This window comes from Gilliamella sp. W8126, from assembly GCF_016102185.1.
Taxonomy (GTDB): Bacteria; Pseudomonadota; Gammaproteobacteria; order Enterobacterales; family Orbaceae; genus Gilliamella; species Gilliamella apis_A.
This window is the reverse complement of the sequence record NZ_JACFPE010000001.1, coordinates 519045-634387: the sequence shown is the minus strand read 5'-3', so window position 1 is coordinate 634387 and position 115343 is coordinate 519045. Positions and strand designations below refer to the sequence as shown.

At 36.0% G+C, this 115343-nt stretch carries 116 protein-coding genes, 2 tRNA genes and 3 pseudogenes (1 of these 121 only partly in view); 47 read left to right on the top strand and 74 right to left on the bottom strand.

Going from position 1 to position 115343, the window contains the following annotated elements:
• Positions 1-512, top strand: the end of a protein-coding gene (locus tag H3S74_RS03000; protein ID WP_198247183.1) for a Y-family DNA polymerase. Its footprint begins 754 nt before the window's first position; only the last 512 of its 1266 coding nucleotides appear in the window; the start codon falls outside the window, past its left edge; it ends in the stop codon at positions 510-512.
• 28 nt (positions 513-540) lie between these two features.
• Here H3S74_RS03000 and H3S74_RS02995 read toward each other — a convergent pair whose 3' ends face one another.
• From H3S74_RS02995 to H3S74_RS02975, 5 genes are all read right to left on the bottom strand, one after another.
• Positions 541-966 (bottom strand): hypothetical protein, encoded by a 426-nt coding sequence (locus tag H3S74_RS02995; RefSeq protein WP_110447902.1) that lies wholly within the window; start codon positions 964-966, stop codon positions 541-543.
• Positions 967-1037: 71 nt separating this feature from the next.
• Positions 1038-2168: an ABC transporter permease gene (locus tag H3S74_RS02990; protein WP_110447903.1), complete on the bottom strand. Its 1131-nt coding sequence runs from the start codon at positions 2166-2168 to the stop codon at positions 1038-1040.
• A gap of 5 nt (positions 2169-2173) precedes the next feature.
• Positions 2174-4975, bottom strand: coding sequence for a ribosome-associated ATPase/putative transporter RbbA (gene rbbA / locus H3S74_RS02985; RefSeq protein WP_198247182.1), 2802 nt, complete (start codon positions 4973-4975; stop codon positions 2174-2176).
• 13 nt (positions 4976-4988) lie between these two features.
• Positions 4989-6062: an HlyD family secretion protein gene (locus H3S74_RS02980; protein ID WP_198247181.1), complete on the bottom strand. Its 1074-nt coding sequence runs from the start codon at positions 6060-6062 to the stop codon at positions 4989-4991.
• Between the two features lie 370 nt (positions 6063-6432).
• Positions 6433-7056, bottom strand: coding sequence for a hypothetical protein (locus H3S74_RS02975; RefSeq protein WP_198247180.1), 624 nt, complete (start codon positions 7054-7056; stop codon positions 6433-6435).
• 258 nt (positions 7057-7314) lie between these two features.
• Here H3S74_RS02975 and argE point away from each other — a divergent pair, with 258 nt between their 5' ends.
• Positions 7315-8472: an acetylornithine deacetylase gene (gene argE, locus H3S74_RS02970; protein ID WP_198247179.1), complete on the top strand. Its 1158-nt coding sequence runs from the start codon at positions 7315-7317 to the stop codon at positions 8470-8472.
• 287 nt (positions 8473-8759) lie between these two features.
• On the opposite strand, the gene H3S74_RS02965 is transcribed toward argE, so the two are convergent.
• Positions 8760-9107, bottom strand: coding sequence for a helix-turn-helix domain-containing protein (locus tag H3S74_RS02965; protein WP_086364449.1), 348 nt, complete (start codon positions 9105-9107; stop codon positions 8760-8762).
• Positions 9108-9219: 112 nt separating this feature from the next.
• Here H3S74_RS02965 and H3S74_RS02960 point away from each other — a divergent pair, with 112 nt between their 5' ends.
• The gene (locus H3S74_RS02960) at positions 9220-9780 is read left to right on the top strand and encodes an NAD(P)H-dependent oxidoreductase (RefSeq protein ID WP_198199816.1); all 561 of its coding nucleotides are present in this window, start codon (positions 9220-9222) and stop codon (positions 9778-9780) included.
• Between the two features lie 247 nt (positions 9781-10027).
• On the opposite strand, the gene rnz is transcribed toward H3S74_RS02960, so the two are convergent.
• The 3 genes from rnz to H3S74_RS02945 form a co-directional block, all read right to left on the bottom strand.
• Entirely contained in the window at positions 10028-10945 is a 918-nt protein-coding gene (rnz, locus tag H3S74_RS02955) for a ribonuclease Z (protein WP_198247178.1), read from the bottom strand.
• Between the two features lie 198 nt (positions 10946-11143).
• A complete protein-coding gene (locus H3S74_RS02950; protein WP_198247177.1) occupies positions 11144-11572 on the bottom strand; it encodes a lysozyme inhibitor LprI family protein in 429 nt (142 codons plus the stop codon).
• 61 nt (positions 11573-11633) lie between these two features.
• Complete coding sequence (locus H3S74_RS02945) at positions 11634-11861, bottom strand: YccJ family protein (RefSeq protein ID WP_086364319.1); 228 nt, start codon at positions 11859-11861, stop codon at positions 11634-11636.
• 76 nt (positions 11862-11937) lie between these two features.
• On the opposite strand from H3S74_RS02945, the gene yaaA reads away from it, so the two are divergent.
• Together yaaA and H3S74_RS02935 are read left to right on the top strand one after the other, a co-directional pair.
• Entirely contained in the window at positions 11938-12711 is a 774-nt protein-coding gene (gene yaaA, locus H3S74_RS02940; protein ID WP_198221392.1) for a peroxide stress protein YaaA, read from the top strand.
• A 14-nt stretch (positions 12712-12725) separates the two neighbouring features.
• Positions 12726-13685, top strand: coding sequence for an AEC family transporter (locus H3S74_RS02935; RefSeq protein ID WP_198221394.1), 960 nt, complete (start codon positions 12726-12728; stop codon positions 13683-13685).
• A gap of 7 nt (positions 13686-13692) precedes the next feature.
• Here the strand turns inward: H3S74_RS02935 and H3S74_RS02930 are convergent, their stop codons facing one another.
• Complete coding sequence (locus tag H3S74_RS02930) at positions 13693-14550, bottom strand: carboxylate/amino acid/amine transporter (protein WP_198221396.1); 858 nt, start codon at positions 14548-14550, stop codon at positions 13693-13695.
• Between the two features lie 115 nt (positions 14551-14665).
• Complete coding sequence (locus tag H3S74_RS02925; RefSeq protein WP_198221398.1) at positions 14666-15352, bottom strand: hypothetical protein; 687 nt, start codon at positions 15350-15352, stop codon at positions 14666-14668.
• A 799-nt stretch (positions 15353-16151) separates the two neighbouring features.
• On the opposite strand from H3S74_RS02925, the gene H3S74_RS02920 reads away from it, so the two are divergent.
• Positions 16152-17744: an ABC-F family ATPase gene (locus tag H3S74_RS02920; protein ID WP_065651174.1), complete on the top strand. Its 1593-nt coding sequence runs from the start codon at positions 16152-16154 to the stop codon at positions 17742-17744.
• A 69-nt stretch (positions 17745-17813) separates the two neighbouring features.
• On the opposite strand, the gene H3S74_RS02915 is transcribed toward H3S74_RS02920, so the two are convergent.
• Positions 17814-18155 carry a YggL family protein gene (locus H3S74_RS02915; protein WP_065651175.1) on the bottom strand — a complete coding sequence of 114 codons (342 nt, stop codon included), beginning with the start codon at positions 18153-18155 and terminating at the stop codon, positions 17814-17816.
• A gap of 26 nt (positions 18156-18181) precedes the next feature.
• On the bottom strand, positions 18182-19486 hold the full coding sequence (gene rhlE, locus H3S74_RS02910; protein WP_198247176.1) for an ATP-dependent RNA helicase RhlE: 1305 nt from the start codon (positions 19484-19486) through the stop codon (positions 18182-18184).
• 278 nt (positions 19487-19764) lie between these two features.
• On the opposite strand from rhlE, the gene nikA reads away from it, so the two are divergent.
• The 7 genes from nikA to clcA all read left to right on the top strand — a co-directional run bounded on the left by nikA (position 19765) and on the right by clcA (position 27621).
• Positions 19765-21330 (top strand): nickel ABC transporter substrate-binding protein, encoded by a 1566-nt coding sequence (nikA, locus tag H3S74_RS02905; RefSeq protein ID WP_198221403.1) that lies wholly within the window; start codon positions 19765-19767, stop codon positions 21328-21330.
• Positions 21331-21353: 23 nt separating this feature from the next.
• Positions 21354-22298, top strand: coding sequence for a nickel/cobalt ABC transporter permease (opp1B, locus tag H3S74_RS02900; RefSeq protein ID WP_198221405.1), 945 nt, complete (start codon positions 21354-21356; stop codon positions 22296-22298).
• 2 nt (positions 22299-22300) lie between these two features.
• Positions 22301-23128 (top strand): nickel/cobalt ABC transporter permease, encoded by an 828-nt coding sequence (gene opp1C, locus H3S74_RS02895; RefSeq protein WP_370547464.1) that lies wholly within the window; start codon positions 22301-22303, stop codon positions 23126-23128.
• Positions 23121-23987 carry an ABC transporter ATP-binding protein gene (locus tag H3S74_RS02890; RefSeq protein ID WP_198221409.1) on the top strand — a complete coding sequence of 289 codons (867 nt, stop codon included), beginning with the start codon at positions 23121-23123 and terminating at the stop codon, positions 23985-23987. Before opp1C ends, H3S74_RS02890 begins: the two co-directional genes overlap by 8 nt.
• On the top strand, positions 23987-24766 hold the full coding sequence (locus H3S74_RS02885) for an ABC transporter ATP-binding protein (RefSeq protein ID WP_198221411.1): 780 nt from the start codon (positions 23987-23989) through the stop codon (positions 24764-24766). Before H3S74_RS02890 ends, H3S74_RS02885 begins: the two co-directional genes overlap by 1 nt.
• Positions 24767-24769: 3 nt before the next feature.
• Complete coding sequence (locus H3S74_RS02880) at positions 24770-26095, top strand: MATE family efflux transporter (protein WP_198247174.1); 1326 nt, start codon at positions 24770-24772, stop codon at positions 26093-26095.
• Between the two features lie 149 nt (positions 26096-26244).
• A complete protein-coding gene (clcA, locus tag H3S74_RS02875) occupies positions 26245-27621 on the top strand; it encodes a H(+)/Cl(-) exchange transporter ClcA (protein ID WP_370547462.1) in 1377 nt (458 codons plus the stop codon).
• 156 nt (positions 27622-27777) lie between these two features.
• Here the strand turns inward: clcA and H3S74_RS02870 are convergent, their stop codons facing one another.
• The 6 genes from H3S74_RS02870 to H3S74_RS02845 all read right to left on the bottom strand — a co-directional run bounded on the left by H3S74_RS02870 (position 27778) and on the right by H3S74_RS02845 (position 34012).
• A complete protein-coding gene (locus H3S74_RS02870; protein WP_110447924.1) occupies positions 27778-28212 on the bottom strand; it encodes a hypothetical protein in 435 nt (144 codons plus the stop codon).
• Positions 28213-28711: 499 nt separating this feature from the next.
• Positions 28712-30625 carry a hypothetical protein gene (locus tag H3S74_RS02865; RefSeq protein ID WP_198221417.1) on the bottom strand — a complete coding sequence of 638 codons (1914 nt, stop codon included), beginning with the start codon at positions 30623-30625 and terminating at the stop codon, positions 28712-28714.
• 418 nt (positions 30626-31043) lie between these two features.
• Positions 31044-31250, bottom strand: a complete 207-nt coding sequence (locus tag H3S74_RS02860; RefSeq protein ID WP_065578823.1) for a hypothetical protein — start codon at positions 31248-31250, stop codon at positions 31044-31046.
• Between the two features lie 336 nt (positions 31251-31586).
• Positions 31587-32057, bottom strand: a complete 471-nt coding sequence (locus tag H3S74_RS02855; RefSeq protein WP_086365412.1) for a hypothetical protein — start codon at positions 32055-32057, stop codon at positions 31587-31589.
• Between the two features lie 184 nt (positions 32058-32241).
• Entirely contained in the window at positions 32242-32691 is a 450-nt protein-coding gene (locus H3S74_RS02850; protein ID WP_086365413.1) for a hypothetical protein, read from the bottom strand.
• A gap of 277 nt (positions 32692-32968) precedes the next feature.
• Entirely contained in the window at positions 32969-34012 is a 1044-nt protein-coding gene (locus H3S74_RS02845) for a type II asparaginase (RefSeq protein WP_198199783.1), read from the bottom strand.
• A gap of 1091 nt (positions 34013-35103) precedes the next feature.
• Here H3S74_RS02845 and H3S74_RS02840 point away from each other — a divergent pair.
• The 4 genes from H3S74_RS02840 to H3S74_RS02825 all read left to right on the top strand — a co-directional run bounded on the left by H3S74_RS02840 (position 35104) and on the right by H3S74_RS02825 (position 43488).
• Positions 35104-38253, top strand: a complete 3150-nt coding sequence (locus H3S74_RS02840; protein ID WP_198247172.1) for an alpha-mannosidase — start codon at positions 35104-35106, stop codon at positions 38251-38253.
• A gap of 29 nt (positions 38254-38282) precedes the next feature.
• A complete protein-coding gene (locus H3S74_RS02835; protein ID WP_198247171.1) occupies positions 38283-39776 on the top strand; it encodes an MFS transporter in 1494 nt (497 codons plus the stop codon).
• A gap of 912 nt (positions 39777-40688) precedes the next feature.
• Complete coding sequence (locus tag H3S74_RS02830; protein ID WP_198247170.1) at positions 40689-41843, top strand: MFS transporter; 1155 nt, start codon at positions 40689-40691, stop codon at positions 41841-41843.
• A gap of 763 nt (positions 41844-42606) precedes the next feature.
• Positions 42607-43488: a tyrosine-type recombinase/integrase gene (locus tag H3S74_RS02825; RefSeq protein ID WP_198247169.1), complete on the top strand. Its 882-nt coding sequence runs from the start codon at positions 42607-42609 to the stop codon at positions 43486-43488.
• A 23-nt stretch (positions 43489-43511) separates the two neighbouring features.
• Here the strand turns inward: H3S74_RS02825 and H3S74_RS02820 are convergent, their stop codons facing one another.
• The 23 genes and pseudogenes from H3S74_RS02820 to H3S74_RS02710 form a co-directional block, all read right to left on the bottom strand.
• The gene (locus tag H3S74_RS02820) at positions 43512-44042 is read right to left on the bottom strand and encodes a tail fiber assembly protein (RefSeq protein WP_198247168.1); all 531 of its coding nucleotides are present in this window, start codon (positions 44040-44042) and stop codon (positions 43512-43514) included.
• Between the two features lie 288 nt (positions 44043-44330).
• Positions 44331-45563 (bottom strand): prophage tail fiber N-terminal domain-containing protein, encoded by a 1233-nt coding sequence (locus H3S74_RS02815; protein ID WP_198247167.1) that lies wholly within the window; start codon positions 45561-45563, stop codon positions 44331-44333.
• A gap of 56 nt (positions 45564-45619) precedes the next feature.
• Complete coding sequence (locus tag H3S74_RS02810; RefSeq protein WP_198247166.1) at positions 45620-45952, bottom strand: hypothetical protein; 333 nt, start codon at positions 45950-45952, stop codon at positions 45620-45622.
• Positions 45927-46976 (bottom strand): hypothetical protein, encoded by a 1050-nt coding sequence (locus tag H3S74_RS02805; RefSeq protein WP_198247165.1) that lies wholly within the window; start codon positions 46974-46976, stop codon positions 45927-45929. The genes H3S74_RS02810 and H3S74_RS02805 overlap by 26 nt, the downstream gene beginning before the upstream one ends.
• The gene (locus H3S74_RS02800; RefSeq protein ID WP_198247164.1) at positions 46976-49816 is read right to left on the bottom strand and encodes a host specificity protein J; all 2841 of its coding nucleotides are present in this window, start codon (positions 49814-49816) and stop codon (positions 46976-46978) included. The genes H3S74_RS02805 and H3S74_RS02800 overlap by 1 nt, the downstream gene beginning before the upstream one ends.
• A gap of 45 nt (positions 49817-49861) precedes the next feature.
• Positions 49862-50434 (bottom strand): tail assembly protein, encoded by a 573-nt coding sequence (locus H3S74_RS02795; protein ID WP_198247163.1) that lies wholly within the window; start codon positions 50432-50434, stop codon positions 49862-49864.
• A complete protein-coding gene (locus tag H3S74_RS02790) occupies positions 50377-51099 on the bottom strand; it encodes a C40 family peptidase (RefSeq protein ID WP_198247298.1) in 723 nt (240 codons plus the stop codon). The genes H3S74_RS02795 and H3S74_RS02790 overlap by 58 nt, the downstream gene beginning before the upstream one ends.
• 3 nt (positions 51100-51102) lie before the next feature.
• Entirely contained in the window at positions 51103-51807 is a 705-nt protein-coding gene (locus H3S74_RS02785) for a phage minor tail protein L (RefSeq protein WP_198247162.1), read from the bottom strand.
• Complete coding sequence (locus H3S74_RS02780) at positions 51804-52148, bottom strand: phage tail protein (RefSeq protein WP_198199768.1); 345 nt, start codon at positions 52146-52148, stop codon at positions 51804-51806. Before H3S74_RS02780 ends, H3S74_RS02785 begins: the two co-directional genes overlap by 4 nt.
• Positions 52149-52341: 193 nt before the next feature.
• A complete protein-coding gene (locus tag H3S74_RS02775; protein ID WP_198221439.1) occupies positions 52342-52671 on the bottom strand; it encodes a hypothetical protein in 330 nt (109 codons plus the stop codon).
• A 54-nt stretch (positions 52672-52725) separates the two neighbouring features.
• Positions 52726-56037, bottom strand: coding sequence for a tape measure protein (locus H3S74_RS02770; RefSeq protein WP_198247161.1), 3312 nt, complete (start codon positions 56035-56037; stop codon positions 52726-52728).
• A 1-nt stretch (position 56038) separates the two neighbouring features.
• Positions 56039-56212: pseudogene (locus H3S74_RS12640) on the bottom strand (DUF4035 domain-containing protein); the annotation flags it as partial.
• 119 nt (positions 56213-56331) lie between these two features.
• The gene (locus H3S74_RS02760; protein WP_110433881.1) at positions 56332-56715 is read right to left on the bottom strand and encodes a phage tail assembly chaperone; all 384 of its coding nucleotides are present in this window, start codon (positions 56713-56715) and stop codon (positions 56332-56334) included.
• A gap of 20 nt (positions 56716-56735) precedes the next feature.
• The gene (locus tag H3S74_RS02755; protein ID WP_198247160.1) at positions 56736-57206 is read right to left on the bottom strand and encodes a phage tail tube protein; all 471 of its coding nucleotides are present in this window, start codon (positions 57204-57206) and stop codon (positions 56736-56738) included.
• 423 nt (positions 57207-57629) lie between these two features.
• Entirely contained in the window at positions 57630-57998 is a 369-nt protein-coding gene (locus H3S74_RS02750) for a hypothetical protein (RefSeq protein ID WP_198247159.1), read from the bottom strand.
• Positions 57998-58438: a D-Ala-D-Ala carboxypeptidase family metallohydrolase gene (locus tag H3S74_RS02745; protein ID WP_198247158.1), complete on the bottom strand. Its 441-nt coding sequence runs from the start codon at positions 58436-58438 to the stop codon at positions 57998-58000. The genes H3S74_RS02750 and H3S74_RS02745 overlap by 1 nt, the downstream gene beginning before the upstream one ends.
• Entirely contained in the window at positions 58435-58749 is a 315-nt protein-coding gene (locus H3S74_RS02740) for a phage holin family protein (protein ID WP_086364658.1), read from the bottom strand. The genes H3S74_RS02745 and H3S74_RS02740 overlap by 4 nt, the downstream gene beginning before the upstream one ends.
• Before the next feature lie 701 nt (positions 58750-59450).
• A complete protein-coding gene (locus H3S74_RS02735) occupies positions 59451-59804 on the bottom strand; it encodes an antiterminator Q family protein (protein WP_086364630.1) in 354 nt (117 codons plus the stop codon).
• Between the two features lie 294 nt (positions 59805-60098).
• A complete protein-coding gene (locus tag H3S74_RS02730) occupies positions 60099-60251 on the bottom strand; it encodes a hypothetical protein (protein ID WP_181414666.1) in 153 nt (50 codons plus the stop codon).
• 279 nt (positions 60252-60530) lie between these two features.
• A complete protein-coding gene (locus H3S74_RS02725; protein ID WP_198247157.1) occupies positions 60531-61178 on the bottom strand; it encodes a hypothetical protein in 648 nt (215 codons plus the stop codon).
• Between the two features lie 2 nt (positions 61179-61180).
• The gene (locus H3S74_RS02720) at positions 61181-61939 is read right to left on the bottom strand and encodes a hypothetical protein (RefSeq protein ID WP_198199754.1); all 759 of its coding nucleotides are present in this window, start codon (positions 61937-61939) and stop codon (positions 61181-61183) included.
• Complete coding sequence (locus H3S74_RS02715; protein ID WP_198247156.1) at positions 61936-62157, bottom strand: helix-turn-helix domain-containing protein; 222 nt, start codon at positions 62155-62157, stop codon at positions 61936-61938. The genes H3S74_RS02720 and H3S74_RS02715 overlap by 4 nt, the downstream gene beginning before the upstream one ends.
• 13 nt (positions 62158-62170) lie before the next feature.
• Positions 62171-62374: a helix-turn-helix domain-containing protein gene (locus H3S74_RS02710; RefSeq protein WP_086364626.1), complete on the bottom strand. Its 204-nt coding sequence runs from the start codon at positions 62372-62374 to the stop codon at positions 62171-62173.
• A 112-nt stretch (positions 62375-62486) separates the two neighbouring features.
• On the opposite strand from H3S74_RS02710, the gene H3S74_RS02705 reads away from it, so the two are divergent.
• The 4 genes from H3S74_RS02705 to H3S74_RS02695 all read left to right on the top strand — a co-directional run bounded on the left by H3S74_RS02705 (position 62487) and on the right by H3S74_RS02695 (position 64580).
• Positions 62487-63131, top strand: coding sequence for a LexA family transcriptional regulator (locus tag H3S74_RS02705; RefSeq protein ID WP_198221468.1), 645 nt, complete (start codon positions 62487-62489; stop codon positions 63129-63131).
• Between the two features lie 274 nt (positions 63132-63405).
• Positions 63406-63540, top strand: a complete 135-nt coding sequence (locus H3S74_RS12530; protein WP_255518841.1) for a hypothetical protein — start codon at positions 63406-63408, stop codon at positions 63538-63540.
• 368 nt (positions 63541-63908) lie between these two features.
• Entirely contained in the window at positions 63909-64112 is a 204-nt protein-coding gene (locus H3S74_RS02700; RefSeq protein WP_110447944.1) for a hypothetical protein, read from the top strand.
• A gap of 195 nt (positions 64113-64307) precedes the next feature.
• Positions 64308-64580: a hypothetical protein gene (locus tag H3S74_RS02695; protein WP_110447945.1), complete on the top strand. Its 273-nt coding sequence runs from the start codon at positions 64308-64310 to the stop codon at positions 64578-64580.
• Between the two features lie 200 nt (positions 64581-64780).
• On the opposite strand, the gene H3S74_RS02690 is transcribed toward H3S74_RS02695, so the two are convergent.
• Positions 64781-64857: transfer RNA gene (locus H3S74_RS02690), tRNA-Ile, on the bottom strand.
• Positions 64858-65077: 220 nt separating this feature from the next.
• Here H3S74_RS02690 and H3S74_RS02685 point away from each other — a divergent pair.
• Positions 65078-65437: a DUF4156 domain-containing protein gene (locus H3S74_RS02685; RefSeq protein ID WP_110447946.1), complete on the top strand. Its 360-nt coding sequence runs from the start codon at positions 65078-65080 to the stop codon at positions 65435-65437.
• Positions 65438-65500: 63 nt separating this feature from the next.
• Here H3S74_RS02685 and serC read toward each other — a convergent pair whose 3' ends face one another.
• The 6 genes and pseudogenes from serC to H3S74_RS02655 form a co-directional block, all read right to left on the bottom strand.
• Positions 65501-66586, bottom strand: a complete 1086-nt coding sequence (gene serC / locus H3S74_RS02680; protein ID WP_198247155.1) for a 3-phosphoserine/phosphohydroxythreonine transaminase — start codon at positions 66584-66586, stop codon at positions 65501-65503.
• 157 nt (positions 66587-66743) lie between these two features.
• Entirely contained in the window at positions 66744-68120 is a 1377-nt protein-coding gene (gene argH, locus H3S74_RS02675; RefSeq protein ID WP_110447948.1) for an argininosuccinate lyase, read from the bottom strand.
• Between the two features lie 247 nt (positions 68121-68367).
• Positions 68368-69579: pseudogene (locus H3S74_RS02670) on the bottom strand (argininosuccinate synthase); the annotation flags it as partial.
• A gap of 107 nt (positions 69580-69686) precedes the next feature.
• Positions 69687-70466: an acetylglutamate kinase gene (gene argB / locus H3S74_RS02665; protein WP_110447950.1), complete on the bottom strand. Its 780-nt coding sequence runs from the start codon at positions 70464-70466 to the stop codon at positions 69687-69689.
• A gap of 73 nt (positions 70467-70539) precedes the next feature.
• Entirely contained in the window at positions 70540-71550 is a 1011-nt protein-coding gene (gene argC / locus H3S74_RS02660) for an N-acetyl-gamma-glutamyl-phosphate reductase (RefSeq protein WP_065612898.1), read from the bottom strand.
• 201 nt (positions 71551-71751) lie between these two features.
• Positions 71752-73215, bottom strand: a complete 1464-nt coding sequence (locus H3S74_RS02655) for an aminoacyl-histidine dipeptidase (protein ID WP_198247154.1) — start codon at positions 73213-73215, stop codon at positions 71752-71754.
• Positions 73216-73365: 150 nt separating this feature from the next.
• On the opposite strand from H3S74_RS02655, the gene gpt reads away from it, so the two are divergent.
• From gpt to proA, 5 genes are all read left to right on the top strand, one after another.
• The gene (gene gpt, locus H3S74_RS02650; RefSeq protein WP_086364273.1) at positions 73366-73899 is read left to right on the top strand and encodes a xanthine phosphoribosyltransferase; all 534 of its coding nucleotides are present in this window, start codon (positions 73366-73368) and stop codon (positions 73897-73899) included.
• Positions 73900-73928: 29 nt separating this feature from the next.
• Positions 73929-75185 carry an esterase FrsA gene (gene frsA, locus H3S74_RS02645; protein ID WP_198247153.1) on the top strand — a complete coding sequence of 419 codons (1257 nt, stop codon included), beginning with the start codon at positions 73929-73931 and terminating at the stop codon, positions 75183-75185.
• Positions 75186-75211: 26 nt separating this feature from the next.
• Entirely contained in the window at positions 75212-76321 is a 1110-nt protein-coding gene (proB, locus tag H3S74_RS02640) for a glutamate 5-kinase (RefSeq protein WP_198221483.1), read from the top strand.
• Between the two features lie 436 nt (positions 76322-76757).
• Positions 76758-77288, top strand: a complete 531-nt coding sequence (locus H3S74_RS02635; protein WP_110447954.1) for a hypothetical protein — start codon at positions 76758-76760, stop codon at positions 77286-77288.
• Positions 77289-77298: 10 nt separating this feature from the next.
• Positions 77299-78552: a glutamate-5-semialdehyde dehydrogenase gene (gene proA, locus H3S74_RS02630; RefSeq protein ID WP_198247152.1), complete on the top strand. Its 1254-nt coding sequence runs from the start codon at positions 77299-77301 to the stop codon at positions 78550-78552.
• Positions 78553-78630: 78 nt separating this feature from the next.
• On the opposite strand, the gene yegQ is transcribed toward proA, so the two are convergent.
• The gene (yegQ, locus tag H3S74_RS02625; protein WP_198247297.1) at positions 78631-79968 is read right to left on the bottom strand and encodes a tRNA 5-hydroxyuridine modification protein YegQ; all 1338 of its coding nucleotides are present in this window, start codon (positions 79966-79968) and stop codon (positions 78631-78633) included.
• A 429-nt stretch (positions 79969-80397) separates the two neighbouring features.
• On the opposite strand from yegQ, the gene H3S74_RS02620 reads away from it, so the two are divergent.
• From H3S74_RS02620 to H3S74_RS02610, 3 genes are all read left to right on the top strand, one after another.
• Positions 80398-81702 (top strand): GntP family permease, encoded by a 1305-nt coding sequence (locus tag H3S74_RS02620; protein ID WP_110447956.1) that lies wholly within the window; start codon positions 80398-80400, stop codon positions 81700-81702.
• Between the two features lie 17 nt (positions 81703-81719).
• Positions 81720-82865 (top strand): glycerate kinase, encoded by a 1146-nt coding sequence (locus H3S74_RS02615; protein WP_198247151.1) that lies wholly within the window; start codon positions 81720-81722, stop codon positions 82863-82865.
• 199 nt (positions 82866-83064) lie between these two features.
• Positions 83065-84213: a sugar diacid recognition domain-containing protein gene (locus H3S74_RS02610; RefSeq protein WP_110447958.1), complete on the top strand. Its 1149-nt coding sequence runs from the start codon at positions 83065-83067 to the stop codon at positions 84211-84213.
• A gap of 23 nt (positions 84214-84236) precedes the next feature.
• On the opposite strand, the gene H3S74_RS02605 is transcribed toward H3S74_RS02610, so the two are convergent.
• The 3 genes from H3S74_RS02605 to H3S74_RS02595 all read right to left on the bottom strand — a co-directional run bounded on the left by H3S74_RS02605 (position 84237) and on the right by H3S74_RS02595 (position 85275).
• Positions 84237-84437, bottom strand: coding sequence for a thermostable hemolysin delta-VPH (locus H3S74_RS02605; protein ID WP_110447959.1), 201 nt, complete (start codon positions 84435-84437; stop codon positions 84237-84239).
• A 210-nt stretch (positions 84438-84647) separates the two neighbouring features.
• The gene (locus tag H3S74_RS02600; protein WP_198247150.1) at positions 84648-85088 is read right to left on the bottom strand and encodes a hypothetical protein; all 441 of its coding nucleotides are present in this window, start codon (positions 85086-85088) and stop codon (positions 84648-84650) included.
• 113 nt (positions 85089-85201) lie between these two features.
• Positions 85202-85275: transfer RNA gene (locus tag H3S74_RS02595), tRNA-Cys, on the bottom strand.
• Between the two features lie 396 nt (positions 85276-85671).
• Here H3S74_RS02595 and H3S74_RS02590 point away from each other — a divergent pair.
• The 7 genes from H3S74_RS02590 to H3S74_RS02560 all read left to right on the top strand — a co-directional run bounded on the left by H3S74_RS02590 (position 85672) and on the right by H3S74_RS02560 (position 90907).
• Positions 85672-85968: a DUF6694 family lipoprotein gene (locus tag H3S74_RS02590; protein WP_110447961.1), complete on the top strand. Its 297-nt coding sequence runs from the start codon at positions 85672-85674 to the stop codon at positions 85966-85968.
• 246 nt (positions 85969-86214) lie between these two features.
• A complete protein-coding gene (locus H3S74_RS02585) occupies positions 86215-87066 on the top strand; it encodes a MurR/RpiR family transcriptional regulator (RefSeq protein ID WP_198247149.1) in 852 nt (283 codons plus the stop codon).
• Between the two features lie 198 nt (positions 87067-87264).
• Positions 87265-87696, top strand: coding sequence for a PTS sugar transporter subunit IIA (locus H3S74_RS02580; RefSeq protein ID WP_110447963.1), 432 nt, complete (start codon positions 87265-87267; stop codon positions 87694-87696).
• A gap of 11 nt (positions 87697-87707) precedes the next feature.
• Positions 87708-88181 (top strand): PTS sugar transporter subunit IIB, encoded by a 474-nt coding sequence (locus H3S74_RS02575; RefSeq protein WP_110447964.1) that lies wholly within the window; start codon positions 87708-87710, stop codon positions 88179-88181.
• Between the two features lie 42 nt (positions 88182-88223).
• Complete coding sequence (locus H3S74_RS02570) at positions 88224-89021, top strand: PTS sugar transporter subunit IIC (RefSeq protein WP_198199725.1); 798 nt, start codon at positions 88224-88226, stop codon at positions 89019-89021.
• Positions 89018-89833: a PTS system mannose/fructose/sorbose family transporter subunit IID gene (locus H3S74_RS02565; RefSeq protein WP_110447966.1), complete on the top strand. Its 816-nt coding sequence runs from the start codon at positions 89018-89020 to the stop codon at positions 89831-89833. Before H3S74_RS02570 ends, H3S74_RS02565 begins: the two co-directional genes overlap by 4 nt.
• A 9-nt stretch (positions 89834-89842) precedes the next feature.
• The gene (locus H3S74_RS02560) at positions 89843-90907 is read left to right on the top strand and encodes a tyrosine-protein phosphatase (protein ID WP_198199723.1); all 1065 of its coding nucleotides are present in this window, start codon (positions 89843-89845) and stop codon (positions 90905-90907) included.
• A gap of 156 nt (positions 90908-91063) precedes the next feature.
• On the opposite strand, the gene H3S74_RS02555 is transcribed toward H3S74_RS02560, so the two are convergent.
• From H3S74_RS02555 to uvrA, 8 genes are all read right to left on the bottom strand, one after another.
• Positions 91064-91672, bottom strand: coding sequence for a YiiX/YebB-like N1pC/P60 family cysteine hydrolase (locus H3S74_RS02555; protein WP_198247148.1), 609 nt, complete (start codon positions 91670-91672; stop codon positions 91064-91066).
• A gap of 81 nt (positions 91673-91753) precedes the next feature.
• Positions 91754-92200 (bottom strand): DUF4878 domain-containing protein, encoded by a 447-nt coding sequence (locus tag H3S74_RS02550; protein ID WP_198199719.1) that lies wholly within the window; start codon positions 92198-92200, stop codon positions 91754-91756.
• Between the two features lie 119 nt (positions 92201-92319).
• Positions 92320-92733 carry a DUF4878 domain-containing protein gene (locus H3S74_RS02545; RefSeq protein ID WP_198247147.1) on the bottom strand — a complete coding sequence of 138 codons (414 nt, stop codon included), beginning with the start codon at positions 92731-92733 and terminating at the stop codon, positions 92320-92322.
• A gap of 226 nt (positions 92734-92959) precedes the next feature.
• Positions 92960-93670 carry a tRNA pseudouridine(65) synthase TruC gene (gene truC / locus H3S74_RS02540; protein WP_198247146.1) on the bottom strand — a complete coding sequence of 237 codons (711 nt, stop codon included), beginning with the start codon at positions 93668-93670 and terminating at the stop codon, positions 92960-92962.
• Positions 93671-93689: 19 nt separating this feature from the next.
• On the bottom strand, positions 93690-94508 hold the full coding sequence (locus H3S74_RS02535) for a pyridoxal phosphatase (protein WP_110447972.1): 819 nt from the start codon (positions 94506-94508) through the stop codon (positions 93690-93692).
• An 86-nt stretch (positions 94509-94594) separates the two neighbouring features.
• Positions 94595-95200, bottom strand: coding sequence for a recombination mediator RecR (recR, locus tag H3S74_RS02530; RefSeq protein WP_110447973.1), 606 nt, complete (start codon positions 95198-95200; stop codon positions 94595-94597).
• 200 nt (positions 95201-95400) lie between these two features.
• The gene (plsY, locus tag H3S74_RS02525; protein WP_146208327.1) at positions 95401-96000 is read right to left on the bottom strand and encodes a glycerol-3-phosphate 1-O-acyltransferase PlsY; all 600 of its coding nucleotides are present in this window, start codon (positions 95998-96000) and stop codon (positions 95401-95403) included.
• Between the two features lie 37 nt (positions 96001-96037).
• Positions 96038-98878, bottom strand: a complete 2841-nt coding sequence (uvrA, locus tag H3S74_RS02520; protein ID WP_198222010.1) for an excinuclease ABC subunit UvrA — start codon at positions 98876-98878, stop codon at positions 96038-96040.
• A gap of 322 nt (positions 98879-99200) precedes the next feature.
• Here uvrA and H3S74_RS02515 point away from each other — a divergent pair, with 322 nt between their 5' ends.
• Positions 99201-99938, top strand: coding sequence for a cyclase family protein (locus tag H3S74_RS02515; protein ID WP_232354822.1), 738 nt, complete (start codon positions 99201-99203; stop codon positions 99936-99938).
• A 105-nt stretch (positions 99939-100043) separates the two neighbouring features.
• Here H3S74_RS02515 and H3S74_RS02510 read toward each other — a convergent pair whose 3' ends face one another.
• The 4 genes from H3S74_RS02510 to H3S74_RS02495 all read right to left on the bottom strand — a co-directional run bounded on the left by H3S74_RS02510 (position 100044) and on the right by H3S74_RS02495 (position 102946).
• On the bottom strand, positions 100044-100982 hold the full coding sequence (locus tag H3S74_RS02510) for a sugar kinase (protein WP_086356949.1): 939 nt from the start codon (positions 100980-100982) through the stop codon (positions 100044-100046).
• Positions 100983-101008: 26 nt separating this feature from the next.
• Positions 101009-101479, bottom strand: a complete 471-nt coding sequence (locus H3S74_RS02505) for a YhcH/YjgK/YiaL family protein (protein ID WP_198192102.1) — start codon at positions 101477-101479, stop codon at positions 101009-101011.
• 237 nt (positions 101480-101716) lie between these two features.
• Entirely contained in the window at positions 101717-102241 is a 525-nt protein-coding gene (locus H3S74_RS02500) for a low molecular weight protein arginine phosphatase (RefSeq protein ID WP_198247145.1), read from the bottom strand.
• A gap of 348 nt (positions 102242-102589) precedes the next feature.
• The gene (locus H3S74_RS02495) at positions 102590-102946 is read right to left on the bottom strand and encodes a MerR family transcriptional regulator (RefSeq protein ID WP_198247144.1); all 357 of its coding nucleotides are present in this window, start codon (positions 102944-102946) and stop codon (positions 102590-102592) included.
• Positions 102947-103018: 72 nt separating this feature from the next.
• Between H3S74_RS02495 and H3S74_RS02490 the strand changes: the two genes are divergently transcribed.
• From H3S74_RS02490 to H3S74_RS02475, 4 genes are all read left to right on the top strand, one after another.
• Entirely contained in the window at positions 103019-103390 is a 372-nt protein-coding gene (locus tag H3S74_RS02490) for an EthD domain-containing protein (RefSeq protein ID WP_198247143.1), read from the top strand.
• A gap of 434 nt (positions 103391-103824) precedes the next feature.
• Complete coding sequence (sul2, locus tag H3S74_RS02485) at positions 103825-104640, top strand: sulfonamide-resistant dihydropteroate synthase Sul2 (RefSeq protein WP_001043260.1); 816 nt, start codon at positions 103825-103827, stop codon at positions 104638-104640.
• 60 nt (positions 104641-104700) lie between these two features.
• Positions 104701-105504, top strand: coding sequence for an aminoglycoside O-phosphotransferase APH(3'')-Ib (gene aph(3'')-Ib / locus H3S74_RS02480; protein WP_001082319.1), 804 nt, complete (start codon positions 104701-104703; stop codon positions 105502-105504).
• Entirely contained in the window at positions 105504-106340 is an 837-nt protein-coding gene (locus H3S74_RS02475) for an aminoglycoside O-phosphotransferase APH(6)-Id (protein ID WP_000480968.1), read from the top strand. Before aph(3'')-Ib ends, H3S74_RS02475 begins: the two co-directional genes overlap by 1 nt.
• A 106-nt stretch (positions 106341-106446) precedes the next feature.
• On the opposite strand, the pseudogene H3S74_RS02470 reads toward H3S74_RS02475, so the two are convergent.
• From H3S74_RS02470 to H3S74_RS02460, 3 genes and pseudogenes are all read right to left on the bottom strand, one after another.
• A pseudogene (locus tag H3S74_RS02470) lies at positions 106447-106851 on the bottom strand (IS91 family transposase); the annotation flags it as partial.
• Positions 106852-107061: 210 nt separating this feature from the next.
• On the bottom strand, positions 107062-107286 hold the full coding sequence (locus tag H3S74_RS02465; protein WP_000743213.1) for a hypothetical protein: 225 nt from the start codon (positions 107284-107286) through the stop codon (positions 107062-107064).
• Entirely contained in the window at positions 107283-108020 is a 738-nt protein-coding gene (locus H3S74_RS02460) for a recombinase family protein (RefSeq protein ID WP_001366550.1), read from the bottom strand. Before H3S74_RS02460 ends, H3S74_RS02465 begins: the two co-directional genes overlap by 4 nt.
• A 147-nt stretch (positions 108021-108167) precedes the next feature.
• Between H3S74_RS02460 and H3S74_RS02455 the strand changes: the two genes are divergently transcribed.
• The 5 genes from H3S74_RS02455 to H3S74_RS02435 all read left to right on the top strand — a co-directional run bounded on the left by H3S74_RS02455 (position 108168) and on the right by H3S74_RS02435 (position 111149).
• Positions 108168-108500, top strand: coding sequence for a helix-turn-helix transcriptional regulator (locus H3S74_RS02455; RefSeq protein ID WP_000447876.1), 333 nt, complete (start codon positions 108168-108170; stop codon positions 108498-108500).
• Entirely contained in the window at positions 108497-109264 is a 768-nt protein-coding gene (gene arsH / locus H3S74_RS02450; protein ID WP_001239389.1) for an arsenical resistance protein ArsH, read from the top strand. The genes H3S74_RS02455 and arsH overlap by 4 nt, the downstream gene beginning before the upstream one ends.
• Positions 109261-109767, top strand: coding sequence for an arsenate reductase ArsC (locus tag H3S74_RS02445; RefSeq protein WP_000140066.1), 507 nt, complete (start codon positions 109261-109263; stop codon positions 109765-109767). The genes arsH and H3S74_RS02445 overlap by 4 nt, the downstream gene beginning before the upstream one ends.
• Positions 109764-110831: an ACR3 family arsenite efflux transporter gene (gene arsB / locus H3S74_RS02440; protein ID WP_001272375.1), complete on the top strand. Its 1068-nt coding sequence runs from the start codon at positions 109764-109766 to the stop codon at positions 110829-110831. Before H3S74_RS02445 ends, arsB begins: the two co-directional genes overlap by 4 nt.
• Before the next feature lie 114 nt (positions 110832-110945).
• Complete coding sequence (locus H3S74_RS02435; RefSeq protein ID WP_000131871.1) at positions 110946-111149, top strand: hypothetical protein; 204 nt, start codon at positions 110946-110948, stop codon at positions 111147-111149.
• A 36-nt stretch (positions 111150-111185) separates the two neighbouring features.
• On the opposite strand, the gene H3S74_RS02430 is transcribed toward H3S74_RS02435, so the two are convergent.
• The 6 genes from H3S74_RS02430 to H3S74_RS02405 all read right to left on the bottom strand — a co-directional run bounded on the left by H3S74_RS02430 (position 111186) and on the right by H3S74_RS02405 (position 114522).
• On the bottom strand, positions 111186-111410 hold the full coding sequence (locus H3S74_RS02430) for a type I toxin-antitoxin system ptaRNA1 family toxin (RefSeq protein WP_000211355.1): 225 nt from the start codon (positions 111408-111410) through the stop codon (positions 111186-111188).
• A 63-nt stretch (positions 111411-111473) separates the two neighbouring features.
• Positions 111474-111722 (bottom strand): hypothetical protein, encoded by a 249-nt coding sequence (locus H3S74_RS02425; protein WP_000213809.1) that lies wholly within the window; start codon positions 111720-111722, stop codon positions 111474-111476.
• 4 nt (positions 111723-111726) lie between these two features.
• Entirely contained in the window at positions 111727-113154 is a 1428-nt protein-coding gene (trbL, locus tag H3S74_RS02420) for a P-type conjugative transfer protein TrbL (protein ID WP_001405816.1), read from the bottom strand.
• A 10-nt stretch (positions 113155-113164) separates the two neighbouring features.
• Positions 113165-113401, bottom strand: a complete 237-nt coding sequence (gene trbK, locus H3S74_RS02415) for an entry exclusion lipoprotein TrbK (RefSeq protein WP_000718002.1) — start codon at positions 113399-113401, stop codon at positions 113165-113167.
• A 12-nt stretch (positions 113402-113413) separates the two neighbouring features.
• A complete protein-coding gene (trbJ, locus tag H3S74_RS02410; RefSeq protein ID WP_000836966.1) occupies positions 113414-114193 on the bottom strand; it encodes a P-type conjugative transfer protein TrbJ in 780 nt (259 codons plus the stop codon).
• 140 nt (positions 114194-114333) lie between these two features.
• On the bottom strand, positions 114334-114522 hold the full coding sequence (locus H3S74_RS02405; RefSeq protein WP_000024442.1) for a stabilization protein: 189 nt from the start codon (positions 114520-114522) through the stop codon (positions 114334-114336).
• Between the last annotated feature and the right edge of the window lie 821 nt (positions 114523-115343).

Here is a 115343-nt window from a genome sequence, read left to right as displayed (position 1 = left end):
CCAATGACCTATTTGATATACAAGAAGCAATTCGTGTGCATGCAAGCCGTGGCGCAGAAAAATTGAGAAAGCAAAAATCAGTTGCTAATGCCGTACTGGTATTTTTAAAAACTAATCGATTTCGACCTGAATTAGTACAATATAATCCGTCAATTGTGGTGCCATTGCTATCGGCGAGCGATGATTCAAGATTAATTATTCATGCGGCTCAAAAAGGGTTACGATCCATTTATAAACCAGGTTTTTTATTTATGAAATCAGGTGTGATGTTACTTGATCTAAAAACTAAAGATAATTATTGCCAATCGGATTTATTTACCGCTGAAACATCAGCAACTGAAAAACACAAAAGTGAACAATTAATGAAAACCATGGATGACATTAATCAGAAAATGGGAAAAAACACTATTCACTTAGGTGGTATCAGACAAACTGCAGCATGGCAAATCAAGCGAGAGCGACTTAGCCAACGGTATACGACTCGTTGGGACGAGTTACCTTTTGTAAAATAGATAACGGATTAACCGCTAAGATAATAATTTAATCAATTGATTGAATTGAATTACCTTGTTCATTGCGAACATGCACATCAATATCCCATTTTTTTCTATATCTATCATCCTTCGATTTTTCACAAGAAATAGAAATAACATATCGAAAAGGAATTTTACCGCCATGAACTTCTGCTTTCTTCCAACCAGCTTTTAATGGTACAAGACAACGAGGTAAATAATCTTTTCCATTTACTTCGACAATATGTAAATTAGTATGATGCGCTTTATTATAAGCGGTAATAAATTCAGTTGCCTTGTTATTGATATCTAAAAATTCAGTTCTTGAATCATAGACGGGAATAGCTTCAGTTGTATTACTATCAACATTATCTGAAGACTCGGCCATTGCAAAAGGAATAGTAATAACAGTTAAAATTGCAATAATATATTTTTGTAAATGAATCTTTTTCATAAAAAAAACTTCAATAATTTAAATTGTTAAGTACAAATAAAGTTAATTTTTGCACATTATTATTAATAAAGTTAAGAGCCCATATTAACAATTGAACTACGAAAACGTTTAAGCGCAATAAGGAAAAACACACTACCGATTCCTAATAGCCACGCATACGAGGTCCAAACCACACTTAAACCAGCCCCTCGATATAAAATTGCCTGCCCTAATTCAACAAAATGGGTTGTAGGTGCAAATAACATAATATTTTGCACCACTTCAGGCATACTTTCTCTTGGCGTACTACCACCTGAAAGCATCTGTAACGGTAGAAGAATCAAAATAAATAGCATCGCAAATTGTGCGGTTGATTTAGCCACCGTCGCCATAAAGATACCGAGTGACGTTGTCACGAATAAGTGCAGAGCAGCACCAATCAAAAATAAAGTAATCGAGCCCTCAATTGGCACATTTAACCAACCATGAACAACGACTAACAGTGCCCCCCACGTTGAAACAAGCACCACCAGCCCCATAGACCAAACTTTAGAAATCATGATTTGAAATGGTGTCACAGGCATTGACAGCAAGTGATCGATAGTACCATGCTCACGCTCTTTCATTAATGCCGCACCGGTTAAAATAATCGACAATGTGGTAACAATATTGATAATCTCCATGACGGAGCCAAACCAGGAACGAGTTAAATTAGGATTAAATGCCGCATGAACCTCAATATTAACCGGCAAACTGGTTGGTTTATCAATTTGATTAAAGTATTTAGTTATTTCGCTGGTAACAATTTGCGTAATATAACCATTACCTACAAAAGCCTGTCCCATTCGGGTTGCATCAATATTAAGTTGAATTTCTGGATTTTGGTTATTTAACACATCGCGTTGAAAATTAGGTGGTATATTTAATGCAAAAGTATAACTATCGGTATCCATTCCACGATCAACTTCATCCATTGAATTTAATTTAACTGGCTTATTAAACATTGGTGGATAAAGCGCTGCGATAATTTGCCTTGATAAAGGCGAATCGTCTTCATCAACCACCGCAATTGAGGCATGATGAAGTGAATCTGAAGTTGCGGTGGCTGCGGTATAAATATCCAGCGTAAAGCAGTAGGCGATTAACAATAACATGATTGGATCACGAATCAATCCCCATAACTCTTTAATACCTAAGCGATAAATATTAATAAAACTTTGCATAATATCTATCCTTCTTGTTTCTTGAGGAGGAATATACTTGCACCAAGTATAATCGGAATAGTAATCAGTAAGGTAAATATCGAGTTATGTAAATCAAAAAATCCTAATGCCTTATTGAAAACACCCCGAGCAATAATAAGCATATGGGTAGTTGGATAGACTTCACCAATATATCGCCCACTCCCTTCTAATGATGCTACTGGATTGAGTAACCCCGAAAATTGTATCGCCGGTAACATAGTACCAACACATGTCAAAAATATAACCGCAATTTGACTACGTGTTACGGTTGAGGCAAGTAAGCCAAAGCCTGTCGCAATAATACAATAAGCCAATCCAGCTAAACATAAAGTTAGCAAACTTCCTTTTATCGGTACACCAAATATCGTAACCGCCATAAGTAGCAGTAATAAGAAGCTAAGCATCGAAATAACAATATAAGGAACTTGTTTACCTAATAAAAACTCAGTTCGAGTAACAGGCGTTACATATAAGTTAATTATTGATCCCATCTCTTTTTCACGCACTACGGATAATGCCGCTAACATTGACGGAATCATTAAGAGTAAAATAGGAATGACCGCAGGCACCATCGCTTGCAAACTTTTAATATCTGGATTATAACGATAACGGGTCTCAATATTTGCCAATGAGCTAGATGCGGTACCGGTGGTGGTTTTTATTTTGTCACTTAACCACGCAAGGTGCATACCTTGTACATATCCTTTAATTGTGTCGGCACGTAATGGCATGGCCCCATCAATCCAGATACCGATATTAACTGGATCACCGCGTTGAATATCATGGCCAAAATTAGGTGGCATTTCAATAGCCAACGCTATCTCATTACTTCTCATCCTATGGTCCATATCATCATAATCAGTAATTGGCGGTTTCTCGATAAAATAACGCTTAGAGCCAGATAAATTAGTAATATAGTTTTGGCTGGTAATCGTTTGATCACGATCTAATACTGCAAAATTTAAGTCCTCAACATCCATCGTGATACCATAACCCATTACCAACATTAATATCGCTGAACCTAACAGTGCCAATAAAGCGCGCAATGGATCACGAGATAACTCAAGTGTTTCACGCCATAGACAACCAATCAAACGAGTTAGACTAAATCCTTGTAGATGATGCGCATTGATTTTAACTTGCTCATTATCATTAGCTACAGCTTTAGGCATTTCACTAACTTTTTCATCATTACTCGTATCATCAGCGCCTGCATCAACTAAATATCGAATAAAAGCCTCTTCAAGGGTTTTCGCATCTTTAGAATGAATGATATTATCTGGCGTATCACTGGCTAAAACTTTACCAGCATGCATTAACGAAATCCTATCACAACGTGCCGCTTCATTCATAAAATGAGTAGTGATAAATACGGTAACTTTATCTTTTCGGGAAAGCTCAATAATTAAACGCCAAAAGTCATCACGAGCAATCGGATCGACACCAGAAGTAGGTTCATCCAGAATAAGTATTTCAGGATTGTGAACCACAGCGACCGATAAAGAAAGTCTTTGCTTAACGCCTAACGGTAGACTATCTGGCAAACTTTTTAATTCATTTTCCAGACCAAAACGCTTAACTAACTCCTCGACTCGTGCTGGTATTTTACTTTCTTCAATACCAAATAGACGAGCATGTAACACGAGGTTTTGTTCAACCGTCAATTCACTATAAAGTGAGAACGCCTGCGACATATAACCTAAATGGCGTCTTACATTAATATCACTGGCATCAACCGGTTTACCAAATAACCACGCTTCACCTGACGAAATTGGTAATAGACCAGTTAACATCTTCATGGTGGTTGATTTACCGCAACCATTTGATCCTAAAAAACCAAAAATCTCACCTTGTTTTATGGAGAAATTAACATGATCAACCGCAATAAAATCGCCAAATTGCTTAGTTAATCCTTTTGCTTCGATTGCTACTTTTAAATCTTGATTTAAATCTAATGGAGGGATTTCAACGGCCTGATAACCTTCTCTAGCATCTTCAGGCATTAATTGAATAAAAGCATCATCTAAATTATCTTTTGCTGTTTTGGCTAACAACGCTTGTGGTGTACCTGTTTCGAGGATCTTACCGCCATACATTGCCACTAACCAATCAAAGTTTTGTGCCTCATCCATATACGCGGTAGCAACAATGACACTCATTTGTGGACGTTGCTCACGGATTTTATTAATGAGTTGCCAAAATTGTGCACGAGAAAGCGGATCAACACCGGTTGTTGGTTCATCAAGAATAAGTAAATCGGGGTCATGAATTAAAGCCGAACATAAACTTACCTTTTGTTTCATCCCACCAGAAAGACGACCTGCAGGCCGAGATAAGAAAGGATATAAGCCGGTACTTTTGGTTAACTCATCAATACGTCGCCGTCTTTCAGCTGCATCATTACCAAATAAACGGGCAAAAAATTGTAAATTTTCTTCGACTGACAGTGTTGGATAAAGATTTTTACCTAATCCTTGTGGCATATAAGCAATACGGGTACATACGTTTTGACGATGGGTTTTATCTTTCATATCCCCATCTAATACGTAAACTAATCCCTCTTGGATGACATGCGCGCCAGCTATCAAAGACAATAGACTCGATTTACCCACCCCATCGGGACCAATCAATCCCACCATGCATCTTGGTGGGATGGCAATACTGACATCATTGAGTGCACAAGTTTTTTTATAATGTAATGTTACATTACTGACATTAACAACTGCATCTTCAATGGTTTTACCTTCTGCAAGTAACGTCAAATCCTTTTTATCCGATTCTGACATATGCTATCTCCAATTATTTTGTTTGGCATTTTGCAACATCAGATAAACCCGCAGGCCATTCCGTATTAGGATCAAGTCTAACCCATGCAACGCCTGGAAGACCGGTTTTAACATGAGTGATATAACACCTTAACAATTCTGGGCTTAATTGTGCTTTAACTCTAAACATCAATTTTTGACGTTCATCTTTGGTTTCAACAGTTTTAGGCGTGAATTGTGCAACACTAGATACAAATGAAATTTTGGCTGAAATAGCTTTACCAGGTAAAGCATCCAACACTAATCTTACTTCATCACCAATTCCTACTTTTCCAGCAATCATTTCAGGTAAAAAGAAAGTCAAATAAACATCTGACAGATTGACTAGATTTAATACTTTTCCGCCTGAAGGTAAAACTTCACCAGGTTGGGCTATACGATATTGAATACGTCCATCAACAGGAGCAGTTAAGGTACTATCATTAATATCAGCTTGAATTTTATTGATATTCGCTAACGCTACATTTATCGCTGATTTAGCACTTTCTACACCTGCTTGAGCAGCTTCAATTGCGGCATCGGCAGCGGTAACTTGTGATTTAGCTGAATCTAATGCCGCTTTGGCACTATTTACCTTAGCTGTATCATCATCAAATTGTTGTACTGAAATCGCTCCTTTTTGATAAAGCGCTGTCGTACGTTGTAAATGTTTTTTAGCTATATCTAAGTCACTTTCTCTTTGCGTAACACCCGCTAAAGCTGCAACTTTATCACTCATTTTTAAAGCTACTTGTGCTTTTGATGTCGCTTCATTACTCATAGCTTGTCGATGTTGAGCTTGAGCTTCATTTAATTGCGCTTGTAACGTATCAGTTTGCATAATAACTAGCGGTTGACCTGCAGCGACAAAATCACCTTCTTCAACATTAATCTTTTCAATTCTACCGGCTAGCTTAGTAGAGATGTTGATTTCAGTAGCTTCAATACGTCCGTTGCCACTAGTAAAATCGGCACCATAGCCATCAGGTTTAAATTGCTGCCACAAAATAAAACCAATAACAACAACCACAACTGCAATAACAATCCATTTTTTGTTTATTTGTTTCATGAATAACACCTTATTCTAAAGTGACAAATCTATAATAAACCTTAACGAAAAATTTAATCGTTAGAAGCGATTTATTTTCAATATGATCATCATAGCAAATGTATTTTATAAATAATATCAACTCTCAAAACAAACGCAGTAAAAGCTAAAAAAGGTCATTTATAATTTTAAATATAGATCACAATAAACGTAGATGATGATTTATAAAGACAAGCAAAAAAATGAATATCTAATTAATTTAATTGAAAATATTTTAATATCTTATTGATTCAGTCAATGGAATAAGGTTAATAAAAAAACTAAACTCCAAATCAATATAAAATTAATTTGGAGTTATCTTATAAATGTTAAACGATTATCTTGAAAAAGATCATAAATCCGGTCTAAACCGTTTTAATTCTTTCAATGGAATATCACCTTGAACTGTACATTGAATCATGACCTTGCCACTAAACCTATCATATTCAAGAAACAATAAATTTTCAGCGGTGCCTCTTACTGGAGAGTCATTGGTTAATACATGTTTATTGTCAGACCAAACACCATCTTTATAAAATAACGCATTGGCAACATCAAGCGTACCATCGGCCGATATCTGCCAATCAACCCATGGTAACGCACTTTTAATCTCTTCAAAGGTATTATCGGTGTTAAATCCCCAATAATAGTACTTTAGATGATCATCGTTAATATATTGAGACTGATCAAAACTTTCGATTTTTAAACCATTAAAGATAATCGGTGGATCAAATGTAAGTCTATTTTTTTGGGGATGATTAATAGATTTAGTGGCAAATTTGCTATAACCATTTGGTAAATTTACGATTGGAAAATAATTACGATATTTTTTTTGATTTAAATCCGAAAAAAAAGTCTTATCACATTGGGTAAAGCTTTTTAATAAATGACTAAAATCTTCATCAAATGATGGATTTTGCGCATTTGCGAAAAATGGCATGAGTAAACCAATAAAACATAATGATTTAATCTTCACTGTCTATTTCCTTATTAGTGATTGATAATAAATTTTTACTTTGAGTAGCTTTAAAATAAGTTATTATATCAATAATAACAAATAATATTTAGCCTATCTTTAACTATAATAGTAGCGAAATATTCAATGATTAAACAATTAGTTGCTAATCAATAACCGTCAAACAAAATAGCAACAAACTATTGCTAGCAGTGCTGTAAGAAAATATAGTAATTAAATATATTTTTCTCAGCGGACTTATTTAATAAAGGTGATTTTATGGCTCTTCCTTCTTTTTTGACAATTTATAATGAATTAATATCCACGCCAACTATCAGTAATGTAACCAATGAAAAATTAGATTATTCCAATAAGCCACTAATTGACAAATTAGCGCAATGGTTTGCTGATTTAGGTTTTACAATTGACATTCAACTTGTACCAAATACTCGTAATAAATTTAATATGTTAGCCACCTATTCTAATAGTGAAAATAAAACTCAAGGCGGCCTATTGTTAAGTGGTCATAGTGATACAGTGCCTTTTGATGATGGACAATGGAGCAAAGATCCATTTAAGTTAACTGAAGAAAATAATAAGCTTTATGGGCTAGGCACGGCAGATATGAAAGGATTTTTTGCATTTATATTAGATGCATTACGTGATATCGATCTTAAAACATTAACTAAACCAATTTATGTATTAGCCACCGCAGACGAAGAGACATCAATGGCTGGCGCTTCATTTTTTGCCCAACAAACGCAACTACAACCAGACTGCACGATTATCGGCGAACCTACCTCATTGATTCCTATTCGTGCTCATAAAGGATTTATATCTAATTCAATTAAAGTTATTGGTAAGTCAGGCCATTCAAGTGATCCAGACAAAGGTATTAATGCTATCGAAATCATGCATTTAGTGATTGAAAGATTACTTATTTTGAAACAAAAATTCAAAGAACAATATCACAATGATGGTTTTAGCGTACCTTATCCAACCATGAATCTTGGCGTTATTCATGGTGGTGATGCAGCTAATCGTATCTGTGGCTGTTGTGAATTGATTATTGATATTCGGGTATTACCAGATAACGATATTGACTCACTTTATAATGCCCTTTGTGAAGCATTACAACCCGTCATGGACCAATATCCTAATCGAGTTTCCATCGAATATGAGGTATCACCAATACCGGGCTATGAATGTAAAAAAGATCATCCAGCATTAAATCATATCGAAAAACTGGTTGGTCACACCGCGCAAACTGTTAACTACAGTACTGAAGCGCCATATTTAAATCAAATCGCCCCAACTATTGTGTTAGGGCCAGGCTCAATTGAGCAAGCTCATCAACCAGATGAATTTATCTCTATGGATTTCTTAAAACCGACCAAATTAACCATTGAAAATTTAATTAAAGATTTTTGCTTATAAATCAATATATTCGCCGGCAAAGTCGGCGAATCAGCTTAATGCTATTAGAGTAAATAGTTCATTACTTTTAAATTAAGACGGTATACACTCCTCAATATTTTTTACAAAAACTTACTTTTTCATCCTACATTTATCACTTAATAAAATTTATTTATAAAGTTATCTAACCACTACAATCATCAATAAAATTTTTCTGTAAATAGTGATACTAAATGATATTAATGAATCATTTTCATTTTAAGACGGTATACACTTCTCAATATTTTTTACAAAAATTAGCTTCTAAATTAATCCAAGCTATCATCTTTATGCATATTTCCCCATTGGCAAAGCATATCTAATACAGGCACTAGTGTTTTACCCCGCTCTAATAGTCCATATTCAACTTTTGGTGGAATTTGCGGGTATTCTTTTCTAAAAATTAATTTATCTCTCTCCATTTCTTTTAAAGTATTACTCAATGTTTTAAAGGAAATTTCTTTAATGCTACGTTTTAGTTCATTAAAGCGCATAGATGGTTGATTTTCATTTAACCAATAAAGAATAATAATCTTATATTTTCCTCTGATCATCGAGAGCGTGTAATTAAATCCACTATTCTCGAAATTATCTTCTGCACAATGATGCTTTTCCATATTTACACTCTCCTTAAAGATAGTACATAACAACAATTACCGTACTTCAAAAATAATTGTATCAATATTACTATGACAAGATGATTTATCACAACAAAAAGGAATATTGAGAATGAAACGAACTTTAGTGATTGTAGCCCATCCAAATTTATCATCATCAAGTGTTAATCGATGCTGGCTTAATAAATTAAATCAATACTATGAACAACTAACCATACATGATATATATTCATGCTATCCAACCCAACAAATAGACGTTAAATTTGAACAAAATTTAATTGAAAACCATCAGAATTTAGTCATTCAGTTCCCAATATATTGGTTTAATTGTCCACCACTGTTAAAACAATGGTTTGACGACGTTTTTACTTATGGTTGGGCTTTCGGTTCTTTAGGCGATAAATTAAATAACAAAAAAGTGGCTTTAGCGGTTTCAGCTGGTATTAAGAAAACAGATTATTCCTGCACAGGACAATATCAATATACGCTTGAGGAAATATTAAAACCTTTCGAATTAACAATGAATTACGTTCATGCTGATTATCAGCCTATGTTTGCACTTTATGGCGCAAACAATGAACCAGACTACCCAGATAAAATTACCTTGAATGAGGTAAATAAAAGTGCAGATGATTATGTTAATTGGATGAAAAAATTAGGAATATTAATCTAAATGACATAATTATTATCAAAATCACAAATAAAATAATTTTATTAAGGCCGTTTAATAACCAAATTAGTCCTAAGGAATTAAGTTCAGATAAGCAAAAATAAGATGGTATAGACTTCTCAATATTTTTTACAAATATGGTCATCTCGATATAGTAAAAATATATAAGAAAAGTCATGTTTTAATTATTGTTATAGTTTTAATTTTGATTAGTTTGATTAGTAATAGCCGACAATGTCGGCGTAATTGATTAAACTTGAAAAGAGGCAAAATCAGTGGCAATTTCAGTATTAACAAAGACGCTCCTTGCTTCATTAACCAGTTTTTGATTATCTTGTATACTATATCTAGGGCTAATATGCGTTATGATTAACCTTTTAGCCTTAGCTTGCTTAGCAATGTTGGCGGCATGTATTGTCGTTGAGTGCCCACGTTCAATGGCTTTTGCCTCAAAAGCTTGCTCTTGAGTGGCCTCATGCACTAATAAATCAACGTTTTCGGCTAAATCAATGGATGCTTGACAAGGAATGGTATCACCCAATATAGCTACTTTTTTGCCTCGTTTAATATCGCCCTGATAATCCTTACCATCAATCGTTCTACCATCTTCTAAAGTAACAGTTAACCCTTCTTTTAAAACGGCGTAGTGTACACCAGGATTAATATTATCTTGCTGCAATTTGTCAATATCTAAGCTTGGAGGCAAATCCTTTTCAACAATACGATAACCAAAACAAGGGACTCGATGTTGCAATAATTTAGCTTCAACGCGAAATTTATTATCTTCAAATACTAAGCTATCTTGTTCAAGTTCAATAATATTTAAAGGGTAAGTAAGCCATGAAGAACTAATTTCAATCACTGTTTGAATAAATTGTTTAATACCTTTAGGTCCAACTAACGTTAATGCCGATTGCTTTTGCATTAATGAACGAGTGGTTAACACACCCGGTAAACCAAATAGATGATCACCATGCAAATGAGTCAAAAATATCATCTCCAATTTAGCTAAACTAAAATTGGCCTTTTGCATTTGCATCTGCGTTGCTTCACCACTATCAAACAGCCATAATCGCCCTCGTTCTTGTCGGAGATCAAGCATAACACTACTTACATTACGTTCAGCGGTTGGTGAACCGGCACTTGTCCCTAAAAAAGTTAATTTCATATCAAGATCAAATTGTCATTTAAAATTTTATTATATACTGAGAATAACTATTGATAATGTTATTTTGCTATAAGAAATAGAAAAATTATTATAATAGTAACTATAAAAATTAATTCATTTATAACAGAACGTTAAAACCAAAATGGTTATATCACACAAATCAGTACAATAATTTAAATAAAGATTTCATCTTGTACTTTATTTAAGATAAAGATCTAGTTGTTTTGCTCGTTGAAAATTTAGTTCAGCAAGGCAAGAAAATTTCATCATATCTAGCGCATTATCAATTGCTCCACCACCTAACGAACGTGCAAAATCACACTGCAGAGTGCGATATTTAATAAATTCTTGGTTAGATTTTTCCAATCTTGTTTTAGCAATTACGATGTATTCTTTATCTTCCCACCAATTATCAAGTTCATTGAAAAAGTTCTTTTGCGATTTATCTAACTCAGCTTGACTAATATAAAAAATTTTTTCTAAACATTCAGTCATGGCTCTTTCTGAAGGCTCGCCACTACAGTAGATGCGCAATTCGTATTGATTTAAATCAGCATATTTTGAATTAGCAAAAACCACTAGTGGCATAAAAATAATAAATATAGTCATTAATTTCATTATTTTCATAAAATTTTAAAATCCTTTTGATAAGGTCAAACATATTTAACCAATTGATTTATAATACATATTATACGTTTTTACGTTCAATGGTCTGTTCACCCCAAAAGAGCTTATCAGCTTTAGTTTTAGCGAAAGCGCGTTGTAACACTTCATCGCTACCTTCTTCCCAAATTTGTTCTGCTAATTTTTCATCATCATTAGCGAGTTCAAAAATAGCCTCGGCAATTTCAATAGAAGTTTCACGAATATTTGCCCAAGATCGAATATCATGTATTTCTTTTTTGGTACTATTCATATTTATTCTCCTTATTTGCTAAGATTACAGGTAAAATATACCCAATTCGCACAAAACACAATAGGTAACACTTTTTATGCTAACTATCATCTCTCCAGCCAAAACCCTTGACTATCAAAGTCCATTAATCACTACAACCCATACCCTACCTGACTGTTTAGAGGCAACAAAACAACTTATTGCTGTTTGTAAAAAGCTAACTAGCGATAATTTAGCTAAATTAATGTCTATCAGCCCCAAACTTGCGGCAGTTAATTATGAAAGATTCCAGAATTGGCATCCTGATTTTAATTTACAAAATGCCAGACAAGCGATCCTAGCGTTTAAAGGCGATGTATACGAAGGTCTACATGTTGAAGATTTTACTGCTAGTGACTTGCAATTTGCGCAATCGCATTTACGTATTCTGTCTGGATTATATGGTTTATTAAAACCACTTGATTTAATTCAACCTTACCGTTTAGAAATGGGTATCCGGTTAAAAAATGGTGACAAGACTAATCTTTACCAATTTTGGGGAGAAAGCTTAACCGATAAACTCAACGAAGAGTTAGCAAAATCATCTCAACCAACCTTAATTAACTTAGCCTCTAATGAATATTTTAAAGCGATTCAAGTTAAACACCTAAATGGCAAAATTATTCAACCGATATTTTTAGATAAAAGCAAAGATGATTATAAAGTGATCAGCTTTTACGCTAAAAAAGCGCGCGGATTAATGAGCCGATTTATTATAAAAAATAACATTAATAATTGTAATGATATTAAAAGTTTTAATTTAGATGGCTACCAATTTGATTCTAATCGCTCAACTGAATTAGAATGGTACTTCACCAGAAAACATGCATAGAAAGATATATTAAGATGGAATTTTTAATCACATTATGGCAGCAGTTTTTAACGACCTTACCTTTATTTATCTTAATTTTGTTAGGTTATATTGCTGTAAAAATGGGCCGTTGGCAAAAAACGGTAACCGATAGTGTCACTAAATTCACTTTCTATATTGCTTTCCCAATTATGCTCTTTCAAATTATGAGCCACTTTTCTGAACATTCAGAAATCGATATTAATCTTTTATTAGTATTTTTTGGTGGCTCATTTATTGTTTTTGCCTTGAGTTGCTTTATTGCGGTTAAATTTTTTAAACTTAATGGTTCTGAAAGTACCATGTTTGCTATGGGTGGAATTTACACAAATACGGTATTTGTTGGTATTCCAATTATTAATATGTTATTGGGTGAAAAAGCGATTCCTATAGTCGCCATTATCGTAATATTTAATGCTTTAATTTTATGGACTTTAGCAACAGTATCCATTGAATTTGTGCAAATGGGTAAACTATCAAGCAAAGGGTTTATCAAAGCCTTTAAAAATGTATCGAAAAATCCAATCATCATCGGCATATTTGTCGGTATAGCCGTTAATTACTCTGGTATACCTTTACCTATATTTATCGAAAAATCGACCCAAATGGTCAGTGATATGACCGCACCGCTATCATTAATCGTATTAGGGATGGGGCTGGCTGAATATAAAATTCGTAATGATTTACATATCACTATAGCAATCTGTATTATCAAATTGTTTGTGTTACCAATTGTGACCTATATACTAGGTAAATTATTAGGATTACCTGTTTTAGAGCTACAAGTTATCGTATTATTAAGTTCCGTATCAATAGCCATAAATTGCTATATGATGGCAAGACAGTTTGAGGTTTTACAAGGACCTATCGCATCTAGCTTATTGATATCAACGGCATTGTCATCGATAACAACACCGTTAATTCTATCAATAATGTTACAGTTACCTTTTGCTTAAGATTAACTTATTTCACCGCAAAATTTATGAATTTGTGGTGTAAAATCAAAGCAAAAACAATAACTGCACTACCAACAGTGAATCGCCCCCAATCTATTGATTGGTGCCAAATAACAACATTAACTAAAATACCAGCCGGAATAACCAAATTATTCATAATCGCCAATGTACCAGAATCGACTTTAGTCGCACCTAAATTCCATAAAAAATAACATAATCCCGAAGCCACAACACCTAACCAAATAATAATCCCCCACTGTAATTGAGTGGTAGGCAGTTTGTCAGCATTACCAAATAATAACCAACCAATAGTTGCTACAACTATTGCCCCAAAATAGACCCAAGCAAAAGCTTGATGTTGCGGTAATGGATAGAGTTCCATAATACGTTTATAGCCGACTTGCCCTAAAGCAAAGACGATATTGGCCCCCTGAATTAATAAAAAGCCAATGATAAAATCACGACTGATGTGATCATAACGGATAATTGCCGCACCAATTACCGCTATAATGGCCGTTAATAAATAATTAAGTCTTAGTCGATGCCCTTGCAGTAAATCATAGATGATGGTGACATAAATTGGCGTTGAAATGGTAAATAATAGAACCTCTGGCACCGAAATATATTGAAATGAGTTGTAATAAAAGAAGTACATAATTCCTAATTGGCATGCACCTACTCCCATCAAAAGCAACATCTGCTTTACAGAGACATTTTTAAAACGTAAAAAAGGAATAAAGGTAATAAAAGCCAGCAAAACGCGCATGACTACCGCAAACCAAGTATCAACTTGACCACTTAAATAAACCGCAATAAAACTAAATGAAAACGACCAAACAATAGTGACAAAAATAAGGTAATACATAGCAAATTTGTACCGAAAATAAAAAGTCAGGCATGGTAACAATTCATATATCGGTTGTAAACATTTTGATGCACTAATTGATTACAACCATGACAATAATTATTTCTTACTCCAATTATTCATTGATTGTTTTTTCAATATAGATATATTTATTTTCATCCGTTATTGGAATATCGTCAGGATTCCACATATAATTTCTAGCAATCTTAAATAAAAACTTATTATTTTTTCTATAAATTGAAATAAAATATTTTGGATTGATATAAATTTCATCAAAATTTTCAGCATTATCGATATTCAATTCTGGTAACTCTTTATTATCTGTAGCATTATCTTGTAATAATTGTTTAGCTTGGTCAAACGAATAGATACCGGCTCTGCCATAATCAAGGTAGAAATGATTAACCAATTTAGTTTTATCAAAGATTAAAACATAGTAACCAACTGTACCACGTTCAGACTCGCCCTCAATAAGAAACACGTTAAATAAATTATTTGCAGAACTTTTGTACAAATATCCATTAAATGAAGTACTGTCAATGAAACTACCGAGTGGTATAGAAAAATCAAATTTTTTATTTGATTTTAAAAAAAGTAAATTACAATTAAATTCTTCTATATCAGGGAACCAATCACATTTAATTCGATTATCATCAAATACCCACAACTCTCCCTCAGTAGATTGTATCGGAATTTCCTGATCGTAATACTGCCAAGATGTTAAATCTTTGAAATTTGTTGCTTTACAACAACTAATCCAGCTTAGATAAAAAAACATTATCGATAACCAAAAATATTTCATATATTGTCCCTATTATTCGAAATCCTTTTTATTCATATTGATATCATACAAGGCTTGATTTATGAGCGATAACAAATCAAGCCTTTTATTGCAATTCCGCCAATTCTACAATTAAAACGTATTAATGATACTATTATTCTAATTGAAACAACAAGATAGAATTTTATTATAATTTACCAATGTTTAAGTTTTGATTAGAAAATGATAGCAGCATTTTTGTTTTTATCGATGGCTTGCTCATTTACTATGACAAATATAGTTACCCAATTAAATAATAATCGAATAATGATTACTTCGACGCTGAAATACAACAGCGAGCATCAATTGATATGATATGAATTACTCTATAAAACATAAAGTTAATTGCACATTTTCAATTAAATTTAGATTAAGTATTAACAATACTTATGACTTAATTTTTAAATATTTTTGCTAATAAAATCAAAAAATCTTATTGTGATGATGATTTCTAAGTTATAGAAGTATATTGGGAATATTTTCAATATTCTTTGAGTTGGAGATACAGCTATTGTTATCTCTCACTTTCACTGCTTAAGACTAATATAATATTTTCTAAACCACTTTTTCTCATTAAGGTTTTTATATATTACTTTTAACAAAATTTTTGTTTGTTAAAAAATAACAAACATGAAAATCATTAGTAAATTCATAGAGATAAAACCGAATTATTCAAAAAGTGTTAAATATGCCATAATATAAAGAAATTTATTTTAATGGTGTTATATGTATTTTTGTTATATATAACTGCCTCCTTTTGTCAATTCGAGAGTAATTATCAGTGTTAACAACAAGCAATATCACAATGCAATTCGGCAGTAAGCCACTATTTGAAAATATTTCTGTCAAATTTGGTAATGGTAATCGTTATGGATTAATTGGTGCTAATGGGAGTGGTAAATCCACCTTTATGAAAATTATTGGTGGCGATTTAGTGCCAACTTCAGGCAATGTATCGCTTGATCCACATGAAAGATTGGGTAAATTACGCCAAGATCAATTTGCTTTCGAGGAGTTTACTGTTCTCGATACCGTAATTATGGGACATACAGAATTATGGCAAATCAAGCAAGAACGTGATCGCATTTACTCGTTAGCAGAAATGAGTGAGGAAGACGGTTTTAAAGTCGCTGATTTAGAGACCCAATATGCCGAAATGGATGGTTATAGTGCGGAGGCGAGAGCTGGTGAATTATTGCTTGGAGTTGGTATTCCTATCGAACAACATTATGGTCTAATGAGCGAAATTGCTCCAGGTTGGAAACTACGGGTATTATTAGCCCAAGCGCTATTTTCAAATCCAGATATTTTATTACTCGACGAACCAACCAATAACTTAGATATTGATACTATCCGTTGGTTAGAAGATACATTAAATGAACGTGAAAGTACAATGATCATCATATCCCATGATCGCCATTTTCTTAACATGGTCTGTACCCATATGGCCGATATGGATTATGGTGAACTTCGTATTTACCCTGGCAATTATGATGATTATATGACTGCCGCTACTCAAGCAAGAGAACGTTTATTAGCTGATAATGCGAAAAAGAAAGCACAAATAAGTGAATTACAATCCTTCGTCAGTCGCTTTAGCGCTAATGCCGCTAAATCAAAACAAGCAACATCACGAGCGAGACAAATTGAAAAAATAAAATTGGAAGAAGTCAAGGCATCCAGCCGACAAAACCCATTTATTCGCTTTGAGCAAGATAAAAAACTATTTCGTAATGCACTAGTGGTAGAAAACCTCACTAAAGGTTTCGACAATGGTCCTTTATTTAAAAATCTTAATCTCATGGTCGAAGTTGGCGAAAAAGTAGCAATTTTAGGGACTAACGGTATCGGTAAAACTACCCTACTTAAAACCTTGATGAATGAATTAACACCAGAACAAGGTGATATTAAATGGTCAGAAAATGCCAATATTGGTTATTATGCGCAAGATCATGAATATGAGTTTGAACAGGACTTAACTGTATTTGAATGGATGAGTCAATGGAAACAACCTAATGATGATGAACAAGCGGTACGTAGTATTTTAGGTCGATTATTGTTCTCCCAAGATGATATTAAAAAGCAAGTTAAAGTTCTATCTGGTGGTGAAAAAGGCCGTATGCTGTTTGGCAAATTGATGATGCAACGACCAAATATCATTGTCATGGATGAACCGACTAATCACCTTGATATGGAATCGATCGAATCATTAAATATGGCATTAGAGCTTTATCAAGGAACGTTATTTTTTGTATCGCATGATCGCGAATTTGTCAGCTCACTGGCTAGCCGTATTATTGAAATCACGCCAGAAAAAGTGATTGATTATACAGGTAATTATGAAGATTACTTGCGAAGTCAAGGCATCGAATAAAGCAACATAGAACATCAATAAAAATAGCCACATAAGTGGCTATATTTTTTATTAGCTGGTTATAAAGAATTAAAAATCTAATTCATCCCACCAAATATCGATTAAAGCGCTGGTTTTAACATTTTTTAAACCATGACTCTCAAGCCATTTAGTGACATTGTCACGATCTTCTTCAGTACAGTTACCTAATTTCTGGGTACAAATAATCCCCTTCCAAGTCAAATAACCACTTCCTTCGTAAGCCAAACCATTAGCTTGTATTGCTTCAACGATAAATTGATCGACAACGTTATCGATGGTTTCTTCATTAGTACCTTCGTCAAATGACCAGCTTACAGTAAAACCTAACTCTTTAAATTCTTCAATATGTAATTTTTTTCTTAAACGACGACTGCGATTAACCTTAGCCATAATAATATCCTTCTGCTTTAAATAATTTAGTTAGTTTTAGAATATGTATGATGGCTTGATTGCTTCATACTATTCTGATGATTTTTAGAAGTTCGAGATTTATCAGCACTTCTTCTTTTTGTTGGAGCTCGTTTTGCTGGCGCTTTTTTGGCTGGCTCCGCTTTAATTTTAGGATCGACTTCAAATCCTTGAGTAAAAATTTCTGGAATCGGCTTTCTAAGCAATTTCTCAATTGATTTTAATTGAGGAAGTTCATCAATACAAACTAGCGATATAGCTTGACCTTGATTTTGCGCTCGCCCTGTTCGACCAATTCGATGAACATAATCTTCTGCTACTTGTGGCAGCTCATAATTAATAACATAAGGTAATAACTCAATATCCAATCCTCTGGCGGCAATATCTGTAGCGACTAATGCTCGTATTTGTCCCGACTTAAAATCAGCTAACGCTTTCGTTCTGGCGCCCTGACTCTTATTACCATGAATTGCTGATGCTTTAATGCCATCTTTGGTTAACTGTTCCGCTAGATGGTTAGCGCCATACTTGGTTCGAGTAAAAATTAACACCTGTTGCCATTGATTTTTGCCAATTAAATAAGAGAGCAATTCACGCTTACGACGCTTATCCACTCGATGCACATATTGCGTAATTTGCTCAGATGCACTATTGGTTTTCGCCACAGCAATCGATTCAGGCGAATTTAAGATGGTATTCGCTAATCCTTTTATCTCGTCAGAAAAGGTGGCAGAAAAAAGTAAATTTTGGCGTTTTTTCGGTAATTTAGCGATCACACGTCGGATATCATGGATAAAGCCCATATCTAACATACGATCAGCCTCATCCAGAACTAAAACTTTTACCGGCGAAAGATCGACAGCATTTTGGTGCACTAAATCTAATAATCGTCCTGGTGTGGCAATTAAAATATCCACCCCACCGCGAAGTTTCATCATTTGTGGATTGATACTAACACCACCAAATACCACTAATGAACGAATAGATAAATATCGACTATAATCACGAATATTTTCACCGATTTGCGCTGCTAGCTCACGTGTTGGTGCTAAAATTAATGCATATAAAGGACGTTTACCTTTTTTCGGTTCTGAGTTAGGTGAATTTTTTAATTGCATTTGATGCAATTTTTGCAATATGGGTAAACCAAAACCAGCAGTTTTACCGGTACCGGTTTGGGCACTAGCCATTAAATCTTTACCTGACAGTATTACGGGAATAGCTTGTTGTTGGATAGGAGTGGGATCGGTATAGTGTTGCTCTTCAATAGCTTTTAATATCTTGGCATCTAAGCCAAGAGAGTCAAATGACATGTAATGATTCCTAAATAATCGAAAAAAATAAATAAGCAACAACATTATAAAGCAATTTAATAATAATTGTCTGATTATTTTATCTTTTCATTGCTAGTTATGTAATATATGTTACTATTTTAGGGAATAACCTTATAAAGTATAGAGTTATTAATCGCTTAAAATATGTTCATAATATATTGCTCATTTTTTAGGTAGATTGGAAAAATGATATTGATTATCATTATCATTTATTGTATTGTTGCAAGCCCAAAACATAATTATTTCATGGAATAGATATGTCTTTTAACTTCCCTCATTTAAAAAAATTATTTATCTTCTTAATGTTAAGTTGCTTTAGTTTAAATTGTTTAGCCAAAGATGATATTACTTTCGCAAACTTTCGTGATATTCGTGATTTAAATCCACATTTATATTCAGGTGAAATGTGGGCGCAAAATATGTTGTATGAATCATTAGTTCACTATAATGAAGATGGCACTTTTTCTCCATGGTTGGCAGAAAGCTGGACTATTACTAACAAAGGTAAAACTTACACCTTTAAATTAAGAAAAGACGTCACATTTAGTGATGGAGCAAAATTTGATGCGCACAGTGCCAAACTGAATTGGGATGCCGTGTTATCCAACAAAGTTCGTCATACTTGGTTAGAAATGGTGCGTTTAATAACCGAAGTCAAAGCAGTCGATGATTATACTCTTGAGGTTAATCTTTCTGAGCCTTACTACCCTTTCATGATTGAAATTGCCGTCACTCGCCCTATGCGATTTATTTCCCCAAATTCTATGATTGATGGTGAAACTAAAAATGGCGTGAAATCTTATATTGGTACCGGCCCATATGTTTTAGGTGATCATAAGAAAGATCAGTATGCAGTATTTAATGCCAATCCAACTTATTGGGGTACTAAACCGTTACTGAAAAAAGTGACTATGAAAGTAATCGCAGATAATCAAAGTCGGCTAATGGCCCTTGAAAAAGGTGAAATAGATCTGATTTATGGTAAAAATATGGTTGATGCGGATTCATTTGAGCGTTTTTCTAGCATGGATAAGTTTCAAACCTTAATGTCTAAACCGGTTTCCAGTCGAATTGTTTTAATGAATACGACAAGAAGCCAATTGAGTGATGTTAATGTCCGCCAAGCTATCGAACATATTATCAATAAGAAAGATATCTCAGAAGGTATTTTTAATAATAGCGAAGCACCAGCGGATACATTGATGGCAACCAATATTCCTTATGCCAACATTGGTTTAAAACCTTATGTCTACGATACAAAATTAGCTGAAACACTACTTGATAAAGCTGGTTGGCTAAAAGTTAAAGGTGAAGATTATCGCCAAAAAGAGGGTAAACCGTTTGAGATCACTCTTTATTATGATAGTAATACTGCCTCTCAAAAAACCATTGCACAATATATGCAAGACGAATTTGAGCAAGTGGGATTAAAGCTTAATATCCATGGTGAAGAAGAGCAAGGTTATCGTGATCGCCAAAAAGCGGGTGATTTTGATATGGTATTCGATATTTCATGGGGAACACCATATGATCCGCAATCATTTTTATCGGGAATGAAATTACCGGTTTATGGTGATTATATGGCGCAACAAGGCTTGAAAGAAAAGCCACAAATTGATGAGAGTATTAGTAAAGCATTAATTTCAACTGCTGAAAAAGAGCGGCAAGATCTATTCCGTTATGTACTAGAAACGCTGCACAATCAGGCCGTTTATATCCCATTAACTTATGAACGTAATCGTGCTATTGCCGTTAAATCATTAAAAGGAATTGAATTCGCTCCTTCTCAATTTGATATTCCATTTGAGAAAATGCATTTTTAATAAACTAATATTATTGACGAATAATGTTAAATTATATTATTAAACGTTTAACCATGATGATACCGATATTATTCGGTATCTCTTTTATCGCTTTTTTTCTTATTAATTTAGCCCCCTCCGATCCTGCTGAAGTTGCATTACGCTTAAACGAAATCATGCCAACACCAGATGCTATTGAAAGTATGCGTCAAGAATTGGGATTGAATAAACCTTTTTTAGAACGCTATTTTATTTGGCTATATGATGTTTTACATCTTGATTTTGGTCGTTCATTTATTCATCGAGATAGACTAGTTTGGGATGAGATGATCCGCAGTTTAATTCCGACATTAATTTTAGCGATGTCGGCATTTGCATTTACACTTATCATCAGTTTAATTTTAGGTGTTTTATGTGCCATCTTTGCCAATTCAGCATTCGATCATATTGTTCGTATTATTATCTTTCTAGGTACTGCAATGCCTAGTTATTGGTTAGGTTTGCTATTTATTTGGCTGTTTGCCAATTATTTAGATTTACTGCCAACCAACGGTTACGGAACATGGCAAAATCTCATTTTACCTACCTTAACCTTATCGTTTGTCTATATCTCAACTTATATTCGTTTTATCCGTAATAACATGTTGGAAAATATGCATAATTATTCGGTATTTTATGCTCGTAGCCGTGGTTTAAAAGAAACAACGATAATTGTTAAACATGTGTTAGTTAATTCTCTACATACTACTATCACGGCTTTAGGTATGACTATTCCGCAATTAATAGCTGGATCTTTTGTCGTCGAATATATCTTTTCGTGGCCAGGACTGGGGCGTTTATGTATCGCGGCTATCATGAACCGTGATTATCCGGTCATTCAAGCTTATATTCTTATCATGGCTATTCTATTTGTAGTTTGTAATTTTATTGTTGATATCATTCATCAATGGTTAGATCCACGATTACGATATAATGGTGGTGCCGTATGAATATAACTAAACAACTGATTAACAATAAAACAGCTTTAATCTGTTTAATCATCATCACCACAATCGTTATATTAGGTATTTTAGCACCTTATATCGCACCGTATGATCCCAATAAAGTTCGTATAGTGCGTAAATATGCCGCCATGTCTAGCCAACATTGGCTTGGTTGTGATCATCTTGGTCGCGATATTTTATCGCGTTTGCTTTATGGTATCCGCTCTACCCTGTTTTTATCCTTACTGACCATGATCATCACTATCGTAGTTGGTAGTCTAATCGGCCTTATCTCAGGTTATCAACGAGGCAAACTTGATGAATGCATTATGCGCCTTTGTGATATTATGCTGTCATTTCCTAGCCAGGTAATGATTTTCGCGATTGTTGGTGTATTAGGCGTAGGTATTGAAAACGTCATTATAGCCAATATTGTGGTTAAATGGGCATGGTATAGCCGCATGATTCGTAGTTCAGTCATCAAATATAGCCGAAAAAATTATATTCTTTTTTCACGCGCAATTGGCGCACCACATTCGTTTATTATTTGCCGTCATTTATTACCTAATGTTATGTCAGAGCTGGTGGTATTAGCAACCTTAGATACAGGTTGGGTAATTTTAAATATCTCAGCACTATCCTTTATTGGATTAGGTGTTCAAGCACCTACTGCCGAGTGGGGGTTAATGTTAAGCGAAGCGAAAAATGTCATGACTCAACATCCGTTGCAGATGGTCTATCCTGGTATCGCAATTTTAATTGTCGTTGCAGCATTTAATATGTTAGGTGATTGTTTAAGAGATATTTTAGATCCAAAGGACAAAAAGCATGAGTAGCTCGCTATTAGAAGTGAATAAACTTACTGTTACCCTCGACAATGGTAACAAGCTATTAGATGATGTCTCATTTAAAATTAATCGTCATTCATGTTTAGGTATCGTTGGTGAAAGTGGCAGTGGCAAAAGTTTAACATGTAAAGCCATTATCGGATTATTAGAGCCCTATTTTAATGTGTCAGGTCAAATATTATTTAAGTCACACCAATCTAAACTAACCTTAGCTAATAATGGTGATCTATTACAACAGAATAAACAGACCTTAAAGCAGATACGTGGTAAGGTAATTTCGATAATACTACAACATCCTATGAGTGCCTTCGATCCGTTATATTGTATTGGCAAGCAAGTGGTTGAAACACTACAAGCGCATCAAGTTATTAGCAAAAAGCAAGCCATGACAAAAGCGTTAGAAATGATTGAAAATATTGGCCTTAATAATCCACAAGAGATCTATAGAAAATATCCTCATCAATTAAGTGGTGGCATGTTACAGAGAATAATGATTGGTTTGGCATTGATGCTTGAACCTGAACTCATCATTGCTGATGAACCTACTACAGCACTCGATTCAATTAGCCAATTTCATATTTTAAAAATGTTTACCGAGATAAAACAGAACTCGAAAACAACCGTGATTTTTATTTCTCATGATTTAGGTGTGATTCATCATATTGCTGATGATATCATTGTGATGAATAAAGGAAAGATTGTGGAATCGGGTAGTCGTGAACAAATTTTTTACCATCCTCAACATGACTATACTCGTTACTTGATAGACACACGTAAACAGTTATTGAATAAGTTCAATGCTATTATTGGTTTCAATAATCCAAATTTGATTACGGAGACAACTTAATGCCACCGTTATTACACGTTGAAAATGTAAAAAAGTCTTTTTTACAGCCGAATCAGAATCTATTTAGCCGAACAAAAAATACCGTTATCAATGGCGTTTCATTCGAGCTAAAACAAGGTGAATGTCTTGGCATTATTGGCGAAAGTGGTAGTGGCAAAAGTACCTTAGGTAAACTGATTTTAGGTTTAGAAAAACCTGATAGTGGTAATATCTATTTTAATGGTCAAGATATAGCTAAACGGGCGTGGAAAAAGTCAACAATGCGTAAAGCTATCAGTGCGGTATTTCAAGATTATAATGCCTCGGTCAATCCGTATTTTACTGCATCCCAAATCATTGCTGAACCAATTGACATCTACGAAAAACTAGCCAAAGATGACCGTAAGCTGCGTATTAACGCTTTATTAGAACAAGTCGGTTTAGATAGCTCTTTTTATCATCGTTTTGCTCACCAAATGAGTGGTGGTCAATTACAGCGTGTTTGCATTGCCAGAGCAATTGCCTGCTCTCCGCAATTTATCTTATTTGATGAAGCTGTGAGTTCATTAGATATCTCAGTACAAACCCAAATATTGTCACTACTTGCCGATTTACAAAAGCAACTCAATCTTACCAGTATTTTTATCACCCATGACCTAACGACCATTACTTATCTTTGTAACAAAGTGGCATTTTTTTATAAAGGTGAGATCATTGAATATATTGATAGTATAGATAAACTTAATCAAGTCAAAAACCCTTACTCTATCCAACTTCTCGAATCAGTTTTAGGTTTTTAAAAAATGGCAAACTCATCAACATCAAATCAACAATATCAGTTTAGCGATTATCTTAAATTGGTGATCCCCTTTGTACTGTCTACTATTACCACCCCCCTACTTGGCGTCGTTGATACCGCTTTAGTTGGTCATTTACCTAATCCAGCTTTTATTGCTGGCATTGCCATAGGAACAGTAATATTCAATACCATTTACTGGTTATTTGGTTTTTTAAGAGTCAGTACCACCGGTTTCGCAGCCCAAGCCTTGGATAACATATTGTTACTAAAATCTTCGCTTATTCGCCCCCTGTTTATTGCGATTTTTTTAGGTTTGGTATTTATTATTTTTCAAAAGTTCATTTTTTTTGCTTCAATGCAGATCATCAAGCCTAATCAAGAAGTTCAACACTATGCTGATAGCTATTTTTCCGTGTTAATTTGGGGGACACCTTTTGTACTTATCAATTATGTATTAGTTGGTTGGTTAATGGGTATCTCTAAAGTAAAAGCAGTATTATTTTTACAAGTTTTCATCAATGTACTTAATATTATAATGGCGATGCTTTTTGTCTGGTGGTTTCGTTGGGACATCAAAGGCGTCGCATTCGCAACCTTAATCGCCCAAATAAGTTGCTCTTTAATCGGGATTTTGTTCATCTATCGATATCTACCGAAAACACATCAAAAAACCGACTTAAAAGCAATTTTGTCATGGAAATCCTTAAAAGGAGTCATTTTAGTCAATACCAATCTAATGATAAGGACTATCTGTTTATTAATCGTCACCAATCATTTTATTTCGATTGGCTCAACATTCGATACCGAAGTATTGGCCGCTAATGCCGTCTTATTCCAGATCCATTACATGATGGCGTATCTGTTTGATGGTTTTGCTAATGCATCAAGTGTATTTAGTGGTCGCGCGAAGGGGAATAAAAATATGGATCTCTATAACCAAACTCTACGTTGGTCATTGCAAGCCTGTTTTATTTGCCCAATTGTAATAATTGCTATTTGGTTGGCGTTTGACAGCTCAATTATCAAGCTACTTACTAATCAAACGGAAATTATAAATCTTACGCTGCAATATCAATCATGGCTAGTTATATTCCCTATTGTTGCTGCGGGCGGTTTAATCTATTATGGTGTTTTTTCAGGTATTAGTTATACTTCATCAATCCGTGATTCAATGTTATTAGCGTTATTGCTTTGGTTGATAGTACAATATTTTGCAGTACCAGTTTGGGGAAATCATGGATTATGGCTGGCCTATAGTTTATTTAGTTTTGGCCGAACAATATTTTTAATTATTTGGATTAAAAAATCGCGCAGCTACATTACTGCTTAATGGCGAATTATCGCAGATTTTTGATTAAATAATCTTACTACTAGTGAGGATTTTAGCGCAAATTTGAAACTATCTTTTTCGATTAAACAGGCGTAGAATTTGCCTTCATTATTCTAATTACAGTCAATATTGTGCCTAGTTATTCTGCTATCAAAAAAAGAATTCAACTTTATCATAAAATACGTAGTTTTCAGGATAAAGCCCCACTAATCGTACTAATAGTTGCCGGTGTTATCGGCACTATCACTGGTATTGTTGGCGTATTATTTCAATATGCGGTGAATTGGGTAATCTCACTGCGTAAAACATTATTATTTAATCTGGTCGACAATCTAGTAATTAATTATCTATTAATCTTTGCTATCACTGGGACAATGGGTGGGTTAGCTTACTATTTGGTCAAACGTTTTGCACCAGAATCTGGCGGTTCAGGTATACCAGAAATTGAAGGTGCATTACTTGATTTACGTCCAGTTCGTTGGCGATCTGTCCTACCTGTTAAATTTATTGGTGGCATCGGTGCTTTGGGCTCTGGTATGGTGTTAGGTCGTGAAGGCCCTACGGTTCAACTCGGTGGTAATATTGGTGCAATGGTCTCCGATCTGCTTAAAGTTAAAAATAAAGCTTATCGACATACTTTTTTAGCAACGGGAGCCGCCGCTGGGATTACTGCAGCTTTTAACGCGCCGTTAGCAGGCATACTGTTTATTATAGAAGAGATGCGCCCACAATTTCGCTATAATTTGACCTCAATAAAAGCTATTTTTGTTGGTGTTATTATGGCCAGCATTATGTATCAATTTTTATATAATCAGGAATCTGTCTTTCAGATCGGTCACTTTAATGCCGTTCCTATTGAATCTTTATGGTTATATCTCTTATTAGGGACTTTTTTTGGTGCTATGGGTGTTTTATCAAATAAATGTATATTAACCTTACAAGAGCGATTCAAACAGTTTTATCTATTGCATAAAGTTTATTTCGTTATCACTGGATTTTGCCTAGCGGGATTATTTGGTGTGGTAAGTTTTATCATTCCAGAAATAACTGGTAGCGGTTTTGATTTTATTCCTAATGCAGTTGCAGGTAATTATGCAATCAATAGTTTGATAATGATTTTATGTTTGCGCTTTATCACTACCGTTTTATGCTTTAGTTCCGGCGCTCCAGGTGGCATTTTTGCCCCAACTTTAGCCCTAGGGACAACGGTTGGGATCGCTTTTGGTGTGATAGCACAACAAATTTACCCCAATTATCATATTGAACTTGGTGCTTGCGCTATCATTGGAATGGGAGGATTATTTGCAGCAACCGTACGTGCGCCCCTCACAGGGATTGTCTTGGTAATGGAAATGTCAGATAATTATCAGCTTATTTTACCGATGATTATTACTTGCTTAGGTGCAACACTCATAGCCCAAGCGCTAGGAGGAATGCCACTATATACGTCTATTTTGGAAAAAATCTTATTAAGAAACAAACTTCAATCAGATAACACTACTCAGCTAACGACTAGTAATTCTTGATAAATCACAGCATAAGCAAACTCGCTGTTGAGGATGGTTGAAAAATAAGACCAATATTTGAGTTAAGCCATTAACTTAGTAATGAATCAAAATTAATATCTCAATGTTTCGATTCATTACTAAAATTCGCTTAATTAAGAATAGTCTTATAGTTACCTATTCTAACTCACAGATTTCTTTGATTGATAAAGTGGTAGGAATATTACGCTCATCAGTGAATTGAAAACGGAAAATAAAACGAATGTCATAAGTTTTTAGGACATTCACAACATCAGATTTATCACAAAATTGACTATTAAGCCCTAATCTAACATTTTCCATAAAATCATCTAAAGGTGTGTTTTGGCTATCTGAAGGCATCTTATATTCAAAAACCACATTATTAAGGTTCGCGGTAATATTGGTGACTTCATAACCGGCCTCTACTTGAATAGGAAATTTACCTTTTTCTCCTAACAATGAACGTTTTGCGCTATCTGCTAACGCTTTAGTAACCTTTACTCCAGTAGTTTTATCAGCTTCAGCTGCATTTGCGGTCGTAAACATAAAAAGGCTTGAAAGCAACACGGCCAAATTAACAACTTTTTTCATCATTTTTCCTTACTTTATCCCTTATAACTCTATTTCCAATCAAATCTATTGATAAATAATTAGATTTTTATAGTTATCTTGAATATTTTAATTTATTTAATAATCTAAATAATAGTGAATAATAAAATTATCTGCTATCTTACACAATATTTCTGATAAAAAAAGCCAACTTAACAATTTATTGTAAGAATTTAGATTAAACCACACAAATATTGACCATTTCAACTTTAACTATTTTTATCATTGAATCTAATTGATCTTCATAAATTTTGCCTGAATTTAATAATCTTTCAACCAAAATAAGCAATGAATTTTAATTAGATTTGGGTATTATTAAGCTTTAATTTTGAAATACCTGAATATATAGGTTATCTAGGATAAGTTAAATTCTTTGGACAAAATTGGTTTACTAAATTTATCTGTTAATAGTAAACATAATTGCAAATAAAATCGCAGAAAATCAAGTGCCCTACCTTGTCACGGTAAGGCACTTTATAGGTTATTGTGGAGTTAATGACATGATAACTGTTTCAAAAGGCTCAAGCGTTAACATTGCTGTTTTCGAAATAGTTGTTGGTTTTTTTGCATGTAACTTACTAGCATAATCAATTTTAATTTGAAAACGGTCAGTTGCATTAGTTGGTAATTCTAAATCATTTTGCAAATCTAGATAGTAAACTTGCTGTTTATCAGATGGATTACGTAATGTGATGATTGCTTTATCTTTACTCCAACCGGCCCAACCATATACACCTAATTTTGTCGGGTCTTTACCTATCCAATGGCTATCAAATAAAACATCTTTATTAGTTCTTGCCCATTTTGCGGCTGTAGCTAGCGTATCCCAATTTTGGGGCGTTAATAATTCAGGTGTAATATACATTTCTTGCAATTGAGTACCTGTTGCAAAGTAGCTCCAGACCTGATCGGCAAAATCTGTTTCACTTTCTTGATCAAGATTTTTCGCTTGTTTTGCATAGACAATACCATGCAACATTAAGGAGTTAAGCGGGAATAGTGGACCTTTTAAAACTATAGAACGATAAGTTTCAGCATCACGATAAGTTAACCACTGTTGCACTTTGCTACCAGGTCCATAGTAGTTAACGTCATCCCCTCCTCGCCATATTGAATCAGCATAGAATAACCATGATGGCGTTGCTTGAGTACCGGTGGTTAAATTGATGTAGAGATTTGGGTTAGCACTGCGCATATCTTCAATTAAATGGATAGCAGCATCAAAATCACTAGTAAATTGGCTACCAGCAATAACCTTATCAGCATTACCCGTTCCATCAAGTTTAAACATGGTTATGTTTTGATTATTAATCAATTCGAGGATTCGTTTATGGAAGTTAGTATAATAATTTGGGCCTGACAAGGCTAATTTACCATCCATAGTTTCATAACCAAATTCAGGCGCATTAGCAACACGTTTATCACGTGGTTTATTATAACCGCCCCATGGTGATAACCAAATACCGAGTGCCGTTTGATATTTATCCGAAGCTGTTTTCAAATTATTAAATTCATTAGGGAAATTGGCGCTAAATCCCCAGTTACCTTTTAGATTATCCCAACCATCGTCAAATAAATATCCATCCAATTTTACCTGACGTTTTTTTACCAACTCCTCACCATATTGATCAATTCTCAATAAAGCCTCTTTTTCGGTATAAGGATTAAAAAATCCTATATCAAGCCATGAATTATAGTGTAAATATGGATTATATGGACGTTGACGAACACTATCAATAAACTGATTAATGTTACGTCTTAACTGTCCTTTTTCATAAGTACCAATATAAGTTTTATAACTTAAAGTGTGTTCAGCTTGCAGTGGAATAGCTTGTGGGATTTTTTGTGATACACCGCCTTCATAAGCAACTGTATTGGTTAGTGGATTTTCTGGAATGATAAAAAAAGTATCACTAATAATCGGTGAACTTACTACTGAACCATACACAAATGGTGCCTGTGAATGGAATGGCATTAATGAAACTGATGACATTAAAAGTGCTTTATTTTTAGGCGTGATTCTTAATTCATAACTCGCAAAATGTTTATCATCATTTAGATTAACAACAGTTTCAATCGACATATCATGACCAGTGTAATTTAATGTCATGCCTGTATCTTGTTGTTGCACTTTATCCAGTGAAAAATCTTTATCGGTTAACTTATCTCCGGATGCTAAAACAATTTCAAACAACGTTTCAATTTTCACCGAATCATTAGTAACTGGATTGATAATATTTAGTGCTGTAATACTATTTTGACTGTCATCCTTAGCTAACTTAACTTGTGCATTTTTTCCTGATAACTGATAATCTTTGGCCCAAGCTGCACCTGTTGGTAAACACAATGCTGATAATATGCCTAACACAACCAATTTTTTCATGTTTTTTTTCATTATTACCTCCTAAAGGATAAACAATTTTATTTCCATAAGTACATATTGGACTTAGTATAGGCATCAAATAGTAATGAAATTGTGATCTTCTTGGCAGTTTATTAGAATTGCAAAATTGCCAAAAAATGACTAAATTTACTTTGTAGTGAAAGAGATATATTTGATTGAAATTGATTACAACTAATTTTTTATTACCATAAATCAAGTCATTTCTCAATTAGCCATAGGTAATAATGAAAGGTAGGTTTAGCAATAGACGAGACATTGCTTTTATTTTTCAACGTGATAAAGATCACAATTTTAAAATAAAGTTATTAGCAAAAAACAAAAACTCAAAAATAAAATTTAATGATGATGACAAATAACCAAAAAGGTAACACTAAGTGTTACCTTTCAAAGTTACAACATAGAACGAGTGCTATTTTTTAGTATGATGAGGATCTTTTACTGAATCACCTTGACCACTCACCACATACCAACCATTCTTACTATGTGGTTTTTTATTATGATCAGGACAAGGGGGTAACGATTTTTTACTTTGGTTTGAATATACATAGCCACAATCAGCACATTTATAAGTGCCAGCTGAAACATCACTACCGTATGCAGCAAATTTTTGTACCATTATAAGCTCCTCCAGTAAAATGTTATAAATAATAAGCCGATTTGCTTATTACAATAATATATAAACGCTGATTGAACCAAAAATCAAGTCAAGATTGAATAAATCTCTCAATATCTTCGCTAAAATAGCTTTAAAATATAAAAAAATTTAGATTTCAAAGCTTGAATACTTGATAACAACAGCAATGTAATTCTATCTTATTTTAAATTGATAATAATGGAATATTAAAAGCAATTAACAAATAACAAAAGGTACATAATCATCTTAAAATAACTGGCAAATACTTAATAAAATTCAACTAATTTTTTAAAAGACTTTTTTTAAAAATATTCTATTTTACGGATAAGAGTTATTGACTTGTTTAACAGATAAATAACAATATAAACATCTTAATATTTTAATCAATACTAAAATAATGTAACCGAAAAAACAACCGAGTACAGGAATGAACATCGCAATGATGAATCCTATATCATCGTAACCATTACTAACATACTCAAAATAAAAATATAAAATACCAAACCAACAAAAAGAAAAAACTAATCCACAAAATAATCCTAAAAAAGAAGTTAATACATGTGTCTGAGGGATAATAAATAATTTTATTAATTGTATTAGGAAAAAAACAATTTCAGAGATTATTATTATACAAAATATTATAAAAAGGATATGTGGAGCTGCATCACTAATGTAGAATTCGCTTCTTAATGAAAAAATATTAAAAGTAACTATAAATGTCAAATAAGCAACCCCAAAAAGACAGATCCATAATTTATCTTTAGATAAATATTTAATAATTTTTGGCATAATTAATCCTTAAAAAACTTAAGTTAACTTCACTATTAACCTAAAAAATCCCATCTAATTAGATATGGTTACACTCTGATAAAATTAATATTTAACTGCTTAATAATCAGTTATTCATTCTACTTTAGATGGTTAAATAATTCTCTTAAGCAATATCTAAAAATGACAGTTAATCAAAAAAATTTCATTTAGATCTTTCAACAAATAAAACACAATATAAAAAATATAACATTCTGATAAGTATTAAAACAATATAACTCATAAAACATCCAATCGCAGGCAAAAACGCCCAACCAAGAAATCCAAAACCATTCCATCCCCAACTATGAAATCGGACGAAACAAATATATAAAATAAATAGCCAAATAAAAGAAAATGCTAGCCCTAAAATTAATCCTAAATAAGAGGTTAACAAATGTGTACTATTAGCAACAAATAGTTTTATCAACATTGAAAGAAAGAAAATAATTTCAACTACAACCGCTATAGCAAATAAAATATCAACAGTTGGCTTACCTATTTTACTAATAAACGAATGAGGATTTTCTAAAACAACATAATAAGTTATGTCCATACTAAAGTAGAATATGAAAAAGAGACCGATCAATACAGAATCTTTAAATAAATATTTCATAATGCTTAACACCTCTAATCCTTGAAAATATCATTAAACCTCCCTATTAATCGGTTGGAGAATTGTTTAATAATAATTTTTTTAAGGATTTAGATTAGTTTAATATTATTAAAAAAGCAAATTAGGTATGGTGAAATTGATATCTATATTTTAAAAAATTATTATCACTGATAATGTGTAAAAAAATTGCTTTTCGCACCTTTTTAATTGTTTTTGTTTGGGATTGAGCTGCAAGTATCTATCTTGCAGCCCTTTGAATTATAATAAATCATGATAACTAATAAGTATGAAAATATTGCTGAATTAATTCAGGATCTTTAGTTTTAGTTAATGCTGTCATGAGTAAAATTCGAGCTTTTTCAGTATTAAGTGAATCTGAAACTAATCCTGGTAATGTTTTGTTTACAGGAACTATCCCACTCCCCGTTCGAGATGAACGTACAACAACAATACCCGCATTTTCTGCTTTTTTTATGCCTCTATCACTTCTAACAGAAGTAGAGCCAGCTCCAGAACCAGCATAAACAATACCATCTACATGGTTTTCGATAGCAGCATCGAACAAATACTCTGGATCATCCTGATAACCATATAAAATAATCACTTTAGGTAACGCTTTAACACCGCTAAGATCAAAAATAGAATTTGATGTATGAAGTTTGTCAATTTTGGTTTCAAAGTGTGGTTTTGCAGCTATAAAAACACCTAAATATCCCTGTTCTGCGGCTTTAAAGGTATCTGTGGTTGTGCCATTAGTCTTTGTTATAAATCGGGCTGAGCCTATTCTATCGTTAAGTACAACCATGACACCTCGCCCTTTAGCTTCTGAAGTAGATGCCAATGTCACAGCTTCTAATAGATTCATTGGTCCATCGGCACTGATAGCGGTCGCGGGACGCATGGCTGCGGTCAAGACAACGGGTTTATCACTTTTTACCGTTAAATGAAGAAAATAGGCTGTTTCTTCAAGTGTATCTGTACCATGGGTAATTACAACGCCATCAACATCATCTTTTGCTAATAGTTCATTCACACGGTTTGATAGTTTTAAAATAATATCACTGGTCATATCATTACTGCCGATATTAGCTACTTGCTCACCATCAATTTGAGCAATATTTTTTAATTCAGGAACCGCATCAATTAATGTTTGCACGCCCAATTCACCGGCTTTATAACTAACGGTATCGGTATTGCTTGCAGCCGAACCGGCTATTGTTCCTCCAGTTGCCAAAATAACAATATGAGGAAGTTTTGTCTCACCAAAACAGAATGTACTCATTAAGAATAGAGTGGTGAAAAGTATTATTTTATATTTCATCTTTTTTCCTTATAGATAGTAAATAAATATCCTTTTATTTACCATGCAAAATCTAGACCAAGTTAAATAAAATTAAATTGTCGCTAAAAATTCTCAATGAATTATTTAACTTATTAATAATAGAGTAAAATTAATCAAGAAAGATTTTATCTATTATCAAAATGAATGCACCTAAATGGTGCGATTTACTCTTAATGATTTAACCTTGATCCTCAAAATTGAGCAAATATGGATAGCTAACTCGTTTTATATAGTGAATTTACCATTTTTAACAATGATAAGGTATAAAAACACAACCTAATTCCGTTCTTTTTAATCATTCAGCAAACTTATTGATTAGTAATAAATAGTGATAAAACTTTTGATAGATTTTACAACTGAACTTGAACCAGTGATCAATCGATTATAGATTCTTAAATATAATTTTTAAAACAGTAAATGACCATTAAAGGGCTTAAGAGTGATTATATTTACATTAAATTCTATGAAATCATTTTCAACCATCGCTTTATTGTCACTATTAAACGAAGAAATCGAGGTATCCTCAATATTTTAGATAAATTAGATGTATGATTTTCAACTTACATGAGTAATATAAATATTATAATTTCGACTGTGTTTTTGGTGAAAATCTATCCTTTGGGGCAACCTCATCCTATCATTTTAGTAAAACCAATTTGTATTACCAATTCATCTATTATTGATGAACCAATTTACAAATCACCAGTTTACTTATCAATTGATAATATTAACATTAGACACTTCATGATCAACCAATTATCGCTTATTTTTATTTATTTTCACAGTAAAATCAAAATCCTAATAAAAATTCATATAGATAAAGTTTGTTCTATTAGACTTTATTATACTAATCAAAACTCCTCTTAAATTTATTATCAATAAATCAGTTGAAATTAAAAGTTATTATACCTTTTCAAAAACACTTAGAACCGATTATTAAATTAATTAAATTAAATTTTTGTGATCTCAGTCACCAAATTTGGTTTTTATATTTGTGAACTACAACTTTATTATTTAACTTATTATACCAATTGTTTGTTTTTGTATATTTATCTATATTAGAGGGAATTATGTTTTTTACAGAAAGGAAATTAAAACAACGCGTTGAAGAACTATTGCGGTTTGAATTACATGATATTCAAACAATACAAAGTTTTGATTTTTGTTATGACCGTAAAGGAGTTAATGGTGCCCCGCCCCCTAATGAAAATGCCGATTGGCAAAATATTGAGCAAGGATTTGAGTGGAAAGAAAAGGATATCTATGTTTGGTTAAGGTTAAGCCATACTTTCCCTAAAACCGATCCGAATCGTTCCACTCATATAGGTCTTTTTAATTTTTCATTATCTTTTCTACGTGATGAATATGAAGCGTTACTCTATGTTAATGGTAAACCATGGCATGGTTTAGATAAAAACCATAATGTTATTTCATTTCCGGACGACTTTTCTGGTAAAACAATTAGATTTGATATTCGTATATGGTCAGGCGTACTTGAAGGTAAAGTTAGACAACATTTTGATGAGTTTCATGTTGGTAACAGTATAAAACAAGTTGCCTTCGGTTTAAGAGATAAAGCCACTCATGATTTGTACGTGACTTCTACCGCTATATTACAAACATTAGATGTTATCTCTAACAATGATTTTTATTATTCGAGATTACTTAATCTATTAGATAGCTCTTTTCTACTCATTAATTGGCAAAACCCATCTAGTAAAGAATTTTACCAATCAATCAGTAATGCATCTAGGTATTTAGAAGAAAATTACAGCAAAGATGCGGTGAAATCGCCAGTTGTGATTAATTGTGTAGGCCATACTCATATCGATCTCGCCTTTTTATGGCAAATAAAACATACCAGAGAAAAATGTGCGCGCTCGTTTTCGACTGTTTTGAAGTTAATGAAACAATTTCCAAAATATAATTTTTTCCAGTCTCAACCACAACTCTATGAATATGTTAAAAATGATTATCCTGAAATTTATGATCAAATAAAACAACGTGTCAAAGATGGGCGCTGGCAAGTTGATGGTGCTATGTGGGTTGAAGCTGATTGTAATATACCCTCTGGTGAATCATTTGTCAGACAAATTATGTATGGCAAAAATTTCATGGAAACCGAGTTTGGCATAACGCCTGAATGCTTATGGTTACCAGATGTATTTGGATATTCTTGGGCATTACCACAAATTTTAAAAAAATCAGGCATTAAATATTTCATGACAACAAAAATTAGTTGGAATGAATTTAATCAACTGCCACACGATACTTTTAAATGGCGAGGCATTGATGGCAGTGATATTTTAGCGCATTTTGTTACAACACCTGAAGAAGGACATCCACGATATACCTATAATGGCATTGTTAATGCTAAATCTGTTCAGGGGTTATGGGATAACTATAAAGATAAAGGTTTAACAGAAACACTGTTGCTACCATTTGGTTATGGTGATGGTGGTGGTGGGCCAAATGAGCAGATGCTTGAATTATTAGAACGATTCGAAAAAATGCCAGTATTACCTAATATTCAATTTGGTACTGTTAAGCAATTCTTTCATGAACTAGAGGATAATATCAATCATAGCAATGATTGGTTCCATACTTGGGATGGCGAATTATACTTTGAAACTCATCGCGGAACATACACCAGCCAAGCGCAAATTAAAAAAGCGAATCGATTAGCCGAATTAGATATTCGTTTCATCGAATGGTTATCGGCGACTAACTCAATCTTAAATAATGACTGGTCTGTTTATGAAAAAAATAAACTAGATTATTGTTGGAAACTCATTCTTAGAAATCAATTTCATGACATTATTCCTGGTTCATCTATACATGAAGTCTATCAAGATGCCAAACTTGAATTTCAGGATTTAAATAATAGACATAACGAAATTCTTAGACCTCTGTTAAAAAATATTACAGATAGTGATGTTAATAGCAAAATTATCATCAATAGCTCTAACTTTATGAGAAAAAATGACGTTGTTTATTTTGATACTTATGCAGAAAATCTCACTATAAAAGATGATTCCAATCAATATTTCACTATACAAAAATCAAAACAAAATGATGGTTATTTTGTTGAAATACCATCAATAGCACCACTAAGTTGTATAAATGTAAGTTATGAAAATAACGTTACATCTGAAAGTAATAAGGCAAAAGATGCTTTTATCTATAATGATGATGAAATAGATACACCTTTTTATCTCATTAAGTGGAATAAATTTGGCCACCTTACCCGTATTTTTGATAAAAAGAATAACCGAGAGGTATTGTCAGGTTGTGGCAATGTATTGACTGTATATGAAGATAAACCAATGAAATATGATGCTTGGGATATTGAAATATTTCATATTCAGAAAAAATCACCTGTTGTACAGTTACAATCTGTCGAACTGACTGAATTAGGGCCATTAATTTGTGAAATCACATTTAAATGGATTTTTAATAACAGTTCAATTTGCCAGAAAATGCGAGTCTATAGTAATAATCCAAAAATTGATTTTATAACTGATATTGATTGGCATGACTGCAATCAACTACTTAAAACAGTATTTCCAGTCGATATTAGAGCAGTTGAAGCAACGTACGACATTCAATTTGGTAATGTTAAACGCTCAACTACTTGGAATACTAGTTGGGATTATGCAAAATTTGAAAGTGTAGCACATCAATGGGCCGATTTATCAGAATACGGTTATGGCGTCAGCCTATTAAATAATTGCAAATATGGTCATGCTATTAGAGACAATATAATGCAATTAACCCTCATCAAATCAGCTATAAGCCCTGATTTACAAGCTGACCAAGGACAACATCAATTTACATATTCTTTATTTCCTCATACGAAGAATTGGCAAGAAGGTCATGTTGCCCAAGAAGCTTGGTTCTTAAATGAACCGCTAAGAATTTATGATGGCAAATTAAAATCATTTATTAAGCCATCTAATCTATCAATTCTTACATTAGATAATCATTTAGTTCAGGTTGATGCTTTGAAAAAAGCAGAATCAGGTGATTGGTTAATTCTCAGAATTCATGATTTCTCCGGTGGAACACAAAATGTCAATATCAGCTCTCACTACAAAATCAACTGGTGGAGAGAGTGTGATTTGATGGAGAACTTTATTGATCAAAACATAAATAAAGGGAATTTAAAAATAAAATTAAGTCCTTTTGAAATTAAAACTTATGCAATTTCAATAAATTAATTGCTTAATTCTATTACGAGGTTTGGAAAATGAAAAATCAAAAAATAATCACTATTCCTAAAGCTATAGGTTTTGGAATGATTGATATCATTGGAGGGGGAGCATTCACCATTATAGGTGCATGGTTGTTATACTTCTTTACTACTTTTGTTGGATTGAGCCCAATTGAAGCGGCATCAATTGTGGCAATTGCTCGAATATTAGACGCCATATTATGCCTTTTCATGGGGAGTTTCACCGATCACTTTTATAAAAATAAATTAGGTAAAAAATTTGGACGCAGAAGATTCTTCTTAATAATTGGCGCACCATTAATGCTTTCTTATGCATTATTATGGATTAATGGCATGGGCTACCTATATTATCTAGCTATCTATTTAACTTTTGAGGTAGTTGTAGCCATGGTAATGATTCCTTGGGAAACCTTACCATCTGAAATGACCAATGATTATGCAGGAAGAACCAAACTATCTACTTGTCGAATGTTTATTTCTGCAGTAGGTACTTTTATGGCAACATTTGTACCAGGCAGATTAATTGCAATCTATGGTGAAAATGATCCAAATGCTTATCTATTTAATGGTATATTTTTTGCTGTATTATTCATGATTTGCGTGATTATATCCTACTTTTCAACTTGGGAAAGACCACTAACTCCGGAAATGTTAAAAGAATTAGAAAAATCTAAATCTGATAAAAAAGTAAATCCAGTTACCTTTGTTTTTGGTCTGTTTAAAGAATATTTCTCTACCCTAAAAGTTAGAGCCTTCAGAAAACATTTAGCTATCTATTTATTATCTTTTACTGGTAAAGATATTTATAACACTGTATTTGTATTTTTCTGTGTATATTGTTTAACGCTTGATGCTTCTGTAGCTGGAAGCCTTTTATCTTTAAGTATCATTGGATTACCAGTTACATTAGTAGCAGGATTCGCATTCGTTAAATATGGACCGAAAAAACTACTTGTTGGTGCTTATTCGACTATGCTTTTATGTTTAGCTGCGACCTATTTAGTTTTTGTATTTAATCCATCATCAAAAATAGCCATACTGTTTGTTATTGGTACTGTATATCAAATAGGCCGATGCCTGATGGAGTTCACACCATGGAATATTTTCCCATTCATTCCAGATATTGATGAAATGATCACTAAAAAAAGAAGAGAAGGCTTATTTGCTGCTGTTATGACATTCTCTAGAAAAACGACAGTCGCCCTATCAACTCTTTGTGTTGGATTAATATTAGAATTTGGTGGTTTTGTTCAAAAACAAGCAGATCAAACTCCTGAAGCAATAACCACAATTGCATTAATTCTATTTTTAGGAACTGGATTACTTGTTTTCTTAGCTATGTTAGTGACTCTCACCTTTAATCTAGATAAAGAAAAACATGGATTATTAGTTAATGCAATTGATGTCTTACAATCAAATGGCGATGTAAATGAGTTATCTGAAGAAACTAAATTCGTAGTAGAAGACTTAACAGGCTATCCGTGTGAAAAATTATTTGAGAAAAAATAAACCCTATTTATAGGTTGTAATTACTAATAAAATGACTATAAATAGTCCTAACATAAATTAGTAACCGTAAAAATTAGATACTAGATGAAATTCAGCTAGTATCTAATACCTAATATTCTTAATATATTCTATATTAAAACCACCCTAAACTGTAAAATAAGACTAAAAATTTAATCGTGATTAGTCACATATAAAACTACAAAAGTTAACAGTACAAGTAGAAACTTTTATAATTAATATTATGATTTAGCTCTTCAATAACAGATAGCAAATCGTTCAAGTTCATTCATAAAATATCAACTTTAGATTTTCTAAACAAAAGAATTAAATATTTTGATAAGGTATTTTTGATAAAAACTGATATTTAAGTAAATTATTTAAAAAGCAAAGCCGAGATGACTGAGTTTGAGAAAAACATATTAATGTTAGAATAAACAACTGTATGAAAAATATTTATTGCTACATTTTTATTAAACTCATCAGCTATAGAATTTTTGAAATTCTATCCTCAACCTTTTTAGCTACACCATCTAACATGCAGCCATCCTCAATAAACTCTTATATTAGAATCTGACATATTAAACTGACGAGATTTTGCGTGCGGATCAACAGCTTTAATTATTCCATTGTCATCTCAATATTTTAAGTTTATTACAAGAATATTTGTCATTTCTGAAACTTAACCAATACCAACGATCACAGTTAATAAAAAGTCATCATATTCACTTTTAAAAGATTTATTTTCAGTCATTGCTCCTTGCATTTTTATATTTCGAATTAAAAATAAATAGATTTGATATATTCTAATTTGTCTTTAAAACAAATAGAAAATCAAAAGTGAAGCAATTGTTGTTAAACTACAATCATTAGATCTATAATTCAAAAATTATATTTATATAGCAGATAAAAATAGTGAAATATAAATTATTAACAGGAACTTTCTTTGTACCCATTATCGCCCTATCGGTAGTAACTCAGTTATATATACTTATTCCTGTTTATTCTGATTTAGTACTTTTCATAAAAGGGGCAACTTTAAATAACATTGGCTTACTGACATCTTTATTCGCTATTTTTTATGCAATTGGATTTATTATCTGGGGTGGATTATCCGATCGAATAGGAAAAGAACGTACTTTATCCATAGGGTTATTGCTATTAGCAACAATTAGTTTCATTATGCCGTTTATTACTAACTATTATTGGTTACTTATTTGTCGAACACTCCAAGGATTTTGTGCTGCATCGTATCCGCCTGTGGCAATTGCTTGGATTACGTTAAATCTATCGGAACCATCGAAGTCTAAGGCTGTATCAATTATTAGTTGTGCTTTTCTGTTAGCTGGTATTATTGGGCAGTGGTTCGGCTCTTTGATGATCACAAATTCTCTTTATCCAGCTATGTGGATTTTAATGGCCATCTATATTTTTGGTTCGCTGTTATTTTTCTATCAAACTCCTAAAAAAACTCACCAAGAAAATTCTAGTAATATGAAAGCTTCACTATTTTCAATATTCAAGCAATTAGCGCGAGTTTTATTTAGCAGAAAATTATTTCCAATTTATTTATGTGCTTTAATTGTTTTATTAAGTTTTGTCACACTTTATTCCATTCTACCAAGTAATAATATTGCCGAATACATCCCGACACTAAGAAAGATTGGCCTTGTTGCGATGCTATTTAGTCTTACCGCAAGTTATCTATTCAGATATATTAAGCCAGTTTATGTCCTTACTTTAAGTCTATTTTTAATGACAAGTTCTCTTCTTATACATTATCTTTATTTAAATGATCAGTTAAAGAACATTTACTTACTTTTCATTAGTCATTTGATATTTATCGTTGCACTTGCTTACGCTGTCCCATCGATGATTACCTGTGTAGCCACTCAATCAGCAATTGAGGACAGAGGCATTGCAACATCTCTGTATACTTGTATTCTCTTCATTGGTGCAAGTTTGGGGGCATTTTTGCCTATTATTTTTAAGTCTAACACCCTAATTCTATTCATCTCAATTTGTATCTTTATTGCTTTAGTACAACTTATATTACTTAATAAAAAATGATAGATAGTAAATGTTAGATTTAATGTAACAAAAGATTTCTTAGAAGATTATGAGCAGATAAAAAAATTATATTTTTTAAGCGAGATCTCGAATGAGATTTAATAAAAACTGGCCGTCAGAAATAGAATTGTTTACATTTCAGTTGGTTAAGTAAATTAAAATAGCAAAAATTTCTCCATAAAATAAGAAATAATTTTGAAAACAATTAATATCAATTCAAAAGATAATAATCCTACTGGACTTGAACCAGTGACCAATCGATTATGAGTCGCTTTTGTAGCTTTATTGAGTTAAAATTAAATTATTAAAAAACAAACAATTAAAGAGGTTAGCCACCCTTATTGCTGTATATTTGTTCACTATTTTTTACAAATTTTTACAGATTTTACGGCACAAATATGTCACACACCCTACTTTATGCCTCGATCAATCTTCCAAAATTTCACATCAATAATTCACATCCAAATATTTTAGTTTATGATACATAAAACTAACTATTTTTAATCTCATGATAACAATCAAATACACTGTACCAATTTACATACGCATGACGCCCGACGATTACGAAAATGAAATCACGGGCGAATGCTACATAATAAACAGTCAAGACGATCATAACTACGTTTTCTATCAAAATGATAAAACTATGTTTGATATCGCAGATTTTGTGACGCTTTATGAAGCGATTGAATACTGTGTGTTAAAAATTAATAGCGGATTAATGCTAATTTAATGCAAAATACCTGCTTTTGTGGTGGGTATTATGTTTTTATTATCTAAATTATTTAAATCAAACAATATTAAATCGAAAACAGTTAATCAATGGTTAGACGAATATGTCAAAATCTTAGCTGAGCGTGAGTTAAAACCTAAAACCAGAGAGATAAAAGCTTATCTTATCAAAGTTATTCGTCGAGAAATTGGCGACCAATTAGTAAAAATAATAACACCTCCAGACATAGCGAAAATTATTAAAATCTATACAGATCAGGACAAGGCTCCTTCAGCTAAGAATATGTACCACCTTTTAACGGATGTGTTTAGGGAAGCTTACGCTCAAGGATGGAATGATAAAAATCCTGTCGATCCAATAAAATGCCCAAAAGTCGTCGTTAAACGCTCTCGTATGACATTAAAAGAGTTTAAAAAAATATTAAATGAGGCTGATAAAACAGGTAATGATTTTATGTATAGAGCAATGATGCTAGCGCTAGTGACTGGCCAACGCCGATCTGATATAGCTGTTATGAAAAAATCTAATGTGAAACGAAATCACCTACTAATTGATCAATATAAAACTGGATCAAAAATAGCATTACCAGTGAAATTAGAATGTAAGAAAGTTAAAACATCATTGCGTGATATTATTGACTCATCAAAAAACGATTATTTAGTTAGCATTAATAATGAACCAGTAAAACTGGATAACATAACTAATCAATTTTCACGGTTACGTGATAGAGTTTTTAACAGAGATTATTGGACAGGAAATCCTACAACTTTCCACGAAATAAGATCACTATCAGAACGTTTATATCGAGAGCAAAAAATTGACACCATGACACTACTTGGCCATAAATCTCAAGCAATGACAGATAGATACAATGATAGTCGTGGGCGTGAGTGGCGATATCTCAAAGTTTGATCTATGATTGAGATCTAAGCCCATCAATAAGGCTTATCAGGAAAAATAACGTTAATATCTGATGCATCAATCCGATTTAATAGAACTCGGTACTTTTTCCACGCCTTCAATTTGTCTTCATCACCATTTTCAGATATGTCAAGATCAATTGCGTCTTGTAGTATCGATATATTTTCATTAGCTTCATTCAATAATGAGCTTTTTAACATTTTGTTTTGTTTTATTTTAAATGCGTTTTGTTCCTCTTCATCTAAAACCCATTTTTCGCCGTTCCATCGACTAAACTTGAATGGCTCTAGTAGCGTAAATTCTTTTTTTATTGAACCGAGATATTCAACTCTGGATGATTCCTGAGTTTCTATGTTATAGACTGTTTTATCACGATGATCTTCAACTAAATGCCATCCCCCATCCTTTTCACATGGGTGAAACCCTTCTTTAAATTCAGGTTTTACACGCAATGCATTATCTGGTGGTAATGTATCATCATTAGCATCCAATTGATGTGTATATGGTTTTAGTTCATTTGTATTGTCAAAATAATAATTTATCATAATTTTTCCTATTTAATTTTTACCTACTCGGCAGGTAGGTAGCGCCGAAGATGATGCCATCCGTGAAATTTGGGGGCATTTTGATACGGGTGTAGTACCAAATCACAATGAATATACGAGAGGTGCATTTTTTGGAACTTCAGCCATTAATCCAGCAAACTCTGCGTTTCAATCAACGACAGAATGGTACACGTGGGGATTTGATTTTTATGCATCACGAGTTGTACCTACCGCACATGAAAATAGACCTCTTAACATTGGGTTAACACCAACAATTTATTTAGGCGTTTAAACTCCAAGATAAATGGCTGGGGTCATACCTATATTTAAAGATCTGTTTTCGTTAGCCGTTGGAACTACTCTCGACGCATCAAAATCAAAAAACATATAGCGTAATTGTCGAGGATTAGTGCTTGACGATGAACTTGCAACGTAATCATCGCCAGCCGATAGTATTGATATTGCACCGTTTTTATCTCCCGTTTCGATTTTTGCGTGTCCGAGCAGAGCTTTAAAATTACCAGTCGGCAAACCACCTTTAATATTACGAATAGCGTCACCTTCGGCGCTACCTACCTGCCGAGTAGTTCCATTAACCGCACGTTCAAAAAAACCACGTCCATCGGGCGCAAATGCGGACGGTACATTGATGTATTGCTGACCATTAATATTTTTAATTGTTATTTGATGATCACGTTTATAATTATCTGATAATCGATTCAACGCCTGCCCCTGTGGCGAGCTTAGAAAATAGTTATCGCCATTTCTAAAATACCATCCGAACGGTAATTCACCAGCACGAAACGGCATTAATCGAAAATCACCAAGCGGAACAAATTCATGTATATTTGCTGTAGTTATTTGTTCGATCCAATTTTCCCAAAAACCACTAGTATTACTACCTCTGTAGTTTCTAATAAACTGACGTCCTGATTTATAGAGCGTATATATTTGCACACAACTTTGGTTGCCTTCTGTTAATGTAGGCAAAACTATGAGTGAGCCAGCCTCAGCAACAGGATAACCCAACTCCAATTTTGCTTTTGCATTTTTTGGCTGGTAATAAATACCTTTTGACATAGCGCCTAAACTGCCGATATGCGTATCAGCTAAATCACCACAGTATCGTACTAGAGTTTGAGGATCAATAGTTGATGCCCATCCTCTTGCTTCATCCGCTGATTTTTTTGCTTCATTACGTGCAGCAATAACATCTTTGATAAATTCGGGCGTGACTTCTGTCTCGATTGGATTTGTTAAATAATCATTTAATGTACCGTTTAGAGAATCAGAGTAAACGCTGATGCTACCAAGCCGTTTTTTTGGAAAACCGTTAATAATTAAACTAACATCATACTCACAAGGTGAAACATTCATTGAATATCTGCCGTCAATAGCAACTGTGAATGCTTGAGTCTGAACTAGAACTTTGCTAGTCGTTTTTTTTGCATATAGTTCAATAGTGCAGTCATTAATAATTTGTCCCGCACCGTCTGTTAAAATACCTGATATTTTTGCCATAATTTTCTCCAGACATAAAAAACCGCTACACGAGCGGTCTTCTTTTAAAACTTAATTTATAGTTTGAGTAGTTCTTTTAATTTTTTTTCTTTTTCTAAATTTGCACATTTAACATCAACTAATGTGTGAGTTTTATCGGTCGGAAAATTATCTAATTTTTGCCTGATCGATCCATTAACTTTAAGTTTCAGATCGTAATGATTTTCACTGATCTTTTTAACATTTATAATTTCGTATGTTTTTAACCTTCCGCCTAATGCATTCTCCTTATAAATTGCGTTGCAATTTATATTTTCAGAATACGAATTAGTAGAAAATAACAACATAAATAGTAATATTATTTTTTTCATCATTGCCCCATTTTTAAAATTTAAAATAATTTTCAGCATCCAAAACCAGAACTGGTTGTTCAGATATAAATGAATGGATTGGCAATTCAGATTCCAACCACCACACCTTAAACGCTTTTTGAATTGTTGTTGATAGCTCATATCCGTTTGATCTTATCCCTATGTCGCAAAACCAACCTCCATTGCTATTTATTTGATATTCGGCCCCGATGCAGACTCTTGCGCACATTGGTCGTTTAATCCCATAAATTGAGCGCATTTGTCCTAGTAAATAATTATCAAATCGGGCAAATTTAGGATTAATTAAAACCTCATTACATGAATCATAGACAACATGTTTATTTTTATAGATTCGTAATCCATGTTTAGAAGTTTTTACTGCGCTTGTCCCAAAAACGACAGCTTTAGCCCTTACATTTCTTCGACTTATACCACCATTATGATCGTATGGGACATAAATCATGTCGTCTCGATCATCTAATCTCCAACTTCTACCAATTGAAATTGTAGGATCTTCACAATAGAAAAATATAAATGAGTTATGATGGCTTAAAGAAGAATTAATGGTTTGAATGCGCCACCCTTTATTGCTTATTTCAACATCTCCTTTCCAGATTACATTACTAAAATTAGTGTTTTGGTTGATCTGAAAAAATGAATTAACGCCATTAAATAAAATTCCATACCCATTAGTTCGCGATGGTTTCGGCCACGCAAGAAGAACTAATTGTTGAGAATCATTAATATAAACATCAGCAGGAAAATGAGAATGGCCTCCCATCGCATTTTTGCCATTTTTAAAACAAAGCTGGCGATTTTCATCTAAGTATGCAATTGGGTCCATAGATGCTACAATTACATTAGCGGCTGTTTCGTCAAACTCATCAATAAAACCACATGCATGAGACAGGTGGGCATAATAATCATACCCCTCTGGCACATATATTCCTGTCTTTGGATCAACGTCTTGCCCTATTGCGCCTATAATAAACATTGCTGTACAGTTGCTATCAAGATTATACGAAGGTCCTGTTTTACTAAAAACTTTAATACCGAATGACATTAAACCTCCAAATTACCAATTTGAACAACTAAAGCGCCCGTTTCATCAAATATTTTTATTGTTCCATCTTTCATGATTGTACCAGCGTTCCCGTTGCGATAATTTATTGTTGCAGAGCCGTTTTCATCAACAATAAATCTATCATTGATATTAATACTGCCACCCCGAATGATTGGCGCATTTATTTCAGTTCCAGCTATTAGACGGTCACCCCGAATTGTTTCTGTTGCAATTAAATCCCCATCAATAAACATTTTTGGCTCTATCCATTGAGCACCATTGTATAGCCGTGCTTCTGAGTGCGAGACCTTACCGTTACTACCTAATGAGTAGATAATCAGAGTTGTATCACGAGCAGGATAAAAGCCAAATTCACGATAAAACATTTGTGTTGCTGTATCATTAGCAGGAAATTTACCGTCTTGCGTTTGAATTCTGAATAATCCACCAGCACCATTTTCAGCAACCAATGTACGAGTATTAGCGATGTACATTTCAGAACGACCGACAACATTAACCGCATTTACACCGTACCAGTACTCAGTATCGGGCGTGCAATCGACGTCAGTAAGTGACATAGCTCGACCTAGATAGTTTGTTTTAGCCTCGGCCTCAGCTTTTGTTGTTCCCTTATAGAATTCAAATTGGGTACCTAAACTAGATGTCGCAGTCATAACGGGGCGAACTGCAATATTAAATGCACTTGGCGTTAATACTAATCCCGAAGGTTTTGCTGGCGGTAATATTGAAAATGCGATAGTCGTTTCATCACCTAATCGCCCATCTTCGCCTCCAACACCACGGACGGTCGCACTAAACTTACCCTGTTGCAGGTCCGATATGTAATACTCAGTATTGGCTACTATTTCACGGCTAACTAATTTATCATCACGATAAATCTTAACCTCGAACTTTAGGTTTTGAATCGTGCGAGGTGTAGACCAATATAGCCTTGCCTGATATACATCGGATTCAGGCGTGACTTCAACTTGCAATTGTTCGACAGGCGGAATATCCCAGTTGAAAAGAGTATTGTTTTCTTTTTCAAATACTGTACCTTTATCAACAATTTCTTCTTTATTATGGTTGTGCTCTAAAGCAGTAATCGAATATGTGCCGTCGTCATTTTCTGCTATAGAAAGCGCTTTAAATAGACGTGGTTTGATTTTATTATCGTATAAACACCAAACCGAATATTCATCAATGTTAACTGACTCTGTTAACACTATTTGATTAGAACTAGTTTGCTCATGTATTTTAATTTTTCGCAAATCACAATTAATATTAGTTACACACAAATACGCATCTGTAAGATTTTTTATTTCTATCTCTCTATCTAACGTAATTTTATCTCCCTCTATTAATTTAACTCGTCCGCCAATAGCCGTCCCTGCATAATCATTATCAGCGATGCCGATAATGTCGCCTGGTAAATGTCGAATTCCTTCACGACCAACCGAAAACGTGACGGTTTGGGTTTCGAGTTTTTCAGTTTGAATTATCCATTTTCCTACCCGATGAGCTTGCCCTCTTGATGTACACCCAAAAGCATCAACTTGAGCAACATTCAACCCGAATCGTTTAATTAACTCATCATCTGCAACGTACTCGGTCATTGTCTCCCAATTATTATCGGGATCAACGTATCGGACATGAACCACTGTATGACGATCTTTTAATGCAGCAGATGTATAGTTAAATTGCCCGTTCACAACATTAGTATTTGAGTAAATTGCAACTGTGTCACTAGGTCTATCCATTGCAACAGTATATTGAGAGCCATTCCATACAGGCATTGCTCTAAATACTGAACAAAGGTCGTTAATCACCTCGTATGCCTGTCTTTGTTCTGTTAAATAGCAATTACATGTAAAACGAGGCTCTCGCCCTCCAAACCCATCTTCGACTAATTGATCGCAATATTGTGCGACTGTATATAGTGTGAATTTATCAACACCGAACGAACCTAATCGCTCACCCATTCCATAACGTTTATTGGTCAGTAAATCATACAATATCCACGCAGGGTTATCTGTCCATGCTAATTTGAAATTACCTGACCAAAAACCTGTATATTCACGAGTTTCAGGATCATAGTTATCAGGCACTTTGATAATCATACCTTTAACTAAATAATTACGTCGAGGTATACCGCTAAACTGTTCGGAGTCGAATTTTAAACCGATTAATGCAGTATTTGGGTAAGAAAATTTAGTATCATAAATTTCAGTGTATGAACTCCATAGCGTGTCATTTGATAACGTTTGAGTAGTACTATCTGGTGTATTTCTAACAACTCGTATGTTAAATGGTGTTTCTGGCAACTCATCTATAATGACAGAAGTTAAATACTGGGAATTCGTTTTTTTATCAATCAAGTCAACATTTTTAATCGTTTTCCATGAGTATCCGTTCCCTATTTGTATTGACATAGAAACGTTGGTGCGATTTGTATTACCATTGTTATCTACAGATTTTAACGCTTGTACACCCACAGTTATCCGAACACGATCAACATTAGGGTCACTTATTGTTCGAGTAATTGGTGTTGTTTTTTTTATTGGTAGATTAACTGGTATTTCATTTTCTGTATATGAAAACCCAGACAATGGTTCTTGCGTTTGCGTACCTGTTACCAATTCAGCAGAAACCCCTTTAAAATTATATAACCCATCTGGTGATTGTATGGGGGTATCATTTAAATATATGCCTTGAAGATCTCCGACCAACCCTTTGATTTGCCCTTCGCCCAACATATCAACAATTCTTAAACACTGATGTGACTTGAGATTGTCTTTAGCTTCACGCGGAGTTTTTGCTTTTTTTGATCCTTTACCCATTTCTTTTATTTTTCCTATTGATGGTTTACCAATCTACACTTCTTACTATGTAGCAGATGTAGTTTCTTCAAGAACTTCTAAACCTTGAGATAACACTTTAGATCCAATTTTTATTCGTCCGTAAATCATCGGTACAGGAGCGCCTTGTGCTATTGTGTTATCGAGATTTGAAAAATATGTATTTCTATTGCTTTCGCCTGATTTAATTTCAGTTTTTGGTGTTTTTGTTAATAATCCTGCAACACCACCTAGCATCATCCCTGCTCCAGCAGCAACTAATGCAAACCCAATTCCAGTAGTCACCCCAACTATCACTCCAGCAACAGCTAACGCAGCACCAGCTATAAAACTAAACATACCGCCTTTTGCACCTGCAACCTTTGGGACGATATGAATAACGGCATTTTCAGGCAATCGACTATGCAACCCAAACTGCAAATTATCATCAGTCATATCAACACCATTAATGCGAACTCGAAACCAACCATCCATGATTTTTTGGCGTAACCCATCTATTTGACAATAAAGACCGTTTAATCCTTCTGCTGCTGTTTCGATATTCATATCGAACTTGTAGCCATATTGTTTAAGATCGCCGTATAGCCTAATTTTTGCCATTTTTTATGTCTCCAAATTGAATGCGTGTAATCTATCCAAAAACCGCCGTATGCATCTCGCTTAGATAGTCGATTTGGACAGTGATGTAATATTTGTTGATTGCCGATATAGATTGCGGCATGATTGGGTGTTGATGAACCGAGACAAACAATGATTACATCACCTTCGTGAAGGTTTTCTGCCTCTACTTGCTCAAATCCATTTTTAGGCAGTAAATCTAAATATAGGTTTTGTCCGTTATGCCACCAGTCGTCTTGACGTTCGTAATCTGGTAAATCAATTCCAGTCAGCATGTAGGCATCTCTAACTATTGTTAGGCAGTCATTTTTACCATGTTCAAATTCACGACCAAGTAACGGCTTTATATATCTAAATTTATGAATTTGGTTATCACAAACGAGCCACCAATCGACGGCTGTTTTTTGCTGAAAAAGTTGATCTGCCGTGCTGAGTATGCGTTCACCGTAAGGGTGAGAGTGTACAACTGCTGTAATCTCTCCCTTTTCTTCGGCTTTTATCCAATCCTCAGGTGAAATTTCGAACGTTTCGGTTGGTGTAGGTGAAATGTTATTGCATGGCATGTAGATTTTGTTATCAATAACAAAACCGCAACACTCAGCCTCACCGCATTGTTTAGCATGATTAAATATTTGTGTTTTCATAATTAATTAAGAGAGTTTAGCTGCAGTTGGGAAACCACCAAAAGGAAGGACAGCGTGTTGACCAAAGCGAAGTTTACATCCAGTCAAGCATCGACTACATTTATCTTTAGTGATGTCATTTGTTGGTTTGTCGAATTCATCAGCTACTGCACCGCCAGTATAACTACATTCCGACGAGCGATATATCCAACTACAAGTGTTAGCAATAATTACACGGGCAGGAATTAATGCACCGTCAGACTCGCATGGCAATGCTAATTCAAATGTAACAACCATTGAGTTTTGTTGTTTTACCTGCTCAATCACATAATTTGAAATAATTTCACAAAACGGATCGGCATATTGATTACCGCTCTCAAAATTCACCGCATCTAGATATTTGATAGGCACTTCATGACGAGTAACAACTGCGCCTAGTAAACCGTCAAAATCAACAATTAGACCAGTGATAAAGCCCATCGCATTACTAACACTCATGGTTGGACGGTTGCTTACGCCTTGTCCATTCTTTTCAAAACCCTCAACTTTTATGGGGTATGGCTCATAGATATTACCTTGCCACGTTATCGGTCGGCGAAGTTCATTTAAGCCATTATGAAATCGAAATATTGTTTTGTTACCTATGATTTTAGTTAGATCAACTTCATACAAATCAACAATAGCATCTTGCTCTATTTTTGCGATATCCAGCAACATTTTTTGCGGTATCATACGATAACCTCCTCAAATGTTGTGGTAATTGATACTGAAGTGTTTTTAACGTTTGTTGACCAACTAGGACATTTAACTGTGATTAATCGATTGGTGTTTGGTTCTCTCCATTTAAACGCATGTACACCACCTTGACGAGTTAGGAATGCATCTATTACTGGTGCATCATCTCGATGCACATTTAACGTTACACTGTATGTGCGCAAATCATTATTGATTCCATCTTTTATACGTTGCTCATAACCATCGCCAAATTTGATTATTTTAACTTTTGGCTCTGCTATTACGCTCATACTCGGTGCAACTTCCCAATTAAATGTTTCCATATTTTCTCCAGACATAAAAAAACCGCCACTAGGGCGGTTTGTGCGAATTTTAGTTACCAATGTGGCAGTAAACGATAGTTCATGCCTATTTTAAGTGGGGCGATCAGGAGCTCAAAACGGCAACGAGACAGCGGACGCACTCCCTCACGAAAGCATTTTATTAGTCGCACTCAAGATCAAAATCAGTAAAATAAATAATCTTTTAATCTTATTTTATTTCTAAATTTTCGTAACCCCATCTTTCAGTAGATATATTGTACATAAGGTTCATTGAATAATGATTTCTAACAATCCCACCAAAGCTATTTTGAGCATCAACGTCTCCACCAATATAATAATGGCATACCCCTTCCAGCTCGCCGACTCCAATTAAATCTCTATCTGCTGGATATGGAAAATTTGCTGTAGAAGGTGATTTTAATCTTGATTTGACTATATATTGAGCTTGATTCAAAGCGTCTACTACACGTGGACAAGTTTTTTTACCACAACCAGTCAAAAATAACCCAATCAACCCAATATAAATTATCTTTTTCATTCCATTTCCTTATTTAATAAATTTAATAAATGGTATGAAATTTTAGTTCTTAAATCAACGACGATTTAATTTACCGCCTGGTCGAGTTTGCTCATCTAGTATTGATAACACAGATTGTTTTATCAGTATACCGATTTCTTTGCCGTCCTCCTCGCTAATATCACCTCCGCCAACATTGACTGGTACATTTACAGTAATACTGCCGCCAGATGATTTAGATGTATCAAGGAAATTTTTTAAATCAGCATTTGTGCGCGCATCAACTACTCTCTCTCCTTTGTCTAATAACCAAGTACCTTCACTTGGAATATTATCAATACCACTATGCGCCATACCTGAAATAGTTTGAGCAGCAATTAGCCCAACAGATGCATAACCTAATCCTCTAACAAGAGAAACTGCTGGAATACCAAAAATAGGGCCAAGTTCAAGCGCTTTTGCTGCAGCAACTTCTGTACTAATAATTGCTTGAGCAATAGCAGAAGCCTTACTAGCTAAAAACATCACTTTATATGCTGCTGATGATTCGCCAGCTGTTTGTTTAAACATTTCAGCAATTGACCCAGTTAATGATGAAAATGTACCTAACGCTGCCATTGTATATGCCGATTGCAACTCTTGTTGCTTATTCTGCATAGTTTCCTCGATACTCACAACAGCATCTGCATATTCTTGGTGATTTATTAATTTTGCATTTAACAAATCAGTTTGAATTGCAATCTGCTGTTCCTTCCAATCTTTTAAATTTTTTTCATCTTCAGCAACTTTGATTAGTTCACTACCAGGTCCATTATAAGAATTTTGAATACTTAACGTAGGCGCTGATTGGATCATTTTTTGATTCATTTTTTTAAGCAACTCTTCACGTTCTTTCAAGGAAACGTTACTTTTTTCAAGAACTGACAGATTTTGTTTGTAACTATCAAATTGTTGTTCGGTAGGACTACGCATTGAATCAAGAATAGATTTGTATTCTTTTTGGGCATTAAGTTGATCAAGTTCAACAGCTTTAGTTTCAAGCGTCTTTTTCTGAATTTCAGATAATTTACTTAATTCGCCCTCTGCTAACTGGCGTCTGAGTTTTTGCAGTTCTGTGATATCAGTGTAGGCATTGATTTGACCGTTAAGTTTATCTAGTTGGGATTGATAAAGATTGGTTGGATTTTCACCAACACTATTGTAGTTTAATTTTCCCTGTTTTTTATAACTTTCGCGTAACTTCTCCATATACGCGTTCAACTTTCCGGCTAATTCAGTTGACATTTCTGCTGATAGTTTCTGATTGGTCACTAAAGCAATAAGGTCTTCTGAATGTGCCAGTGCTGCATTACCTGCTGCTTTTTGTAAACCCGCTAATATATAAGCCTGTTCCGCAGATAATTTTGTTTTCTTTTGGTTTTCATTAAGTTCCTGGTTTAATATAGCTAGTTGGCTATCAAGGTTAGGAAAATCAACTAGGTCAAGCTGTTTTACACCATTATTAGCAGCTTCTGACGCTTTATTCATAGCGTCTAGCTTTTCTTTTTCCTGAGCTAATACATTTACATTGTTTAGTAATTTACTTGTCAATTGGACTAATGATGATCCAAACTGTTCATTATTAAGTGTCGCTACATTTAATTGATTGTTAGCTTCATATAACTCTTCACCAAAACCATGATCTAGCAATGTTCCATTTTTAACTTGGTCATACAAAGTTGTTATTTTTTCTATATATGCATCAATTGCTTCTGCGTTTTCAGAAGGTAATACACTTTGAACCTTAGGGTAATCATGTCCAGTTGGCTCAAATTTAGATAATGCTTTTGTCAAATCTTCTTTAAGAACAGAGATATTTTCATCAACTTCTTTTTCTTTATCTTTAACGTTTGAATTGGTGTCATTTTTATACACGGCTTGACTTGCTTTATCAAGTTCCTTGTATTTTGCAATCAATTGATCAACAGGTAATTGCAGATCTTCGATTGGTTTTTTAGCACTATCCGCGCCATCTCTCATTGAGAAAAAAGCCGTCCCAACAGCTATGGCTGTCATCGCTAGTCCTAATGGACCACCAAGTACTCCTAACAAGGTACTACCAGCACGAGTTAAAATAGTCATTGCGCTACTTGATAACTTAAGTCTCTCATTTGCTGCCCTAAGTCCATTTTTAGCCTGTGTTTCCCTTTCAGTTAGAGCAATTTCTTGAGCTTCAAGTGCTAAAACAGCTCTACGTACATGCATGCTAGAACTAATACCGGAAATGTTTTGCAATCTAGCGATTGTCGCCTGTTTTGTGCTTGCAATAGATTGTTTTTCAACTGCTATTTTTTGCAGTTCGGACTCAGCAAGATGTTTTTGAGCTAATGCAAGATTTCTAGTTTTATTAATGTGATCTACTATTTCAACTGAAAGAGTTTTTACTGACGAGTATACGCCATTTAGATAATTGCTAAATTTGGCCGATACAACTGCCGCTCCAGCTACCGAAACTAATCCAATATTATCAGCTAAAATTTTTAAAGCTTTCGATATATTATTAGTTAATCCAAGACTATTATTTAATTCGTTAACTAATTCTCCAAAATCATTAGATATTGCATTAAAGCCACCTTGAAGAGTATCACCCATGGCATCTGCCATTTTACCCGTTTCATCCTTGGCCTTAATCATCGCATCAGAAAATTGACGCATTGAAATTTCACCAGACATACCGAGTTGGATAATGGTAGCTTCAGATTCGCCCATGGAGTCAGATAATGCAGTAACAACATTTGATGTTGATGACAATATTTTTTTAAAATCACCACTGCTTACTTTACCCGTAAGCAGTGATTCATTGATTGCATTTATACTTGTCGATACCTCAGTTGCTGATGTCGCATTTATTTTATAACTGTTTGACATCGCCTCGATAAAATCGACCGTTTCATTAGTACTGTAACCTAAATCAGACATTGATGAAGCAGTCGCAATATATAACTTTTGGGAATCTGAAATCGCTTTACCATTTCTGTTACTTATTGCAAGTAACCTATCTTGAACTAATTGATAATCATCAGCAGATCCGCCAACTGAACTTATTGCCATTTTGACGCGATTGGCCATTTGCCCATAGTCATCGGCCATTTTCAAAATACCAGTAATTGAAAAATCAATTCCAAGTGTTTTGGTCATCTCGGAGGCTGAAAATTTTAACTTACTTAAATGCTGATTGATTGCTTGAATTGATTTGTTATTGTTAGCAATGTGTTGATCAAAACGCCGTGAATATTTCTCCATTGTTTTGTAATAATCATTACCAAGACGGGTTGCTCTTTTAATTTCTCGTTGATACGATTCTGAATTTGCACTGAGTCGTATCACCAATTCTCGCGGTATAGCCATATTATTTTCCAATTAAGTTAGATAATGCATCGAATAAAGTGACTGGTTGCTTTTTCTCTTCTCTAAATTTAATTAAACAGTCGTCAAAAGAGACTTTTCCACCTTGTGAGCGATATATAGATGAAGAAATTTGAGCTGCATGCCAGTCATTTCGCTCGTCACTGATAGGATTTAATTTATCAAATGCGACCCAGTAGTAAAATTCACTAGCTGAAAGTGATTGCTCAAGTTCAGCTAGCGTTTTACCAAGCCTTAATGCTAGCTTTAATTTAAAGAAAAGCTCTGGTTCATTTTCTACTTTTTTTCAGCCTCTTTGAGAGGATCGTTATTTAACTCTATCAATTCGAGGGCTTTATTCAGTACTCGAGTATGAACAGGACCATAACTTTCTACTAACGCCTCCATTTCTTTACTGTCATTACTATTGAAAATAAGGTTACCGTTTTTATCAATTACGGTTGCAGCAAATAATAAAGTTTCAGCTTTGATATTAAGTAAGTCTTTTTCTTGCTCAGTTAATGAGTCATCTTTTGACGTTTTTTCAATGGATTTTACATAACGATAAAAATCAATATGTAACGGTTCTCGAACACAGATTGTCGTATTCCATTCTGCTACCTGAAACTCTTTAGTGCGAAAGCCTGAATTTTTAGCTGTGATAATTTTCTTTAAATTCATTATGATGTTTTCTCCACAGATTAATTAGCTGGAGTCGGTTCATTAAACACAAATGAGCCTTTTACTTTGAATGCGAATGAACCGGTTAAAATGCCATTCTTTTCGCCTTTAAACTCAAAATTGGTAACGCGCGCAATCCAGTCAACTGAACTACCATCCTCATGTTGGATTTTAAATGCGTAATTATTACCTGACTCATATGATTCTCTTAAAGCTTTTTGACCATCATTTGCTATAACAAAATTAACGTTCATTGATACCGTTGGTTCAGCCGGTAATCCACTAATGGTTTCTTTGGTACGAGAAGAAAGTGTTGAGACATCAATCTCTTCACCTTCTGGTGATGTCATGGAATAGTCGGTTACCGTACACTCCAAACTTAATTTTGGGGTGGTATCAGTGATGAATTTTGTTGAAGGATCTTTACTAATAAATACACCGATATCTCTAGTTTTGGTATATTCGCTTTGTGAGTTTTGTACTTCAGTCATGTTAGTTTCTCCAAAAATAAAAAAACCGCAATTAAGCGGCAAATAGGTTAATTTTTACTTACTGATTATTAAAGGTATAGCATCTTATGATGCTCTATAGAGCTATATATTTAATTCGTAATTAGGGTGACTTTTAACATTGAAAGGTTTCAATTGTTATTAGTATATTATTGTATCTGTCTTTCCTATAGATTAAAAATCTATAAATATCATTATGAAAATCAAACATTTAAATTATATAAACATGGTTTATTTGTATAGAGTGAAAGTTAAAAACTAAGCTCTATTTAATTGATTACGCTAATTATTTTTTTTATTGCTCTTTTATCTTGATTGCATCTTTCAATAACATTCAAGAGATGTTCGTTATATTTCACACTGTCACCGAATGTCATTTTTTCAGGCGGTAGTTTGGGCAAGCAATCACTGAGTAGATTTGCTGGGATTGGCTGACTCACGTAAACTTTTCGCTCTGTTGTACATGCTGCCAGAGATAGGCATAGGAATAAGCCGATTAGCACAATCATTATCTTTGAGTTGTTCATTGATTTGCTCCTGACGTGAAATAGATTGATTTTCTAGTTCATGTTTTGATAACTCGTTGTCAGTAATAATCTGATTATTTTTAATAATTTTTTGTTGCAATTGTTGCATCTGAGATGATAATTCAGTCATTTGCTGTTTTGCAGTTTGTTCATCTTCAAAACATTGATAAGCAAAATAAATGCTAAATATGACGATAATCAATAATGCTATCGGGGATAGCTTATAAATTTGTTTTAATTTATCCATTAGACTAACCCATTCACGTAAACCGTTTTACCGCTATTTTTGATTGCTGTTAAAACAATTTGTCGATTATAGTTTAGGCTAAAACCGATATGCACCCATTGGTTATGTTCCTGGATTAACTTATCAAACTGAACACCGGTATCAATTAAACGCTGGCAAATTTCTTTAGGTGTGCCATAAGCACAATGGAAATCAACAGCCAAGCCTTTGGTATGAGCGCTAGTTGATACGCCACCCACCCGGGCATTTAATAACGGGCAACGATAACCAGAAGTAATCATTATTGGAAAACCTAACACTTTTCTAACTAACTCTAATTTGTTAGCTGTCAGTTGAATATTTGCCATTAACTCATCTGGCACTCGATTATCTATTCTTAATCTGCTTGCAATGTTTGAATGGGTAAATTCTTCAAGTGTAAAATGTTCTGTTAGTTTCATTGTTCTCCAGCACTCCTTTTCATTCGTTCGGCAATGACTTTGATCATCTCTGCACCCAACCACCCCGCAGAGCCTGCCATACATCCTGTGAATTCAGCACTAAACTGTAGTGCTATTGATAATAAAATAGTCAGTGCGCCGGCAAACATAGAAACAATTAATTGGCATATAGCTATCTTTATCCCTACTGCTTTACCGTTAATGATATCAAATGCAGTTTTCGCAATAGAGCCTAGAGCAGCCATACCTAATGTCATTAGCCAATATAGCCAATTCGTAGGATCACTGTTTTGCATATGTTTAATCTTCATAGAAAGCCTCCATTTTGAGGCAATTAATTGAAATGACAGCGTAAAAGTAATCTTTTGTTGTAATTGTGATTAACTTTGTTGTCGATACTGTGAAACCGCAGAATTGAGGATTTGATAAAAAAGCAATTAAACGGCTGATTTATTGAAAAGGTTCATCAAAAAATTATCTTTTCAGATAGTTTATAAAGTAATAAATTACATTTTAAAGAATTAAAATATAAATTAATTTTATCTTTTAAAAGGTTTCTTTTCCCAGCGTTTCGCAAGCATTCAAATTTTTGGTCTAGATTATCTCGCTTTTCAATACGCGGAATGTATTCTACTAGCGATTTCGGTATTTTTCATATTTGCATTATTTATGAATACTGCATGTGTTTGTATATAGTTTATTCAAAAGCTTTATTACGAACTTTTCAAGCAATAAACTCATAACGATTTAATATCATTAATTAGATATTCAGGTGGGAAAAAACAGACATTTTGATGTAATTTAACTAATATATAGAATAACTCTTTGAGAACAATTACCTATCAATCAATATAAAAGTTGAATAATATAGTATAAAAAAAGCCCAAATATTAATTTGGGCTTTTTGTTTAATGCGCATTAAACTGCATTATTTACATATTATGCATTTAAACGTTTAAATAGTCAAGTCTTTGGTGTTTAAAAATTAAAATATTTTTCTCTACGTTAAACATTATGCTGTTTTTGAAAATAATTGGATAATATGACCACGTATAAAACATTCTGCAGCAAGTAATATTTTTGTAATTTCAGTTGTTTGCTTACCTAAAAGTTTTGCTTGTTTGCTGCATGATATTCCGCGAAGATAAAAAGACGTCAATATTGCCCAATATTCTATATTATCAGCTCTAAGTGTTAAAACCGCATTATCAACAACTTCTACTTCTTCTTCGGTTAAATACTGACGATAATCGAAATCGTTGGACGCACCAGCAAAACCTGATGATTTTGACGGATATTCAGTACCTATTCGCTTTAAAATACGTGTATTTTTCCATGCAATTAAAATATCTTTAGTTTCTCTCACTGCGCACCTCTGATTCTCTTATATAAATTTCAATACTACTGTTTTTAATTAAAATATAACTAGCTCTCATAATATTTTTAGTATTTGTTAACCTCATAAATTCAGTTACATAATTAACTTAACGTGTTTTTTTATTAATTTAATTAGTTTGCTCATGATTTATATTTTTCTCTGTTCAGGTAAAATTTACCGCAAGAAGCATCCATATCACCATTTACTGTTGTTAACTTCCTTGCACAAACAAATAAATTTATATCCATGTTATAAAAACAATCCCCTTTACACTCTGGGCATCTAAATCCTGTCGGAATTAATTTGTTTCTTGTCGGCATCTTTCACCTTATTTAAATCAAATCTGTTTATTTTTTCTCTACGTTGTTCATATAATTGTGCTAATTGATTCTCAATTTCAGCTATAAGATGATCTATTTTTTCCAATTGTTTCATTTTTATTTTTCCTCTTCTCTTGATAATTCATTTACTATTTTTTTGTTAAAAACTAATGATCACCGCTCCATCATTAACAAACTTAATACTCTTTTCTCTCTGAATGGTTGAGCTGATCAAATCAGTTTTGAGATAATTTTTTTATTCCTTGATTTATCTTTAATAAATAACAATGTCGATATAAGCAAACAGCTAACACCTACTTTTGATCGGCCAATAATACTATTCACAATAATTAATAATTTGATTAACATTTGTCTTGCCATCTGTGAATCTTGATTAAATACTGACATAACCTGTTTTTAACATTTGTTTAATGTTGGCGATGTGTGACATGCTCTTATCAGATACGCTTTGTTCGTATTTATACTCGATCATGGAAATAGTATTTTCTAGTTTCGGCAGATAATAATTAGCCCTTTCTTTAGTTAATAAACCGGTAAATACAGCGTGATTAATAGCGTCAACTCGCCTTGATTTATCATTACCAAGAGATACAAAGAACTCTATAGGACGGCAATACATCATTGATTCATTTACTAATCGCTCGTAAGCCTCAATAAATGTTCGTCTAGCACCGATTTTGTCACCATTACAATAAACAATTTCCGCCTGAGACCATGCTTTGGCTATTTCGTTTGTCCATACAACAGTGTTAGTTTCATCGCTTGCAAGTATTGCTATTGACCAGGCTTCATCTGGAGATAAATGATTACCAGCTCCGCCCATTAATTTAATCAAATCAGCAGGTTTTGGCATAAATTCACTTTTACGAACCCAAACATTAGCGGCTTTACGCAATGATTCAATCGGATATTGCCCTACTGTTGACCAGTAAATATTAACTTTGGTAGTGCTTGCTTGTTGTCCATAAAGCTCAAGCAATCCACCAATAACAGCTAAAAACTCATCTGTAATTTTTGCCATGATTACCCCCTCATACTCTCTAGAACCGCCCGGTTACGTTCGGCAAGTGTCATAAAATTAGCTTTGTTGTTTGGACTAGCCCGTTGATATTTACCTGCATTACGTAACCAGTTATTAAATGCAGCGTTCCAATCAATGTATTTTTTCCCGTTAGCCAAGCAATAGTCTTTAAATTTTATAAATTCGTTATCTAAATTGATATTTTCGTTAACTGCTATATCTTGATGATTAGTTGTTGGTTCAAAATCATCAGGAATTTGACATGCTCGTTTTTGCTTTTGCGACTTAGCCACAATAATATCTGTAGTAATCTTTGTAGTAGTCTTTGTCGTAATCTCTTGATCTAACGAACTTGATTTTGTAGCCATCTCGGCATCTACAATGTCGAGTTCGAGATGAGTACTGTTTATATCTCGTGGTAACTCAATCATAAATTTGGCGAAATTCCTTAAAACTTTATTCACTTTTTCATTATTAATTTTGTAATAAGTTTTATGTTGTAGGCGCTTTTCAGTAACAATTAAAACACCTCTTTCACATAACTTTTTAATTGCCGTTCTTTGTTCGTTATGGCTTAGACCTGTTTCATCTTCTAATTCATCACGCGTCTTATATACACCTAAATCAGAAGTCGCTTTGTCCTGCCAATAAAATAGTTGTGAAAAAAGAATGGCTGAACTAATCCCACCCAAAGGTTTAGCCAACTTTGGATAGTAGGCAATGGGGTTACCCATTGTTAGAAGATAATCGGTTGCTTTCAATTTACACCTCTCGTCGAATACTCAGCGTACTGAACACCATTCTCATGAACTAAACGACTATCAATGTCAAATCCAGGTTTCTTTAGATCATAAATGCGAGCACTTAATCTAAAACAACCATATAAATTTAATGCTTGGACTGGACTAATTGATTTTCCAGTTTGTAAATGGATCAATATTTTTTCGCATTGGCTTAGTGTTTTTTTATTGTTTAGCATCTTTATCATTACCTTAAATATTTGAAGTGCCGTAATACAACCATTCAACAGAACAATTCAAAGCATTTGCTATCTCGACAATATTTCTTGGTTTTTCAATATTACCAGCCTCTAAATCACTTATTGATTGTTGTTTCATTCCAACTAATTCAGCCAATGACGCTTGGCTAATATTAAGTTCGATTCTTTTCTTCTTAACTCTTTCTCCGATTGTCATTTAAACCTCAACATAAAATACAGTTATAACTGTATTAAATAACAGTTTATTCTGTTTGTCAATTACAGATTTATCTGTATTATTTTATTAATCATAAAGGGAGACTTTTAAAATGAATAACCTAGGTCAAAGAATTAGAGCTAGACGCGAAGAATTGGGATTAACTCAAGAACAAGTTGCAGAACAAGTAGGAATTAAACAACAATCCTACCAAGCTATAGAAAGTGGTAGCGTTAAAAAGCCTCGACACTTATACGAAATTTCAGTAGCTTTAAAATGTGATATGGCATGGTTATTAAGTGGAAAAGAAAAAGATGTAATAAACGTAGAAAAAATAGAAATTCACGCCCATCAAGTCCCATTAATAAGCTACGTGCAAGCTGGAGTATGGACAGAGTCGTGTGAACTTAGCGATTCAACTGGATTTGAATATATTATGACATCATTAGAATTATCAAATAAAGCATTTGCACTAAAAATAAAAGGCGATTCAATGGAACCAGAATTTAAAGAAGGTGATGTTGTTATTATCGATCCAGCTATAAAACCATTTCCAGGTGAATTTGTAGTAGCTGTAAATGGAGATGAAGAGGCAACTTTTAAAAAGTATCGTGAATTAGGATATGACGAGCATGAAAGAATGCAGTTTGAACTCATACCACTCAATCCAGACTACACAACTATGAGCACTTTAAAACAACAGATAAGAATAATTGGTACCATGGTGGAGCATAGAATATTTAGACGTAAAAGATAATAAAAAGGCATTTATCTGAAATTAAAAATAGAATAACTTAGAAAATTATTAGCTCAACAGTAATTGATACACCAAAGCTAATCATAAAAACAAAACTAATATAATTTATTAACTAAATTTCTCGGTGATTTTTTACGTAACCATTTAATTTTCACAATAGTATTCTAAACATATCTTTGAATTAAAAGTGAATTAATGTAGTTTTAATTCTATATTTTATTGGAGATGTCTTCTTTTTTATCTAAAACTTGAACTATATTTAATGAATATTTCAATGCAAATAAATGGAATACCTAAAGCAAAAAATTATTATGTTTTAGCTAATATTCCGTATAGCCAAGAAGATCATGTTCGGTATAAAGATGCTTTCATGCATATAATGAAGGATATGAATTTACATTATCCATAGTTAAATCTGCGTAATAAAATAAAAATAAGTTTAAGGCCTATTTGGGGCTTTTTTTATACCTAAAATTTCTTGATATCTTATTTAAGAATTAAGCATGTATAACACTTAAAGTTCAAAAAATAACCGATTAGTTTGAATACAGCTTTTAAACAGTTTTAACTGTTTACTTTAAACAGTTAAAACTGTACAATCAATTTTATCGAAACAAATCAATCTGTAAAAATTTAAAATAGATTACTAATTACTATATCTAAAGTAATTAAAGCTTTTCTAGTTATTAGACTTGATTTTGAAAAATTTCTGATACAGGAAAGGGAACATTTAACATTGTCTTTCTCACTTTTAATAGTTTTTATAGGATTAAAAAAATGAATTATAAAGAATGGAAACGGGAATATTTAGAGCTTTTAACTGAAGTTATAAAAAATCATAAATATTCAGAATATTATAATAATGAGTTCATTGAAGAGCTTGCTAACGAATTATTAATGCGTGGCTATTTTGACGAGGATTATGGACATTGGCAAGTCACCCCCGCTGAACAGGCAATTAAAGAAAGTTTTGAACTATAGTTAAATGATAATTCTGAGACATACACAATGACTAATAAAGATTTTGTCAAAGTGAAAACCAAAGATCGGTTTCATAATGATTATCAACTATCAGATAGCGAAATTAAGTTTGCCCTATTTTGCACTTTTATTGTTGCATTAAGTAGCATGTTTGGTTTGTTTTATTGGATTTTGCAAATAGCAACGAGGTGATTTATGTCGTTACAAAGAGTGGTAGAAAATTGGCATGAAAATGCATATTGCAGAATGATGAACAACTTCGAGAAGCAAGATGCCCGTGATGATTGGATAGAGAGTCGCGCTGAAGAGCTAATCAGAAATTTTGCTAATGACAATGACTGGCAAATTATAGAGTTATTAAAAATAAAATTAGAAAGCAAAAACATTGATGCAGAGATATACAATCAATTTATTGTTGATATTTGCTATTCGCAAGCTGAATTTGATTTTAATAAAAATTTTATATAAACAAAATATATTTTAAAAAAGTACTTAAATCCTCTTATTTAAGTGATGTTGAGACAATTGAACTGATCAATATAACTATAGATTATTTGCTAGATTTACCTTGCGTATCATAATAGTGATAACTTTTACATTTTTAGCAGGATATTAGTCTTTAAAATAAAGGAATAATTTTATAAATTGTTTAATATCAATTTGTAAAATGGTGGCCCCTACTGGACTTGAACCAGTGACCAATCGATTATGAGTCGACTGCTCTGACCAACTGAGCTAAGGGGCCATGTTTTGATGTGCTACTAACTTAGTAGGGTTGCGATTATAATAGAGTTAAAATTAATTTGCTACAATTAATTAACTAAATAGGTTGATTTGGTTAATTATTAAGCTGACATTTGTCATAATAGCATCATTTATAATAAGCGATATTTTTTAATCAATTATCCTGATACAATGTTTTATATTATCATTACTCATGTTCGTTTATTGGTTGAGGGAATATTATGTCTATCAAAAAAACTCTTTTTATTAGTGCTGCGCTGTCAATGACTTTATTTTTAAATGGTTGTAGTAGTTCAGATTATCAAGCTACCTCGGCTGGTCGCCAAGTTCAATTTATTGATACTAAACCAGCAGAGACCTGTCAATTTATTGGTAAAGCTGAAGGTCGTCGCAGTACTTTCTTTTCTGGCTTAAAAACGCATAGTGAATTAATCCGTGATGCAGCAACTGATTTAATGAATAAGGCTGCAGCTATGGGTGGTAACGTAATTTATAATGCACAAGATGCATCTTTACAATATGTTTCTGATATTGCCCCAACAGATGCTGTTATGGTTGGTGAAGTTTTCAGCTGTAAATAGCTAATCAGCAAATAAAAAAAGGGATATATTGATATCCCTTTTTAGTAAAATTTACCAAAATAATTAGCCATTTTGCTTTTCAAACTGTTGCATAAATTCAATAAGGTATTTGACACCTTCAATTTCCATTGCATTGTAAATTGATGCGCGCATTCCGCCTGCAATTCGGTGACCTTTAATGCCAATAATATTCGCTTGAGTAGCCTCACTAACAAACTTTTTATCTAGTTCTTCATTTGGCGATAAAAAGGTTACATTCATAATGGAACGATTGTTTACCGCTACAGTATTGCGGTAAAAATCAGACTGATCAATAAATTGATAAAGTAATTGTGCTTTTGCTTGATTTCGTTGTTGCATCGCACTTAAGCCACCTAAACTCTTAATCCATTTGAAGACTAAACCTGACATATACCAAGCAAAAGTTGGTGGAGTATTAAACATTGAATCATGATCTAATAATATTTTGTAATCAAGTACCGAAGGTAAGACTTTTTGCGCATAACCAATCAGATCTTCACGAACAATGACAATAGTAATTCCGGATGGGCCGATATTTTTCTGTGCACCGGCATAGATAATACCGTAACGCTTAACATCGATAGGTTGTGATAAAATACAAGAAGATAAATCTGCTACGACAATTTTATCGGCAAAGTCAGGTTGTTCAAATATTTCAACGCCATCGATGGTTTCATTGGGACAATAATGAACATAAGCGCTGTTATCACTTAATTTCCACTCAGACATCGGTTTGATCGAGGTTATTCCTGCATTTTTGATAACGACATTTTGCTCAATTACATTACAATATTTTGCCGCTTCTTTCGCTGCACACTGACTCCAATAGCCACTATTGATGTAATCAGCATGAGTATTATTAGCTAGAATATTTAATGGTACAGCAGCAAACTGAGCTCTAGCTCCACCTTGGCAAAATAAGATTTTATAATTTTCTGGTACATTTAAAAGATCACGAAGGTCATTAGTTGCTTCAATCGCACATGCATCAAATTCTTTACCTCGATGACTTAGTTCCATCACCGATGCACCAGTGTTTTGCCAATTTAATAATTCAGCTTGTACTTGCTTTAAAACATCCGCCGGTAGTTTGGCTGGGCCTGCACTAAAATTATAACTTTTACTCATTGCGATTCACTTTCATCCATCAAAAAATAGAAAATCTATTTTTACACTCTATGAACCAATATACAATCAGATTTTTAGCAAAAAATTTTGAGGAACGGGGTTTTTGAAGCATAAAAATACCGACAATAGTCGGCATTTGTCGCAAAGAAAATGAAATTTAAAGAGCTAGTTGCTGTTTAGCGTTTTCGATGGCGAATTTTACTTGTTGCGGTGATACACCACCTTTTGCAGATCGTTTCGCTAAGCAAGATTCTAAAGATAATATAGAATAAACATCATCCTCAATGACTTGGCTGTATTGTTTTAATTCATCTATAGTTAGCTCTTCTAATGCTTTTTGTTTCGCAATCGCTCCTACTACCGCCTCACCAACAATATGGTGCGCTTGTCTAAATGGAATGCCTTTAGCCACAAGATAATCAGCAAGTTCTGTCGCATTAGAATAACCTTGTTTAGCAGCACTTTGACAATTTTGGTAATTGATTTTTATATCTTCAAGTACTAATACCGCCATATCTAAACACGCTTGCCAACTGTCAAGTGCATCAAATAAGTGCTCTTTATCTTCTTGTAGATCTTTATTATATGCCAGAGGTAATCCTTTAAATGTGACTAATGCTCCTGTTAATGCGCCAACCACTCGCCCTGCTTTACCGCGAATTAATTCTAATGCATCTGGATTTTTTTTCTGCGGCATTAATGAAGATCCTGAAGTAACGCGGTCAGATAATTCAACAAAGTCCGCTTCACCACTATTAAAAATAATTAAATCTTCAGCAAAACGTGATAAATGCACCATACCGATTGATGCATTATTGAGTAGTTCAAGCACATGATCCCTATCAGACACCGTATCCAAGCTATTATTGGTTGCAGTTGCGAAACCTAACCAGTTGGCTAACATATCACGATCCATAGGATAAGCTGTACCAGCTAAAGCACCACAGCCTAAAGGACTAACATCCAAGCGTTTTAGAGTATCTTGTAAACGACTTTCATCACGCGTTAACATTTCATAATACGCTAAACACCAATGCGCAAAAGTTATTGGTTGAGCACGTTGTAAGTGAGTATAACCAGGCATAACCGCATCTTGATGTTGTTCTGCAGTTAACACCAGTGTTTTACGTAATTGATTAATAGCAGAGATAAGATGAGCAATTTCATCTTTACACCATAATTTTAGATCGGTAGTTGACTGATCATTACGACTGCGACCTGTATGAAGTTTTTTACCTAAATCACCGACTTTTTCTATTAGTTTTTGTTCTACCCAACTATGAATATCTTCAGCGTCACTTTGTAAGATCTGCTGCGGATCTTGTCGTACCGAACTCAATAATTCATTTAACGCTTGTTCTAACTGTTGTTGTTCATCATGAGATAAAACGTTCACAGTGACCAATGCTTTCGACCATGCAATTGATCCAATGATATCTTGCTCTGCAAGCCGATAGTCAAAGCGCAGAGAATCATTAAAGTGTTTAAATCTTTGATCTGCTGCTTGGCTAAAACGCCCACCCCATAACGCCATAATCACCTCAAATGTTTTATTTCAAATCAATCTTAAACGATTAAAAATCAATCGTTTTTTTAATAATTTTAATGATAAGTTTATCTATAACGATATTACCGAAAAATATATACAGACCTAAGTCTGTATATATTAGGTTTTATATCTAGCTAAAAAGTCTTAAAAATTACTTTTTAGTTTTAGTATTACTTTTTGATTTTGTGGTTTCTTTCGCTGCCGATTTAGCTTTTTTAGTCGGCTGATTTTTCTTACCTTCATTTAAAGCACGGATGCGTGAAGATAGAGAGAATAGACGAATAAAGCCACCGGCATGACTGTGATCGTAAACCTCATCTTCACCAAACGTTGCAAACTCTTCGCTATATAAGCTATTTGGTGATTTCTTCTGTACTGCGGTTGCATTACCTTTATAAAGTTTAACTACAACTTCACCAGTCATATCTTCTGCTAACACTTCTGCAGCGGCTTGAAGAGAACGACGATATGGTGCAAACCAGCGACCATCATAAACAACATAAGCCATTTCTAAACCAAGTTGTTCACGCCATTTGAAGCTATCACGATCTAAGATCAGTTGTTCTAAACCACGTAACGCAGTCATCATGATAGTTCCGCCAGGGGTTTCGTAACAACCACGCGATTTGATGCCGACTAAACGGTTTTCAATAATATCTACTCGACCTACACCATGTTTTGAACCAATTTTATTCAACGTTGCAACACAGTTATATGGTGATAATTTTTTTCCATTAACGGCAACAACTTCGCCTTTTTCAATACCAATAGTGACAAATTCTGCTTCATCTGGTGCATCTTCTGGTGATACAGTCCATGCCCAACAATCAGCATTTGCTTGATTCCAAGTGCTTTCTAACACTCCACCTTCGGTTGAAATATGCCATGCGTTTTCATCACGGCTGTAAATTTTTTCAACTGTTGCTGTAGTAGGAATTTTTCTCACTTTTAGATAGTCAATTAACGCTTCACGTGAACGTAAATCCCATTCACGCCATGGTGCAATAACTTTTAGTTGTGGTGCTAAAGCAGTATAAGTTGTTTCAAAACGGACTTGGTCATTACCTTTACCGGTCGCACCATGACAAAGGGTATCAGCACCAACTTCTAATGCATATTCAACTTGAGCTTTAGCGATGATTGGGCGAGCCATTGAAGTACCAAGATAATACGTTCCTTCATATAATGCGCCAGTTTTTAAAACAGGGTAAACATAGTCTTTAACAAACTCTTCGCGTAAATCAACAACTTTACATGCTACTGCGCCAGATGCTTTGGCCTTTTTTTCCACATCTTTTAGTTCTTTAGGATCTTGTCCAACGTTGGCGACTAAAGCATAAACTTCACAATCGCCATAATTCTCTTTTAACCAAGGAATAATAGCTGATGTATCTAAGCCACCCGAATAGGCTAAAACTACTTTTTTTGTTGCACTTTTTTTCATGTTATACCCTTTCATAATTTACTGACGAAAAAAATAAATGTTTTAAACACTAAGCCAAGTATATCTAACAATAAATATACTTGTTTAATATACTGACTGATTTATGTTTAAGCAATAATTCTTGTACCCGTTATACCTGATTTTCCATTAAATAATTCAATGAGTTTATCTGATTCTTTCCAGCTTGCGATATCTATTGGTCGGCCTAATGTTCTAGCCGCTTCAAAAGCAGAATTCACTTTTACGATCATTCCATCGGTAATAGTTCCTTGAGCAATTAGATGATCTGCCTCAGCTTGCGTTAACGATTCGATTAATTGTTTGTTTTCATCTAAAACACCAGATACATCAGATAGTAAAATTAAATCTGCATCTAAAGTTTTTGCCAAGGCAACAGCTGCGTGATCGGCATTGACATTCATCATCTTGCCTTCATCGGTAATCCCAATTGAACTAACAATAGGTAAATAACCATTAGTAAGGAGTAAATTGATTAAGGCAGGATCGCCTTGTTCAGCTTCACCTACATAACCTAACTCTTCAGAAATTTGCTTAACTTTAACGCTATCACCATCGGCTAAGCAGAGTCCAATACTGGCTATTTGTAATTTTTTAGCTTCTGACAAAATTGTGGTATTCGCACTACCGGCAAGACTACCAACAATCACATCTATTTGATCTGCCGGTGTAACACGTAAACCATTACGTCGAACAACCGGTAAGGAGAGTCGATCCATTAATGAATCAACCACACTACCACCACCATGAACAATAATTAAAGGACGTTTAAAATTTTTTTTGTATTCGCTAATAACAATAAATAATTTACTTAATGCATCTTTATTATCGAGTAATACGCCGCCAAACTTAATAATCAATGGTTTCATTTTTATTTCCTATTCACGCTAATAAATGTTCACTGATATAAACTTGTCATCATTAACAAATTATTATCTATCTTTATAATAAGGCTGTTGTTTCATCAAAACCAAATCGAATATTCATACATTGAACTGCTTGCGCAGCTGCACCTTTTAATAAATTGTCTTCCACAGAAATTAAAATCAGATGTTGGCCTTTAAGCACAAAACCAATATCACAATAAGGTAAGCCAATTACCGATTTTAGGGCTGGCCATTGTTTTTGGTAAACTCTTACTAATGGCTTATCATCATAATATTTATTTAATGCGGTAAGAATATCTTCCTCACTCACCCCTTCTTTCACCTGACAGGTGATAGTGGCATGGATACCATCTTTAAAACAACCTAAATGAGGAGTAAAAATGACTTCCTGTCCTAGATGTGTCGCAATTTCAGGTTGATGACGATGAGTAAATATGCCATAAGCATGTAAGCTAACCTCACAAAATAGATTATTTGTAGAAGGTTTACGACCTGCACCACTAACGCCACTCACAGCATTGATGACAGGCCATTGCCTTTTGTCTAGTAAATCTTCTTCTATTAACGGTTTTAGTGGCAGTTGCGATGCGGTTGGATAACAACCTGGTACAGCGATTAATTGCGCATTTTTTATCGCATCAAAATTCCATTCAGCTAAACCATAAACAGCTTTATCTAACCACTGTTGATGTTGATGTTCAAAACCATAAAATTGGGTATAAAACGAGGGAGAATTGACTCGAAACGCACCCGATAAATCAAATACTGTACAACCATTTTCAAGAAAGAATGGTGCGATATCGTGACTAACAGAATGTTCAGTAGCTAAAAATACAATATCAATATCTTTGACCAGAGAAGAATAATCAGCCGTAGCAATTAAAGGTAAATCAACAACACCTTTCAATTGCGGGTATAAAAATCTATCAGAAATAAGTTTTCCTGCATCAAGGCTATTTTCTGATACCGTTAAAGCGACTAATTCAATATTTGGATGTTTTGTTAAATAGTAAGCTAATTTTGCACCTGCATAACCACTCGCCCCAACAATTATTGCTTTTAACATATCTTTCCTTATCTATCATTCAGATTTTTATGCAGTATAGTAGGCGATTTAAACCAACAAAACAAGAGAAAATTGAATTTTTATTCACTTTTTATGAATTTATTTTCAAAAAAGACAATTACTGCCACGATTTTAAACTTTAGCAGTGAGGTGAAAATGTCATCCTCCTACAGATTAGATCTGTAGGAGGATGATTAATGATTATTTTAGATAGCTGGCAGATTTTAAGATTGCTATGAGTAGTTCCCAATAACGATAAACACTTTGAATATTAACTTTTTCATCAGGTGAATGAGGTGAAACAATTGTCGGGCCAATGGATATCATATCCATATCCGGATAAGACTGTTTAAATAGACCACATTCTAATCCAGCATGGATCACCATAATTTTTGCTTGTTTAGAGAAAATCTCTTGATATTTATCTTTAGCTAATTGTAAAAGACTAGAATTTAAATTAGGCTCCCAGCCCGAATAGCCACCACTAATTTCGTAATTGGCATTCACTAATTGGCTTAACGAGATTAATGTTGCAACGACTGCATCTTTCGCACTATCAACTTGAGAACGGATTAAGAAATTAACGTTCAGTTGATTATCGCTAATACTTACAATCCCCAGATTTAAAGATGTTTCAACAACACCATGAATTTGGCTACTCATACTCACCACACCATTTGGCGCAACATTTAATAAATTGATAATTTTACTTTGCTGTTCAACGGCGATGACTCGTTTAATATGATCACTATTAACCTCTTTTAAGGTTAATTCTATATTGGGTTCAACCTGTCCAAACTCATTTTGTAAAATAGATTTATATTGGTTAACAATCTGTTCTAGTTTTGGCAAATCTTGTTTATTTAAGGTTAATTCAGCAAATGCTTCTCGAGGTATTGCATTACGTAAAGAACCACCTCTTATGTCTGCTAATCGATATGAGATATCTTGTCCATATTCCGCTAAAAATCTTGCCAGTAATTTTATTGCATTACCGCGGCCAAGATGAATATCACAACCAGAATGACCACCTTTCAAACCTTTTAGCGAGAGTTGAATATAGCAATCATGTGTTTCTGGCATTACCGCATATGTGATGGCAAAACTGGTCGTAAAATCAACACCTCCAGCACAGCCAGTAAAAATTTCGCCTTCATCTTCTGAATCAGTATTGATCAAATAATGACTTTTCAACCAATTTGGTTGTAGACCGAAAGCGCCATGCATCCCCGTCTCTTCCGAAGTAGTAACTAATACTTCAAGAGGGCCATGTTCAACTGAAGGATCAATTAATACCGCCAAGGCTGATGCCAAACCTACGCCATTATCTGCACCTAATGTGGTTCCTTTAGCTTTGACCCAATCACCATCAACATAAGCTTGAATTGGATCAACAAGAAAATCATGTTGAGTACCTTCATTTTTTTGCGGAACCATATCCATATGAGCTTGCAAAGCAATTGATGGACAATCTTCCATACCTTTAGACGCAGCTTTACGCAGTAAAACATTACCGGCTTTATCTAGCTGACAGTCAATATGATGAGTGGTTGCAAAATCGACTATATATTTAGTTATCATTTGTTCATGATGTGAAGGATGGGGAATTTTACAAATATCATTAAAAATCTGCCAAACAAATTTTGGATTTAAGGTCGATAGCATATTTTATCCTCAATATTAGGTGGGTAACGAATTAATAAGTGGTTTTTTTTATCTAACCACTCTATAATAAGGTGCAATTTTACATCTATTTTTAGCCCATTAATATTAATTTATTAAATTCGTATATTCGATTAAAATTGCAGGTTACACATGTCAATAGAACAAACTTTAACAGAAGAAGAAATCAAAGCAAAAAAACAGCATAAAGCAGAGCTTATCGCTGAGAAGAAAAAATTCAATGTCACTTGGGAAATGTTACAAGCTTATGGTCGTCAGCTTTCTGAGAGATTATTACCCGCCAATCAATGGAAAGGCATCATCGCTGTTAGTCGTGGTGGCTTAGTACCAGCAGCTATTCTAGCTCGTGAACTTAGTATTCGTTATGTCGATACAGTTTGTATTTCTAGCTATGATCATGATCATCAACGTGAAAAATTAATTTTAAAACAAGCAAACGGTGATGGCGAAGGCTTTATTGTTGTTGACGATTTAGTTGACACTGGTAGCACTGCACATACCATTCGTGAAATGTATCCTAAGGCGCACTTTGTAACTATTTTTGCTAAACCAGCAGGTAAACCATTAGTTGATGATTATGTTGTCGACATCGCACAAGATACATGGATTGAACAACCATGGGATACTGGTGTCATGTTTGTTAAACCAATTTGTGATAATAAATAATTGTTAAATATAACTAGGTTGCTATGGTTATGACTGAAAACCTTTCTGAAAAGATATTTAAACCACAATATGACTACCCTGAAACATCGTCGCTAATCAATCGTCTTGATAGTAGCAATGGCAGCAGTATTAGTCCTCTTGATGGTGAAATTGATTCAAAATGGTATCGAATCATTAACCCTCTTTTATGGTATTGGCGCGGTCTTCCTAAGTTAGAAATCGAAGCGGTTTTATCAAGAATCGCTATTTCAACTAAGCGCCATACTAATGATAAATGGTTGGATTCAGTTATTGGTTATCAATCTGGCAACTGGATATATGAATTTTTAAATCAAGCTGCAATGTGGCAAGCTAAAGCTGATAATGTTGCTCAATCTAATTTAACTGAAGAATCAAAAAATAGCTTACATCAGGATTATCTCATTGCCAGCGAATACGCCAGCATTGCCAGTTACCCTCATTTTAAGAATGATGAGCTAGCGATGTATGCTCAAACCTGTGCCTATCAATCATATATGAAGGCACTTGAATATTCACCTTATTCAACCAAACAGTTAGAATTTAAGGTTGAAAATCGAGTTATTAAATCCATTTTGCATTTACCAAACAATAGTAATAGTAGTGTTTGTCCTGTTGTTTTAGTCTGCAATGGTTTAGGTAATTTACAAATTGATTATTATCGTTACTTTAGTGAATATCTTGCTCCACAAGGTTTTGCTATGTTAACTGTCGATTTACCAACCGTTGGATATAGTCGTAATTTTGTATTGAGCCAAAATAGTAGCCAAATTCATCAAGCAGTGATCGAACAACTATCATCGGTTCCATGGGTAGATAGCAATCGAGTGATTGTTGCTGGGTTCCGCTTTGGTTCACATATTGCAACACGGCTTGCTTATCTAATGCCTAATAAAATTAAAGGGTTATTTAATTTTACTCCATTTGTACACCAACTCTTTGTTGATAAGGCATTACAACAAAATCTACCTAATAGCTATAAAGATATGCTAGCCAGTCGTTTAGGTTTAACTTCTGTATCAAATCAAAAATTAGCAGCCGAATTGAATTATTTTTCTCTTAAGAATCAAGGATTATTAACCCATTCTTGCCCTATACCAGTTATGAATATTATCTTTGAAGATGATAAATTAAGTAATTTGAGTGAAGCGAAATTAATTCAATCAGCAAAACAAAGCAAAATTGTCACAATCCCCAAAACACCATTGCAAAAAGGTTTACAAAACGCCTTTGCTCAATCAGTTAAATGGATGGAGTCTATTTTGTAATAGCTAATTTAAATAAGAGTATTGTTATGAATAATAAAAAACAACAAACTGTCGTTGTTAAACTCGGTACCAGTGTTTTAACTGGAGGAACTAAACAGTTAGACCGTGCGAGAATAGTAGAACTGATTCGACAATGTTCTTATTTACATCAAACTGGTCATAAAATTATTATCGTGACATCGGGCGCTATTGCTGCTGGTCGAGAATACCTCAACTATCCTAACCTACCCAATACTGTTGCCACAAAACAATTACTTGCTTCAGTCGGTCAAAGCAAATTAATCCAACTTTGGGAACAGCTGTTTTCGATATATAAAATTTATATTGGACAAATGCTATTAACTCGCGCAGATCTAGAAGATCGTGAACGCTTTTTAAATGCCCAAGATGTATTAAAAGCGATGTTAGAGAATAATATTGTCCCAGTGATCAATGAAAATGATGCTGTCGCTACGGCTGAAATTAAAGTTGGTGATAACGATAATTTATCAGCTCTTGCCGCAATTTTAGCCGAAGCAGATAAATTGATATTACTTACCGATATCGAAGGTTTATATACCGCCGATCCAAGAAGCGATAGCAATGCACAATTAATAAAAGAAGTAACTCAGATTAATGATGATCTGCGCAGTATCGCAGGTGATAGTGTTTCAGGTTTAGGGACCGGTGGCATGAGTACCAAAATTCAAGCTGCCGAAGTAGCCGGGAGTGCTGGCATAGAAGTAATTATAGCTGCAGGAAATAAAGCCAATGTGATTGTTGATGCAGTCAATAATCAATCGGTTGGTACCCGTTTTTTACCGCAAAAAACCCCATTAGAACATCGTAAACATTGGCTATATGGCGCACCAAACGTAGGCAAAGTGATACTTGATGATGGTGCGATTAATGCTATTTTAAATAATGGTAGTTCGTTATTACCAAAAGGCATTATCGCAGTCGAAAAAGATTTTTCACGTGGTGAAGTCATTAATATTTGTGATAAATCTGGTAAACAAATAGCTCGAGGAGTCAGCCGTTATAATAGTGATGCATTACGACAAATAGCTGGACATCATTCACAAGAAATTAGCCAAATAATTGGCTATGAATATGGTCCTGTTGCCGTACACCGAGATGATATGCTGATTAAATAATAGATTTAGAATAGAGACATTCGGCCAAATCGTTACAAAAACTTACTCTATAGCGTTGTGTTCAGTACTATCTTTACTAATAGTAATAATGCCTACAATCAGGCTTTTGTCTATACAAAAACCAACATCAGATAAGGTCATTATTGGCATGTTTATATTTTTCATAATACAAAATGATTTATAATAAAACTAGACAAGTTTTTATTACATTAAAAATAGCTTTTAGAAAAATTGAGCAAACTGCTCCTTTAGAAAATAAAATCGATACAATAGTAAATCAAATGGGTTTAGAGGAATTATTTTAGTAAAATTAGAAATGCATAGTTAAATTACAAAAATATATTGATGATTTAATATATAACATAGCGTTCTGGATAGATTACCTATCTTATCGATAAATAAAAAAACAGATGAATAAGATAAAAGGCTTATAAAATTGAGTATTGAAGTTAATAGCTATCACGAAAAATGGCAAAAAGATGAGCAGGATTTAGTCTTTTATAGACGTAAATATATTGAACCACTTATAATAATTTTACTTACCTGCTTTATAGCATTCTTTATATTCTCTCACATAATCGAAATCCCTTTTCAACTCGGTCTCATTTTATTATTAATGATTGTTTTTTTGTTATTACAATGGGCTGAAAAATATATCATTTTGGGTAAAACATTTATTAGTATTAGGAATAGTCAGTTTACCGTTGCGGATCTTATCCTATTTACCCTGTTTTTTATTGTTTATGTCTTTTTAAAAAGAAAAGATAAAAATAAAATGACCTGTATCCTATTTAAGAATATTATTAATATCTCAGAAAAAAATCCTAATACCATGATAATAAAATATAAGACAAACGATATTATTGAGGATTATGTTATCGACCTAAATATGATGTTGGAGTCAGAAAAGCAGTTATATTTAGAAAAAATGCAATCTATTAAAAAACTCTGTGGACAAAATCAATAAAGGTTAAGCAATGATAAACGAAATGGGTAAAGCAGCCAAACTTGCTTCATATCAATTAGCACAATGCTCAACAAAAATTAAAAATCAGGCTTTATCTCATATCGCCGATTTATTAGAACTAAATGCTAATAAGATTCTTGATGCTAATCAGAAAGATATGGCTATGGCAAAAGAACAAGGATTGACTGAGGCAATACTTGATCGTTTGTTATTAACTTCCGAACGATTATCATCTATTGCTAATGATGTTCGAAATGTTATTTCTTTAACCGATCCAATTGGCCAAGTTATTGATGGTTCGACATTAGCAAGCGGATTAAAGTTACAACGTCACAGAATTCCATTAGGTGTGATTGGCGTTATCTATGAAGCTCGTCCAAATGTGACTATTGATATTGCGGCTCTCTGCTTAAAAACCGGCAATGCAGCGATACTACGTGGTGGTAAAGAGACGGTTAATACCAATGCCGCTATCATAGCTATCATTCAGCAAGCTTTAAAACAAGTCGGTCTACCTGAAACAGCAATTCAATCTATTGATAATCCTGATCGCAAATATATCACTGAATTACTTAAACTTGATAAATATGTTGATATGATTATTCCTCGAGGTGGCGCAGCATTACACAAACTTTGTCGAGAACATTCAACCATACCTGTTATTACTGGTGGTATTGGTGTTTGCCATATTTTTGTCGATGAAAATGCTGATTTTGATAAAGCGCTATCAATAATACTTAATGCAAAAACTCAGCGACCAAGTACCTGTAATACTGTTGAAACATTACTTGTTCATACTGAAATTGCCAATACTTTTTTACCAAAACTTAGTCAAATCATGGCCGATAATCAGGTGATATTGCATGCCGATCCTGATGCTTATAAGATTTTGAATGCTGGGGTGGCAAATGTTTTTGTCGTCGAGGATGATGAACTAAGACAAGAATGGCTTTCCAAAGATCTGAATATTGTTATTGTTGATTCATTGGAATTGGCGGTGGAACATATTCGCGAATATGGTAGTGGTCATTCAGAAGCCATTCTAACGCGTAGCCTTGTAAATGCAGAACAATTCGTTAAGTTAGTCGATGCTGCTGCAGTTTATGTTAATGCATCAACCCGATTCACCGATGGCGCACAATTCGGTTTAGGTGCTGAAGTTGCAGTTAGTACACAAAAATTACATGCCAGAGGACCAATGGGCCTTGAAGCGTTAACGACGTATAAATGGATTGGTTATGGCGAAGATTTAATTCGTCAGTAGTGATAATAACTAACTATTCATAAACCTGAACAGTTAGTTATATAGTTATATAGTTATTAGTTATATAAGTTAAATAGATTAATCAAAATTACGCATTAAAAGCGCATAATTTAAATCAATATCTTCGGCGATTGGAATATAAACAATGTGACCATCACCAAGTCCTGCTGGAACTGGTTGACCTTTTTTATTTTCCATTCGTTCAATAATAAAGGTCATATTACCTTTAGGGGTCATCATTTCAACACTATCCCCTACTGAAAATTTATTTTTAACAATAATTTCAGCTAAGCCATTTAGACGTTGACCACTAAACTCACCAACAAATTGTTGTCGATCAGATACAGAATGACTATGCACATAGTTTTGCATATCTTCATGTTTATGGCGACGTAAAAAGCCTTCGGTATATCCTCTATGAGCTAAAGAATCAAGTTCCGCCAATAAGCGTGGATCAAATGGTTTACCTTCACTGGCGACATCAATAGCTTGACGATAGACTTGCGCAGTTCGAGCACAGTAATAAAACGATTTGGTTCGACCTTCAATTTTTAATGAATGTACGCCAATCTTTGTCAGATCTTCGACTAATTCAACTGCTCTTAAATCTTTTGAATTCATGATATAAGTACCATGTTCATCTTCAAAAGCTTGCATATATTCGCCAGGACGACCAGATTCTTCTAACATAAAGACCTGATTGGTTGTTGTACCAACACCTAATGTTGGTTCAACTTGTTGTACAGGAATCGGCTCGCATTTATGGACTATTTGCCCTACTTCGTCCTCTTTTCCCTCAGATACTTTATATTCCCAACGACAAGCATTAGTACAAGTACCTTGATTTGAGTCACGTTTATTAATATAACCAGATAATAAGCAGCGTCCTGAATAGGCCATACATAGCGCACCATGAATAAAAACCTCAAGTTCCATTTCTGGTACTTTTTCACGGATCTCTTTAATTTCATCCAGAGATAATTCTCGAGATAGCACCACCCGAGTTAATCCCATTTTGTGCCAGAATTTTACCGTTGCCCAGTTAACCGCATTTGATTGTACGGATAAATGAATTTCCATTTCCGGAAAATGTTCACGAACCAACATGATTAAACCAGGATCAGACATGATAAACGCATCCGGTTTCATGTTAACAATTGGTTCTAAATCACGAATAAAGGTTTTTAATTTTGAATTATGAGGGGCAATATTAACTACCACATAAAACTTTTTACCTTGAGCATGGGCTTCGTTGATCCCAATAGCGAGATTTTCGTGATTAAATTCATTATTGCGCACTCGCAAACTGTAGCGTGGTTGCCCTGCATAAACTGCATCAGCACCATAAGCAAATGCGTAACGCATATTTTTAAGAGAACCAGCTGGTGAAAGTAATTCTGGTTTTGGATATAACATTGTCATTAAAAAATGCCTCTGATTTCAAGTCAGTATTACCTTATAAGGCAATAGGTTAAGCAAAATAGGATGGGCATTTTACGCTTTAGCTATCAGATTGGCAAATTTATTGTAACCATAATAAAGAACAACAATATCTCAATTATAAATAAGGAATAATAATCTGTTGAATAAGGCGTTATTTGGTAAGTTAAAATAAAACTTGTGAAATATTTCTTTTTTAAAAATCCGATGAAAACATAAACAAAATTATACAGACAAATCCGCTAAATTTGTGATTAATATCACATAAAACTATTATAACGCCCAATATTTTTTAGCTTTTATTGCTCACATTTGTGCAAAACCACATAGCCTAGCAAACAAATTCAATAATAAAATTAGAACAATATTTTTTGATAGTCATAGAAAGAAATGAGGAAAATTTAAATGACTGAATTCATAAGTTGGTATGGAGCGATAATAGGACTTTTTCTTGCTATTTTTTTAATTCTACGCGGAATAAATCCAGTTTATTCGTTATTTTTTGGTGCGATAATAGGTGCATTTATTGGGGGGGCAAATCTAGTACAAACTATTTCGATTTTAACTACCGGTACACAAAGTATAATGGGAACCGTAATCAGAGTATTGGCCGCAGGGATTTTAGCTGGGGTGATGATGGAATCAGGCGCAGCTGAAACAATCGCACAAGCTGTTGTAAAAAAATTAGGTGAAAAAAAGGCATTACTCGCTTTAGCACTAGCCACCGGTATTATTACTGCATCAGGCGTATTTATTCCGGTTGCTGTATTAATTGTTGCGCCAATTGCTTTATCTGTTGGTAATAAAATGGGGATTTCTCGATTAGCATTATTATTAGCGCTTTCTGGTGGTGGTAAAGCTGGCAATATTATTTCCCCTAACCCTAATACTATTGCGGTTGCCAATGGTTTCAATTTAAGTCTAAGTGATGTAATGATAGCTGGTTTTATCCCTGCACTATTTGGTTTAATTGCAACTGTTGTAATTGCTTCATTAATCAAAAATAAAGGCGACAAAGTAACTATTGAAGAAGTCGTTGCTTTGCAAAAAAATGATGCAGAACAAAAAAATAACAATCCTTCTCTCAGTAAAGCAATTGTTGCACCTGTAACTGCTATTTTGTTATTAATGATCAACCCTATCGGTAATATTTTTCATATTGAAGCATTAGCTAATTTAAAGATAGATGCGCTATATGTACTTCCCGTTGCAGGAATCATCGGTATGTTAGCCATGGGGCAACATCGTAACATTGCTATGTATACTAAATCCGGGATTGAAAAAATGACACCAACCGTACTCATCCTTGTCGGTGCAGGAGCTATTGCTGGTTTAATTGGTTCATCAAACTTAGCAACTCAAGTTATCAATATCATTGATTATATGGGCATCTCAGGTTATTACTTATCACCAATTTCTGGTGTGTTAATGGCAGCCGCCACCGCGTCAACCTCCACTGGTGTTATTTTAGCTACTGGAACTTTTGGTTCAACCATTACAGACATAGGAATACCGGCTATTAGTGCTGCAGTGATGATGCATACAGGTGCAACTGTTATTGATTCATTACCACAAGGGAATTACTTCCATGTCACTGGTGGTAGTATGAATATGACAATTAAACAACGTATGAAATTGATCCCATATGAAGCTATGGTTGGTGGCACTATGACACTCGTTGCCACAATTTTCTATCAATTTATTATGTAATATTAAGAGTAATTTTTATGAAACAAAAAACATTTGTACTTGCTCCTGACTCGTTTAAGGAAAGCTTAACCGCAAAAGAGGTATGTCAGGCAATCGAATCTGGATTAAAAAAAGTTTTTCCTGATGCTAAATATATTCATGTACCGATGGCTGATGGTGGTGAAGGCACAACACAATCATTAGTCGACGCGACTAATGGAACATTACATACTTGTGAAGTCACTGGCCCTCTTGGTAACAAAGTCACTGCCTATTATGGAATTCTAGGTGATAACACGACTGCGGTCATTGAAATGGCCTCAGCAAGTGGTATCCATCTTGTACCCAAAGAACAACGCAATCCATTGATTACCACAACATTTGGTACGGGCGAATTAATCCTTGCCAGCTTAAAACATGGTATTAAAAAAATCATTTTAGGTATTGGTGGTAGCGCCACAAATGATGGTGGCGCAGGAATGGCACAAGCCTTAGGAGTGAAGTTTTATGATAAAAATAATCAAATAATTGCTAAAGGTGGCGGCGCATTAGAGCATTTAGCTAGAATTGATATATCTGAAGTCAATCCTCAATTAGATAAAGTTGAATTTATCGTTGCTAGTGACGTCACTAACCCTCTATGTGGAGAAAAAGGAGCTTCAAGAGTATTTGGGCCTCAAAAAGGGGCTACATCTGAAATGATTAAACAATTGGATGATAACTTACAGCATTATGCATCCATTATAAAATCTCAGCTAAATAAAGATGTCGCAACTATTCCAGGTGCTGGTGCCGCTGGTGGATTAGGTGCCGGATTAATGGCGTTTACCAATAGTAAAATGGAAAAAGGCATCGATATTGTTATCAAGTATAGTAATTTAGAAAATCAATTAATCGGCGCAGATTTTTGTTTTACTGGTGAAGGTGGGATTGATTTTCAAACCAAATTCGGTAAAACACCTTATGGTGTTGCCCAAACGGCCCAAAAACACAATATTCCAGTTATTGCATTAGCCGGAATGATTGGCGAAAACATCGAGGAACTTTATCCAGAAGGTATTAACGCAATTTTCGGTATTATCCCTTCGATATCTAAAATTGAGGATCTATTGGCTGATGGGTTTAAAAATATTGAACGAACCAGTGAAAATATTGGTCGCTTAATTAATATAGCTCAAATTTAACATTTCTAGACAACTAAAAATATGGGGAAATAAAAGATTATTCTTTATTCCCCAATCATGAAATCTTACGAATAAAGTATAAGCTCTGTAGTTTGCTATAATTAAAAAATTTTAACAGGTTTCAAAAAAATCATAGTAATAAAATTATTATCAATGCGATATAAATTATTACTTGATTATAATAAAAAGGTTTATTGCTATGAAAGTTCAAAGTATCTCTCCAATACTTGCTCAATCGATTGTTGATAAAACCATGCGCATTATCAATTGTAATGTCAATATAATGAATAATCGGGGAGAAATTATCGGTAGTGGTGATTTAGAACGAATTGGCGAATTACATGAAGGTGCTGTATTAGCCATATCACAAGGCAGAGTAGTGACAATTGACAGTCCAACTGCAAAAAAACTTAAAGGAGTTAAACCGGGTGTTAATTTTCCATTAAAACTTAAAGAAGAAATTGTTGGTGTGATTGGAGTAACGGGTGAACCAACTAAAATTATCCAATTTGCTGAATTAGTGAGTATGACGGCAGAGATGATGATGGAACAAGCATTATTACTCAATCAACTCTCTCAAGATAATCGTTTAAAAGAAGAGTTTATATTATCGATAATTCAATCAGACAAAACTGTCTCCAATATAACTGAATGGAGTCGAAAATTAAACATTGATTTATCTTTATCCTATGTAACTGTCATTATTGAAATCGAAAGTGGCCAACTTGGAATTCAAACCGCAATGAGTGAATTACAACAAATTCAAAATGAACTCGAAACATTAACAAAACTAGTAGCGATAAAATCACTAACCGAAATTGTTATATTACTTCCTGCTTTAAATAAATTTAATCGATGGGATTTAACAGAACATAAAACAAAATTAGAAAAGTTAGTTAGTCAGGCAAAACTGCTCAGTCAATTTAAAATAAAAATATCTTTAGGAAATTATTTTCATCAAGGTAACGATACCATAGCAAGATCTTATCAAACAGCCAAAACCGCCTTAGAAATCGGCAAAAAAAGATTTCCACATTGTCGTAATTATTATTATCAAGATCTCATATTACCTGTTTTGTTGGATGGTTTAAATAAAGATTGGCAAGCAGAAGAGTTACTTTCACCGTTAAATAAATTAAAAGCGTCTGATTCAAACGGCTTATTGCAAAATACTCTCGAAACTTGGTTTATCCATAACTTACAGAACAATAATACGGCAAAAGCTCTCTTCATACATCGCAATACATTAGAATATCGATTAAACAATATAACCAAACTAACTGGATTAGATTTGTCAAAATTTGACGATCGAGTACTGCTTTATATTGCATTACAACTCGATAAATAACCTTATATACCACTCCCAAAAAATCACTTCGATTGATCATCAGAACTAATCAATGGGAGATATTCTTGCCAACGATATTCCCTTATCGGCATTGGATTAGCGTTGTCAAAATATAAAACTAATGCGGGTTTGATACCGTTCCAATTATCGACAAACTCATAGCGAACCAGATAGCCTTGTGAGATCAGTTTTTTGGCTTTAGCGTGATAATTAAAATAAGCCATATTTTATCTTATCCTATTTTTTGATAAACACTATAAATGGACATAATTCAATAAATAGCAATACTAAATGATGAGTTATTATTTGATTGTTTAATTAATCATTTAATAAATAACATTAAAAATTGAAAAAGTTTTTACAATTACAAAAGATGCCTGAACTACAAATGGATTTTAACGATGATATTCAGTTTTAGGATTACTAAAGAATGGTTATTTTGAATCATCCTTTAACATCTCTAAACAATCTTTACTATTTATAGTAAAAGAAAATAAATGTTTACCATTTTCTTCACTATACATGTATTTAAAAATCGCCCCTTTAGATATTGCTTTTTTTGTACTTTCTTCAGTACAAAGAAGGTTTCTTACAGTTAAAAAAAGTTTATTTTTAACAAAACCCATTTCTGAATCTTCAAAATTAACATTAAAAATTGTCATTTTGTAAACTATTGTATTTTTATATGCGATAGTTGAATCTAAAATGGTGAACTGATCTAACTGATATGGAGTATTTTTATTTATTTCTTTTGACATGGTAACTAACTGATTTTCAATATTTTTACCAAATAAGTCAAATTGATTCATAAAAAAGAAAACTGCTACTGAAGCAATAATAAATGATAACCAATATCGAAGTTTTTCTACCGTCATAATAATACTCAATTCGCTATAATTATCATTAACTATATCATATAAAAAATAATTCTCTCTATTGACTTGGTACTTTATTCGAGGAAGTATTGTGGGTAACTTATTGTTTTTTATGGAGGCGCGTCCCGGAGTCGAACCGAGGTAGACGGATTTGCAATCCGCAGCATGGCCACTCTGCCAACGCGCCGATGAGGTCTATCTGAATAGGTGGCAAATATTAGCATTGGCTTACCTTATCGTCAAGTTTTAATAGGTTATAAATACAGCAGTCGTATAGAATATTTAAAATGTCCTAAATATCGGACACAAATAAAAACAATAAACTTAATTTATATAACTTTTTTACACTTAAAATCAAAAAATTTTAAAGAACAGGCTTTTCAAATGTAAAATCAGACACAATATTAAGAAGAAATTTTATTTTTGATAAAAAACAAAAATTTGACCTAACTCACAACTTTTAAATTTAAATAGATAAAGTAATAGATTATTTTCAATTAAAATGCATTTATTGCTTGAAAATTAACTTTTTTAGTATAAAAATAGCCCTGCTTTTAATAATATTTATTTTTAAGGAATGGAAATGTTTAAAAAACTATTAGCAGTATCATTATTAAGTTTTGCGTTAATTGGTTGTGGTGATGATGCAGCTAAAATTGATTTTACCACACAAGATACTTTTACTAGTTCTGTTAAAAAAGCTAGTGAAAAATTAAGTGATGCAGATAAAATTGCTTTCGCGCGTGCTATTGTTAAAGCAACAGCTGCAGCGGCAACTAATCCAGACAATGCTGGTGATGAAGCGAAAGTAAAAGAAGATCTCAAAAACAAACTTAATGGTAAAACAGCTAAAGAAATTATTAGCGAATTTGATAAATAATCTTATCTAATTAGTTCTAAAGCCCGCATTAGCGGGTTTTTTTATAAATAAACTTAACATTATTGAGTAAATTTTTCTTAAAATAGTTATCGAGATAAAGAAAAATTACCATTATTTTAATTTAATTACTTTTGATAATGACAATTTAATTTGTATATAATTTAGACTTTAAATATTAATTTTTTTTAATTTCCTGACTAAATTTTATATACTTGCAGAAATATAACAGTACATTTGAGGTGTCTAGTGATTGAGTTAAAGCTTAGAGAAGTAAAAAAAGACTTATCAACTAAAGAACTTAAAGTTGCTTATTTTATTATTGAAAATACCCAAGCACTCAAGAATATGAGTATCCAAACGTTAGCAAAACTCAATCACGTAAGTACCACAACTATATTACGTCTATGTAATAAATTAGGATACAAAGGATTCAGTGATTTTAAAGTCGATCTTATTGGCTCAATCCCCAAAAAACTTAATAATGAAATATTACAAGATGATATCAATTTGAATGATTCTCTTGCTGATGTTAATAGTAAAGTCCAAGCAATGGAAAAATCCTCAATCGATGAAACTCACTCCATTGTTAATATTCATGCACTCAATAATGCCATTGATTTAATTATTAATTGTCAAAAAATAGTTATATTTGGTGTAGGCAGTAGTGGTTTAGTTGGTAAAGAACTTGAATATCAACTAATTAAAATAAAGAAAGATGTCAATTGTCACTTCGATGCTCACGTTACACGTAGTCTTATCAGCACATTAGATAAGAATGATCTTGTCATTATTATTTCACATTCAGGAGAAACACCTGATTGTGTTGAATTACTAAAACTAGCCGATCAATCTTTGGTTCCATCTATTGCTATTACCAAAATGGGACAAAGCCAAATTTCATCCTTAGCTACCTTTGTTTTACATACTACTTCTATGGAGCATGCTTCAAGATTAATACCGATACGTTCTAAAATATCACAAATATCTGTTGTAAATATGCTATTGACTAATTTATTTATTCGTCAATATGACGAACGATTACTATTACAAACCCAAAACAGAGAAAAGCGTAAATATCCGGCAAAAACAACAAAATAATCTCCAAAAATAAAATACTAGTCATAAGAACAAACTTGTTGGTTATCTCTTCCCTCTTTCTTTGCATAAATTTGATCTTGTTCACAAAATCATAAAAATTTCTTAAAAAATGGATGACTATTTCCCTCTGTGGATGTAACTTTGTTACTAAATAAATAACAATATTTAGTAATAAAATTACATGATAAGGAAATTTTTATGCCACATCCTTTACCCATCATTTTAGCTAGTCATGGTCCATTTGCTCAAGGCGCTTTAGAGTGTGCTCAAATGCTTATGGGCGAACAAGACAATATTCATGTTATATCAGTTTTAATTGATAGTAATATCGATAATTTACGTCAGGAAATGCAAAGTAGTTATAAAAAACTTAATCAAGGCAATGGCGTAATTATATTGGTAGATATTATGGGAGGAACGCCCTGCAATCTAGCCACTGAACTGCTCATATCTCATGATGATGTATTGCTATTTTGTGGTTTTAATATTCCAGTATTACTTGAAGTTTTAAATAATCGTGAAGGAACATTAAATGATGCCAAATTAGCTATTGAGGAAACTTTTCCTGAAAGCTGTAAAGATGTTCGGCAGATTTTAAATGTTCAACAAGAACAATCTAATGAGTTGTAAGGAGAAGACCAATGCCAATAAATGTAGCCAGAATTGATGACCGTTTGATTCATGGACAAGTTATTACTACTTGGGTAAAAAACTATGACATAGAACAAGTATTAGTTATTAATGACAAAGTCGCTGGTGATAAAGTTCAGCAATCAGTACTCACTATGTCGGCACCGCCTGGGCTAAAAGTTTTAGTGTTTGGTGTACAACAATTTATCGAAATTTTAAAGAAAACCCCGATCAAAAAAAGAACCATGTTACTTTTCACAAATAGTATTGATGTTAATGCGTTAGTTGAAGGTGGATTATCACTGGAAAAAGTGAATGTGGGCGGTATGCGAATGCAAGATGGTCGACATCAATTATCAAGAGCTGTTTCAGTAACACCAGAAGAGGAACAAGCATTCAAAAACCTTATTGCTAAAAATATTCCAGTTGAGGTACAGATGGTGCCTAAAGATCCAATAGTCGATCTGCAATCACTACTTAACTAAATAATGTTTGAAAGTATTTATTTATAATTTGGAGGTTAACATATGTTAACGCAAGCTATTCTTGTCGCCATTTGGGCGGGAATTTGTTCATTGGATGATGTTGGTCCGCAGATGTTACGTCGCCCATTATTAACAGGTACCGTTGCAGGTATTATTATGGGTGATATGGTTCAAGGGTTAGCAATTAGCGCCACGCTAGAGTTAATGTGGATGGGTATTGGTAACGTAGGTGCATATTCCGCACCAGACATTGTTGCCGGTGCCATTATCGGGGTTTCACTAGGTATTACTACTGGCGGAGGTATTGCTACCGGTATTGCATTAGGCGTACCTGTATCATTGTTATGCCAACAATTGCTTATTATATGGCGCTCATTTGCCTGTTTTTTAAATCCTTGGGCAGAACGTTCTGTTTTAAATGGTGATTATAAAGCGCTGGCTAAAGTTCACTTTTTTTCAACACCACTTTGGTTTTTAATTCGAGCTGTTCCATGTTTTATTGCAATTTATTTTGGTAGTGATTTAGTTAAAACTATTTTAGATGCGATTCCAAAAAGTATCATTGATGGTATGGGCGTTGCTTCCAAATTAATTCCAGCAGTAGGTATTTGTATTTTATTACTGATGTTACTCAAAGGCAGAATGTGGTTCTTTTTCCTATTAGGTTTCATGCTAACAACCTATTTAAAATTACCAATTATTCCTGTGACATTTATTGCTCTAGCTTTCGCAGTCTTATATGACATGGCGTCAACTAATGGCAGAATCAGTAATAATAATGAATCATCCGACAACCAAACATCAATGAATAGCAACACTGAAGAGGAATATGATCTATGAGTACTCTACATAAAATTACTAAAAAAGATCTAAATCGTATCTTTTGGAACCTACAAACCATGTCATTTTCATATAACTATGAAAAAATGCAAATGATAGGATTTGCCCATTGTATGGCCCCAGTATTAGATCGCCTTTATAAGGATGCTGATAAAGAAACGCGTATCCGTGCAATGAAGCGTCATTTAGAATTTTTTAATACTCAAATTAATGCTGGTGCGTTAATTTTAGGGGTTACCGCTGCAATGGAAGAGAAAACCAGTGAAGAAGAAAAAGATGCGGTAGTCTCTGTTAAAGCTGGTTTAATGGGCCCTTTTGCAGGTTTAGGTGATAGTTTACTTAAATTCACTTGGATGCCAATTTGCGGCAGTATTGGCGCTGCTTTCGCGTTGCAAGGCAATATCATTGGTCCTATATTAATGTTTTTAATTTATAACCTTGTTAATGTATTAAGCAAATATTTCTTTATTCATTATGGCTATAACAAGGGTGTAGATTTAATTGAGCAATCAAAAAATTCAAATATTATTCAAAGAATAAGTAACTTGGCTAATGTTGTTGGTGTCATGGTCTTAGGCTCGCTCATTGCATCAACGGTCAAAGTTGCTACCCCCCTAACAATTAATGTTGGCGAACAATCGATTAAAGTCCAAGAGATGTTCGATAAAGTCATGCCAAATTTTTTAACCTTACTTTTTGCGTTAGCCACATTCTTCATCGTTAGGAAGTTTCAAGGAAAATACACAGTTAGCTTAATACTAGCGGTAATGGTAATTGGGGTAATATTTTCAATGTTTGGTATTTTAAAGTAAGGAATAAATATGGTAGTTAAAATTAAAACAGCTTTATTAAACCGCAATAAGCAAGGTCAATTAACTGTCTCATTTGAAAACAATTCAGATCATCGTGTAGATTTATACTGGACTGAAGAAGCAAATGTTAATACAACAAATAAAACATTAATCAGTGAAGATATAAAATCGCCGTTTAGTTTTGAAGATCCTTTACAAGCAAAACGTCGTATTTATCTGATTTTACAAATCGGTAATGATTTTTCATATTTAGTTGCTGAACGAACTTTACCAATTACAGGTCTAAATAATTTCCGTGATTTTGGTGGTTATATTGGTGCAAATGGGAAACGGGTAAAATGGGGATTATTATACCGTTCTAATCATCTTCATGGTTTAAAACCAGATGCGCAACAGTATATTAAAACATTAAACATTCAAACAATTATAGATTATCGTTGTGAAAATGAAATTAAAACTAGTCCGAATTCTTCAATTGGTGAAAAGCAAACCTTTAATTTTGATGCTTCAGCACAAACAGCAGAACTTGCAGCTCAATTTGCAGCCGATCCCAGCAATGAAGATCGAGCTCTAATTGAGAGTGTGTTGAGAGATATTCCGAAAGAATTAGTCAATGGCGAAGGAATTCAAGTTCTTGAGCAATATCGTAACTTTGTATTGAGTGAAAAGTCGAAGAATGCTTATCGACAAATGCTAAGAGTAGTATTAGATGGCAACAATAGTCCAAGTATTCAACACTGTCGTGGAGGTAAAGATAGGACTGGCTATGGCGTGTTACTTATCCAGATAATGTTAGGTGTATCTGAATCAGATATTATTTATGATTATATGCTAACTCACGATAACCGATTAGAACGTAATAAAATCAAAATGGAAGCTTATCGAAAAATAACCGATAATGAGGATGTTTTAGGATATTTGCTAAGTCTAATTGATACTCGTGAAAGTTTCGTATTAGAAATACTTAATACGATGAAAAAAGTTGCTGGAACACCAAGCAATTATATTAAACAAGAACTTGGTTTCACCGATCAAGATTTTGAAAAAATGCAGGCTATTTATCTAGAATCTTAACTTAATAACCTCTATCAAAAAGCGTAATTATTCCATTACGCTTTTTTTAAATCTACTCTCTTATTTGTTTTGTCAGAGGCAATTTTTAAATAATAAACGAACTGAACCGTGACTAATTAAACGTGATTTTATTATAAACCTTCCAGCATTAATTATTTAGTTGTCCGGATAACTATATATCCAAGTGATTTCAGAATAATTGGCAAAAGCGCTCGGAAATAGATAATGACCACGCAATAAAGGGAAATTAGCATATTTCCATTCTGGGTTAAAATCAGATTTATATTTGATAATAACGTCATACAATAACGTAGTACAATATAAATGGTCTTCCTCACGAGAAGCCAGTTTAAACAGCTCTCCTTGTTTAGTTAACAGCTCGGCAATAATTTGAGACTTTTGCTCGTCTGTTAAAAAGTTTGGCCGCGCTATGGCATATTTCTCAGCTAATTCTGGAGCGGTAAAATCAGCCAAACTTGAAATAATAACTTGATTTGGAGTATTTTCATCATCAGTAGTCGTGGCATGAATAACTTTTATTTCCGGTTCAATCGCGACAACCATGCCAATATGAGAAAATATACCGCCATCAAGTTTTTTTACAATAAGACTATCTGTCTGAACACCACTACGAAAAATCCAATCCCCAACATGAATTAATGAACTCATTTCTTTATAGGAATTATCGAAATTTGCTGATTCTTGAGCATAAACTGGATTTTTTATAAAAAGAAAAAGAATAAAAATATAATAGGAAAATTTCATAAAGTTTGAATTTTTTCATTATTAATTTAAAAAGTTCAAAGATGAGACTCGCCTTTTTAAATTATCAAATAATTATAAGAGCTATTCCATATTAATTAACCATTTACCATCAACTTTTATTAATGAAAAATCTGACTTATTATCAGTTCCATTTTTAAAGATAATGGTTGTTTTGATATTAGCTCTAGTGTGATCATTATTATATTCGGTGGAAGATAATTCTACTCGATCAATACCACCATTTTCTTTTGTAGTAGCAACTGCTTTGTCGATAGCAATTTTCAATTTACTTTTTATTAAATCGTTAACATCTACACCTTTGGTTTTTAATTCATTAGGAATATATACAGCACCAGGAATATGGAAATAAGGAACATATAAAGCATCAAAAGTACCTTCAATATCGCCACTATAAGCATCTTTAATAAATTTCTCAGCTACCACTTCAGGCGTATTGTCATCTGAAAAACAGGCGGTAAGCATTAAAGCTAACAAAAATACACTTAAAAATTTAACTAACAATTTCATATTGTATTTCCCTATTTGATATTGTATTCAATATGTTCCTATATTTATTTAACTACAAAAAAGTAAAATAACCTTTATTTTCCTGTATATTTAAACAACCAAAATTGTGATCTTAAAAACTAAAAACCGACTTCAATAAACCAATTACCATCAACTTTGGTTAATTTAAGGTCTTCATTTTTATTAGCATTATCTTTGAAGATTACATTTATTCCAATGATAGCACGGCTTTTATCATCATTTAGATATTTAGTTGGTTGATATTCAACTTTATCAATGCCACCATGTTCCTCAGCATAAGCTTTAGCTCTTTTTGCTCCGTCTTGCAATTTACCGGTAATCATTGTGCTAGCACCTGCAGATTTGTCTTCCTCTGGAATATAAATCATTTTTATTACAGCATCTGCATCGCCACTATAAATAGCTGATACATATTTTTCTGCGACTTTTTCTGGTGAGCTTTCACCTGATGAACACGCAATAGCGAATAAAGTTAAAAAGAAGATACTTACATACTGAGTTAATCGTTTCATTGTTTTTCCTAAATAATTTACTAAATTTAATTATTATTAATGCCTGAAAATGTTAACAATACTTTGAAAACATGAAGATAAGTGCTTTGCAAATCTTGTTAACGATTTAGATATGCGGTTTAAGGTTATAGTAACTCAGTTGATAATGCAATAAAATTTGTTTTGCAAATAAAAAAATTAAATACCACTAATAAATTGAAATTAATTATCAATAAAGCCATTAACTTTATCTAAAGTTTTTTAATATTGTTAACCACTCTTGACTTAAGTTTGCATGGATAGTTAATGGTTCATGGGTGACGGGGTGCATCATTTTGATAGTGCTAGCATGTAACATAAGACGTTTAACAGCGAAATAATGACTAAAAGCACGATTTTGATGGAGATCACCATGTTTACTATCACCAATAATTGGATGGAAAATATGTTTTAAATGGCGACGCAATTGATGTTTTCGACCGGTCTGCGGTTTTAACTCAACAAAACTGTACCTAGCTGTTGAATATTTGCCTACTGCGATAGGTAATTCTATTTTACTAAGGCCTTTATAAAAGGTTATTGCTTCTTGAGCTGGCTTATCTTTGCTGGCAAATTTATCAGCAATTTTATCTAACTCTTCAGCTAATGGATAGTCAATAGTATCTTCACCATCAACATAACCTCGTACAATAGCATGATAAGTTTTTTCAATCTGTTTTTCAGCAAACTGTTGTGATAATAAACGAGCGATATCGCTAGATAGCGCAAAAATTAATACTCCAGAGGTTGGTCGATCTAAACGATGGATAGGATAAACATGTTGCCCTATTTGATCTCGTAATGTTTGCATTACAAACACTGTTTCATTTTTATCAAGCCAGCTACGATGTACCAACCACCCTTCTGGCTTGTTTATTGCTATTAAATCATTGTCCTGATAAAGAACCTCAAAAACCATGCTTAATTAACCTATTTGACTATAAAAATAATTTTTCAAGTTCATTAGCAATACTAGGGCTATTGTTATCGCCAATCGTATAACTAGCTTTGGCTTTAACTTCATCATCGGCATTGCCCATAGCAATACCTAGTCCTGCAATAGCAAACATACTAATATCATTATAACTATCACCAAAAGCAACGATTTCACTTAGTTTAATATTTTCATGTTCAGCCCAATGTTTTAATCCATTGCCTTTTGTATTACCTTTAACTGCAATATCGGCACGATTCGACCATGACCATTCACAAGAAAACTCTTCAAGTGCATCAACTGCATCTGAAAATTGTTTTAAGGCAGATAAATTATGGCTACTGGTAGCAAATTTGAAAATCATATTGGCCTGTTCAATGACTTGTTCAAAATTATCAACTTTTTTAACTTCTGGTTGTAAAAATTCTGGTAATGAGTTCAACCATCCAAAGAATCCTTCTAAATGATCATCAAGAATTTCATAATTCATAACTTGATCTGTGTAAATCATGGTATGAATACCAAACTGATTGACTAAGTTCAATAAAGTTTTTGCTTGCTGTTTAGTCATCGGTTTTGCAGCAAAATTTTGTTGTTGTTTGAAATCATATAAGTAAGATCCATTACAACAAATTGCCGGTGTTGATAATTTGAGTTGATAATAATAAGGATGTATTACCGTATGATGACGACCAGAGACTAAAATAACTTTAATGCCTTTATCCATAATTTTTTGGATCATCTCTACTGTTTCAGGAAGGATTAAACGATTACTCGCCAGTAAAGTACCATCCATATCAAAAGCAACTGCTTTATATTTCATAACATCTCTCTTTCTAATTTTTGCTGAAATCCACGAATATTTACTAAATAATCTATTTATCTATTGATATTAACCATAAAATAACACTAAAAGTCTATCTTTTGTCGACCAACAAATGAATGCGATAAGGTAGTTCCATCCACCATTTCAAGTTCACCACCTACAGGAACGCCATGGGCAATACGAGTCGCAACGATATTAAACTCATTACACATCTGAGCAATGTAATTAGCTGTTGCATCACCTTCAACTGTTGGATTGGTTGCTAAAATAACCTCATGAATCGATTCTGACGCTAATCGGCTTTTTAGTAAATCAAGACCAATATCGCTTGGTCCAATGCCATCTAGTGGCGATAAATGGCCAAGTAAAACAAAATAACGACCACTATACTGTCCAGTTTGCTCAATGGCAAAAATATCTGCTGGAGATTCAACCACACAGAGCTGATCACTACTTTGACGGCGAACATTAGCACAAATAGTGCAGATCTCTTGCTCAGTAAAAGTTCTACATGCTTTACAATGGCCAATGTTATTCATTGCCTCGTTTAGCTCATGAGCTAAATGAAGTCCTGCTTGACGGTTACGTTGTAATAGATGATAAGCCATTCGTTGTGCTGATTTTGGACCAACACCAGGTAAACAGCGCAGTGCACTAATAAGTGATTCGAGTAAAGGACTGATTTGCATGAATTATTTTGTTACCATATAGTTATAATAATTAATCAATAATACCTTGTTTCAATTATGTATAAAACAAGAAATATTCTATTATTTCAATTCCAAATTAATTAAACTTTAAAAAATCTAACGTGAAATTAGTTGTTTTATACTTTTTAAATTTTCATCATTAATAATGATTAGCAGTTAAAAATAAATATCCCATTAAGCTATTTTTTGTTATGCCTAGCATAGCTTTTTGGCTCTTCACCTTTAAATAGCCGCATAATATTACTACTATGACGAATAATGATTAAGCAAGAGAGCATTGTCACAGGTAACGTCAACTCGGGCTTGAAAAACCAGACAAATAGAGGTGCAAAAAGAAAGCCAACAATTGCAGCCACAGATGAATAGCCAGTAATAATTAGCGCCAAAAACCACGTTAAGAGAAAACAACCAGTAAAATCAAGTCCAATAGGCGCCATCATGCCTAAAGCAGTTGCAACGCCTTTACCACCACGAAAATGAAAGAAGCAAGGGAAAATATGACCAAGACAAGCTGAAATACCAATTATGCCTAAAAAGAAAGGTGATATCCCTAGTCGATAAGCAATATAAACAGGAATCGCTCCTTTTAACATATCAAATATTAATACGATAACGGCAGGTAAACGGCCATTAATTCTTAATACATTGGTTGCGCCCGGATTATGAGAGCCATGCAAGGAAGGATCATGTAACTTCATCACATGGCAAATAATCATGGCGCCAGACAGTGAACCACAGAGATAAGCAATGATGATCATTAATATAATTTGTAATGTCAAAATACCTCTCCTATGGTTACCGTAGTTTTAGTCCAGATTATTTATCTTTTTGTCGTTGCAATAATGGTTTTAAATATTGACCTGTATAGGATTTTTTCGATTTAGCAACATCTTCAGGGGTACCTTCAGCAATGATCTCACCACCACCACTTCCTCCTTCAGGACCTAGATCGACAATCCAATCAGCAGTTTTGACAACATCTAAATTATGTTCAATCACGACTATAGTATTGCCTTTATCTCTTAAAGAATGTAATTGAGCGAGCAATTGTTTTACATCGGCAAAATGTAAACCTGTAGTTGGCTCATCAAGTATGTAAAGTGTGCTACCAGTATCTCGCTTAGATAATTCTTTTGCAAGTTTCACCCGTTGTGCTTCACCACCAGATAAAGTAGTTGCTGATTGACCAATGGTAATGTAAGCAAGACCAACATCAATTAAAGTCTGTAATTTACGTGAAATCATAGGTACTGCATCAAAGAACTCACGCCCTTCTTCAACCGTCATATTTAGGATTTCATTAATCGATTTACCTTTATATTTAATCTCTAATGTTTCTCGATTATATCTTGCACCATGGCACTGATCACAAGGTACATAAATATCCGGTAAAAAATGCATTTCGACTTTTATTAGACCATCACCTTGACAAGCTTCACAGCGTCCACCTTTGACATTAAAACTAAACCTTCCTGGATTATAACCTCGTGCTCTAGCTTCTGGCACACCAGCATAAAGTTCCCGAATTGACGTAAAAAATCCAGTATATGTAGCAGGGTTTGAACGTGGTGTTCGACCTATAGGACTCTGATCAATTGCGATGACTTTATCAAAATAATTTAATCCTTTGATTGCTTCATAAGGTGCAATGTCACTTTTTTCTGCACCATTAAGTTCATTTTGGGCTAAAGGATACAAAGTGTCATTAATCAAAGTTGATTTACCGGAACCAGATACACCAGTAATACACGTAAATAAGCCAACTGGGATATTCAAGGTAACATTTTTAAGATTATTTCCCGTCGCACCAATAAGTGATAACATTTTTTTCTTATCGATTTTGGTTCGCTCAGCAGGAATTTCAATTTTTTCCTCACCAGAAAGGTATTTACCCGTTAATGAATTTTTACATTCCATTATCTGTTTTGGCGTACCTTGTGCAACAACCTCACCACCATGAACACCTGCACCAGGACCAATATCAATAACATAATCAGCAGCCATAATCGCTTCTTCATCATGTTCAACGACAATAACGGTATTACCTAAATCACGTAAGTGAGTCAATGTGTCAATCAAGCGACTATTATCACGTTGATGTAAACCAATCGACGGTTCATCAAGAACATACATCACACCAACTAATCCGGCACCAATTTGGCTAGCCAGTCGAATACGTTGCGCTTCACCACCCGATAAGGTTTCAGCAGAACGAGATAAAGTTAAATAATTTAAACCGACATTAATCAAAAATTGCAGCCGATCATTTATTTCTTTTAAAATCTTTTCAGCTATTTGCGCCCGTTGTCCGGTCAATGTTAACTTATCAAAAAAGTCCTTCGCTTGTTGGGTACTTAAATTACTAATAGTTGGTAAATTAGTATCGTTAATAAATACATGTCGAGCTGTTTTACATAACCTTGAACCTTCACAACATGGGCAAGGTCGATGGCTAATATATTTAGCTAACTCTTCACGAATTGTTTGCGAATCGGTTTCTTTATAGCGACGAGAAAGATTATTGATAATACCTTCAAAAGCATGTTTACGCTTCACAACGTCACCACGATCATTAGTGTAAACAAACTGTATTTCGTCTCCACCAGAACCATTTAATAAAATATCTTTCACTTTTGCAGATAATTTTTGATATGGTTGATCGATATCAAATTTATAGTGTTCAGCTAACGATTTTAACATCTGAAAGTAATAAAAATTACGTCTATCCCAACCTTTAATCGCGCCTGCAGCTAAAGAAACTTCTGGCATTTGTACAATTCGATTGGGATCAAAATATTGTTGTACCCCCAACCCATCACATTCAGGGCAAGCACCAGCTGGATTGTTAAATGAAAACAGTCTTGGTTCAAGTTCCGAAATACTATAGCCACATATTGGGCAAGCAAAATTGGCTGAGAATAGATGTTCTTCAGCTTTTGGATCATCCAAATTCGCGACTTTAACAATACCATTGGTAATTGAAAGTACTGTTTCAATTGACTCAGCTAAACGTAGTTTCAAATCATCACGAATACGAAAACGATCGACAACCACTTCAATAGTATGTTTTTTCTGTAGCTCAAGTGTCGGAGGATCGGAGAGATCATAAACATCACCATCAACCCGAACTCGAATATAACCGCTAGCAGCAAGTTGTTCGAATAATTTCACAAACTCACCCTTACGCTCAGTAACCACTGGCGCAAGTAACATATAACGATTTTCTGCAGGTAATGCCATAATACTGTCAACCATTTGCGAAACTGTTTGCGCAGCTAATGGTAAATTATGATTTGGACAACGTGGCTCACCAATTCGAGCAAATAACAGACGTAAATAATCATAAATTTCGGTGATTGTACCGACCGTTGATCGCGGATTATGTGATGTTGATTTTTGCTCAATCGAAATAGCTGGCGACAAACCTTCAATATGATCAACATCAGGTTTTTCCATTAGTGATAAAAATTGACGAGCATAAGCTGATAACGACTCAACATATCGTCTTTGTCCTTCAGCATATAAGGTATCAAACGCTAGTGATGATTTACCAGACCCAGACAGACCAGTAATTACAACCAATTTATCTCTTGGAATAACTACATTGATATTTTTTAAGTTGTGTGTTCTTGCACCACGAATATCGATATCTTTAATTGACATAGATCTCTTCTTATATGTGTGTTTAGATAAATAGACAAAAGATTAACTGTATATTATACCAGTATGGAATGATTAAATATACAACTATATAGCTCAATAGGGTCGGTTAGTAAAATTTCAATAATATAAACCAAATTTGTTCATTAAATAATAAAAATAAAGCACTTTTTAATCATTCAAAAACCCCGTTCCTCAAAATTTTTCTTAATAGATTAGAACTAAAAATTATATTTCTATAACTTAAAATTATTTGTTTAACAAATATAACCATTTTACAATAAACAAGTAATTGTGTTTTATAGTGTGAGGAATAGTTTTGAATAACGATGTATTACAAGCTTTAAATTTATTAAAATCAAAAAAATGGATTGATTTGACCCATGCATTTGATCACAATTCACCACATTTTTTTATGTTTAATCCAGCCGAAATCAAAACGCTATTTGATCATAATGATGGTTTTTTAGCACAAAACTTTATTTTTGCTGGACAATATGGCACTCACTTAGATGCGCCTATTCATTTTGTGCCTAACACTCGCTATTTGCATGAATTACAATTACAAGAACTGGTATTACCGTTAATTGTTATCGATCAATCGCAACGAGCACAACAAGATCCTAATTTCTCTTTTTCAGTAGCAGACGTATTAAGCTTTGAACAGCAGCATGGACAAATTGAAGCTGGTAGCTTTGTTGCATTACGAACTGATTGGAGTAAAAAATGGCCATCACAAACGGCAATGGAAAATAAAGATGCCGATGGCAATAACCAAATTCCGGGATGGGGACTTGATGCACTGAAATTTTTATTTGAAGAACGAAAAATTAAAGCTATTGGTCATGAAACTTTTGATACTGATTCAGCCAAAGCATTTAGGGAAAATAATGCTTTAAAAGGCGAATACTATGTTTTAGAGCAAGATACTTATCAAGTTGAATTAATGACCAATTTAGATCAATTGCCAGCTAAAGGAGCAGTTATCTTTAATATTGTAGCCAAACCTAATAATGCATCAGGTTTTCCGGTTCGTTCTTTTGCTATATTACCTTAATTTATTCATCATGCCCTACTATCTATTTTGGTTAGATATTAAGGGCTAATATTTCGGTAAATATTGATTTGCAATAAAAAACGGTCATTAAGACCGTTTTATTTATTAATTCTCAATTAATTTTGGTGTAGCGTCCAAAGGTATTATAGCACCACGATACTGAATCACAGTTCCTGCCACTAGATGACCTTGACTGGCTGATTGTGAAGGAGTTTTACCACTTAAACGAGCAGCTAAATAACCAGCACTAAATGAATCACCAGCAGCTGTAGTATCGATAACATCTTCTTTAGCAATTTTATTAGCTGGAACTTCAAAACGACCTTCCAAAGAATCAATGATGCAACTATCACTACCACGTTTTATCACTATTTCCGAAACACCAAAGTTTTTAGTACGCTCAATAACTTGTTCATAAGGTAATTTACCCCATAATAAATCTTCATCATCTAAAGTTAAAAAGGCAATATCAGTGTATGACAAAATATCTGAATAAACGCTACGAGCTAAATCAAAGCTACTCCACAAACGAGGACGGAAGTTATTATCAAAAATAACTTTACCACCATTCGCCTTAACTTGTTTTAATAACGCTAATAATTTAACGATACTTTCTGCATCTAAAATTGCGATACTAATACCACTTAAATAAACATAATCACATTTAGCAATTTGTTCAGTAACTTTGGCTGTTTCGGCTGTTTTTAACCAAAATTTAGCTGCTGCATCATTACGCCAATAATAAAAAGAACGTTCACCTTGCTCGTCAGTCACAATTGAGTAAAGCCCTGGCATTTTATCAGCCATTCTTTGAACTAGATCAGTTGAGATATGCTCTTTTTGCCAACTATCAAGCATTTCTTGACTAAAAGGATCGGTTCCTAAGCCTGTCACATAGTGAATCGAAAAATCTTTATTGGTCAACAAACGCGATAAATAAACCGAGGTATTAAGCGTGTCACCACCAAAATTACGGGTTGTTGAATCTTGTTTTATTGAAAGCTCAATCATACATTCGCCAATAACAGCGATATTTGTAGTCATAGTGTTACCTAAAATCCTTACTCTATCTATAAATAATTCAATGCAATTTTTACCACAACTTTACGAACCGTAGCAATCTTATTATCAACAGCACAAAGCGGTTTATGAACTTCATTGGGTAAAAAAACAATAAAATCGTCAGGCTGTAATATTAACATAGTTTCTTCGTTAGGCGTTTTGATAAAAGCAATATCATTTTCTGCTATTTTATCATCTAAAACTTGAGTGTGTGGAGGCAAAGTACAAATAGCCATACCTTCCTGCCCTTCTAAAACAATTTGTACATCAATATACTTTTTATGATATTCAGGATTAGCGTCATGAATATATCTTAATGAATTATCTGACACCATAAAAAACATATTGTCACCATCGATATCATAACGACCAGCTGGTGTATTGCTATTAACATTGTCCTTTACGTATTCAATCGATTGTTTAATTTTGGCCGGCAAGTATGGAACTAAATCCAAATGATTAACATTACCTAAAATCATACTCAATGCTCCTTCACTTATAAATTGATGCAATAACTATTCACTATACTCTTCTACATACAACTATATGGAAGAATAAAATCTTTAGGCAAGAGTATATACTCAAGCAATAATTTTTTATAGTTCATTTATTAAAAATTAGGAAAAACAATCTATTATCGAAATCACGTAAATATTAAAAAACCGCAATTATGCGGTTTTAAAAAAGAAAATTTATAAGAATATATTTAGATCAAATTATTTCTCTTTGGCAATTTTATCCAATGCCAATGGTAAAAATTTATCTAATTGTTTTTCTACTTTGATATAAGCAGATAATGGTAATTTGTATGGGTCAGAAAGATCTTCATTTTTACCTGTGGCAAATTCAGATAATGTAAATACTTTATCTTTCGATTCTGGGAATTTATCCAAAATTTTATCTTTATGTTTTTGCGTCATTGTCAGTAAATATTTTGATTTATCGATATCCTCTTTCACTAATTGCGTTGCTTTATGTGAAGATATATCAATATTTCTATCTTTTAATACCTTAACTGTACCTTCTTCTGGTGTTAATTCACTTGGATCAACATTAACACCCCGTGATCGAACCTCAATATTGAGATTATGTTTGTCAACATAATCCTTAGCCAATGCTTCGGCCATAGGGCTACGGCCTGTGTTACCTGTACAAACAAAAGTAACAACATGATCGAATGCATAGCAAGAAACACTAAACAATGCCAATAAACCAACTAAATATTTTTTTAAATTAAACATGTTTTACCTTAATAATTAACTAAAAATTCGATTTTATAATAACAAAAATAATATAAAATTCTAATTTAGCTTTATTTCAATGTTTAGGTCTATAACATCCTATTTATTTCATTATTTAGATCCTATTTAATCTGCAAAAATAAACAAGAATAACCACTGTCTAGCGATATAATAGGATTATTAAAAGAAAACTATTCATAATTTTTATCAATAACGTTGTAATTAAAATGATAAACAATAACCCTACTCTGCAGAGGATTAGCTTCTCCAATATCTTTTAATTTTAGGTAATATCCCATTTTAATTTTAGCATTTGACGATTGAAAGCCTATTTAAACAATCTTAATTTTACTTATTTTCATTATTTTCCTTTAACAAGGTTATTAAATGACTACGACTTTGTTGTAAAAGTTCAATTTGTTTATCAAGTTTTAAAAGTGTTTCACTCAAGCCATTTTTAAACTCCTTACAAGGAGAAAATTTGTTACTTTGATATTGCCAACAAGGAAGGATCTTACGTATAACTTTTAATGTTAATCCGGCACTACTTAATTTATGAATGAGTTTAACTCGGTCAATGTCCTCTATTTCAAACTGACGATAACCTGAAACTGTGCGTTTTGGTGAAAGAAGTCTTTCTTCTTCATAATATCTAAGCATTCTAACACTGATCTGACTTAATTTTGATAATTCACCAATTTTCATAACACCTCCTATTGACTCTAACAGCTCTGTCATACTTTACCATATGGTTTTATTTATTAAAGGAGATATTAAATGATCAAATTAATTACGTTAGTTAAACGCAAAAAGACATTAAGTTATCAAGAATTTGATAACTATTGGCATAACCATCATGCAAATTTGGTTAATTCACAAAAAGAAGCGCTAGGAATTCTTCATTATGTCCAAAGTGTTCCATTACAGGATAAAAAACCGGGAAATGCTATGCGCAATAGCAGAGGTGCACCTATTTTTGATTTTGATGGAATGGCTGAAATTTACTGGCAAAGTAAAGAAAAAATGTTAAGTATCAGAACTTCACCTGAAGCCAAAAGAGCCATCCAATTATTATTAGATGATGAAAATCAATTTGTCGATCACTCACAATCGCTAATCTGGTATGCAACAGAGCGAATAATCATCTAAATGTAAAATGAATGATTATTGTTAGCTGTACGTTTAGTTTAATAATTTTTTAAAATCTTACAATAAAAAAGCCATTCGATATGGAATGGCTTTTAGATATTAATTGAAGATAACAACTGAGAAAGTGCTACTCCCACTCTATTGTAAACAAGACATTTTTATCTTTTATATTCAATGGCTTATTTTCCTGCTAATTGGTAATACCATGAAAAATACCATGCTCAGAAAAGGCTTAACAATATTTTGAAAAATTGCCTACTGAGCGCTGCCGCACAGCTCCATAGGCCGCTTTCCTTGCTTTGCTTCCAGATGTATGCTATTCTGCTCCTGCAGCTAATGGATCACCGCAAACAGGTTACTCGCCTGGGGATTCCCTTTCGACCCGAGCATCCGTATGAGACTCATGCTCGATTATTATTATTATAGAGGCCCCCATGAATAAATCGCTCATCATTTTCGGCATCGTCAACATAACCTCGGACAGTTTCTCCGATGGAGGCCGGTATCTGGCGCCAGACGCAGCCATTGCGCAGGCGCGTAAGCTGATGGCCGAGGGGGCAGATGTGATCGACCTCGGTCCGGCATCCAGCAATCCCGACGCCGCGCCTGTTTCGTCCGACACAGAAATCGCGCGTATCGCGCCGGTGCTGGACGCGCTCAAGGCAGATGGCATTCCCGTCTCGCTCGACAGTTATCAACCCGCGACGCAAGCCTATGCCTTGTCGCGTGGTGTGGCCTATCTCAATGATATTCGCGGTTTTCCAGACGCTGCGTTCTATCCGCAATTGGCGAAATCATCTGCCAAACTCGTCGTTATGCATTCGGTGCAAGACGGGCAGGCAGATCGGCGCGAGGCACCCGCTGGCGACATCATGGATCACATTGCGGCGTTCTTTGACGCGCGCATCGCGGCGCTGACGGGTGCCGGTATCAAACGCAACCGCCTTGTCCTTGATCCCGGCATGGGGTTTTTTCTGGGGGCTGCTCCCGAAACCTCGCTCTCGGTGCTGGCGCGGTTCGATGAATTGCGGCTGCGCTTCGATTTGCCGGTGCTTCTGTCTGTTTCGCGCAAATCCTTTCTGCGCGCGCTCACAGGCCGTGGTCCGGGGGATGTCGGGGCCGCGACACTCGCTGCAGAGCTTGCCGCCGCCGCAGGTGGAGCTGACTTCATCCGCACACACGAGCCGCGCCCCTTGCGCGACGGGCTGGCGGTATTGGCGGCGCTGAAAGAAACCGCAAGAATTCGTTAACTGCACATTCGGGATATTTCTCTATATTCGCGCTTCATCAGAAAACTGAAGGAACCTCCATTGAATCGAACTAATATTTTTTTTGGTGAATCGCATTCTGACTGGTTGCCTGTCAGAGGCGGAGAATCTGGTGATTTTGTTTTTCGACGTGGTGACGGGCATGCCTTCGCGAAAATCGCACCTGCTTCCCGCCGCGGTGAGCTCGCTGGAGAGCGTGACCGCCTCATTTGGCTCAAAGGTCGAGGTGTGGCTTGCCCCGAGGTCATCAACTGGCAGGAGGAACAGGAGGGTGCATGCTTGGTGATAACGGCAATTCCGGGAGTACCGGCGGCTGATCTGTCTGGAGCGGATTTGCTCAAAGCGTGGCCGTCAATGGGGCAGCAACTTGGCGCTGTTCACAGCCTATCGGTTGATCAATGTCCGTTTGAGCGCAGGCTGTCGCGAATGTTCGGACGCGCCGTTGATGTGGTGTCCCGCAATGCCGTCAATCCCGACTTCTTACCGGACGAGGACAAGAGTACGCCGCAGCTCGATCTTTTGGCTCGTGTCGAACGAGAGCTACCGGTGCGGCTCGACCAAGAGCGCACCGATATGGTTGTTTGCCATGGTGATCCCTGCATGCCGAACTTCATGGTGGACCCTAAAACTCTTCAATGCACGGGTCTGATCGACCTTGGGCGGCTCGGAACAGCAGATCGCTATGCCGATTTGGCACTCATGATTGCTAACGCCGAAGAGAACTGGGCAGCGCCAGATGAAGCAGAGCGCGCCTTCGCTGTCCTATTCAATGTATTGGGGATCGAAGCCCCCGACCGCGAACGCCTTGCCTTCTATCTGCGATTGGACCCTCTGACTTGGGGTTGATGTTCATGCCGCCTGTTTTTCCTGCTCATTGGCACGTTTCGCAACCTGTTCTCATTGCGGACACCTTTTCCAGCCTCGTTTGGAAAGTTTCATTGCCAGACGGGACTCCTGCAATCGTCAAGGGATTGAAACCTATAGAAGACATTGCTGATGAACTGCGCGGGGCCGACTATCTGGTATGGCGCAATGGGAGGGGAGCAGTCCGGTTGCTCGGTCGTGAGAACAATCTGATGTTGCTCGAATATGCCGGGGAGCGAATGCTCTCTCACATCGTTGCCGAGCACGGCGACTACCAGGCGACCGAAATTGCAGCGGAACTAATGGCGAAGCTGTATGCCGCATCTGAGGAACCCCTGCCTTCTGCCCTTCTCCCGATCCGGGATCGCTTTGCAGCTTTGTTTCAGCGGGCGCGCGATGATCAAAACGCAGGTTGTCAAACTGACTACGTCCACGCGGCGATTATAGCCGATCAAATGATGAGCAATGCCTCGGAACTGCGTGGGCTACATGGCGATCTGCATCATGAAAACATCATGTTCTCCAGTCGCGGCTGGCTGGTGATAGATCCCGTCGGTCTGGTCGGTGAAGTGGGCTTTGGCGCCGCCAATATGTTCTACGATCCGGCTGACAGAGACGACCTTTGTCTCGATCCTAGACGCATTGCACAGATGGCGGACGCATTCTCTCGTGCGCTGGACGTCGATCCGCGTCGCCTGCTCGACCAGGCGTACGCTTATGGGTGCCTTTCCGCAGCTTGGAACGCGGATGGAGAAGAGGAGCAACGCGATCTAGCTATCGCGGCCGCGATCAAGCAGGTGCGACAGACGTCATACTAGATATCAAGCGACTTCTCCTATCCCCTGGGAACACATCAATCTCACCGGAGAATATCGCTGGCCAAAGCCTTAGCGTAGGATTCCGCCCCTTCCCGCAAACGACCCCAAACAGGAAACGCAGCTGAAACGGGAAGCTCAACACCCACTGACGCATGGGTTGTTCAGGCAGTACTTCATCAACCAGCAAGGCGGCACTTTCGGCCATCCGCCGCGCCCCACAGCTCGGGCAGAAACCGCGACGCTTACAGCTGAAAGCGACCAGGTGCTCGGCGTGGCAAGACTCGCAGCGAACCCGTAGAAAGCCATGCTCCAGCCGCCCGCATTGGAGAAATTCTTCAAATTCCCGTTGCACATAGCCCGGCAATTCCTTTCCCTGCTCTGCCATAAGCGCAGCGAATGCCGGGTAATACTCGTCAACGATCTGATAGAGAAGGGTTTGCTCGGGTCGGTGGCTCTGGTAACGACCAGTATCCCGATCCCGGCTGGCCGTCCTGGCCGCCACATGAGGCATGTTCCGCGTCCTTGCAATACTGTGTTTACATACAGTCTATCGCTTAGCGGAAAGTTCTTTTACCCTCAGCCGAAATGCCTGCCGTTGCTAGACATTGCCAGCCAGTGCCCGTCACTCCCACTCGATTGTAAACAAGCACACAAAACCCTTTAGTGACAACAATTTGCAAGAACTATCAGGCTCAGTGCCATGAAAAATACCATGACCAGATCATGAGGTTGAACACGGCTTGCGCCGGCAGCGTTCACGCTCCTGGTCGGCGATCTCGCCCGGCTGCAATGCTAGCTCAGCATCGGTCATGCGCTCCAGCACGTCGCGTAGGCGGATGGTGCAAGGAATGGGCGGCAGCTCGAACTCATAGCCGCCGGCGATCATTTCGGCCGCAATCTCCTCGGTGATGAAAAACGGCTCGTCGTCTTGGTTCGGCTTCTTCATGCCCTTTCCTCCTGGCGCTCATCCTGGCCGACAGCGGCCAGGGCATCGGCTTCCGTCAATGCGTCCTCCACGAACGCGCCGTGCTGCTTCGCTTCGGCCTGGCTGACCTCGGCCCATATCCGTTTCACCTGGGCCGCACTGTACCCGGCCAGCTCGGCGGTCTTGTTGATGCTGTAGCCGGACTTGCGCAGCGCGACAACTTGGGCGCGGCGCTTCGGATCAGCACGGCGGCCCTTGTACCGCCCGGCCTGGCGGGCCAACTCAATGCCTTGGCGCTGGCGTTCGCGCCTGTCCTCGTAGTCGTCGCGGGCCATCTGCAAGGCCAGGCGAAAAAGCATGATCTGCACGGCTTCCAGCACGATCTTGGCGACGCCCTGGGCCTCGGCCGCCAGGTCGGATAGATCGACCACGCCAGGGACGGCCAGGCGTGCGCCTTTGGCCTGTATCGAGGCCACCAGGCGCTCGGCCTCGGGCAAAGGTAGGCGGCTGATGCGGTCGATCTTCTCGGCAATGACCACCTCGCCGGGCTGTAGGTCGCCGATCATGCGCAGCAGCTCAGGCCGGTCGGCGCGTGCGCCGGATGCCTTCTCACGGTAGATGCCGGCGACGTAGTAGCCGGCGGCCTTCGCGGCCGTAGTGATCGCCTCTTGGCGTTCCAAGTCCTGCGCGTCGGTGCTGACGCGCAGATAGACCCGCGCCACCATCGGCGCGGCTACTGGCTTCGTCCTGCGCATACTTGCGGGCTCCTTTGGGCATACTCAAATGCACCCATCTTAAACTGGCAGGCCAATTTATCACATATCGATCTAAATGCGCCTAGCTCATTTTTACAGCTTAAATGAGCTATTGAGCACACTCCATATTTCGACTATTATTGAAACATGGAAACGATAAATGCTGTAGCCGCCCTGGCGGCCATCGCTCAAGAATCGCGCCTCGCGGTGTTCCGGCTTCTCGTCCAGGCCGGCCCCGCCGGCATGGCCGCCGGAAAAATCAGCGAAGCGGCCGGCATCCCGCCGTCTTCGCTATCCTTCCACCTGAAAGAGCTGGCACACGCCGGCATGGTCACGTCGCGGCAAGAAGGCCGATTTGTGATCTACGAGGCGAACTTTTCGACGGCCACTAACCTGGTGGCCTTTCTCACGGAAAACTGCTGCGGCGGCCAGGTGTGCAACCTGTCTTGCACCACGGAAGCCGGGAAGGTGTTGGCATGAGACTTCGCCATCTTTCCGACCCCGATTCTTTGCCCGCTTTGGACAAATCCTTTGCCATCGAGCGCCCGGCGCTCGGGCTGGCACCCGACGCCCCGCCGGTGCGTATCCTGCTGCTGTATGGCTCGCTGCGCGCCCGCTCGTTCTCACGGCTGGCCGTCGAGGAAGCGGCCCGGCTGCTGCAATTCTTTGGCGCAGAAACACGCATCTTCGACCCGTCCGATTTGCCGTTGCCCGATCAAGTGCAAAGCGACGATCACCCGGCCGTCAAGGAGCTGCGCGCCCTGTCCGAGTGGTCAGAGGGACAAGTCTGGTGCAGCCCGGAACGCCACGGTCAGATTACCAGTGTCATGAAGGCGCAGATTGACCATCTGCCGCTTGAAATGGCCGGCATCCGGCCGACCCAAGGCCGCACCCTGGCCGTGATGCAGGTATCCGGCGGCTCGCAGAGCTTCAACGCCGTGAACACCTTGCGTCTGCTCGGCCGCTGGATGCGAATGTTCACCATTCCGAACCAGTCGAGTATCGCCAAAGCGTTCCAAGAGTTCGACGCGGCGGGCCGCATGAAGCCCTCGCCGTACTACGACCGAATAGCCGATGTGATGGAAGAACTGGTGCGCTTCACGGCGCTGGTACGGCCGCACCGTGAAGCACTGACAGACCGCTATTCCGAACGGAAAGCGGCCGGCCACGTCATCGACGAGGCCACCGATCTTTCATCCATCGCCATTGCTCCCCAGCCACTACCAGAAAGCGAAACATCATGACCGAAAGAATCTATAACGTCCTCATCCTCTGCACCGGCAATTCGGCGCGCAGCATCATGGCCGAAGCTCTCATCAACACGATGGGGCAAGGGCGCTTCCGCGCCTACAGCGCCGGCAGTCACCCAACCGGCAAGGTCAATCCCTTCGCCGTCGAAAAGGTGGAGTCGGTGAATTACCCGACCGAGAATCTGCGCAGCAAGAGCTGGGACGAGTACGCCACGCCCGACGCACCGAAGATGGACTTCATCATCACCGTCTGCGACAACGCCGCCGGCGAAATGTGTCCGGTGTGGCCTGGTCAGCCGATCTCGGCGCATTGGGGATTTGAAGACCCGGCCGCCGTCGAAGGCACTGACGCCGAGAAGCGCCGGGCCTTCGAACAAACCTTCCGGCACATGATGAACCGCGTCCGCCTGTTCGTGAATCTGCCTCTCAAAATGCTTGACCAGACGGCCATCAAGCGCGAGCTGGCGAACATCGGCAAGACCGAGCAGGAAGCATGAGCGCCGGCGCACAGGCCATCGCCGCGAAGCCGCGCCAGGCCCCGATGAGCGGCTTCGAGCGTTACCTGACGCTGTGGGTGGCCCTGTGCATCGTCGCCGGTGTTGCGCTCGGCCAGGGCCTTCCTGACGTGTTCCAGGCCATAGGCCGCATGGAAGTGGCCCAGGTCAATTTGCCGGTGGGCCTGCTGATTTGGGTAATGATCGTCCCGATGCTGGTCAAGATCGACTTCGGGGCGCTGCACCAGGTCAAAGAGCATTGGCGCGGCATCGGCGTCACGCTGTTCGTGAATTGGGCCGTCAAGCCATTCTCGATGGCCCTGCTGGGGTGGCTGTTCATCCGACAAGTGTTCGCTCCGTTCCTGCCGGCCGATCAACTGGACAGCTACATCGCGGGCTTGATCTTGCTGGCCGCCGCGCCCTGCACGGCAATGGTGTTCGTGTGGAGCCGCCTTACCAACGGCGACCCGCTTTTCACGCTCTCGCAAGTGGCTCTGAACGACGCCATCATGATCGTGGCCTTCGCGCCCATCGTCGGCCTGCTGCTGGGCATGTCCTCGATCTCGGTGCCTTGGGACACGCTGCTGATTTCGGTCGTGCTCTACATCATCGTGCCGGTGATCCTGGCGCAGCTCTTGCGGCGGCATCTGCTCAAGCAAGGACAGGCCGCCTTTGAACGGGCCATGCAGAAGATCGGGCCGTGGTCGATGGCCGCGCTGCTGCTGACGTTGGTTCTACTGTTCGCCTTCCAGGGCGAGGCCATCATCCGGCAGCCGTTAGTGATCGCCATGCTAGCCGTGCCGATCTTGATTCAAGTGTTCTTCAATTCCGGGTTAGCCTACTGGCTGAACAAGCGGGCGGGGGAAAAGCACTCTGTCGCCTGTCCTTCGGCCCTGATCGGTGCCAGCAACTTCTTCGAGCTGGCCGTGGCGGCCGCCATCAGCTTGTTCGGTCTGCACTCCGGCGCTGCATTGGCAACCGTGGTCGGCGTCCTGGTCGAAGTGCCGGTGATGCTGCTGGTCGTGCGCGTGGTGAATCGCTCGAAGAGCTGGTACGAACGAGGTTGAACATGAGTAGGAAAAAACTGAGGAAATGATTGCAGATTGCCGCGCCGGCCGCTTCCTGGCGCATTCGATCACTGACCTGGAACACCTAGTATCCATGCTTGCTGAGGTCGCCCGATGACAGACCCAAAGAACCTAGAGAACAGGCTGCATGAGAAGGCCGACCCGGCCCGCGCCGTTTCCACTGGTCGGGTGCGCTACACACTGGCCGAACTACTGGCCGACGCGGAAGCATCCGGGGCTTACCCGCTGCCGCCGGAGGAACGCGAATGGATGGATGCGCCGTCTGTGGGTCGGGAATGGCCAAACAGTGAAGATTGAAAAAGGCGGCCAGTTCGAGTGGCCGCCCTTTCGTCATTAGCTGCACGCTTGGCGCAAGGCGTTCATTGCTTCTTGAAAATCAGCCTGTGTCGCCCGGCCCGTTTCAGCTTGGTAGTACACCACCATAAAAGCATTAGCGACGGCTTCGGCCAATGGCCCAAGGCTCCGCGCTTCCGCTTGGTTGATGTACTCCAAAGAAGAAAGAATAGCCGCTGCTTGATGCACTGCTTGCCCTGGTTCGATAATATGTTGTGTTGTCATAATTCACCTCTCCAGTAGGTGTTGATTGAAAGTGCCGGGCTGGTTGTGGCCAGCCCGGTGCGCCTACAGGTACAGCCCCGCCGCCTCCGCGAATGCTGACCGCTCATTCCTGCCGCCATTAACCTCAATACTTATCGGCTTAGTTTCGCTCTCTCTCATAGGGTCTGGCCGTGATACAAAAGCGGCTGTTTCTGTCTCTGCATCGACCTCGGTCGATTGATCACCCAGCGGCGAAATAAATACCTGGCTGACTTCTTCCCTTGGCGCTTCATCCAGGGCCGCCAATGCGGCCATGTATGTTGATGTCGTCATCGTGCTAACTCCTGACTTCGTTACTATCTGGGCCAGAATCGGCGCCCAAGCTATTGCCCTCGAACTGGCCAGATTGGCTTGCTTCTTTCGGCTCCATGCTTTCGCGTATCGAAGCAGCCAGTTTTCCGCCTGTGGTTTCGCTCACTCGCTCCTGGAATCCCTGCTTCACTTGAGAGCCGACACCCTTGGCTAACTCGGAGGCCGTGCCTGTGGCCAGCTTCGCGGCCTTGGCAAAGCCGCCACCGCTTGAGCTACTGCCGCTGTCACCAAAGCCAGCCGCTTGGGCGAATGGGCTACTGCCAGCAGTACCCGCTTCACCACCACCGTTTCCGCCACTGCTGACAACTGACCCCATGCTGGACATGTCACCGCCGGTTTCCATACTCGCTGATGCTTTCTGAAAAGCCGCTTGGAGTGCACTTGCACCTCCGGCTGCACCGGCTGCGGCACCCATAACCGCTTTACCTGCCAGGGCAGCGCCGCCAGTTGCCATACTGGCCGCCGTCACCGCCGCCCCAACTGCCGCACCCGCACCGAAGTTTCCAATTCCACCGGCTGCGCCAATACCACCACCAGACACAAGACCAGAAATCATCGGCGGAACTTTGTTGACCAAGAAAAGCAAGATGACCGATATAACCAACATCACGGCCAGTTCCTGGGATGCCATGTTCTCGCTGATTTGCGTGTAGTAGTGATTGATGAACTCTTTGCCAATCGCAACCAGAAGCACCATTGCCATAAGCTGTGCGGCCAGGCCCAGCACGGTCTTGTAGTAATTGATCGCCATGTCGGAAGTCCAACGACTTCCACCAAAGCCAAGGAAGAACACACCGGCATACAACAGAATCCAGGCTGATGCGAGCAACAGCAACAGGTTGACCGCAATCAACGCCAGGACAAACAAAACAGCCAGGGCCATTAGCTCCATGACCAGAGCAGTTGCCATCTGCCGCCATCCCAGCTCCGAGGTGGCCTGTACTGTGCGGTTGTATAACTCGAAACCAAGATCAAGGATGCTGGAGGGCCCAAGATTGCTATTGGAAAGTCCCCCCGCCTGCGCGCCCAGAGTTTGCAATGACTGAACAATCGTACCGGCGATATTCATGCCCTGGTTCGCATTCGTCAGCAACCACCAGAAAAAGCCGGTGAAGATCGTGAAGCGAACGAACTCCGCGAAGAACTCGCCAATGTCGGCCTTGCGCAAAGCCATCATGCCGAATGTCCAGACCATCGAAATCACAACCAGCGTCCAGAACAAACGCGATGCAGCGGACTCAATAGCTGGCCCCCATGTTGCGGCAGCATCATGAAAACGCTTGAGCACATCATTCATAACACCGCTGCTACTTAGCTCCTGCGCCATTGCAGGTTCAGCCAGCACCATTGTGGCGACCATCATCAAGCCACCTAGAGCAATTTTCTTTCTCATGGCGACCACCTCAATAATCATCTTTAGGGCTGGGCTTGAACTCCCACTGACGCATCTGCTTGGCCTTCTGGAATGCTCTGCATTCCTCGGTAAAGGCCTCTCGGTTCGCTTCGCTGCGCATTTCATTCAGTGCTGCCTGGAACGCATCGGGGGCACACGTCGCCGCATTTGGTTCGGGCATCCTTTCCTGTTCACATCCAGCCAACAACAGCAACGTAGCCGCGGTAGTAAAAAAGATTTTTTTCATCTCACCGCCTCCCTAGTAGTTGTCTGCCGGACTCGGGCGAAACGTCCAGGTACGCATTTGCTCGGCCCTGGCATCACCTCGCGCCTCGGCATCGAGTTCTGCTGCAATCCGGGCTGCCTCCGCGTTGTGTTGGGCGGTCAACATGGTGCGAATCTGCAAGAGCTGATTGGCCTGCTGGCTGGCGAGCTGGTTGGCGTAGCCGATGGCCTGTAGCTGGCCAGTTGCACCCTGGGCCGCGCCTTGCAGCCGCTCCAGGGTACGGGCGTCATCCTTCAAAGCCTTTTGCTGGTCGGCAACGGTCTGGAACAGGGCATCGTTGGCCTTCTTTTGCGACTCTGACGCCAGGCGGCGGTTCTCTTCCATCGCTGCCTTTTCGGCCGGCGTGCATCCGCCGCTGCCGTTGAAGCATGGCGAGCTGCGGTAATAGGCCACGTCCTGAAACTTGGCCAGGTAACGATCCAGGCTGCCTAGCTGGTTCTCGTAATAGGCCAGCGTGTTTTGCGCGGCAATCAGCCGGTTGATCGTAGTCTGCGCCTGATCCCAGATATACGCGGCTGGGGCCATCGTGTTCTGGAGCTGATTTTCGTACTGCTGCAACTGGGTCTGGTACTGCTCAATCTGCTTGAGCGTCTGCGCCACCGACTCGATGGCCGTCATGATGTTCTGGGCCAGGTTGCCGCCGTCGATGACGGGGATACCAGCTTGCACAGGGGCGGTGGTAGTGGTGATAAAGCCGGTTGCGAGTGCAACGGCTAGAGCGGTTTTTTTAGCCGCTAAAATTTTGGACTTCATGGTCGTACTCCGTCGATGAAAAGAAGGCATTGCCTTGACCAAGCGTTGTGCTTGTTCTCGGCAACGTTTCATCGAAGAGCTACGCCACTAGCTGATCGGTATTGCCCTTGGCGCTGAGGCCCGGACTTACAAACGTAAAACTACTCTGTTTTTTTATCGCTTTCGGACAAGCCAACTTCCCGGCCAATCTCTTCAAGCTCTAGCGGCTGTACTGCCGCCGTCAGTATTTCGCGTATTTCCGCGTCGGTGCTCCTATCGTTGAGCGCTGCTCGAACTTTCAACGCACGGTGCACCTCGGCGGGTAAATTCCTGATAAGCACATTTGCCATATCAATACCCTTTTGGTGTACCCGACAACCATGCTATCAAAGATATTAAAAATAGCAAGACCTATACTCTTGCAACCGGCGGTAGCCGATCAGCCCCGCAGGGCAGGATTCCCGTTGAGTGCCCCCGGCGCGAATAAGGGACAGTGAAGATAGATAACCGGCTTGCCGGTTAGCTAACTTCACCCATCCTGCCCGCATTTCACCCACTATTGAAAATCTAGCGCATATCGAACGTAAAGCGTTTTATCGTCAAACAAACACCGATTCTTGGCAACATAACCGTAATCGTCACCAAATCGGCCTGCAATCGACATAGTCGCTTCAAAATCGCTGCTCAATCGGCTTTAAATCGGAACCTAAAATGCCAACAATCGACACAAACCATTCGCCCCGATGGGGCGAGTTGGACGCCAAAAAAGAAGGGCATAACCCGCCCCTCAAGTGTCAATGAACACAAGAAATTTGCCTCCCCTCCCGTCATACCACTAAGGCGACGTATTGATACTTGAGGGGCAACCTTTCCTGATGTTGACACCTTCACGCAGGTTACTGGTTATGGGCGTCCAACACACACGGCTCATTCCTGCTTGGTAATAATAAGAATAATAATCTTCTTATTATTCTTACCGAACGAATGGGCACTGCTTAGCCATTTCACGTTTCGAGCCAAGGTTTCAGTACAGATAACTACAAGTGCACACAGCGGCCCTCCAGCACCGTTAGACGCAGATTCTGCTTCAGCTCATGGAATAAGGGACTCCGGGTTGTTTTCCCCTCTCACAAGGCGTTTCAGCGGCCACTGAAGCCGCCTTCTCTTCTTG

Coding starts and splice junctions, on each gene's coding strand:
- H3S74_RS02995 (WP_110447902.1), bottom strand. CDS start 966: ATGAAAAAGATTCATTTACAAAAATATATTATTGCAATTTTAACTGTT.
- H3S74_RS02990 (WP_110447903.1), bottom strand. CDS start 2,168: ATGCAAAGTTTTATTAATATTTATCGCTTAGGTATTAAAGAGTTATGG.
- rbbA (WP_198247182.1), bottom strand. CDS start 4,975: ATGTCAGAATCGGATAAAAAGGATTTGACGTTACTTGCAGAAGGTAAA.
- H3S74_RS02980 (WP_198247181.1), bottom strand. CDS start 6,062: ATGAAACAAATAAACAAAAAATGGATTGTTATTGCAGTTGTGGTTGTT.
- argE (WP_198247179.1), top strand. CDS start 7,315: ATGGCTCTTCCTTCTTTTTTGACAATTTATAATGAATTAATATCCACG.
- H3S74_RS02965 (WP_086364449.1), bottom strand. CDS start 9,107: ATGGAAAAGCATCATTGTGCAGAAGATAATTTCGAGAATAGTGGATTT.
- H3S74_RS02960 (WP_198199816.1), top strand. CDS start 9,220: ATGAAACGAACTTTAGTGATTGTAGCCCATCCAAATTTATCATCATCA.
- rnz (WP_198247178.1), bottom strand. CDS start 10,945: ATGAAATTAACTTTTTTAGGGACAAGTGCCGGTTCACCAACCGCTGAA.
- H3S74_RS02950 (WP_198247177.1), bottom strand. CDS start 11,572: ATGAAAATAATGAAATTAATGACTATATTTATTATTTTTATGCCACTA.
- H3S74_RS02945 (WP_086364319.1), bottom strand. CDS start 11,861: ATGAATAGTACCAAAAAAGAAATACATGATATTCGATCTTGGGCAAAT.
- yaaA (WP_198221392.1), top strand. CDS start 11,938: ATGCTAACTATCATCTCTCCAGCCAAAACCCTTGACTATCAAAGTCCA.
- H3S74_RS02935 (WP_198221394.1), top strand. CDS start 12,726: ATGGAATTTTTAATCACATTATGGCAGCAGTTTTTAACGACCTTACCT.
- H3S74_RS02930 (WP_198221396.1), bottom strand. CDS start 14,550: ATGTATTACCTTATTTTTGTCACTATTGTTTGGTCGTTTTCATTTAGT.
- H3S74_RS02925 (WP_198221398.1), bottom strand. CDS start 15,352: ATGAAATATTTTTGGTTATCGATAATGTTTTTTTATCTAAGCTGGATT.
- H3S74_RS02915 (WP_065651175.1), bottom strand. CDS start 18,155: ATGGCTAAGGTTAATCGCAGTCGTCGTTTAAGAAAAAAATTACATATT.
- rhlE (WP_198247176.1), bottom strand. CDS start 19,486: ATGTCATTTGACTCTCTTGGCTTAGATGCCAAGATATTAAAAGCTATT.
- nikA (WP_198221403.1), top strand. CDS start 19,765: ATGTCTTTTAACTTCCCTCATTTAAAAAAATTATTTATCTTCTTAATG.
- opp1B (WP_198221405.1), top strand. CDS start 21,354: ATGTTAAATTATATTATTAAACGTTTAACCATGATGATACCGATATTA.
- H3S74_RS02890 (WP_198221409.1), top strand. CDS start 23,121: ATGAGTAGCTCGCTATTAGAAGTGAATAAACTTACTGTTACCCTCGAC.
- H3S74_RS02885 (WP_198221411.1), top strand. CDS start 23,987: ATGCCACCGTTATTACACGTTGAAAATGTAAAAAAGTCTTTTTTACAG.
- H3S74_RS02880 (WP_198247174.1), top strand. CDS start 24,770: ATGGCAAACTCATCAACATCAAATCAACAATATCAGTTTAGCGATTAT.
- H3S74_RS02870 (WP_110447924.1), bottom strand. CDS start 28,212: ATGAAAAAAGTTGTTAATTTGGCCGTGTTGCTTTCAAGCCTTTTTATG.
- H3S74_RS02865 (WP_198221417.1), bottom strand. CDS start 30,625: ATGAAAAAAAACATGAAAAAATTGGTTGTGTTAGGCATATTATCAGCA.
- H3S74_RS02860 (WP_065578823.1), bottom strand. CDS start 31,250: ATGGTACAAAAATTTGCTGCATACGGTAGTGATGTTTCAGCTGGCACT.
- H3S74_RS02855 (WP_086365412.1), bottom strand. CDS start 32,057: ATGCCAAAAATTATTAAATATTTATCTAAAGATAAATTATGGATCTGT.
- H3S74_RS02850 (WP_086365413.1), bottom strand. CDS start 32,691: ATGAAATATTTATTTAAAGATTCTGTATTGATCGGTCTCTTTTTCATA.
- H3S74_RS02845 (WP_198199783.1), bottom strand. CDS start 34,012: ATGAAATATAAAATAATACTTTTCACCACTCTATTCTTAATGAGTACA.
- H3S74_RS02840 (WP_198247172.1), top strand. CDS start 35,104: ATGTTTTTTACAGAAAGGAAATTAAAACAACGCGTTGAAGAACTATTG.
- H3S74_RS02835 (WP_198247171.1), top strand. CDS start 38,283: ATGAAAAATCAAAAAATAATCACTATTCCTAAAGCTATAGGTTTTGGA.
- H3S74_RS02825 (WP_198247169.1), top strand. CDS start 42,607: ATGTTTTTATTATCTAAATTATTTAAATCAAACAATATTAAATCGAAA.
- H3S74_RS02820 (WP_198247168.1), bottom strand. CDS start 44,042: ATGATAAATTATTATTTTGACAATACAAATGAACTAAAACCATATACA.
- H3S74_RS02815 (WP_198247167.1), bottom strand. CDS start 45,563: ATGGCAAAAATATCAGGTATTTTAACAGACGGTGCGGGACAAATTATT.
- H3S74_RS02810 (WP_198247166.1), bottom strand. CDS start 45,952: ATGCTGAAAATTATTTTAAATTTTAAAAATGGGGCAATGATGAAAAAA.
- H3S74_RS02805 (WP_198247165.1), bottom strand. CDS start 46,976: ATGTCATTCGGTATTAAAGTTTTTAGTAAAACAGGACCTTCGTATAAT.
- H3S74_RS02800 (WP_198247164.1), bottom strand. CDS start 49,816: ATGGGTAAAGGATCAAAAAAAGCAAAAACTCCGCGTGAAGCTAAAGAC.
- H3S74_RS02795 (WP_198247163.1), bottom strand. CDS start 50,434: ATGGCAAAAATTAGGCTATACGGCGATCTTAAACAATATGGCTACAAG.
- H3S74_RS02785 (WP_198247162.1), bottom strand. CDS start 51,807: ATGATACCGCAAAAAATGTTGCTGGATATCGCAAAAATAGAGCAAGAT.
- H3S74_RS02780 (WP_198199768.1), bottom strand. CDS start 52,148: ATGTCTGGAGAAAATATGGAAACATTTAATTGGGAAGTTGCACCGAGT.
- H3S74_RS02775 (WP_198221439.1), bottom strand. CDS start 52,671: ATGAAAAAGATAATTTATATTGGGTTGATTGGGTTATTTTTGACTGGT.
- H3S74_RS02770 (WP_198247161.1), bottom strand. CDS start 56,037: ATGGCTATACCGCGAGAATTGGTGATACGACTCAGTGCAAATTCAGAA.
- H3S74_RS02760 (WP_110433881.1), bottom strand. CDS start 56,715: ATGAATTTAAAGAAAATTATCACAGCTAAAAATTCAGGCTTTCGCACT.
- H3S74_RS02755 (WP_198247160.1), bottom strand. CDS start 57,206: ATGACTGAAGTACAAAACTCACAAAGCGAATATACCAAAACTAGAGAT.
- H3S74_RS02750 (WP_198247159.1), bottom strand. CDS start 57,998: ATGGATAAATTAAAACAAATTTATAAGCTATCCCCGATAGCATTATTG.
- H3S74_RS02745 (WP_198247158.1), bottom strand. CDS start 58,438: ATGAAACTAACAGAACATTTTACACTTGAAGAATTTACCCATTCAAAC.
- H3S74_RS02740 (WP_086364658.1), bottom strand. CDS start 58,749: ATGAAGATTAAACATATGCAAAACAGTGATCCTACGAATTGGCTATAT.
- H3S74_RS02730 (WP_181414666.1), bottom strand. CDS start 60,251: ATGAAACAATTGGAAAAAATAGATCATCTTATAGCTGAAATTGAGAAT.
- H3S74_RS02725 (WP_198247157.1), bottom strand. CDS start 61,178: ATGGCAAAAATTACAGATGAGTTTTTAGCTGTTATTGGTGGATTGCTT.
- H3S74_RS02715 (WP_198247156.1), bottom strand. CDS start 62,157: ATGCTAAACAATAAAAAAACACTAAGCCAATGCGAAAAAATATTGATC.
- H3S74_RS02710 (WP_086364626.1), bottom strand. CDS start 62,374: ATGACAATCGGAGAAAGAGTTAAGAAGAAAAGAATCGAACTTAATATT.
- H3S74_RS02705 (WP_198221468.1), top strand. CDS start 62,487: ATGAATAACCTAGGTCAAAGAATTAGAGCTAGACGCGAAGAATTGGGA.
- H3S74_RS12530 (WP_255518841.1), top strand. CDS start 63,406: ATGCAAATAAATGGAATACCTAAAGCAAAAAATTATTATGTTTTAGCT.
- H3S74_RS02700 (WP_110447944.1), top strand. CDS start 63,909: ATGAATTATAAAGAATGGAAACGGGAATATTTAGAGCTTTTAACTGAA.
- H3S74_RS02695 (WP_110447945.1), top strand. CDS start 64,308: ATGTCGTTACAAAGAGTGGTAGAAAATTGGCATGAAAATGCATATTGC.
- H3S74_RS02685 (WP_110447946.1), top strand. CDS start 65,078: ATGTCTATCAAAAAAACTCTTTTTATTAGTGCTGCGCTGTCAATGACT.
- serC (WP_198247155.1), bottom strand. CDS start 66,586: ATGAGTAAAAGTTATAATTTTAGTGCAGGCCCAGCCAAACTACCGGCG.
- argH (WP_110447948.1), bottom strand. CDS start 68,120: ATGGCGTTATGGGGTGGGCGTTTTAGCCAAGCAGCAGATCAAAGATTT.
- argB (WP_110447950.1), bottom strand. CDS start 70,466: ATGAAACCATTGATTATTAAGTTTGGCGGCGTATTACTCGATAATAAA.
- argC (WP_065612898.1), bottom strand. CDS start 71,550: ATGTTAAAAGCAATAATTGTTGGGGCGAGTGGTTATGCAGGTGCAAAA.
- H3S74_RS02655 (WP_198247154.1), bottom strand. CDS start 73,215: ATGCTATCGACCTTAAATCCAAAATTTGTTTGGCAGATTTTTAATGAT.
- gpt (WP_086364273.1), top strand. CDS start 73,366: ATGTCAATAGAACAAACTTTAACAGAAGAAGAAATCAAAGCAAAAAAA.
- frsA (WP_198247153.1), top strand. CDS start 73,929: ATGACTGAAAACCTTTCTGAAAAGATATTTAAACCACAATATGACTAC.
- proB (WP_198221483.1), top strand. CDS start 75,212: ATGAATAATAAAAAACAACAAACTGTCGTTGTTAAACTCGGTACCAGT.
- proA (WP_198247152.1), top strand. CDS start 77,299: ATGATAAACGAAATGGGTAAAGCAGCCAAACTTGCTTCATATCAATTA.
- yegQ (WP_198247297.1), bottom strand. CDS start 79,968: ATGTTATATCCAAAACCAGAATTACTTTCACCAGCTGGTTCTCTTAAA.
- H3S74_RS02620 (WP_110447956.1), top strand. CDS start 80,398: ATGACTGAATTCATAAGTTGGTATGGAGCGATAATAGGACTTTTTCTT.
- H3S74_RS02615 (WP_198247151.1), top strand. CDS start 81,720: ATGAAACAAAAAACATTTGTACTTGCTCCTGACTCGTTTAAGGAAAGC.
- H3S74_RS02610 (WP_110447958.1), top strand. CDS start 83,065: ATGAAAGTTCAAAGTATCTCTCCAATACTTGCTCAATCGATTGTTGAT.
- H3S74_RS02605 (WP_110447959.1), bottom strand. CDS start 84,437: ATGGCTTATTTTAATTATCACGCTAAAGCCAAAAAACTGATCTCACAA.
- H3S74_RS02600 (WP_198247150.1), bottom strand. CDS start 85,088: ATGACGGTAGAAAAACTTCGATATTGGTTATCATTTATTATTGCTTCA.
- H3S74_RS02590 (WP_110447961.1), top strand. CDS start 85,672: ATGTTTAAAAAACTATTAGCAGTATCATTATTAAGTTTTGCGTTAATT.
- H3S74_RS02580 (WP_110447963.1), top strand. CDS start 87,265: ATGCCACATCCTTTACCCATCATTTTAGCTAGTCATGGTCCATTTGCT.
- H3S74_RS02575 (WP_110447964.1), top strand. CDS start 87,708: ATGCCAATAAATGTAGCCAGAATTGATGACCGTTTGATTCATGGACAA.
- H3S74_RS02570 (WP_198199725.1), top strand. CDS start 88,224: ATGTTAACGCAAGCTATTCTTGTCGCCATTTGGGCGGGAATTTGTTCA.
- H3S74_RS02565 (WP_110447966.1), top strand. CDS start 89,018: ATGAGTACTCTACATAAAATTACTAAAAAAGATCTAAATCGTATCTTT.
- H3S74_RS02560 (WP_198199723.1), top strand. CDS start 89,843: ATGGTAGTTAAAATTAAAACAGCTTTATTAAACCGCAATAAGCAAGGT.
- H3S74_RS02555 (WP_198247148.1), bottom strand. CDS start 91,672: ATGAAATTTTCCTATTATATTTTTATTCTTTTTCTTTTTATAAAAAAT.
- H3S74_RS02550 (WP_198199719.1), bottom strand. CDS start 92,200: ATGAAATTGTTAGTTAAATTTTTAAGTGTATTTTTGTTAGCTTTAATG.
- H3S74_RS02545 (WP_198247147.1), bottom strand. CDS start 92,733: ATGAAACGATTAACTCAGTATGTAAGTATCTTCTTTTTAACTTTATTC.
- truC (WP_198247146.1), bottom strand. CDS start 93,670: ATGGTTTTTGAGGTTCTTTATCAGGACAATGATTTAATAGCAATAAAC.
- H3S74_RS02535 (WP_110447972.1), bottom strand. CDS start 94,508: ATGAAATATAAAGCAGTTGCTTTTGATATGGATGGTACTTTACTGGCG.
- recR (WP_110447973.1), bottom strand. CDS start 95,200: ATGCAAATCAGTCCTTTACTCGAATCACTTATTAGTGCACTGCGCTGT.
- H3S74_RS02510 (WP_086356949.1), bottom strand. CDS start 100,982: ATGACTACAAATATCGCTGTTATTGGCGAATGTATGATTGAGCTTTCA.
- H3S74_RS02505 (WP_198192102.1), bottom strand. CDS start 101,479: ATGATTTTAGGTAATGTTAATCATTTGGATTTAGTTCCATACTTGCCG.
- H3S74_RS02500 (WP_198247145.1), bottom strand. CDS start 102,241: ATGTTTAATTTAAAAAAATATTTAGTTGGTTTATTGGCATTGTTTAGT.
- H3S74_RS02495 (WP_198247144.1), bottom strand. CDS start 102,946: ATGAAAATTGGTGAATTATCAAAATTAAGTCAGATCAGTGTTAGAATG.
- H3S74_RS02490 (WP_198247143.1), top strand. CDS start 103,019: ATGATCAAATTAATTACGTTAGTTAAACGCAAAAAGACATTAAGTTAT.
- sul2 (WP_001043260.1), top strand. CDS start 103,825: ATGAATAAATCGCTCATCATTTTCGGCATCGTCAACATAACCTCGGAC.
- H3S74_RS02475 (WP_000480968.1), top strand. CDS start 105,504: ATGTTCATGCCGCCTGTTTTTCCTGCTCATTGGCACGTTTCGCAACCT.
- H3S74_RS02465 (WP_000743213.1), bottom strand. CDS start 107,286: ATGAAGAAGCCGAACCAAGACGACGAGCCGTTTTTCATCACCGAGGAG.
- H3S74_RS02460 (WP_001366550.1), bottom strand. CDS start 108,020: ATGCGCAGGACGAAGCCAGTAGCCGCGCCGATGGTGGCGCGGGTCTAT.
- H3S74_RS02455 (WP_000447876.1), top strand. CDS start 108,168: ATGGAAACGATAAATGCTGTAGCCGCCCTGGCGGCCATCGCTCAAGAA.
- arsH (WP_001239389.1), top strand. CDS start 108,497: ATGAGACTTCGCCATCTTTCCGACCCCGATTCTTTGCCCGCTTTGGAC.
- H3S74_RS02445 (WP_000140066.1), top strand. CDS start 109,261: ATGACCGAAAGAATCTATAACGTCCTCATCCTCTGCACCGGCAATTCG.
- arsB (WP_001272375.1), top strand. CDS start 109,764: ATGAGCGCCGGCGCACAGGCCATCGCCGCGAAGCCGCGCCAGGCCCCG.
- H3S74_RS02435 (WP_000131871.1), top strand. CDS start 110,946: ATGACAGACCCAAAGAACCTAGAGAACAGGCTGCATGAGAAGGCCGAC.
- H3S74_RS02430 (WP_000211355.1), bottom strand. CDS start 111,410: ATGACAACACAACATATTATCGAACCAGGGCAAGCAGTGCATCAAGCA.
- H3S74_RS02425 (WP_000213809.1), bottom strand. CDS start 111,722: ATGACGACATCAACATACATGGCCGCATTGGCGGCCCTGGATGAAGCG.
- trbL (WP_001405816.1), bottom strand. CDS start 113,154: ATGAGAAAGAAAATTGCTCTAGGTGGCTTGATGATGGTCGCCACAATG.
- trbK (WP_000718002.1), bottom strand. CDS start 113,401: ATGAAAAAAATCTTTTTTACTACCGCGGCTACGTTGCTGTTGTTGGCT.
- trbJ (WP_000836966.1), bottom strand. CDS start 114,193: ATGAAGTCCAAAATTTTAGCGGCTAAAAAAACCGCTCTAGCCGTTGCA.
- H3S74_RS02405 (WP_000024442.1), bottom strand. CDS start 114,522: ATGGCAAATGTGCTTATCAGGAATTTACCCGCCGAGGTGCACCGTGCG.